115 protein-coding genes, 2 pseudogenes and 1 riboswitch (2 of these 118 running past the window's edge) are annotated in these 115343 nt (G+C 36.1%); of the genes and pseudogenes, 84 read left to right on the top strand and 33 right to left on the bottom strand.

The window, feature by feature from the left end:
- The 4 genes in view from MHH69_RS13825 to moaD are tightly spaced (each overlapping or abutting the next) and all read left to right on the top strand, a layout consistent with a single transcriptional unit that may run on beyond the window.
- Window positions 1–864: the 3' portion of a molybdopterin molybdotransferase MoeA gene (locus tag MHH69_RS13825; protein ID WP_122972987.1), read on the top strand. The gene continues 426 nt to the left of window position 1, outside the view; the window shows 864 of its 1290 coding nt (coding positions 427–1290); the start codon falls outside the window, past its left edge; the stop codon is at window positions 862–864.
- Complete coding sequence (gene mobB / locus MHH69_RS13820) at window positions 828–1349, top strand: molybdopterin-guanine dinucleotide biosynthesis protein B (protein WP_406927221.1); 522 nt, start codon at window positions 828–830, stop codon at window positions 1347–1349. The genes MHH69_RS13825 and mobB overlap by 37 nt, the downstream gene beginning before the upstream one ends.
- The gene (locus MHH69_RS13815) at window positions 1346–1819 is read left to right on the top strand and encodes a molybdenum cofactor biosynthesis protein MoaE (protein WP_341362540.1); all 474 of its coding nucleotides are present in this window, start codon (window positions 1346–1348) and stop codon (window positions 1817–1819) included. The genes mobB and MHH69_RS13815 overlap by 4 nt, the downstream gene beginning before the upstream one ends.
- Window positions 1816–2049, top strand: coding sequence for a molybdopterin converting factor subunit 1 (gene moaD / locus MHH69_RS13810; RefSeq protein ID WP_341362539.1), 234 nt, complete (start codon window positions 1816–1818; stop codon window positions 2047–2049). Before MHH69_RS13815 ends, moaD begins: the two co-directional genes overlap by 4 nt.
- A gap of 104 nt (window positions 2050–2153) precedes the next feature.
- Here moaD and MHH69_RS13805 read toward each other — a convergent pair whose 3' ends face one another.
- Window positions 2154–2372: a PCI domain-containing protein gene (locus tag MHH69_RS13805; RefSeq protein WP_341362538.1), complete on the bottom strand. Its 219-nt coding sequence runs from the start codon at window positions 2370–2372 to the stop codon at window positions 2154–2156.
- Between the two features lie 249 nt (window positions 2373–2621).
- Here MHH69_RS13805 and fdhF point away from each other — a divergent pair, with 249 nt between their 5' ends.
- Genes fdhF through MHH69_RS13785 form a run of 4 tightly spaced genes read left to right on the top strand, consistent with a single transcriptional unit; the run spans window position 2622 to window position 6483 of the window.
- Window positions 2622–5603 carry a formate dehydrogenase subunit alpha gene (fdhF, locus tag MHH69_RS13800; RefSeq protein WP_122972991.1) on the top strand — a complete coding sequence of 994 codons (2982 nt, stop codon included), beginning with the start codon at window positions 2622–2624 and terminating at the stop codon, window positions 5601–5603.
- On the top strand, window positions 5578–6075 hold the full coding sequence (locus tag MHH69_RS13795; RefSeq protein WP_341362537.1) for a DUF1641 domain-containing protein: 498 nt from the start codon (window positions 5578–5580) through the stop codon (window positions 6073–6075). Before fdhF ends, MHH69_RS13795 begins: the two co-directional genes overlap by 26 nt.
- A 17-nt stretch (window positions 6076–6092) precedes the next feature.
- Window positions 6093–6302: a heavy-metal-associated domain-containing protein gene (locus MHH69_RS13790; protein WP_122972993.1), complete on the top strand. Its 210-nt coding sequence runs from the start codon at window positions 6093–6095 to the stop codon at window positions 6300–6302.
- Between the two features lie 37 nt (window positions 6303–6339).
- Window positions 6340–6483, top strand: a complete 144-nt coding sequence (locus MHH69_RS13785) for a hypothetical protein (protein ID WP_174232701.1) — start codon at window positions 6340–6342, stop codon at window positions 6481–6483.
- A 70-nt stretch (window positions 6484–6553) separates the two neighbouring features.
- On the opposite strand, the gene modB is transcribed toward MHH69_RS13785, so the two are convergent.
- From modB to MHH69_RS13760, 5 genes are all read right to left on the bottom strand, one after another.
- Window positions 6554–7237 (bottom strand): molybdate ABC transporter permease subunit, encoded by a 684-nt coding sequence (gene modB, locus MHH69_RS13780; RefSeq protein ID WP_341362536.1) that lies wholly within the window; start codon window positions 7235–7237, stop codon window positions 6554–6556.
- Window positions 7218–8027: a molybdate ABC transporter substrate-binding protein gene (gene modA, locus MHH69_RS13775; RefSeq protein WP_341362535.1), complete on the bottom strand. Its 810-nt coding sequence runs from the start codon at window positions 8025–8027 to the stop codon at window positions 7218–7220. The genes modB and modA overlap by 20 nt, the downstream gene beginning before the upstream one ends.
- An 84-nt stretch (window positions 8028–8111) precedes the next feature.
- Complete coding sequence (locus MHH69_RS13770; protein ID WP_122972600.1) at window positions 8112–9212, bottom strand: ABC transporter ATP-binding protein; 1101 nt, start codon at window positions 9210–9212, stop codon at window positions 8112–8114.
- A 395-nt stretch (window positions 9213–9607) separates the two neighbouring features.
- A complete protein-coding gene (locus tag MHH69_RS13765; RefSeq protein WP_122972601.1) occupies window positions 9608–10648 on the bottom strand; it encodes an NAD(P)-dependent alcohol dehydrogenase in 1041 nt (346 codons plus the stop codon).
- 294 nt (window positions 10649–10942) lie between these two features.
- Window positions 10943–12031, bottom strand: coding sequence for an NAD(P)-dependent alcohol dehydrogenase (locus MHH69_RS13760; RefSeq protein WP_122972602.1), 1089 nt, complete (start codon window positions 12029–12031; stop codon window positions 10943–10945).
- 132 nt (window positions 12032–12163) lie between these two features.
- Here MHH69_RS13760 and MHH69_RS13755 point away from each other — a divergent pair, with 132 nt between their 5' ends.
- Window positions 12164–13072 (top strand): LysR family transcriptional regulator, encoded by a 909-nt coding sequence (locus MHH69_RS13755; RefSeq protein WP_122972603.1) that lies wholly within the window; start codon window positions 12164–12166, stop codon window positions 13070–13072.
- Window positions 13073–13158: 86 nt separating this feature from the next.
- Here the strand turns inward: MHH69_RS13755 and bioB are convergent, their stop codons facing one another.
- From bioB to MHH69_RS13740, 3 genes are all read right to left on the bottom strand, one after another.
- Window positions 13159–14154, bottom strand: a complete 996-nt coding sequence (gene bioB, locus MHH69_RS13750) for a biotin synthase BioB (RefSeq protein ID WP_341362534.1) — start codon at window positions 14152–14154, stop codon at window positions 13159–13161.
- A complete protein-coding gene (locus MHH69_RS13745) occupies window positions 14155–14772 on the bottom strand; it encodes a biotin transporter BioY (RefSeq protein ID WP_122972605.1) in 618 nt (205 codons plus the stop codon). It abuts the gene before it with no gap.
- A gap of 411 nt (window positions 14773–15183) precedes the next feature.
- Complete coding sequence (locus MHH69_RS13740; RefSeq protein WP_122972606.1) at window positions 15184–15945, bottom strand: IclR family transcriptional regulator; 762 nt, start codon at window positions 15943–15945, stop codon at window positions 15184–15186.
- 252 nt (window positions 15946–16197) lie between these two features.
- On the opposite strand from MHH69_RS13740, the gene kduI reads away from it, so the two are divergent.
- The 18 genes from kduI to MHH69_RS13650 all read left to right on the top strand — a co-directional run bounded on the left by kduI (window position 16198) and on the right by MHH69_RS13650 (window position 34243).
- Entirely contained in the window at window positions 16198–17028 is an 831-nt protein-coding gene (kduI, locus tag MHH69_RS13735) for a 5-dehydro-4-deoxy-D-glucuronate isomerase (protein ID WP_122972607.1), read from the top strand.
- Window positions 17029–17048: 20 nt separating this feature from the next.
- Window positions 17049–18005, top strand: coding sequence for a C-terminal binding protein (locus MHH69_RS13730; RefSeq protein ID WP_122972608.1), 957 nt, complete (start codon window positions 17049–17051; stop codon window positions 18003–18005).
- A gap of 27 nt (window positions 18006–18032) precedes the next feature.
- Window positions 18033–19070 carry a TRAP transporter substrate-binding protein gene (locus tag MHH69_RS13725; RefSeq protein ID WP_241559335.1) on the top strand — a complete coding sequence of 346 codons (1038 nt, stop codon included), beginning with the start codon at window positions 18033–18035 and terminating at the stop codon, window positions 19068–19070.
- A 16-nt stretch (window positions 19071–19086) separates the two neighbouring features.
- A complete protein-coding gene (locus MHH69_RS13720; protein ID WP_122972609.1) occupies window positions 19087–19575 on the top strand; it encodes a TRAP transporter small permease in 489 nt (162 codons plus the stop codon).
- 22 nt (window positions 19576–19597) lie between these two features.
- Window positions 19598–20905, top strand: a complete 1308-nt coding sequence (locus MHH69_RS13715; protein WP_341362533.1) for a TRAP transporter large permease — start codon at window positions 19598–19600, stop codon at window positions 20903–20905.
- 93 nt (window positions 20906–20998) lie between these two features.
- Window positions 20999–22027 carry a zinc-dependent alcohol dehydrogenase gene (locus MHH69_RS13710; protein WP_341362532.1) on the top strand — a complete coding sequence of 343 codons (1029 nt, stop codon included), beginning with the start codon at window positions 20999–21001 and terminating at the stop codon, window positions 22025–22027.
- On the top strand, window positions 22011–22766 hold the full coding sequence (locus MHH69_RS13705) for an SDR family NAD(P)-dependent oxidoreductase (protein WP_122972612.1): 756 nt from the start codon (window positions 22011–22013) through the stop codon (window positions 22764–22766). The genes MHH69_RS13710 and MHH69_RS13705 overlap by 17 nt, the downstream gene beginning before the upstream one ends.
- A gap of 57 nt (window positions 22767–22823) precedes the next feature.
- Window positions 22824–23588, top strand: coding sequence for a 2-dehydro-3-deoxy-D-gluconate 5-dehydrogenase KduD (gene kduD / locus MHH69_RS13700; RefSeq protein ID WP_341362531.1), 765 nt, complete (start codon window positions 22824–22826; stop codon window positions 23586–23588).
- A gap of 26 nt (window positions 23589–23614) precedes the next feature.
- Complete coding sequence (locus tag MHH69_RS13695) at window positions 23615–24562, top strand: sugar kinase (protein WP_122972633.1); 948 nt, start codon at window positions 23615–23617, stop codon at window positions 24560–24562.
- A gap of 10 nt (window positions 24563–24572) precedes the next feature.
- Entirely contained in the window at window positions 24573–25193 is a 621-nt protein-coding gene (locus tag MHH69_RS13690) for a bifunctional 4-hydroxy-2-oxoglutarate aldolase/2-dehydro-3-deoxy-phosphogluconate aldolase (protein ID WP_341362530.1), read from the top strand.
- A 121-nt stretch (window positions 25194–25314) separates the two neighbouring features.
- Window positions 25315–25791, top strand: coding sequence for a DUF7878 domain-containing protein (locus MHH69_RS13685; RefSeq protein WP_122972615.1), 477 nt, complete (start codon window positions 25315–25317; stop codon window positions 25789–25791).
- A 136-nt stretch (window positions 25792–25927) separates the two neighbouring features.
- Window positions 25928–26422, top strand: a complete 495-nt coding sequence (locus MHH69_RS13680) for a YkvA family protein (RefSeq protein WP_122972616.1) — start codon at window positions 25928–25930, stop codon at window positions 26420–26422.
- A gap of 433 nt (window positions 26423–26855) precedes the next feature.
- Window positions 26856–28382 (top strand): NADH dehydrogenase subunit 5, encoded by a 1527-nt coding sequence (locus tag MHH69_RS13675; RefSeq protein WP_341362529.1) that lies wholly within the window; start codon window positions 26856–26858, stop codon window positions 28380–28382.
- A gap of 2 nt (window positions 28383–28384) precedes the next feature.
- Window positions 28385–30997, top strand: a complete 2613-nt coding sequence (locus MHH69_RS13670) for a DUF2309 domain-containing protein (RefSeq protein WP_341362528.1) — start codon at window positions 28385–28387, stop codon at window positions 30995–30997.
- Between the two features lie 100 nt (window positions 30998–31097).
- The gene (locus MHH69_RS13665; RefSeq protein ID WP_341362527.1) at window positions 31098–31463 is read left to right on the top strand and encodes a DUF2294 domain-containing protein; all 366 of its coding nucleotides are present in this window, start codon (window positions 31098–31100) and stop codon (window positions 31461–31463) included.
- A gap of 58 nt (window positions 31464–31521) precedes the next feature.
- Window positions 31522–32013, top strand: coding sequence for a hypothetical protein (locus tag MHH69_RS13660; RefSeq protein ID WP_122972620.1), 492 nt, complete (start codon window positions 31522–31524; stop codon window positions 32011–32013).
- 347 nt (window positions 32014–32360) lie between these two features.
- Window positions 32361–33299, top strand: a complete 939-nt coding sequence (locus MHH69_RS13655; RefSeq protein ID WP_122972621.1) for an ABC transporter ATP-binding protein — start codon at window positions 32361–32363, stop codon at window positions 33297–33299.
- Window positions 33299–34243 carry an ABC transporter permease gene (locus tag MHH69_RS13650; RefSeq protein ID WP_341362526.1) on the top strand — a complete coding sequence of 315 codons (945 nt, stop codon included), beginning with the start codon at window positions 33299–33301 and terminating at the stop codon, window positions 34241–34243. The genes MHH69_RS13655 and MHH69_RS13650 overlap by 1 nt, the downstream gene beginning before the upstream one ends.
- 42 nt (window positions 34244–34285) lie before the next feature.
- Here the strand turns inward: MHH69_RS13650 and MHH69_RS13645 are convergent, their stop codons facing one another.
- Window positions 34286–34975 (bottom strand): response regulator transcription factor, encoded by a 690-nt coding sequence (locus MHH69_RS13645; protein ID WP_122972623.1) that lies wholly within the window; start codon window positions 34973–34975, stop codon window positions 34286–34288.
- A gap of 189 nt (window positions 34976–35164) precedes the next feature.
- On the opposite strand from MHH69_RS13645, the gene MHH69_RS13640 reads away from it, so the two are divergent.
- The 4 genes from MHH69_RS13640 to MHH69_RS13625 all read left to right on the top strand — a co-directional run bounded on the left by MHH69_RS13640 (window position 35165) and on the right by MHH69_RS13625 (window position 40890).
- A complete protein-coding gene (locus MHH69_RS13640; protein WP_122972624.1) occupies window positions 35165–36103 on the top strand; it encodes an alpha/beta hydrolase in 939 nt (312 codons plus the stop codon).
- A 14-nt stretch (window positions 36104–36117) separates the two neighbouring features.
- Complete coding sequence (locus MHH69_RS13635; protein WP_341362525.1) at window positions 36118–37737, top strand: flavin-containing monooxygenase; 1620 nt, start codon at window positions 36118–36120, stop codon at window positions 37735–37737.
- A 547-nt stretch (window positions 37738–38284) separates the two neighbouring features.
- Entirely contained in the window at window positions 38285–39166 is an 882-nt protein-coding gene (locus MHH69_RS13630; RefSeq protein WP_341362524.1) for a helix-turn-helix domain-containing protein, read from the top strand.
- A 140-nt stretch (window positions 39167–39306) separates the two neighbouring features.
- Entirely contained in the window at window positions 39307–40890 is a 1584-nt protein-coding gene (locus MHH69_RS13625; protein WP_341362523.1) for a putative bifunctional diguanylate cyclase/phosphodiesterase, read from the top strand.
- A 46-nt stretch (window positions 40891–40936) separates the two neighbouring features.
- Here the strand turns inward: MHH69_RS13625 and MHH69_RS13620 are convergent, their stop codons facing one another.
- The gene (locus MHH69_RS13620) at window positions 40937–41137 is read right to left on the bottom strand and encodes a cold-shock protein (protein WP_118876281.1); all 201 of its coding nucleotides are present in this window, start codon (window positions 41135–41137) and stop codon (window positions 40937–40939) included.
- 427 nt (window positions 41138–41564) lie between these two features.
- On the opposite strand from MHH69_RS13620, the gene MHH69_RS13615 reads away from it, so the two are divergent.
- The 8 genes from MHH69_RS13615 (at window position 41565) to MHH69_RS13585 (ending at window position 51005) form a co-directional block, all read left to right on the top strand.
- On the top strand, window positions 41565–42332 hold the full coding sequence (locus tag MHH69_RS13615; protein ID WP_158599711.1) for a metallophosphoesterase family protein: 768 nt from the start codon (window positions 41565–41567) through the stop codon (window positions 42330–42332).
- 111 nt (window positions 42333–42443) lie between these two features.
- Window positions 42444–42893 (top strand): SACOL1771 family peroxiredoxin, encoded by a 450-nt coding sequence (locus MHH69_RS13610; protein ID WP_341362522.1) that lies wholly within the window; start codon window positions 42444–42446, stop codon window positions 42891–42893.
- Window positions 42894–42923: 30 nt separating this feature from the next.
- Complete coding sequence (locus tag MHH69_RS13605) at window positions 42924–44912, top strand: ABC1 kinase family protein (RefSeq protein WP_341362521.1); 1989 nt, start codon at window positions 42924–42926, stop codon at window positions 44910–44912.
- 173 nt (window positions 44913–45085) lie between these two features.
- A complete protein-coding gene (locus MHH69_RS19345; RefSeq protein ID WP_122972634.1) occupies window positions 45086–45130 on the top strand; it encodes an erythromycin resistance leader peptide in 45 nt (14 codons plus the stop codon).
- A 412-nt stretch (window positions 45131–45542) separates the two neighbouring features.
- Window positions 45543–47000: an Msr family ABC-F type ribosomal protection protein gene (locus MHH69_RS13600; protein WP_122972631.1), complete on the top strand. Its 1458-nt coding sequence runs from the start codon at window positions 45543–45545 to the stop codon at window positions 46998–47000.
- Window positions 47001–47590: 590 nt separating this feature from the next.
- Window positions 47591–48853 carry a group II intron reverse transcriptase/maturase gene (gene ltrA, locus MHH69_RS13595; RefSeq protein ID WP_341362520.1) on the top strand — a complete coding sequence of 421 codons (1263 nt, stop codon included), beginning with the start codon at window positions 47591–47593 and terminating at the stop codon, window positions 48851–48853.
- A gap of 409 nt (window positions 48854–49262) precedes the next feature.
- Complete coding sequence (locus tag MHH69_RS13590) at window positions 49263–50000, top strand: hypothetical protein (protein ID WP_341362519.1); 738 nt, start codon at window positions 49263–49265, stop codon at window positions 49998–50000.
- A 117-nt stretch (window positions 50001–50117) separates the two neighbouring features.
- The gene (locus MHH69_RS13585) at window positions 50118–51005 is read left to right on the top strand and encodes a 5'-3' exonuclease (protein ID WP_174232688.1); all 888 of its coding nucleotides are present in this window, start codon (window positions 50118–50120) and stop codon (window positions 51003–51005) included.
- A gap of 35 nt (window positions 51006–51040) precedes the next feature.
- Here MHH69_RS13585 and MHH69_RS13580 read toward each other — a convergent pair whose 3' ends face one another.
- Entirely contained in the window at window positions 51041–51550 is a 510-nt protein-coding gene (locus MHH69_RS13580) for a C39 family peptidase (RefSeq protein WP_122972511.1), read from the bottom strand.
- Window positions 51551–51678: 128 nt separating this feature from the next.
- Here MHH69_RS13580 and MHH69_RS13575 point away from each other — a divergent pair, with 128 nt between their 5' ends.
- The gene (locus tag MHH69_RS13575; protein ID WP_122972510.1) at window positions 51679–52374 is read left to right on the top strand and encodes a YjjG family noncanonical pyrimidine nucleotidase; all 696 of its coding nucleotides are present in this window, start codon (window positions 51679–51681) and stop codon (window positions 52372–52374) included.
- A 38-nt stretch (window positions 52375–52412) separates the two neighbouring features.
- Here the strand turns inward: MHH69_RS13575 and MHH69_RS13570 are convergent, their stop codons facing one another.
- Together MHH69_RS13570 and MHH69_RS13565 are read right to left on the bottom strand one after the other, a co-directional pair.
- Complete coding sequence (locus tag MHH69_RS13570) at window positions 52413–52616, bottom strand: 4-oxalocrotonate tautomerase family protein (RefSeq protein WP_341362518.1); 204 nt, start codon at window positions 52614–52616, stop codon at window positions 52413–52415.
- 92 nt (window positions 52617–52708) lie between these two features.
- Window positions 52709–53026, bottom strand: coding sequence for a thioredoxin family protein (locus MHH69_RS13565; protein WP_122972508.1), 318 nt, complete (start codon window positions 53024–53026; stop codon window positions 52709–52711).
- Between the two features lie 282 nt (window positions 53027–53308).
- Here MHH69_RS13565 and MHH69_RS13560 point away from each other — a divergent pair, with 282 nt between their 5' ends.
- From MHH69_RS13560 to MHH69_RS13515, 10 genes are all read left to right on the top strand, one after another.
- The gene (locus MHH69_RS13560; protein WP_122972507.1) at window positions 53309–55693 is read left to right on the top strand and encodes a 3-hydroxyacyl-CoA dehydrogenase/enoyl-CoA hydratase family protein; all 2385 of its coding nucleotides are present in this window, start codon (window positions 53309–53311) and stop codon (window positions 55691–55693) included.
- Window positions 55694–55762: 69 nt separating this feature from the next.
- Window positions 55763–56935 (top strand): acetyl-CoA C-acetyltransferase, encoded by a 1173-nt coding sequence (locus MHH69_RS13555; protein WP_122972506.1) that lies wholly within the window; start codon window positions 55763–55765, stop codon window positions 56933–56935.
- A gap of 83 nt (window positions 56936–57018) precedes the next feature.
- Window positions 57019–58800, top strand: coding sequence for an acyl-CoA dehydrogenase family protein (locus MHH69_RS13550; protein ID WP_122972505.1), 1782 nt, complete (start codon window positions 57019–57021; stop codon window positions 58798–58800).
- A gap of 221 nt (window positions 58801–59021) precedes the next feature.
- Window positions 59022–59378 carry an arsenate reductase family protein gene (locus MHH69_RS13545; RefSeq protein WP_122972504.1) on the top strand — a complete coding sequence of 119 codons (357 nt, stop codon included), beginning with the start codon at window positions 59022–59024 and terminating at the stop codon, window positions 59376–59378.
- 79 nt (window positions 59379–59457) lie between these two features.
- Window positions 59458–59841, top strand: a complete 384-nt coding sequence (gene gcvH / locus MHH69_RS13540) for a glycine cleavage system protein GcvH (RefSeq protein WP_122972503.1) — start codon at window positions 59458–59460, stop codon at window positions 59839–59841.
- A gap of 146 nt (window positions 59842–59987) precedes the next feature.
- Window positions 59988–60344, top strand: coding sequence for a toprim domain-containing protein (locus MHH69_RS13535; RefSeq protein WP_122972502.1), 357 nt, complete (start codon window positions 59988–59990; stop codon window positions 60342–60344).
- A 73-nt stretch (window positions 60345–60417) separates the two neighbouring features.
- Window positions 60418–60717 carry a thioredoxin family protein gene (locus MHH69_RS13530; protein ID WP_341362517.1) on the top strand — a complete coding sequence of 100 codons (300 nt, stop codon included), beginning with the start codon at window positions 60418–60420 and terminating at the stop codon, window positions 60715–60717.
- Window positions 60718–60778: 61 nt separating this feature from the next.
- Window positions 60779–60884: riboswitch (SAM riboswitch) on the top strand.
- Between the two features lie 165 nt (window positions 60885–61049).
- Window positions 61050–62075: a methionine ABC transporter ATP-binding protein gene (locus tag MHH69_RS13525; protein ID WP_341362516.1), complete on the top strand. Its 1026-nt coding sequence runs from the start codon at window positions 61050–61052 to the stop codon at window positions 62073–62075.
- Window positions 62068–62736 (top strand): methionine ABC transporter permease, encoded by a 669-nt coding sequence (locus MHH69_RS13520; RefSeq protein ID WP_122972499.1) that lies wholly within the window; start codon window positions 62068–62070, stop codon window positions 62734–62736. Before MHH69_RS13525 ends, MHH69_RS13520 begins: the two co-directional genes overlap by 8 nt.
- A gap of 68 nt (window positions 62737–62804) precedes the next feature.
- Window positions 62805–63647, top strand: a complete 843-nt coding sequence (locus MHH69_RS13515; RefSeq protein WP_341362515.1) for a MetQ/NlpA family ABC transporter substrate-binding protein — start codon at window positions 62805–62807, stop codon at window positions 63645–63647.
- A 41-nt stretch (window positions 63648–63688) separates the two neighbouring features.
- On the opposite strand, the gene MHH69_RS13510 is transcribed toward MHH69_RS13515, so the two are convergent.
- Window positions 63689–64591, bottom strand: coding sequence for a LysR family transcriptional regulator (locus MHH69_RS13510; RefSeq protein WP_122972497.1), 903 nt, complete (start codon window positions 64589–64591; stop codon window positions 63689–63691).
- A gap of 118 nt (window positions 64592–64709) precedes the next feature.
- On the opposite strand from MHH69_RS13510, the gene gltB reads away from it, so the two are divergent.
- From gltB to sufB, 7 genes are all read left to right on the top strand, one after another.
- Window positions 64710–69230 carry a glutamate synthase large subunit gene (gltB, locus tag MHH69_RS13505; protein ID WP_341362514.1) on the top strand — a complete coding sequence of 1507 codons (4521 nt, stop codon included), beginning with the start codon at window positions 64710–64712 and terminating at the stop codon, window positions 69228–69230.
- A 14-nt stretch (window positions 69231–69244) separates the two neighbouring features.
- Window positions 69245–70723: a glutamate synthase subunit beta gene (locus MHH69_RS13500; RefSeq protein ID WP_341362513.1), complete on the top strand. Its 1479-nt coding sequence runs from the start codon at window positions 69245–69247 to the stop codon at window positions 70721–70723.
- A gap of 417 nt (window positions 70724–71140) precedes the next feature.
- The gene (sufC, locus tag MHH69_RS13495) at window positions 71141–71923 is read left to right on the top strand and encodes a Fe-S cluster assembly ATPase SufC (RefSeq protein WP_122972494.1); all 783 of its coding nucleotides are present in this window, start codon (window positions 71141–71143) and stop codon (window positions 71921–71923) included.
- Between the two features lie 19 nt (window positions 71924–71942).
- Window positions 71943–73250 (top strand): Fe-S cluster assembly protein SufD, encoded by a 1308-nt coding sequence (gene sufD, locus MHH69_RS13490; protein WP_122972493.1) that lies wholly within the window; start codon window positions 71943–71945, stop codon window positions 73248–73250.
- On the top strand, window positions 73250–74473 hold the full coding sequence (locus MHH69_RS13485; protein WP_122972492.1) for a cysteine desulfurase: 1224 nt from the start codon (window positions 73250–73252) through the stop codon (window positions 74471–74473). The genes sufD and MHH69_RS13485 overlap by 1 nt, the downstream gene beginning before the upstream one ends.
- Window positions 74463–74897: a Fe-S cluster assembly sulfur transfer protein SufU gene (gene sufU / locus MHH69_RS13480; RefSeq protein WP_122972491.1), complete on the top strand. Its 435-nt coding sequence runs from the start codon at window positions 74463–74465 to the stop codon at window positions 74895–74897. Before MHH69_RS13485 ends, sufU begins: the two co-directional genes overlap by 11 nt.
- A 23-nt stretch (window positions 74898–74920) precedes the next feature.
- The gene (gene sufB / locus MHH69_RS13475; protein ID WP_122972490.1) at window positions 74921–76318 is read left to right on the top strand and encodes a Fe-S cluster assembly protein SufB; all 1398 of its coding nucleotides are present in this window, start codon (window positions 74921–74923) and stop codon (window positions 76316–76318) included.
- Window positions 76319–76712: 394 nt separating this feature from the next.
- On the opposite strand, the pseudogene MHH69_RS13470 reads toward sufB, so the two are convergent.
- Window positions 76713–76865: pseudogene (locus MHH69_RS13470) on the bottom strand (DinB family protein); the annotation flags it as partial.
- Window positions 76866–77143: 278 nt separating this feature from the next.
- Between MHH69_RS13470 and MHH69_RS13465 the strand changes: the two are divergent.
- From MHH69_RS13465 to MHH69_RS13450, 4 genes are all read left to right on the top strand, one after another.
- Window positions 77144–77962, top strand: a complete 819-nt coding sequence (locus MHH69_RS13465) for a glycerophosphodiester phosphodiesterase family protein (RefSeq protein ID WP_122972157.1) — start codon at window positions 77144–77146, stop codon at window positions 77960–77962.
- Between the two features lie 247 nt (window positions 77963–78209).
- Complete coding sequence (gene tnpA, locus MHH69_RS13460; RefSeq protein WP_341362949.1) at window positions 78210–78665, top strand: IS200/IS605 family transposase; 456 nt, start codon at window positions 78210–78212, stop codon at window positions 78663–78665.
- 271 nt (window positions 78666–78936) lie between these two features.
- Entirely contained in the window at window positions 78937–80289 is a 1353-nt protein-coding gene (locus tag MHH69_RS13455; protein WP_122972158.1) for a 3' terminal RNA ribose 2'-O-methyltransferase Hen1, read from the top strand.
- Between the two features lie 3 nt (window positions 80290–80292).
- Entirely contained in the window at window positions 80293–82887 is a 2595-nt protein-coding gene (locus MHH69_RS13450; RefSeq protein ID WP_341362512.1) for a polynucleotide kinase-phosphatase, read from the top strand.
- 124 nt (window positions 82888–83011) lie between these two features.
- Here MHH69_RS13450 and MHH69_RS13445 read toward each other — a convergent pair whose 3' ends face one another.
- From MHH69_RS13445 to MHH69_RS13430, 4 genes are all read right to left on the bottom strand, one after another.
- Window positions 83012–83542: a hypothetical protein gene (locus MHH69_RS13445; protein ID WP_341362511.1), complete on the bottom strand. Its 531-nt coding sequence runs from the start codon at window positions 83540–83542 to the stop codon at window positions 83012–83014.
- A 166-nt stretch (window positions 83543–83708) separates the two neighbouring features.
- A complete protein-coding gene (cysC, locus tag MHH69_RS13440; protein ID WP_341362510.1) occupies window positions 83709–84311 on the bottom strand; it encodes an adenylyl-sulfate kinase in 603 nt (200 codons plus the stop codon).
- Window positions 84312–84324: 13 nt separating this feature from the next.
- On the bottom strand, window positions 84325–85464 hold the full coding sequence (gene sat, locus MHH69_RS13435) for a sulfate adenylyltransferase (RefSeq protein WP_341362509.1): 1140 nt from the start codon (window positions 85462–85464) through the stop codon (window positions 84325–84327).
- 31 nt (window positions 85465–85495) lie between these two features.
- Window positions 85496–86197: a phosphoadenylyl-sulfate reductase gene (locus MHH69_RS13430; RefSeq protein WP_122972163.1), complete on the bottom strand. Its 702-nt coding sequence runs from the start codon at window positions 86195–86197 to the stop codon at window positions 85496–85498.
- Between the two features lie 436 nt (window positions 86198–86633).
- Here MHH69_RS13430 and MHH69_RS13425 point away from each other — a divergent pair, with 436 nt between their 5' ends.
- The 12 genes from MHH69_RS13425 to MHH69_RS13370 all read left to right on the top strand — a co-directional run bounded on the left by MHH69_RS13425 (window position 86634) and on the right by MHH69_RS13370 (window position 97647).
- Window positions 86634–87665, top strand: a complete 1032-nt coding sequence (locus MHH69_RS13425) for a sulfate ABC transporter substrate-binding protein (protein WP_341362508.1) — start codon at window positions 86634–86636, stop codon at window positions 87663–87665.
- A 125-nt stretch (window positions 87666–87790) separates the two neighbouring features.
- Window positions 87791–88630 (top strand): sulfate ABC transporter permease subunit CysT, encoded by an 840-nt coding sequence (gene cysT / locus MHH69_RS13420; protein WP_341362507.1) that lies wholly within the window; start codon window positions 87791–87793, stop codon window positions 88628–88630.
- 58 nt (window positions 88631–88688) lie between these two features.
- The gene (cysW, locus tag MHH69_RS13415; protein ID WP_341362977.1) at window positions 88689–89525 is read left to right on the top strand and encodes a sulfate ABC transporter permease subunit CysW; all 837 of its coding nucleotides are present in this window, start codon (window positions 88689–88691) and stop codon (window positions 89523–89525) included.
- Window positions 89526–89539: 14 nt separating this feature from the next.
- A complete protein-coding gene (locus MHH69_RS13410) occupies window positions 89540–90610 on the top strand; it encodes a sulfate/molybdate ABC transporter ATP-binding protein (protein ID WP_341362506.1) in 1071 nt (356 codons plus the stop codon).
- 80 nt (window positions 90611–90690) lie between these two features.
- Complete coding sequence (locus MHH69_RS13405) at window positions 90691–90840, top strand: YezD family protein (RefSeq protein ID WP_191708770.1); 150 nt, start codon at window positions 90691–90693, stop codon at window positions 90838–90840.
- A 147-nt stretch (window positions 90841–90987) separates the two neighbouring features.
- Window positions 90988–91845 carry a DUF72 domain-containing protein gene (locus MHH69_RS13400; RefSeq protein WP_341362505.1) on the top strand — a complete coding sequence of 286 codons (858 nt, stop codon included), beginning with the start codon at window positions 90988–90990 and terminating at the stop codon, window positions 91843–91845.
- The gene (locus MHH69_RS13395) at window positions 91845–92666 is read left to right on the top strand and encodes a sulfite exporter TauE/SafE family protein (protein ID WP_122972165.1); all 822 of its coding nucleotides are present in this window, start codon (window positions 91845–91847) and stop codon (window positions 92664–92666) included. Before MHH69_RS13400 ends, MHH69_RS13395 begins: the two co-directional genes overlap by 1 nt.
- 103 nt (window positions 92667–92769) lie before the next feature.
- Window positions 92770–94134: a bifunctional metallophosphatase/5'-nucleotidase gene (locus MHH69_RS13390; RefSeq protein ID WP_341362504.1), complete on the top strand. Its 1365-nt coding sequence runs from the start codon at window positions 92770–92772 to the stop codon at window positions 94132–94134.
- A gap of 56 nt (window positions 94135–94190) precedes the next feature.
- Window positions 94191–95294 carry an HD-GYP domain-containing protein gene (locus MHH69_RS13385; protein ID WP_122972167.1) on the top strand — a complete coding sequence of 368 codons (1104 nt, stop codon included), beginning with the start codon at window positions 94191–94193 and terminating at the stop codon, window positions 95292–95294.
- Window positions 95295–95383: 89 nt separating this feature from the next.
- Window positions 95384–96121 (top strand): sporulation protein YunB, encoded by a 738-nt coding sequence (gene yunB / locus MHH69_RS13380; protein ID WP_406928197.1) that lies wholly within the window; start codon window positions 95384–95386, stop codon window positions 96119–96121.
- 126 nt (window positions 96122–96247) lie between these two features.
- Entirely contained in the window at window positions 96248–97165 is a 918-nt protein-coding gene (lipA, locus tag MHH69_RS13375) for a lipoyl synthase (protein WP_341362503.1), read from the top strand.
- A 128-nt stretch (window positions 97166–97293) separates the two neighbouring features.
- On the top strand, window positions 97294–97647 hold the full coding sequence (locus MHH69_RS13370) for a YutD family protein (protein WP_122972169.1): 354 nt from the start codon (window positions 97294–97296) through the stop codon (window positions 97645–97647).
- A 41-nt stretch (window positions 97648–97688) separates the two neighbouring features.
- Here MHH69_RS13370 and MHH69_RS13365 read toward each other — a convergent pair whose 3' ends face one another.
- On the bottom strand, window positions 97689–97955 hold the full coding sequence (locus MHH69_RS13365; RefSeq protein WP_122972170.1) for a DUF3055 domain-containing protein: 267 nt from the start codon (window positions 97953–97955) through the stop codon (window positions 97689–97691).
- Between the two features lie 91 nt (window positions 97956–98046).
- Here MHH69_RS13365 and MHH69_RS13360 point away from each other — a divergent pair, with 91 nt between their 5' ends.
- Window positions 98047–98499, top strand: coding sequence for a DUF86 domain-containing protein (locus tag MHH69_RS13360; protein WP_122972171.1), 453 nt, complete (start codon window positions 98047–98049; stop codon window positions 98497–98499).
- Window positions 98496–99269, top strand: a complete 774-nt coding sequence (locus MHH69_RS13355; protein WP_122972172.1) for a TIGR01457 family HAD-type hydrolase — start codon at window positions 98496–98498, stop codon at window positions 99267–99269. Before MHH69_RS13360 ends, MHH69_RS13355 begins: the two co-directional genes overlap by 4 nt.
- A 51-nt stretch (window positions 99270–99320) precedes the next feature.
- On the opposite strand, the gene MHH69_RS13350 is transcribed toward MHH69_RS13355, so the two are convergent.
- Window positions 99321–99557 carry a YuzB family protein gene (locus tag MHH69_RS13350; protein WP_122972173.1) on the bottom strand — a complete coding sequence of 79 codons (237 nt, stop codon included), beginning with the start codon at window positions 99555–99557 and terminating at the stop codon, window positions 99321–99323.
- Window positions 99558–99753: 196 nt separating this feature from the next.
- On the opposite strand from MHH69_RS13350, the gene MHH69_RS13345 reads away from it, so the two are divergent.
- A complete protein-coding gene (locus MHH69_RS13345; protein WP_122972174.1) occupies window positions 99754–100827 on the top strand; it encodes an NAD(P)/FAD-dependent oxidoreductase in 1074 nt (357 codons plus the stop codon).
- A gap of 78 nt (window positions 100828–100905) precedes the next feature.
- Here MHH69_RS13345 and MHH69_RS13340 read toward each other — a convergent pair whose 3' ends face one another.
- Window positions 100906–101235 (bottom strand): YuzD family protein, encoded by a 330-nt coding sequence (locus MHH69_RS13340; protein ID WP_122972175.1) that lies wholly within the window; start codon window positions 101233–101235, stop codon window positions 100906–100908.
- Between the two features lie 85 nt (window positions 101236–101320).
- Between MHH69_RS13340 and MHH69_RS13335 the strand changes: the two genes are divergently transcribed.
- Window positions 101321–101557 (top strand): NifU family protein, encoded by a 237-nt coding sequence (locus MHH69_RS13335; RefSeq protein ID WP_122972176.1) that lies wholly within the window; start codon window positions 101321–101323, stop codon window positions 101555–101557.
- Between the two features lie 47 nt (window positions 101558–101604).
- Here MHH69_RS13335 and MHH69_RS13330 read toward each other — a convergent pair.
- Window positions 101605–102249 (bottom strand): annotated as a pseudogene (locus tag MHH69_RS13330) (DUF2225 domain-containing protein); the annotation flags it as partial.
- 269 nt (window positions 102250–102518) lie between these two features.
- On the opposite strand from MHH69_RS13330, the gene MHH69_RS13325 reads away from it, so the two are divergent.
- From MHH69_RS13325 to MHH69_RS13310, 4 genes are all read left to right on the top strand, one after another.
- Window positions 102519–102893, top strand: coding sequence for a HesB/IscA family protein (locus MHH69_RS13325; RefSeq protein ID WP_122972178.1), 375 nt, complete (start codon window positions 102519–102521; stop codon window positions 102891–102893).
- A 136-nt stretch (window positions 102894–103029) separates the two neighbouring features.
- Window positions 103030–103527 (top strand): NUDIX hydrolase, encoded by a 498-nt coding sequence (locus MHH69_RS13320; RefSeq protein WP_122972179.1) that lies wholly within the window; start codon window positions 103030–103032, stop codon window positions 103525–103527.
- A 175-nt stretch (window positions 103528–103702) separates the two neighbouring features.
- Window positions 103703–105502 (top strand): carbon starvation CstA family protein, encoded by a 1800-nt coding sequence (locus MHH69_RS13315; RefSeq protein WP_122972180.1) that lies wholly within the window; start codon window positions 103703–103705, stop codon window positions 105500–105502.
- Between the two features lie 104 nt (window positions 105503–105606).
- Window positions 105607–105936: a YuiB family protein gene (locus MHH69_RS13310; protein WP_122972181.1), complete on the top strand. Its 330-nt coding sequence runs from the start codon at window positions 105607–105609 to the stop codon at window positions 105934–105936.
- Window positions 105937–106097: 161 nt separating this feature from the next.
- Here MHH69_RS13310 and MHH69_RS13305 read toward each other — a convergent pair whose 3' ends face one another.
- The gene (locus tag MHH69_RS13305; RefSeq protein ID WP_341362502.1) at window positions 106098–106583 is read right to left on the bottom strand and encodes a divergent PAP2 family protein; all 486 of its coding nucleotides are present in this window, start codon (window positions 106581–106583) and stop codon (window positions 106098–106100) included.
- A gap of 138 nt (window positions 106584–106721) precedes the next feature.
- Between MHH69_RS13305 and MHH69_RS13300 the strand changes: the two genes are divergently transcribed.
- The gene (locus tag MHH69_RS13300) at window positions 106722–108230 is read left to right on the top strand and encodes a leucyl aminopeptidase (protein WP_341362501.1); all 1509 of its coding nucleotides are present in this window, start codon (window positions 106722–106724) and stop codon (window positions 108228–108230) included.
- Window positions 108231–108304: 74 nt separating this feature from the next.
- Window positions 108305–108505 carry a hypothetical protein gene (locus tag MHH69_RS13295; RefSeq protein ID WP_241559314.1) on the top strand — a complete coding sequence of 67 codons (201 nt, stop codon included), beginning with the start codon at window positions 108305–108307 and terminating at the stop codon, window positions 108503–108505.
- A gap of 56 nt (window positions 108506–108561) precedes the next feature.
- Here the strand turns inward: MHH69_RS13295 and mnhG are convergent, their stop codons facing one another.
- From mnhG to MHH69_RS13260, 7 genes are read right to left on the bottom strand one after another with little or no spacing between them, the layout of a single operon-like run.
- The gene (gene mnhG / locus MHH69_RS13290) at window positions 108562–108933 is read right to left on the bottom strand and encodes a monovalent cation/H(+) antiporter subunit G (protein WP_122972185.1); all 372 of its coding nucleotides are present in this window, start codon (window positions 108931–108933) and stop codon (window positions 108562–108564) included.
- The gene (locus MHH69_RS13285) at window positions 108917–109198 is read right to left on the bottom strand and encodes a Na(+)/H(+) antiporter subunit F1 (RefSeq protein WP_122972186.1); all 282 of its coding nucleotides are present in this window, start codon (window positions 109196–109198) and stop codon (window positions 108917–108919) included. Before MHH69_RS13285 ends, mnhG begins: the two co-directional genes overlap by 17 nt.
- On the bottom strand, window positions 109195–109674 hold the full coding sequence (locus MHH69_RS13280; RefSeq protein WP_122972187.1) for a Na+/H+ antiporter subunit E: 480 nt from the start codon (window positions 109672–109674) through the stop codon (window positions 109195–109197). Before MHH69_RS13280 ends, MHH69_RS13285 begins: the two co-directional genes overlap by 4 nt.
- Window positions 109675–111165 carry a Na+/H+ antiporter subunit D gene (locus MHH69_RS13275; protein ID WP_341362500.1) on the bottom strand — a complete coding sequence of 497 codons (1491 nt, stop codon included), beginning with the start codon at window positions 111163–111165 and terminating at the stop codon, window positions 109675–109677.
- Complete coding sequence (locus MHH69_RS13270; protein WP_341362499.1) at window positions 111158–111499, bottom strand: Na(+)/H(+) antiporter subunit C; 342 nt, start codon at window positions 111497–111499, stop codon at window positions 111158–111160. Before MHH69_RS13270 ends, MHH69_RS13275 begins: the two co-directional genes overlap by 8 nt.
- The gene (locus MHH69_RS13265) at window positions 111499–111921 is read right to left on the bottom strand and encodes a Na(+)/H(+) antiporter subunit B (RefSeq protein ID WP_122972190.1); all 423 of its coding nucleotides are present in this window, start codon (window positions 111919–111921) and stop codon (window positions 111499–111501) included. Before MHH69_RS13265 ends, MHH69_RS13270 begins: the two co-directional genes overlap by 1 nt.
- Window positions 111918–114329, bottom strand: a complete 2412-nt coding sequence (locus MHH69_RS13260) for a Na+/H+ antiporter subunit A (protein WP_174232679.1) — start codon at window positions 114327–114329, stop codon at window positions 111918–111920. Before MHH69_RS13260 ends, MHH69_RS13265 begins: the two co-directional genes overlap by 4 nt.
- A 172-nt stretch (window positions 114330–114501) precedes the next feature.
- On the opposite strand from MHH69_RS13260, the gene MHH69_RS13255 reads away from it, so the two are divergent.
- A complete protein-coding gene (locus MHH69_RS13255) occupies window positions 114502–115059 on the top strand; it encodes a DUF5366 family protein (RefSeq protein ID WP_122972192.1) in 558 nt (185 codons plus the stop codon).
- A 43-nt stretch (window positions 115060–115102) separates the two neighbouring features.
- Here the strand turns inward: MHH69_RS13255 and MHH69_RS13250 are convergent, their stop codons facing one another.
- A protein-coding gene (locus MHH69_RS13250) for a transglycosylase domain-containing protein (protein WP_122972193.1) crosses the window boundary here: on the bottom strand, window positions 115103–115343 show its 3' end. It continues 1610 nt past the right edge of the window; 241 of the gene's 1851 nt are visible here — the last part of the coding sequence; its start codon lies beyond the right edge, outside the window — the gene reads right to left on this strand; it ends in the stop codon at window positions 115103–115105.

Below are 115343 nucleotides of genomic sequence, written 5' to 3'. Positions count from 1 at the left end.
AATATTTCCTACAAGGGAGAGGACGTTCAAAAAGGAGCTATCCTTTTAGAAAAAGGTCAATATATTAATCCAGGTGCTGTCGCTTTACTTGCTACTTTCGGTTATGACCAAGTGCCTGTTTTTCGAAAACCGATTATAGGCGTTATTGCAACTGGAAGTGAGTTGCTTGAACCCGGAGAATCTTTACAACCTGGAAAGATTCGAAATAGTAATGCGTATATGATGATGGCTCAAATTGAACGTGCTGGAGCAACCGCCAAATACTTTGGGAAATTTAGCGATGATTTGAATGTATGTATTGACGTTGTTAAAAACGCCTTGGAAGAAGTAGATCTATTAATTACTACAGGAGGAGTTTCTGTAGGTGATTATGATTACTTGCCAGCTATTTATGAAGCGATTGAAGCCAATGTATTGTTTAATAAAGTCGCAATGCGGCCGGGAAGTGTAACGACTGTTGCTGCTCGGGGAGAGAAAGTTTTATTTGGACTTTCAGGTAATCCTTCCGCTTGCTTTGTTGGATTTGAACTTTTTGTTCGTCCTATTATTCGCACTGCATTTAGTAATAAGCAGCCACATTTACGGAGAGAGTCCGCTGTTTTAGGTGCCGATTTTACAAAAGCAAATCCATTTACCCGTTTTGTCCGAGCGACAGTTTCGTACGATAACGGACAATTAGTTGCAGTACCTTCTGGTTTTGATAAATCGAGCGCGGTATCTTCCTTAGTGGAAGCGAATGCCTTAATTGTATTGCCTGGAGGTTCTCGAGGATACGAAAAAGGGATGCAAATCGATGTGTTATTGTTGGAAGATTTGCAAGGAAGTGAGTGGCCTTGGAACAACATCGTAAAATCCTACAAGTAGTAGGTTATCAAAATAGCGGAAAAACAACGTTAATGGAACGGCTTATTAGACAAGCAACGGCTCGTGGCCTAAAAGTAGGAACTATCAAGCATCATGGACATGGTGGAATTCCTATGAGCGAATCAAAAGATAGTTTTCGTCATGAACAGGCAGGGGCACAGGTAACAGCAGTTGAAGGAGATGGTACTTTGCGCATGAGTATTCATCAAAACAACTGGAATCTGGACGATATATTAGCGATTTATGCTTCTTTTAAAACCGATATCATCTTAATAGAAGGATATAAAGAAGAACATTTTTCGAAGGTTGTCCTGTTACGTACTTTAGAAGATCAAGCTTTACTTGAAAAAGTGTCCAATATTATTTGTGTGATATATTGGCCATCTTACCCATTAACAAAACCGCTAGAGTATCCAACATTCTCAATTCATGATACAGCACAGTATATGGAATTTTTAATGGCAGAAATGAGGGGGAAAATATGAGTACATCCTTTTTTGAAATCGTAGATAAACCTATTGACGTGGAGGAAGTTAGACAAAAAGTAGTAAGCCGAAACGCTGGTGCGATTACGATTTTCATCGGAACAGTACGTGAAATGACAAAGGGGAAGAAAACACTCCATTTGGAATATCAAGCCTATCCAGAGATGGCGATTAAAATGTTTGAGCAAATCGCTAAAGAAATACAAGAGAAGTGGCCAGAAGCGATCGTTGCGATAACCCATCGCGTTGGTCATCTAGAAATTTCGGATATTGCCGTCGTTATTGCGGTGTCATCGCCCCATCGTAAAATTGCTTATATGGCAAATGAATATGCAATTGATCGGATTAAACAAATCGTTCCTATTTGGAAAAAAGAATATTGGGAAGATGGGACGGAATGGATTGGCGATCAATTAGAAAATGTGCCCTATCCGAAAAATCTACCTAGCGAGGAAGGAGAACGCTCGTGATTAAAATATTGCTTTTTGCCCACTTACAAGAAACAATCGGTCAATCCGAGTTGAAAGTTGACGTGTCAGACTATACAGTTGGTCAATTGAAAGATTGGATGGAAAATCAATATCCACAACTTTCTTTACAAAATATGATGACAGCTGTTAATGAAGAATTTGCAACAGATGATATGATCGTAAAAGACGGAGATACAGTCGCCTTTATTCCACCTATTAGTGGGGGATGATAAATCCTTTAACATATTCCGAGCAAATCTAAAAAAGTCGATTCCTATTGTATAGGAAGTCGACTTTTTTTAGTTACAATTCATTTATGAATTTGGAGCCCCTCTTAGGGTAATAGGTAAATTTCATAATTTGGTGGCTCAGGCAATGTTGACTTATTTAAACGCCCTTCTTTGATTAATTCATCCAACGTTTTTTCTACATCCTCAGACTGAACACCAAATATATCTGCAATTTTTACTGTAGAAAGGGCTGTGTATTTCGGTTTTTTCGTTGAAGAAACAATCATATTTTGAACACGCTCATATAATACTTCCTTATCCATTTTTTTCAAACCTTTCTTATAATCAATTTCAAAAATGAATCAAATAGAGTATCCATTATAAGATTAACCTTTGAGCCTTTTTCTTATGCCTATTTGATTTATAAATTATTGGATTTTTAACGCAAAGACTACCGTTTTTTTATCGATAAGGTAAATATACATGATTATCCCTTTATTTATTGGACATACTTTGGAGGAATATTGTTTTGTAGGAGCATCCATCAAATATTGTAAATAAGGAGTAATGATATGAAACAAACTTCATTTTCCATCCAAATTAATGGGCAAGAATTTGCGGCCCATTCTGATCAAACCATTTTGGAAGTCGCCCAGGCAAATGAATCTTATATACCGAGTATCTGTTATCATCCTAATCTTGGAACTATTCAAACTTGTGATACATGTTTTGTCAATGTTGATGGTGAAATGGTCCGTGCATGCGCAACAAAAGTACAACCTGGTATGAATGTAGATACAAATTCTAAAGTTGTAAAAGATGCTCAGTATGAAGCAATGTCTAGAATATTAAAGAACCATGAGCTGTATTGTACAGTTTGTGACAATAATAATGGGAACTGTGTCGTTCATAATACAGCCGAATATTTGGAAATTGAACACCAAAAATATGAATTTGAAGCAAAGCCATACCCACCAGATCACTCCCACCCATTTTATCGATATGAGCCCGATCAATGTATTTTATGTGGAAGATGCGTAGAGGCATGTCAAGATCTACAAGTAAACGAAACATTGACTATTGATTGGAATCGAGAGAAGCCCCGCGTGATTTGGGACAACGATGTACCGATTGATGAATCTTCCTGTGTAAGTTGTGGACATTGTGTAACGGTTTGCCCATGTAATGCATTGATGGAGAAATCCATGCTCGGTGAAGCTGGTTATTTAACAAATATTCCACCTAAAATTTTAGAACCAATGATTGATTTAACAAAAGAAGTAGAACCAGGCTACAAGGAAATTTTTGCGATTTCCGAAATGGAAGCAGCGATGAGAAAGGCAAGAATTAAACGTACGAAAACGGTATGTACGTATTGTGGGGTCGGATGTAGCTTTGAAGTTTGGACAAAAGACCGTAAAATTTTAAAAATTGAGCCTCAAGAACATGCACCGGTTAATGGCATTTCTACATGTGTGAAAGGGAAATGGGGCTGGGATTATGTCAATAGTGAAGAGCGCCTAACAAAACCTTTAATTCGTAAAGGGAATGAATTTGTGGAAGCGACTTGGGATGAGGCCCTTAAATTAATTGCGTCAAAATTATCAGGTATTAAAGAACAATATGGACCTGATTCCATCGGATATATTGCTTCATCGAAATGTTCCAACGAGGAAAATTTCCTATTCCAAAAATTTGCCCGCGCGATTATGGGGACAAACAATGTTGATAATTGTTCAAGATATTGTCAATCACCTGCAACAGCAGCCCTTTTACGGACAGTTGGAATTGGAGGAGATTCTGGAACAATAAGAGACATTGAAAAGTCGGAATTGATAATTGTAATCGGTGCGAATCCAGCTGAATCCCATCCTGTTCTTGCAACGCGTATTAAACGTGCCCATAAGCTTCACGGACAAAAACTTATCGTGGCAGACTTGCGGGAAAACGAATTAGCACAGCGTGCGAACCTGTTTATTCATCCAAAACCTAGTACGGATCTTATTTGGATTTCCGCTGTAACAAAATATATTTTAGATCAAGGCTGGGAAGATAAAGAGTTCTTAAAAAATCGGGTAAACGGTTTGGATGAATATATTCAATCTTTAAATAAATACACGCTAGACTATGCTGAAAAGGCAACAGGACTATCAAAAGATGACATGATTCAAGTAGCTACTATGCTTCATAAGTCTAAAACGGCTTGCATACTTTGGGCGATGGGGGTTACCCAACATAAAGGTGCAACCGATACGAGTACTGCAATCGCTAACTTGCTACTTATCACTGGAAATTTCGGACGCCCAGGAACAGGAGCATATCCGCTTAGAGGACATAACAATGTTCAAGGTGCTTGTGATTTCGGTACAATGCCTGCATGGTTGCCTGGATATGAACCGATTCAAGATGACAAAGTTAGAAAACGTTATGAAGAAGCATGGGGAGTTACATTACCGAAGGACCCAGGTTTGGATAATCATCAAATGCTGGAAGGGGTTAAGGAAGGCAAACTGAAGGCGCTGTATTTATTTGGTGAAGAAATGGCATTGGTAGATTCAAACGTGAATTTTGTCGATTCGATGCTTGAGAAATTGGAATTTTTCGTTGTCCAAGATGTGTTCTTTAGTAAAACAGCCCAATTTGCTGATGTGGTATTGCCAGCATCCCCGAGCCTTGAGAAGGATGGTACGTTTGTTAATACAGAACGTCGAATTCAAAGGTTTTATAAAGTGTTTGAGCCCCTTGGTGATTCCAAACCGGATTGGATGATATTCCAAGAACTTGCGAATCTTCTCGGTGCGAATTGGAATTACCAACATCCAAGTGAAATTATGGATGAAGCAGCGAGTCTTGCGACATATTTTGCAGGTGTTAGTTATGAAAGGTTGGAAGGGTTCAACAGTCAAATTTGGCCGGTTAAAAAGGATGGTACGGATTCGCCACTGCTATACGAAAAACGATTTGTCTTCCCAGATGGCAAAGCGCGGCTTGTTCCAGTTGATTGGACGCCTCCTTTTGAAGCAGGAGAAGAATATGACCTACACCTTAATAACGGTCGTTTGTTAGAACATTTCCATGAAGGAAATATGACGTATAGATCTGAAGGTCTTACCCATAAAGTTCCCCATCCATGGCTTGAAATTTCGCCGGAATTGGCAAAGGAAAGGGGCGTTGAAGACGGTTCATTAGTACGTCTTACATCTCCATACGGACAAGTTAAAGTAAGAGCCATTGTCACGGACCGTGTAGCAGGAAAGGAATTGTACTTGACGATGAATACGCGGGAAGATGTTGAAGCAGTTAACCGTCTAACGAGTAGTTATCATGACTTGATTACCCATACGCCGAACTATAAAGAAATGGGTGTCAAAATGGAAGTATTGGAGCAAAAGGGAGAACCGCCGTTGCCAAAGGTAAATCATCGATTTGGAAATCGTATGCCGCAAATTAGTGTACGAGTGGAGGAGAAATGGAACCGAGATGATTTTACCCCAATTACAGATTTATTCGAAATAGGAGGAGAACAATATGGCGGAAGCAATCAAGCAAATTAGAAAAGAAATTCCTACTCCCGAACAGGAACAATCACAAGCAATTTCAGAGATTATCGCTGCTTTAGCAAGTAATCGAGAAGCGATTATATCAACAATTGGAATTATTAAACATCTCCAAGATATGGGGGTGTTAGAAGCAATAAATGGCTTGCTTGAAAAACGGGTTGATGTAGGGGCAATTGCTATACAACAGGTCAACCAGCCGGGTATGCATAATATAATTAAAAACGGTATGAATACTTTTAAATTCCTTGGTCAATTGAATCCGGATGAATTACAAGTCCTTCTAAATGGAGTTACTCGTGGTCTAGAAAAATTAGGGGAAAGAATTGATCGAAATGATAAAGTCAGCTTATGGCAACTTGGAAATAGTTTTCGAAACGATGAAGTAAGGACGTCCCTCTTTACTATGCTAGGTTTGTTGGAAGGGATGGGAGAGGTATTTCAAAGGGATAAACGAGACCTACATTAAAAAGGAGATTGGATAAATTGGAAAAGGGAAGCATTAAAATTGAAGGATTACAAAATGAGGAAGATGTTCATAAAGTCCTTCAAGCTTTGGAATCAGTTTGGGGAGTCCGCGATGCAGAAGTAAGTTTAGCAAACAAAACGGCTACTTTTGCTTATGATGAGAAAGCTGCCTCCCATGTAGATTTTCTTCAAGCTGTAAAAGATATAGGGTATAACGTGTTGAATTAGCATGTGTCGATAAGATTTTGTTGGGAGGAGGAGCAAGATGAAAGTATGTGAAGTTTGTGGGTTTGAAGAAAACGAAGAACAGGAAAATAATGAACAACCTTCAACAAGAATACTTCATGTATGTGAAAACTGTAGAACGGATCGTGATTTTCCTTATTTTGAACATGAGGAGTTACAGTAATTTGAAGCGAGCACAAATTTAAACAGGTGTAGACAAACAATTTGTTTGTCTACACCTGTTTTATTTAACCTTAATCATTCTGTTTTACCCGTACAACTAGCAACATTAAAAAGGAAAGGATGACGATTGAAATGACCCACATCCACGCCAATTGCATATTACCAGAGTCAATCGCAATATAAATGGCAGTAGGAATTGTCTGTGTTTCTCCCGGAATGTTACCAGCGAACATTAAGGTAGCGCCAAATTCACCTAATGCCCGTGCAAAGCTTAATATCGCCCCAGAAATAAGACTTTTTGAAGCTAGGGGAATGGAAATAAATAAGAAAATTCTCCATTCGTTGGCGCCATCTACTCTAGCTGCCTCTTCGATATTAAGGTCGACTCCTTGAAAGCCTGATTTGGCCGACTGATACATGAGGGGAAAGGCTACTACAATCGAAGCGATGACAGCCGCCCACCAAGTGAAAATAATCGGTTGATGAAAAAGCCATTCAATAGCTTGTCCAGCTATACTATTCCTTCCAAAAACGACGATTAGGAAAAATCCAACAACTGTAGGCGGGAGAACCATAGGAAGCATGAGAAGGGTTTCTACAATGGCTTTTCCCTTAAAAGATTTTCTAGCAAAAATTCGGCCAATTAATGTTCCAAGCAAAATAACGACAATACCTGATATAGTCGCGATTTTGATGGACAACCAAATAGGGCTTAAAAATTCTTGCATAAAATCTTTATTTAGTAGTAAATCCATATTCCTCAAACACCTTTAACGCTTCGTCGCTTTGTAAGTACTCATAAAATTCCTTTGCTGCTTCGTAATGTTTGGAATCCTTTATAATGCCAACAGGGTAAATAATAGGAGAATGGGTAGCAGGATCGGCAGAAGCAACAATTTCTACTTTATTTGAAACGGATGCATCGGTTTTATACACAATGCCAGCTTCCACATTACCAGTTTCAACATAGGATAATACTTGCCGAACATTCTTTGCATAGACTACTTTCGATTCAATATCTTTCCATAAATCCATCTTTTCAAGGGATTCTTTGGCGTATTTTCCTGCAGGCACTGTTTCAGGAGTTCCGATTGAAATTTTATCTGTTTCTGTTACAAGGTCTTCGAATTCTTTAATGGATTGATTTTCTTTCGGGACAACGAGTACAAGTTCATTTCCAAGAAGATCTATTCCATCCTCTTTTGCGATCATTCCCTCATCAACGAGCAAATCAAACTTATCTTCTGCAGCTGAGAAAAATAAATCCACCGGCGCTCCTTGTGAAATTTGTTGCTGCAAAGAACCAGAACCCCAAAAGTTGAATTGCAACGTAATTTCGGGATGTTCTTCTTCGTATGTATGTTGAATAACATCCATTGCATCTTTTAAACTAGCTGCTGCTGAAATAGTTAATTGCTCCTCCTTACTTTCAGAGGTTTGTTCCTGCTTGTCTGAAGATTGATCTGCCTGTTCGTGATTAGAACATGCTGCGACAAAGATAAGTAAAAATAAGAAAATAGTTGTGAATTTAAAGCGATTTTGCATGTTTAGACTCCTATCATCCTTTATAGGAAATTATTTATAACAATTTTTATTCCATTCCTTTAAATAAACATTTTAAACTGACAATTATTCATCTAGTGTAATGCGATTTTTTGTTTCGTAATCAAAAAAATGAACTTTATTCATATCCAATGCTAGTTTGAACATTTGTCCTTGTTGGACAACAGATTGTGTATCGATTCGTGCAGTGAATGGTTGCCCTGCGATTTGCGAATGGAGAATATTTTCTGCCCCTAACAACTCTATAACTTCTATTTTTGCATCAATAAAAGAATCTACTGTAGATGTTTTATGAAAATCGTGAAAATCTTCTGGACGGATACCCATTATGATTTCTTTGTTCAAATACCCTTGTTTACGTAAATCCATCATTTTACTTTCTGGAATCGGGATTGACAAATGGCCAATACGGATTTTGCCATCTAAAAGGGTACCAGAAAAAAAGTTCATCGGAGGTAAGCCAATAAAGCCTCCAACAAAAACATTATTAGGCTTTTCGTACACTTCTTTAGGAACACCAACTTGTTGAATGACCCCGTTGTTCATTACAACTAGGCGAGTTGCCATTGTCATTGCTTCTGTTTGGTCATGGGTTACGTAAATGGTAGTCGTTTGTAACCGTTGATGTAGCTTTATAATTTCAGTACGCATTTGGGTACGGAGCTTTGTATCTAAATTTGAAAGGGGCTCATCCATTAAGAATACTTTGGCATCTCGAACAATGGCACGACCTAATGCTACCCGTTGACGTTGCCCACCTGAAAGAGCCCTTGGTTTGCGGCTTAAATATTTTTCAATATCTAAAATATGGGCAGCCTCTTTTATACGACGATCAATTTCATCCTTTGGGAATTTACGACTTTTTAAACCAAATGCCATGTTTTGATAGACGTTCAAATGGGGATAAAGGGCGTAGTTTTGGAAAACAAAAGCAACATCACGATCTTTTGGAGAAACATCGTTCATCGGTTTTCCATCCATTAGAATGATACCTTGTGAGAGATCTTCTAAGCCGGCTACTAGTCGTAAAAGGGTAGACTTTCCACAACCTGAAGGTCCAACTAAAACAATAAATTCTTTATCTTTTATATCAAGGTTGAAGTCTTTTACTGCTTGTATATTATTATTGTAAGTTTTATATATGTGTTGTAGCTTTAATTCAACCATAACCACCATCCTTTTAAAACTATGTAGTCCCGTTGGTAGATAAAAAATAAACGCGTATAAATATACTGCACACATTGTAGGATAATATCATGAATAATTTTTTATACCTTATTATAATATAATAGATTGATATGTGTTTCATTTATAACACTTTATCAGTATTAGATATTCTAAAAATAGGTGTGATTGAAAAGGATAACTAGCATGAATCTTGTCATTTACCTTTAGATGTGGAGATATATTCTCTATATTGGGGGGAATGGGGGAATCTTATAACTTTCTGAATAGTATTTATTGCTAATTTGTTTCGATTCATCTTATTTTACTTTAAACATTAATTCCGAAATAAAAAGAATGCCCAAAAGCAAAGCTTATAGGACATCCTTAAAAATAAATTACATAGTACTAATATCAATAACGAAGCGATATTTTACATCTGAAGCTAGTACGCGTTCGTAAGCTTCATCAATTTGATCAGCTGAAATAACTTCAATTTTAGGAACAATGTTATGTTTTGCACAGAAGTCTAGCATTTCTTGAGTTTCACGGATACCACCAATCATTGAACCGGCAAAGGAACGACGATGCCCAATTAAATTCATCACACCGACTGATAACGGTTCTGCAGGGGCACCAACATTTACTAATGTGCCATCAAGTGCTAGTAATCCTAAATATGCATCTAGATTAATCTTTGCACTAACTGTGTTAATGATTAAGTCAAAAGTTCCGGCAAGTTTTTCGAATGTTTCTGGATCACTTGTTGCATAGTAATGATCTGCCCCTAATTCAAGACCATCTTCTTTTTTCTTCAATGTTTGGGATAGAACTGTTACTTCGGCACCCATTGCATGAGCAATTTGGACAGCCATATGACCAAGACCACCCATACCGACAATCGCTACGTTTTTACCAGGAGCCGCTCCCCAATGTTTTAATGGAGAATAAGTCGTAATCCCGGCACAAAGAAGTGGAGCTGCAACATCAAATTCGATGTTATCAGGGATTCTCAAGACGAAGTCCTCAGATACAACAATGTGAGTAGAATAGCCGCCTTGAGTAGGCTCGCCATATTTATCTACACCAGCATACGTTTGGATATTTCCTTTAAGGCAATATTGTTCTTCCCCTTTAAGGCAGTTTTCACATTCACCACAGGAGTCAACCATACATCCGACGCCTACTCGGTCACCTACTTTGTATTTTGTCACATTTGGCCCAACCGCTGTAACAACCCCTGCAATTTCATGGCCAGGAACAAGTGGATAATGGACTGGACCCCACTCACCATGGGCAGTATGAATGTCAGAATGGCAAATGCCGGCATATTTAATTTCAATTAGCACATCATGTAAATCAAGATCACGTCGTTTAATTTCGGCTGGACGGAACGGTTTGTCAGGACCATCAACAGCTCTAGCTTTAGCAGTTATCATAATATACCTCCTATAATACAATTCCTTTTACAAGAGGATAGAGGTGATATCCTACTATTTCTCTTGCAATTCAATGTTATTCCTTATAGTTAACTCTAGGTCAATAGTTAATTTCTACTGAAAGTTTGTTCAAATGATTGGTAGTAAGTATGGTTAGTGAGTTTATCGTAGCAGTCGTTATAACTTTCGTTGGAAGTGGGCTGGTAGAGATAGTAATATCGGAGAGAGGGAATTCCATATGAAAAGATATAAAAAACCACTTCATTGTTTGAAATGAAGTGGTTTTCGTCTGTTTTATTGAATACGTAAAATTGGTTTAATTGCTTCGCCTGATTTTGATGCTTCAAAAGCTTCGTTAATTTGATCGAAATCAAAGAATTTTACTAATTTATCAAATGGGAATTGACCTGCTTTGTAATATTCAACTAATTGTGGAATAAAGACGTTAGGTACAGCGTCGCCTTCAATAACACCCATCATCGTTTTTCCTTCAGCCATTATATCGTTATGAACATCAATATTCATTTCCGGTGTAACACCAACGATTGCAGCAGTACCAAGGGGACGTAGGGCTTGTAAACATTGTCGAACAACTGGTGGAACCCCTGTTGTATCTACGGCGTATTTTGTACCGCCATTTGTCAATTCTTTAATTTCTTTTACGACATCTACTTTTGTTCCGTTAAATGTATGTGTAGCTCCAAGTTCTTTTGCTAGTTCTAAACGTGAATCGTGTACATCAACTGCAATAATTGTTTTACAGCCTACGATTTTAGCAGCCATAATCGCACTTAAACCAACTGCTCCAGCACCATAAATCGCAATTGTTGAACCGAATTCTGGTTTCATTTTATTTAATACAGTACCTGCTCCTGTTTGAATTCCGCATCCTAGAGGACCAAGTAAAGCTAAATCGACATCTTTATCAACTTTTACTACATTGCGCTCATGGGCAATGGCAAAGGTACCGAAAGAGGATTGACCGAAAAATGTAGAAAGGGGTTGTCCATCTTTTGATAAGCGGTGAGTATGGTCGTCATGCATACCACCAAAGTTTAAGTCATTGAACGTTTCACAAACGGATGGGTGACCTGTTAAACAGTTATCACAATGACCACAATGGGCAAAGGATAATACAACATGATCACCTTTTGCGAAACGAGTAACACCTGACCCAACTTCTTCAACAATACCAGCACCCTCATGACCAAGTACGGCAGGAAGGGGAGCGATGGCTGCATCCCTTGCAACAGCATCTGTATGACAAACACCTGTTGCAACAATTTTAACTAATACTTCATTTGCTTTTGGTGCAGCTAATTCTACTTCTTCAAGAACAAAATCTTGCCCTTGTCCATTTGTAACAGCAGCTTTAATTTTCATGGGAAAACACTCCTAAAATAATATTTTATTTCATGGATATTTCGAACGTATTTATCGTAATCCTATGGAAAAATCGGTACAATAGTTCAGAGTGAATAACTATATACATTATGATTCATAAGGGGGGAGAATATGCAGTTATTACAGTTACATTATTTTTTAACTGTTGCAAAGACCGAGCATATGTCTCATGCTGCATCTGCTTTAAATATTTCACAATCATCTTTAAGTAAAACGATTGCTAAATTAGAAGATGATATAGGAGTCCCTTTATTTGATAGAAATGGAAAGAACATTCGACTGAATCGTTATGGAAAATATTTTGCAAAAGAAGTAGAACGAGCGCTAAGAATTTTAGAAGATGCCCATGAAGCTGTTCAAGAAATGGCTGGGATAGAGGAAGATCAAGTCTCTGTAAGTGTGATGAGCTCTACTATTCTCCCTCCTATTTTTAGAAGTTTTTATGAAAGACGACCGAATGTCCGAATCTATCAATCCATCCTACCTGATGTAGTTGCTAAAGAGCGGTTAATTAGTGGGGAAATTGAGCTATGTGTTTCCAATACCCCGATTATAGGACAGGGCATTGAGTGGCTTCCTGTCTTAAAAGAACGGTTAGATTTAATCGTTCCGAAAGATCATTGGTTAGCTCAATATGATGAAATTGATTTAATCGAAGCGAAAAATGAGCGCTTTATCGGCTATAAATCAGGATTAGAATCGGTTAGTATGTTTGAGCACTGTTGCTTACAATCCGGCTTTAAACCGAACATCGTTTTCGAAGGAACCGAATTATCGATTGTTTTACAGCTAGTCGATGAAGGACAAGGGATTTCCTTCTATCCCGAGTATTCCTTTTTAGGCAATCATTTAAAAAATACAAAAATTATTCGTTTGAAAAATGACCACTGCTTCCAAATGGTAGGATTCGCTTGGTTGAAAGATAGAAAGTATTCCTACGTAGCAACACAGTTTCGCCAACATATGATTCAAGCATTTGCTGACATTAATAAAAATAGTAATAGTAGTTTAATAAAATAGTTTCATAAGGTAACGAAAAAAGCGCAATGTGGCTTCCTTTTGAGACCATCATTTTGCGCTTTTATTGTTTAATTATTAAAGTTTTTTTAAGCATTGCTCAATGCTTCCTGTTTCTCATTTATCTCAATTTCAAAACCAAGGTCTTCTAGCATTTGATAGTCAACATTTACTTCTTGACCAGTTGTTGTTAAATAATCACCAACAAAGATGCTATTGGCAGCGTATAGGGCAAGAGGTTGTAGTGTACGTAAATTCACTTCGCGACCACCTGCAACTCGAATTTCTTTTGTTGGATTCATATAACGAAACAATGCGAGAACTTTTAAACAATAGATTGGATTTAATTCTTTCGTACCTTCGAGCTTTGTCCCATCAATGGCATTAAGGAAATTAATTGGAATCGAATCAGCATTCAACTCTCTTAATGCTCGTGCAATTTGAATAACATCTTCTTTCGTTTCTTTCATGCCAATGATTGCTCCAGAACATGGGGAAAGACCATGTTTTTTTACAATGTCAATTGTATTGATGCGATCTTCATAAGTGTGAGTTGTTGTTATATAAGAATGATGACGTTCTGATGTATTCACATTATGATTATAGCGATCAACACCAGCTTGTTTTAACTGTTCTGCCTGTTCGTCTTTTAGCAATCCAAGGCAAGCGCAAACTTTTAGCCCGTATTTTTCTTTAATTTCTTTCACTGCTTCACTCACTACATTCACATCTTTACGTGTCGGTCCGCGTCCACTTGCGACGATACAATAAGTACCGATTTTACTTTCAAAAGCACGTTTTGCCCCTTCTAATATTTCCTCTTTTGTAATAAATGGATATTTTTCAATTGGCGCCTTAGATTTAGATGATTGGGAACAATAACCGCAATCTTCAGGACAATATCCACTTTTGGCATTCATAATCATATTTAATTTTACTTTTTTACCATAATAGTATTTACGGATTTGAAATGCACCGTTAAGTAGAGGAAGTAATTCATCATCATCGCTATTTAGTATCGCTAGCGCTTCATCTTCACTTAATTGTTTCCCATCAATTACTTCTTTCGCAAGCAGAGTCCACATTTATTTCTCCCCCAATGTTCTTGATTGTTTAATAGGTAGTATTTTTAAAACTTTTTGCAGTCGGAATGCTAATAAGGCAGCGAAGATTCCAAGAATAATATCTTTTGGGAGTGGTATTAGCATCCAGCCCCAAATCAGCTGATAGGAAAGTTCAGGTGGTGCATCTGCCCAAACTTTATAGGACATGTACATCCAATTCGTTCCTACTAAATAGATAATGATCATTGAGGTTAATGCTGCTACAATGTAGGACGTTAATGTTTGGAATGTTTCTACAAGTTTTCCTGCCGTATAAGCCGAAAGAATAAAAACTAAAATAAATCCAAATGTAGGTGACAAAATACTGTCAAAGCCGCCACTAAATTTGGCAAAAACAGGGGCTCCTGCTAAGCCAATCAACATGTAAACTGTACATGCAATCGCACCATTTCTACTTCCTAACACAAGTCCTGCTAGCACAGCAAAAAAAGTTTGTAGTGTAATGGGTACCCCTCCAACAACAAAGAATGGGGCAAAGGATGTAATATTTGCTCCAATCATCATTAACGTTGCGAACATTCCACAGTACACTAAATCTAATGCATTGGTTTTAAAGATTGTCCTTTGAACTGTACTCATAAATCATAACCTCCCTTTTGCGTTAACTTAAATTTTAATTAAGTTAACACAAATTTAAAGGATTTCATAATTTTTGTCAATTACCATTGTTAATGGTTGTGGTATATGGGATTTCTCATTGAAGGTGAGGACTTAAAGCGGGAAAGAACAAAGATTATTGTTACGGGATAAAAATGGAGAATTGAAACGTTTAGATCTGGGCAGAGCATTAAAAGTAGGAAGACTAAAAACCCCGTTCGAGTTTGAACGGGGTTCTGCTTGTAACAAGGCTTTATTCCTTTTACAAATCAAGATTTGGAATGAGGGGGTGTAAAAATATTCTAAAATAACTTTTGTAAGATCGGTTTCTATAAACGTCCTAATCAAGAAAACATTTTTAAATCATTCCATAACGACTTAAAAACGTATTTCTTACTGTACATACCCAAGCTGAGAAGAAATTACTCGAGACGTGTTTAATATTTTTTCTGCTAATTCTTCTTCAATACGCTCCATGGTGATTCGGGTGCTTGGACCAGAAATACTGAAGGAGGCAATAATATTACCCGAATAATTGTATATAGGCGCAGCGATACATCGAATTCCTTCTTCATTTTCAATGTTATCGAGGGCGTATCCAGTTTTTTGAATATGATGAATTTCTTGAAGTAAATCAGTAGGTGTTAAAATGGTGTTATTAGTGCGTTTCTTAAATTGAATTCTTGTCATGATATCCTTTAAATAGTTGTCATCTTTACCTGAAAGCATCATTTTCCCAACACCAGTACAATACATCGGGGCGCGACTACCTATGCGAGAATACATTCGTATTGTCTGGTTACTCTCGATTTTATCGATATAAACGACCTCTTCATTTTCCTCAATACATAAATGTACTGTTTCGTTAATTTCTTTCACTAACTTTTCTAAGTAAGGTCTTGCAACAGTAATTAAACTAGTATTACTTAAAACATTTCGTGTTAAATATAAAACTCGATAGCTAAGGAAATATCGGTCTGTTTCCATATCTTTTCGTACATATTGCAACTCGATTAATGTTGAGAGTAATCGATGGACCGTGCTTTTCGATAATCCAGTTTCAGCAGCTAATTTCGTAATTTGCATACCGTTTGGATGCTCAGATAAATGTTCTAATATGCTGAAAGCGCGTTCAATAGATTGTACGGTTGCCATTTTATTTCTCCACCATTTCTAATATTTTCAATATTTTTCGTAACCTTTAACAATCATATTCGAAAATCAATAGATTTGTAAATCATATAGCAAAATATTAACAGTTGTTAGTATAATTTGCTGAAAAATCAATTTTTTCTTGTAATTATTATTTATTGTGCATATAATGTTTATGAAACGGAACGGTGTTCTACAATGTGGAACAACCTACTTATTTGTTAGCGCTTTCTTTATAAAAAAGGGGGAGAAACTATGAAAATTGTTTATGCACATCACCCTGAAGATGTGAAACATTACACAACGGAAAAATTACGTGAAGAATTTTTAATGGAAAAAGTTTTTGTTGAAAATGCTGCGACATTGCATTATAGCCATGTAGATCGAATTATTTACGGAGGCATTTATCCGATTAACGAAAAAATTACACTAGATGCAGGAAAAGAACTAGCTGCTAAGTACTTTTTAGAGCGACGTGAAATGGGTGTCATTAATATCGGTGGTCCAGGACGAATTGTTTGTGACGATGAAACTTTTGAAATTGGTCATAAAGAAGCACTATACATTGGGAGAGGAACGGAAGAATTATATTTTGAATCGATTGATTCTAGCAATCCAGCAAAATTTTATATCAATTGTTGTCCAGCCCATGCTAAATATCCGACGGTAAAAATTGACCAAGAAAAGGCTATCAAGCGTCCTATGGGAACAGACAGTAACATGAATAAACGAGTTATTAATCAATACATACATCCTGATGTATTAGAAACATGTCAATTAAGTATGGGAATGACGGAATTAGCAGAGGGCAGTGGTTGGAATACAATGCCTTGTCATACCCACGAACGTCGTATGGAAGTATATTTTTATTTTGATATGGAAGAAGATACGAGGGTATTCCATTTAATGGGGCAACCTAACGAGACTCGTCACATTGTTATAGCGAATGAACAGGCAGTACTATCACCTAGTTGGTCGATTCACTCCGGCATTGGCACAAATAATTATACGTTCATCTGGGGAATGTGCGGAGAAAATTTAGACTTTGATGATATGGATCACGTTGCAATGAAAGATTTGAAATAACGCAAAATGGGTGATGACAAATGAAAGTAATTATTTCCGACTGTGACCATGCGGATATTCAAATAGAACAAGAGATTTTTAGAAAGCATCATATTGAGTTTGAGTTGCAACAAAATGAGACAGAGGATGATCTAATTCAACATTGCCAAGATGCCTCTGTCATCATTAATCAATATGCGCCATTTACAGAAAAGGTCTTATCTCAATTACCGAATTTAAAGTTAATCGTTCGTTATGGTGTAGGGGTTAATAATATTGATTTAACAGCAGCTACGAAATATGGAGTTCAAATTTGTAATGTTCCTGACTATGGTACCCATGAAGTAGCGGATCATGCATTGGCATTAATGCTAGCGCTTACAAGGAAAATAACGAAAATGAATCGTTTAGTAAAAGAAGGTATTTGGGATTATCAAGAAAGTATTCCTATTTTTCGTCATAGTGAGCAAGTCGTTGGCGTAATCGGTGTCGGTCGTATCGGTTCTGAGTTTGCCAAAAAAGTGCATGCATTAGGATGTAAGGTAATTGCTTATGACGTTTCAGCACAACATAAAAAATATGAATCTAATTTATCGTTTATAGAATTTGTTGAGTTTGAGCAGCTTGTTACGCAGGCTGATATTATTTCTATTCATTGTCCGTCGGATCAGGCAATGAATCTCATTAATGAAAGCGTTTTAAAAAGAATGAAGCCTACGAGTTATTTAATCAATGTGTCACGGGGTGGCATTGTTGATGAAGACGCTTTATATGAAGCGTTAGCTTCCAATCACATTGCTGGCGCGGCTTTGGACGTTTCGGTAAAAGAACCGATTACGACTGATTCCCCACTTCTTACCCTTGAGAACTTTATTTGTACTCCGCATATGGCGTGGTATTCAGAGCAAGCAGCTCAAGAGTTAAAAAGAAAAGTGGCGGAAGAAGCAGTAAGGTATGTGAAGAACGAAAAGCTTCATTATCCTGTTAATCAAATTTAATGAAAACACATATTGGAGGGGACCAAGGTGAAAAAATCATTCAAACAATTTATGTTTTTAGGGGTTATCGCCCTTGTATTAACCATATTAGCAGCTTGTGGCGGCGATGGAGCTAAAGAAACGGAAGCAGAAGGAACGAGTTCTAACGGTAAAACTCAAGTATTGAAAGTGGCATTTAACCAACCAGAAAACCATCCACAATATAAGGCGATGGAAGAGTTCGGTGAAAAATTGAAAGAACGTACGAACGGCGCATATGAAATTGAAATTTTCCCAAATGAATTATTAGGTGCACAACGCGAAACGATTGAATTAGTGCAAACAGGTACAATCGCGATGTCTATCGTTGCAGGTAGTTTACTAGAAAACTTCAATGAAGACTTTGCAGTATTCAATTTACCATACGTTTTTGAATCAGCTGAACATCAAATGTCTGTTTTAAATGATCAAGAAATTGTAGGAGATTTGTATTCTTCACTAAAAGATCAAGGATTATTTGTTGCTGGTGCATTCCACTCAGGCGTACGAAACGTATATAACAGTGAAAAACCAATCAACACACCGGAAGATTTAAAAGGATTAAAAATTCGTATTATTGAATCAGATACGAACATTAAAATGATGGAACAAATGGGTGGTACTGGTACACCAATGGGTCAAGGTGAAGTATATACTGCTATTCAATCAGGTGTTATTGACGGTGGGGAAAATAATGAATTAATTTATTCTAACCTTAAACATGCGGAAATCGCCCCTTACTATTCTTATACAAAGCACTTAATGTTCCCAGACTACTTACTTGTTAATTCCCAATTATTTGACGGCATGAGCGAAGAACATCAACAAATCTTTAAAGAAGAGCTACTTGCAGCTATTGATCGTGAAGTGGAAATGTGGGATGAAGATGTGAAAAAAGCGATTGAAGATGCAGAAGCAGCAGGAGCGAAATTTAACGAAGTCGATATCGAGCCATTCCGCAAAGCTACTGAATCATTAGTTCAAGAGAAGTTAACATCTGATACTGCTAAAAATTTATATGAAAAAGTTCGTGAAGCAGCGAAATAAATGGTGGTGATTTCATATGGAAGCAATTAAAAAAGTGCTTGATAAGGTGTTATCAACTATATGCGTCGTATTGTTCGGCGCATTAGTTATTCTTGTTACATGGCAAGTGTTTACCCGTTTAGTATTAAACGATCCAAGTGCTATTTCAGAAGAGTTAGCAAAATATTGTTTTGTATGGTTAGTCCTATTTGGTGCTGCTTTTGTATTTGGAGAAAATGGCCATATGCGTATTGAATTTATTCAGGATGCATTGCCAGTAAAACTGAAAATGGGTACTCAGATTTTTATAGAACTAAGTATTATTGTCTTCTCTGCTCTTGTTTTATTATCTGGTGGTTTAACAATAACAAAATTAGCATGGACGCAAATGTCTGCAGCATTGCAAATACCTGTCGGTTATTTGTATGCCGCAATGCCAATAAGCGGATTGTTTATTATTTTCTACTGCGTTTATAACATTTATATTATTTCAAAAACGAAAAAGCCATTGGAAATAGTGGATTAACAAGGAAGGGGCAGTATAAGCGATGGTTTCTGCAGGAATAGCAGGTTTAATTTTATTTGCAGCAGTGGCATTTTTCCTTATCATTGGTGCACCAATTAGTATTAGTGTAGGAATTGCCTCCGTGCTTGCAATGTTTTCCATATTAGATCCTGAAAACGCTCTTCAAACTTCGGCACAACGTATGTTTACCGGGATGAATTCCTTTACGCTACTAGCCATTCCGTTCTTTATTTTAGCTGGAGTAATTATGAATAATGGCGGTATTGCAATGCGTTTAGTAAATTGTGCAAAAGTTTTAGCAGGACGTATGCCAGGTTCATTAGCACAAACAAATGTATTAGCAAATATGATGTTCGGTTCCATTTCAGGCTCTGGGGTTGCTGCGGCAGCTGCTGTTGGTTCAACGATGGCCCCGATGCAAGAAAAGGAAGGGTACGATCGTGCATTTAGTGCGGCAGTTAATATTGCCTCTGCACCAACAGGTATGTTAATTCCACCGAGTAATACGTTAATCGTATTCTCTTTAGTAAGTGGAGGAACATCCATTGCAGCATTATTTATGGCGGGTTATATTCCAGGAATTTTATGGGGTATCGCCTGTATGATTGCAGCTTTTATTATTGCAAAACGAAGAGGCTATAAATCAAATGAAAAAGTTCCCTTTAAAGTATCGTTAAAAGTGTTCATTGATGCGATTCCTAGTTTGTTACTTATCATCATTGTAATTGGAGGAATTATTCTAGGGGCCTTTACAGCTACAGAAGGTTCGGCTATAGCCGTCGTATATGCTTTATTGCTTTCGTTTATATATCGAACGATTAAAATAAAAGATTTACCTAGAATTTTAATAGAATCAACCCGCACAACGGCAATTGTTATTTTCTTAATAGGTGTTTCTACTATTATGTCATGGGTGATGTCATTTACAGGAATTCCAAGACTAATCGCTGATACGTTACTTGGATTTACAGATAATATGATCATTATTTTGATCATTATGAATATCGTTCTTTTAATTGTAGGTACCTTTATGGACCCGACACCGGCTATCTTGATTTTCACGCCTATTTTCTTACCAATCGCATTGCAATTTGGTATGGACCCGGTACATTTCGGAATTATGGTTGTATTCAATTTAAGCATTGGTACGATTACGCCGCCAGTAGGACCGGTTTTATTTGTCGGAGCTCGTGTAGCAAAATTGAAAATCGAACAAGTCATTCGCCCGTTAATACCATTTTTTGCTGTCACGGTTGTCGTATTATTATTAGTAACTTACATACCTGATCTTTCATTATGGTTACCGAAGTTACTAGGCCTCATTGAATAGCAATGAATTAGGGCGTCCGAAAGTATGAGTTAAATTACTTTTGGTCGCTTTTCCTATATGGTAAGGAAAATTTTAGAAAGAAGGTTGAAAAACGTGAAGGCCATTTTTTATACAGCAGGGAACAAAGTGGAATGTAAAGAAGTAAATAAGCCGAATGTGCCGCCAGGATATGTTCTATTAAAAAATGCATACGCAGGTATTTGTGGTACTGATTTAAATATATTTGCAGGTACACACCCAAGGGCACAAGCTCCTCTCATTTTAGGCCATGAATTTTCGGCCACTATTGCAAGTGAACATCCGAAATATCCCATTGGCACAAAGGTGACGGTTAATCCTTTAATTAGTTGTGGTACTTGTATTCCATGTCGTATCGGGCAATCCCATGTTTGTAATAATTTGAAATTAGTAGGAATTGATGTAGATGGGGGAATGGCTGATTATGTAGCGGTCGAAGCAAATAAAGTGATTCCATTACCGGAAAATGTTTCGTTAAAACTTGGTGCCCTAACTGAGCCGATTGCAGTAGCTGTCCATGCCGTTCGTACAGCGAAGTTTTTAGTTGGAGATCGGGCGGTTGTCTATGGAGCTGGAACGATTGGTTTATGTGTTGCTTTAACATTACGAGCATTTGGTGCTTCAGAAGTGATCGTCGTTGAAGCGAATGAACTTCGTCTACAAAAAGCCCAACAATTAGGATTTAAAACTTTTAATTCGTTGAAAGATGATGTTGAAAATGAGCTAGCGGATATGACGAATCAAGAAGGAATCGATTATGTATTTGATTGTGCAGGTCATCCAGCTGTTTTAGCTCAAGTTACAGAAATCGTGAAAGTTCAAGGAACGCTTGTCATTGTTGCCGCTTATAAAAAGCCAACGGAAATGAACTTAATTCAAGGTATGTTTAAAGAATTATCGATTCAATTCGTTCGAGTTTATACAAATCGGGATATGGAATTAGCTTTAGATTTATTATCAAGATTTGAAGAATTTTCAAAGATCATTACCCATGTTTTAAGTCCAGAACAAGCGATGGAAGGCTTTGAATTATTAACTACACCAACAGATGCGATTAAAGTGTTATACGCATTTCAGGAGGAGACCGATGCATCGATTATTTGATTTAACTGGTAAAAATGCAGTTGTTACAGGTGGTAGTCGCGGGTTAGGAAAGGAAATTGCCCTAGGTTTAGCTGAAGCTGGAGCAAACGTCGCGATTATCTCGAGGAAGGAAAGTCCAGAAGTAGTTAAAGAGCTTGAGCAATTCGGCGTAAATGCAGTATCTATTGCCTTTGATATTGGGAACATCCCAATGCATAAAGAATTACTTCATTTAATAGAAGAAAAGCTAGGGGAAGTTGATATTTTAGTTAACAATGCGGGTGTGCAAAAAAGACATCCAGCAGTGGAATTTCCTCAAGAAGATTGGAATTATGTTATGAACGTAAATGCTAACGCTGTCTTTAGTTTATGTCAAACCTTTGGCAAACCAATGTTAGAGCGGGGCTATGGGAAAATCATTAATGTCGCTTCCCTGCTTTCCTTCCAAGGTGGCTTCACTGTACCGGCCTATGCGGCTAGTAAAGGGGCAGTTATGCAATTTACAAAATCGTTAGCTAATGAATGGGCATCAAAGGGAGTCAATGTCAATTGTGTCGCACCTGGCTATATGGCGACAGAAATGAATGAAGCGCTCATCCATGATGAAGTAAGAAGTAGACAAATTCTCGAACGTATTCCAGCTGGACGTTGGGGAACTGGGAAGGATATGCAAGGTGCAGTCATTTTCTTAGCTTCACAGGCATCAGACTATGTCCATGGTTTTACGATTGCAATTGATGGCGGTTGGTTAGGTAGATAGTGTAATCATTTCTTTTAATTTAACTCTAAAACAGTAGATGGAAAAGGAGAGAGATAGATGAGCTTTAAATTAGACTTTTTTTCATTAAAAGGTAAAACGGCATTAGTGACAGGAGCACGTACAGGGATTGGCCAAGCGATTTCCGTTGGATTAGCAGCAGCTGGTGCCCATTTAATACTTGTTGGACACCAAGATAACATGCAGGAAACGCAAAATAAAATTGCTGAATTACAAGGGACGTATGAAACGTTCTTAATTGATCTTAGTGATGTTGAAAATTTAAAAGCGAATCTTCAACCAATCTTAGAGAAATATTCGATTGATATTTTAGTCAATAATGCAGGGGTCATTTATCGTGAACCGGCGGCAGCCCATAACGTAAATGAATGGAACCGTGTAATGGATGTGAATATTAATTCGGTATTTACTCTCTGTCAAACAATTGGAAATCAAATGATTGAAAAGAAATCAGGAAAAATTATTAATATCGCTTCATTACTATCGTTCCAAGGTGGCATTAATGTGCCAAGTTATACAGCAAGTAAACATGCGATAGCAGGTTTAACGAAAGCTTTAGCAAACGAATGGGCATCCCAAGGTGTACAAGTGAATGCCATTGCACCGGGGTATATTTCAACAAACAATACAGAGGCACTTCGCAATGATGAAGTTCGAAATCAATCGATTTTAGAACGAATACCTGCAGGACGTTGGGGTCAAGCTGATGATTTGGCGGGAGCAGCAGTATTTTTAGCATCCCGTGCATCCGATTACGTGTCAGGTCATGTTTTAGTTGTAGATGGAGGATGGATGGGCCGTTAAATCTAGTTTTAGTGAGGGTTATGAATATGGATATTATTACAATTGGAGACGGCATGATCACATTTGATCCATCTGAAAAGGGTCCATTACGCTATGTAAATGAATTTAAGCGTAAAATCGGCGGAGCGGAATTAAATGTCCTCATTGGATGTGCCCGTTTAGGATTGAAAGCAGGTTGGATTAGCCGCTTAGGGAAAGATGAATTTGGAAGACATATTATCAATACAGTGCGTGGTGAAGGAATTGATGTTTCAGAAGTAAAACTTATCGATAACTATCCAACATCATTAAACTTTAAAGAAGTACATGCGTCAGGTGACAGTAAAACATTTTACTATCGACATAAATCACCAACGGAAACATTAACTGTAGAAGAGTTACCAACTCATTATATTAAAAGGGCGAAAATTTTACATGTAACGGGAGTTTTTCCAGCTATATTAAAACAAAATCGCCAAGTCATTTTGGAAGCTGTGAAAATAGCAAAACAAAATGGTGTAAAAGTATCCTTCGATCCGAATATACGATTAAAACTTTGGTCGAAGGAAACAGCACGGGAAACGCTGCTAACTTATTTGCCATATGTTGACTATTTATTAACAGGTCGAGAGGAATTAGAAATTTTATTCGATACGACAAAGGAAGAAGAGATGATTCGGGCCCTACATCAATATGATATGAAGCATATTGTCGTAAAAGATGGGGAAGCAGGGGCAGCCTACCTAGATAATGATCGGTTGATTCATGTACCTGGATATAAAGTGAAAAAAGTAGTCGATACAGTAGGAGCTGGCGACGGCTTTGATGCAGCCTTTTTATATGGCATGATTCAACATTGGTCAGTCGAAAAGTCTATTCAGTTAGCAAATGCTGTAGGGGCGATGGTCGTGCAAGTAGAAGGCGACAATGAAGGATTGCCATATTTAGAAGATGTGGAAGTGTTTTTAGGAACACGAGAAAATATAGAACGTTAGGAAGATGGGCATGTATAGTAAATTACAAGGGATTCAGTTAATACCTGTTTTGCGAAAAATACCGTACCCTCTTTGTCATGACTTAGTGAAAGCGTTAAAAGATGGGGGAATTAAAGCTGTTGAAATTACATTAGATTCTGAAAAGGCAACGGAAATGATACAGGAAGTGAAGGAACGAAACGATGGAAATTTACTCGTTGGTGCTGGTACTGTTTTAACAGTAGAGGATTGTGAAAGGGCAATTCAGGCAGGGGCAGAGTTTATCGTTTCTCCCTCATTGAACATCGATGTGGTGAATATGTGCATAAGTGAAAACATACCTGTCATTCCAGGTGTTTTCACTCCTTCGGAAATGCAGACTGCTTATAGTGCAGGTGCAAAGATGATTAAGTTATTCCCTGCTGAAACATTAGGACCGAAGTTTATTAAAAACGTCAGAGGTCCATTACCTCATATTGGGATTATGACGACTGGTGGTATAAATCTTCAAACAGCTAGATCTTATATTGAAGCAGGAGCTCAAATTGTCGGTGCAGGAAGTGATTTAATTAAAAAAGACTGGCTTCTTTCAAAAAATTGGGAAGCTATTACGAACGAAGCAATTGCGTGGAATAGAAGTTTACAAGTTTAGTATTAATAGAGTTAAAAAAGTCCTTCTGAGCATATCAAGGTTGTTCAAAGAAGGACTTTTTATATTTTTATATAATAGTAGTAAAGTGGATAAGTAAAGCAAAAAACATTAGGTGGTAGTTATGGAAAATAGTTCGAATAGAATATCATTTCATTACGAATTTATTAGTGGGAAAGGGGCAATTTCGAATAAGGATCGAAGGGATGTTTCTGTTATTTTAACAGTAGAAGCCTTGTTTACAATTAAAATAAACGATGCAATTTATTTCGAAGCAGAGCTAGCTATACTTGAGTTTTATAAAGCACTTTTTAAATGGAAAGAAACATTAACCAAGGAAAATATAAAAGAATTCCATTACTATACGATTGAATATGATGAGTATGAGGATGGTGCCCTTATTTCCCTCATCCCATTTTCTAATAAAGCGCGGATTAAATCTATTTGGGCACAATGGGAAGTTAGTAATGTTTTTGATTTAGATAAGGCTGTCCAAGAATTTATAGCTTTAGAGGGAAGATTAAGAAAAGACATTGAACAATTTTATCAAATTGATTTAAAAGAGTTTATAAAACATATCCCCTTACCCTGTATAAAGTAAATGCGGAATAGTACATAAACAAACTCCAATGTTTCGATAACCTAGGACCATTTTTTAACTTTTTCTTTTCCAACATTTCCGTTATGAAGGAAAGTACAATATAATTAAATTATTATCGTTGCTTAGGGGGATATTTATGTTTGAAAAATTGAAAAAGAAAAAAAGGGTAGATGAACAACCTGAAGTAATCGAAATGGAATTAAGTAAGGAAGAAATAGAAGATTTAAAGGGGAAAGCAGAAATAATCGATGAAGAAACGATTCGAAACAATAGTAAACATTATTCGGAAGACGGATTGTGGAACAAAATAAAAAAATATTCGAAAAAAGCTGGTTCAACCGCTGTATATGTAGTATTGCTCCTGTATTATGTATTACAAAAGGAAGAGGTACCGAAGAAAAATAAGGCGATCATTATTGGAGCATTAGGGTACTTTATTTTACCTTTGGATTTAATTCCGGATTTGGCAGCGGGAGTAGGATATACAGACGATTTAGGGGCGCTTCTTGCAGCTTTATGGCAAGTCTCCATGTATATTGATGATGACGTAAAAAATCAAGCAAAAGAGAAACTGAAAAATTGGTTTGGCGATGGTGTAGATACTAGTGATATAGATGGTAAATTAGTATAGAGGCATCTTTGTACTACTGGTGAAAGTCAATGCCATTTTGACTAATATTTATGAGAAACAATTGCATATAAATATAGAAAACTTGACAGAACACTTACCAAATAATACAATTTAAAATCATAAATAATTATAAGCTGTTTTTTAGACCTTTAGTAAATCGTTAATCCATTAGATTGGCTATTTAAAAAAGGAAAATAAAAAACAAGGAAAGTATATATAAGGTAGACTATTTAAAGACCGAAAAGGTAGTTAAAAGTAAACCGACAATTTTCTAAAGTTAATGGTTTTTCCATCCATTAGCTTTAAAAATTGTCGGTTTTTTTATTTTTAAATTAGGATTTGCAGAGGGGAAGGATTTTTTATGAAGCTATGGATACACATTTTTGAAAGGTTATTTGTTTACAAACCATTTTGTTTAGTGGAGGAAGTTTAGATGTTTTTCTCATTAGACGCTAGTTTGTTTCCAATCGTATTTTTAATTGTGCTTGCCATTGCTGCATTAAGCTCTATCATTTTTTTAAATCCAAATACGCCCCTTTCTTTTATTCGCATTCATATAGGTCTCATTGCTTTACCGCCTATTATTGCCTTGATGGCCCTTATATCAAATGATGGGGGAATTATCATGGGCCCATTGCATTTTGATTCTTTATCTTGGTTGTTAGCGTTTTTTGTGCTGACGATTAGCTTAATTATACAACGGTATTGTATTCATTACTTAAATGGCGATAAAGCTTATCGAAAATATTTTACGCTATTAACATTGACTACGATTGCAGACTCGGTTGCTTGGCTTAGTAATGATCTACGTTTGTTATTAGTTTGTTGGGGGGCTACATTGTTCGGATTAACATTGCTCATTGGATTAAAAAAAGAGTGGCAAGTGGCAAGAAATGCTGCAAAAATTTGTGGTTGTTTGTTTGCCCTTAGTTGGGGCTTATTAACGTTAGCCATTGTATGGTTAACGGAAGTAACGAATCATTGGCAATTGACGGATGTACTTACTGCTAGCAGTATGGCCCAGCTTGATTCGTGGGAGCAAACGAGCATTAGTTTACTATTCGTCGTGGCTGTCGTTATTCCCGCTGCACAATGGCCTTTCCAACGTTGGTTGTTGGACTCGGTCGTAGCGCCAACGCCAATTTCAGCAGTAATGCATGCGGGAATTGTTAATGCAGGTGGAATTATTTTGACTCTTTTTGCTCCTCTTTTTGCCGGAAGTTCCGTACAAATACTTTTATTTGCTTTTTCTAGCATTTCAGTGTTAATAGGAACTGGCATTATGTTAGTCCAAGTAGATTACAAACGACAGCTTGTCGGTTCTACTATTGCACAAATGGGCTTTATGCTTATCCAGTGTGCGTTAGGCGCTTATGTCGCTGCCATAATTCATGCGGTGTTACATGGTTTATTCAAATCTACCCTGTTTCTTCAAGCTGGTTCGGTATTAGATCATAGCCAGTCTACCGTTTATACGAAAAAAACGTTGCCCTTTAAATGGATTTTTACAGGAAGCATATTGGCCCTTCTAGTAGGAATCGGATATTGGCTCACTTCTCCAGAAGAAGGTTATCAGTTAGTTAGCGCCTTTATGTTAGGGTGGTCTGTATTTTTAGCTTGGGTACAACTTGTAGCCTTTGGTTTAGGAAAAGTAGGGCGTATTTTTGGTCTTTTTGTGTTTGTAGGAGGAGGTATTATTTATTTTTATATCCACCATCTCTTACATAATGCTTTATATGAAACTATGCCAAAAGTACAAACGTCTACGATTGGTGCTATTTTAATCATTTTTATTTTGTTGTTAGTAAGTATTATTGGGCTATGGCTTACACGAAATCGCTTATCTAAATTATATACAATGATATATCTTTGGCTTGTCCGATTAGGAGAGCCCCATGAAGAGGGGATTGAAAGTCATCCAAGTTATTTAAAACAAATACTTTCTCAAGGAGGGAAGTGACATTGAATACGACAGTTGTCAAAGAACTCAATATTGAAGGAAATGGAAGTACTCTTGATTTTCATATTCATGATTTAGTGGAATCAGCTAGTAAAGTGATTGTGCCCCTCGGTCCAATAACAAATTTTGCGGCACGTAACCCTTGGGCAAGTCTAGAGGACCAACCCTTTGAGCAAGTCGCACGTCGACTGAAAGAAACAAGCAATGTAGACATTTATCCTAGTGATGCTGTGTTAAAGTCAGCATGGAAAAAGGGGAATATTAAACAAGAGTTTGTAGAATTAAAACTGCAACAATGGCTTGATTTACAGTCACTGAATCTGCCCCGTGATATAGCATTTCAATTTTGTCAGGTAGCTCTTTTACAAAATGAGACTTCATTTGAATCTTTATCATCAACAGATTTGGAGAGTGTAGTAAAGGAGATAAGCCAATATCAGTTAAGTTTTCCGAAAAAAACTAACGTACAAACGTATAGTGAGCGTTTGGAAAGGATGAATGGAAAGCAACTGAATCAACTTCTCAATGGACAAATGATTAAGTGGAGTAAATTATATTTGGATGAGTCACAAGCCGCTTGGTCTATGCCAAATCGGGAAAAGGGTTTTTATGAGGCATGGAGGCAGCTAGTTTCTAACGATCCAGCTATAAACCGTACTGTACGGAAGGAACTAAAAGAATTGCCAATGGAAGCAGACCAAGCATTAATGGCAGCCTTATTAGGTTTACAAATTCCTTACTTAGAAGTTCAACAGTATTTAGAAGCCCACTTACTCGCTTTACCTGGCTGGGCTGGAATGATGCTTTGGCGATCACAACAATCCAACAAGGAAGAAAATTTAGTAATGGAATATTTAGCAGTCCGATTAAGTTTAGAGTACGCCTTCATTAAAGGTTATCTTCCTTTGCCGCAGTTAGAAGAAGATGAGGAAGAGCTTTTCCGCTTATTAGTTGTTGCATGGGCAAAATGGGGGAACATGCCAACCAATTCATGGTTATCATTAACTTTTGAAGAAGTAGAAGCTAGATTAACGCTCGCCCATCGATTTGATCAAATCGTTCGAAATCGAATTTTGCTAGAAGCATGGGAACAAACTTACGAAGTTCAATTAAAGAAAACGATTGGCTCCCGGGCATCATTAGAACAAGACAAGGCACCAATGGCCCAATTTGCCTTTTGTATTGATGTGCGTTCAGAACCTTTTCGCCGTAAACTTGAAGAAGCAGGGCCATTTGAAACTTTTGGAACGGCAGGTTTTTTCGGATTACCGATAGAAACTTGTGAACTTGGTCAAAAACATAGTCACCCATCCTTACCGATTTTGTTTAAACCACAATTTAAAGTGAATGAAACGGCATCGGCAATGGAGTTGAAAAATTATCAAGAACGCCAACAATCCGTAAACTTATTAAATTATTCCTTTAAAACGATGAAACAAAGCTTACCTTCCAGCTTGTTGTTACCGGAAATTACAGGTCCTTGGTATAGTTTACAAACGATTGCCCGTAGCTTTTTCCCAAGAAGTACAGGTATGCTAATCCGTAAACTTCGGAAAAACTGGCTTCGTAAACCATCTACAGAACTTACACTGCAACAAGAACAAACGAACAAAGATGAGTTGCCTATTGGTTTTTCTAAAGAAGAGCGAGTTTTTTATGCGCGGCAAGCCTTGCGCATGATGGGGTTAACTGAACATTTCGCTCCCCTTGTCGTCATTTGTGGACATGGAAGTCATAGTACGAACAACCCATATGCTTCGGCATTGGATTGTGGTGCATGTGGAGGAGCCTCTAGTGGTTTCAATGCCCGGGTATTGGCAACTTTATGTAATATGCCAGAAGTAAGAAAAGCGCTTGGTGAAGAAGGAATTTCTATTCCCCATGACACTGTTTTTGCAGCTGCTGAGCATCTGACAACAAGCGATGAATTACAGTGGATTTACGTACCTAATCTTTCAAGTGAAGCGAAGGAAGCATTTGATTTTATACAAAATAAATTGTCGAAAGTAAGTGAGCAAGCAGTTGCTGAAAGACTGTTAAAATTACCGGGAATTGAAGGGAATCGTAAAAATCCTAAAGCTCATGCTCAACGGTTAGGAGAAGACTGGAGTGAAGTTCGACCAGAATGGGGATTAGCTCGAAATGCAACGTTTATCATCGGTAATCGGGAACTGACAAAGGATTGTCATTTAGATGGTAGAGCCTTTCTCCATAATTATGACTGGCGCAAGGATAACAACGGTTCAATACTAGAAAATATAATAGCTGGGCCAGTAACAGTAGCCCAATGGATTAATTTGCAATATTATGCTTCCACCGTTGCACCGCATTATTATGGAAGTGGAAATAAAACGACTCAAACAGTGACTGCTGGAATTGGAGTCATGCAAGGAAACGCAAGTGACCTTTTGAGTGGACTTCCATGGCAATCGGTGATGCAATCAGATCAAGAGATTTATCATGAGCCTTTAAGATTGCTTGTAGTAATTGAAGCACCGACGGAATATGTGCAACGAATACTCGATAAAAATCAAGCCTTTCATCAAAAAGTGAAAAATGGATGGATTCGCTTAGCATCCATTGATTCAGAAGGACATTGGGAGAGTTGGACATAGAGACTTCAATTGAAGCTGAAAAGGCTATACAAAAAAAGAATAGAAACGTTTATATAGTTGAATTTGTAATTGTGTTTGGTGGAAATGAGGGGGAGTTATGATGGAAAAAACAAAAGGTAATGTTGAAGCGGAAATTAGTAAAGCGTTAACCCACTGGGAAAAAAGCTATCTTGGCAGAGGATCCGTTTCGGTTAAATCAGATATTGTACGTGATATGGTCATCGTTGTATTAAAGGGAATATTAACTCCTGCTGAATACTCTGTATGTCAAGATAAAGACGGTTTACTATCTGTCAAAACGAATCGAAATAATTTAGTGGAGTCCGGTGTTGAAGAATTAAAAGAAATTATCTTAACGTTAACAGGTCAAGAAGTCGTAAGTTTCCATACAGACTTAAGTACACAAACAGGGGAACGGATTATGATTTTTAAGCTTTCGGACGATTTACAAAGCCAATTCGAATAATGGATCAGTTGAAGTGGATTTGAAGGAAAATCTAAATGGATAATGGGGTGGGTGTTTCATGAATATGGACGAAAAGAAAAAAATACTCTATATCATTGATACGGAAGTTCACATGGAAGATTTCATAAAACAAAACCAATATATAGATTTAGAAAATAATATTGTTTTGGAATGTAGTCCCGTGATCTCGCCTTTTGATAACAGTATGCGTAGTATTATTCTTACCGTATATCAACATAATATTGGAAAAATCGTTATAGTAACCTCTAAAGAAAAAAATAGACAAAAAAGTTTATCGTCCCTCGTTCTGGAGGAAAATCAAAAAAAGGACTTACAAGAAAAAATCCAAACTTTAAATTATTTATTTAACTATTGTAAGCCTGAATTTCCTGAAGCCAATGTATTGGATTGGTTAGAAGGGAATTCTAGCACTGAAAATATGTTAAAAGTCATACGTCAACACCCTTTATTGCCGTCAGATGTACAAATGACTGAACTATTACTCGATGAGAACAATAAGGTAATGGGAAAAGAAAAAAATTATCAGTAAGATAGAAAATTTAACAGAATTCAAGTGGTATGGGATATTGAAGAAGATCTATTCTTTAAACCAATATCCCTAATGAATTCTAAATAGATTAAATGGAATCTTACGATATTTACTTATGAATCACTATGTTAAAAAAACTCCAAATATAAATCTCCTTTTCGATAATACAACTAATTTTCTCTTCCTCTCCTTTTAAATCTAATTTGTTTTTTAAATTCATTCCTCACCAACTTTTTCCGACGTGTTTTATATATTAAAAAAATAAAATGAAACTTTTTCCAAATTATGACGTAAATGAAGGTGGAAGGATATTATACAAACTTTCATGGAAGAAAGAGGGAGAGGTAATGACGAAAAAGGCGTTAGAAGTACGTTCTTTAACAAAAAAAGTGAAAAATAAGGTCATCGTTGATGATGTAAGTTTTGAAGTAGAGAAGGGTGAAATTTTCGGTTTACTTGGCCCGAACGGAGCAGGGAAAACGACGATAATCCGTATGATTGTTAGTTTAATCGGTCGGACAAAGGGCGAAGTATTTGTAAATGGTTATAATATCGATGAACAATTTAAAGAATCGATGAGTGAAATGGGGGCCATTGTTGAGAACCCAGAATTTTATAAATATATGAGCGGTTATAAAAACTTAAAGCATTACGCCAATATGGCAACGCGTGAAGTAACGGAAGAACGTATTAAAGAAGTTGTTAAATTAGTTGGTTTAGAGAATGCTGTTCATCAAAAAGTAAAAACATACTCGCTAGGTATGCGCCAACGTTTAGGAGTGGCACAAGCCTTATTACATAATCCTTCCTTACTTATCCTAGATGAACCGACAAACGGACTTGACCCACAAGGAATAAGAGAATTTAGAGACTATTTACGGTCACTTACGAAACAAGGAATTTCCGTAATTGTTTCTTCCCATTTATTATCGGAAATGGAGTTAATGTGTGATCGTTTTGCCATTATTGAAAAGGGGAAACTTATCCATGTTTCTTCTATTAATCAATTAGCGAATCAAGAACAATTCGTGCCAACGGTTCAATTTGAAGTGGATGATGTAAATAAAGCCTTTGAACTGTTAAAAGAGCATCAACTAACAAATGATTGGAAAGTTGAAGAGGGACAACAATTCTCCATAAAAGTAGACAAAGAAACAACTGCCGATGTGAATCTATTGTTAGTGAACAATGGCATTAAAGTATATAGTATTCATCCAATAACGACTACCCTTGAAGATCGTTTCTTAGCATTAACTAGTAAGGGTGAACAGGGAGGTAAAAAATAATGATCTCGCTAATTAAAAATGAGTTAACGAAAATTTTCGCAAAGAAGGCTAGTTGGATTTATATCATTATTTTATTTTTAGCTGTCATTGCAGTTGGAGTCATTCAACAAAAAGTATTTGATTTAGGCCCAAGTGATCCTAATTGGCGTGAGGATGTCCAAGCTGAAATAAATGAATATCAACAAATATTGAAAGAAAATCCTGATGATGAATGGACGATGGATTTAATACAGCAAAATCAAAGCTATCTGGATGAAAACATTGACCCTAATGCTTATAGTAGTTGGCATTTTATGAATGGGGCAGTAATTGGAATGACGATGTTGATTACATTGTTCTCCGTTATTGTAGGAAGTGCCGTTGTGTCTTCTGAATTTGCCGATGGAACAATTAAACAATTATTAATTCGACCACATCGCCGATGGGAAATTCTTCTCTCAAAATATATTGCAACGCTAATCTATTCCTTTTCATTACTAGTAGCCCTTATTATTTTCGGCTATATCGTTGGGTTGGTTTTATTTGGAGCAGGAGATTTTAACGCGAAATTCTTTGAGACAACATTGGAAGGCTATAAATTAGCTGTTGTTGGAGATCAGTTTTTATTAAAAGTGTTGTATTACTTACCAAGCTTATTAATAATTGTATCCATTGCCTTCATGTTGTCGACAATCTTTAAAAGTCAAGCATTGGCAGTAGGGATTGGTATATTTGTTTTGTTCCTATCGTCTACACTTGGCGGTATCATTGTATTAATCGCAGAAAAGTTTGCGTGGGCGAAATTATTAATTTTCCCTCACTTAGATTTAACGGTTTATGCATTGGAGGATAACATCCTTCAAGATGTGACATTGCCAATGTCATTACTCATTTTAGCAGTATACTATATTATCTTTATGGCACTTACATTTACCTTCTTCCAAAAAAGGGATATTAGTATTTAAATAAGTAAAAAGAAGGCCTCAATTCATTTAACGAATTGGGGCTTATAATTTTTGAGCTAGGAATAACGATACAGCATGGGCTCGGTTTTTCGCACCGAGTTTTATAAGGGCAGATTTAATATATTGCTTAATGGTTGATTCACTTAAACAAAGGATATTTGTTAGTTCTTTTGTCGAAAATCCGTTGGCGAGTGCCCTTAAAATTTCATTTTCCCTAGGGCTTAGTTTTGGATGGGTAATCGTTTGAGATTGTATAAGCATTTCACCAGCTAGATTTCCAAAGAGTGCCAGTTGTTCGATAAGGGACGCTTCTATTTCGTAAGCGCTTTCAATATATTCGCAACAAATGTAGGCAATGGTCATAAAGTTCACAACGATAGGAACGACTAATAAACCTTTTAGCGGAACTGCCCGTTGATAGCGACTAGAGATAAGAGTAATGATATCTTGACCTGTATAATAGACAGGTTTATGATTATCGACAGCTTTTTTAATGATAGGTAGCGAACGAATATCATCTCGAATATGTGTTAATGAGTGGAATTGTCCCTTTTCAAGCTCGGCTATTCCTTCGCCAACATAACCGACTGGACTGTACCGAAAGAAGGACAGTTTTTCACTGTCAAGTAATTGTTCTAACGTTAACAGTAGATGACATATTTGTTCTTCCTGTGTTTGTAATTGGCTTCCCCTTTTTAATTGTTCTTTAATGGACCAAGAAGTTATCTGCAACTCTATCACCCCTTCATAAATTTATATGCTTTTATCCCTCTAAAAAGTACTATTGTTGTCATCATTTTATACTAAATAGAATAATAGGGACAACTAAAAGTAGGAATATTCTGAAAAAAGAACCTTTGTTACGATAAATATGCATACAATACGTCTGCAAATATTATGTAAGAAAGGGATGTTGTTGAAATGGGATTAACAAACAATGCAAAGCTGTATTTAGAAGGGTTTTATAGCGGTCCAAAATTCCAAACATTATCTGCAGAACAAGTACGTGAAATGATGAGTTTAGCACCTGCGCCTGAAGGGGTTGAAGTACCATCGGTTGGAAAGGTGGAGGATCGTCAAATTTCCGTTGATGGTGGCGAGATTACCGTTCGTATTTACACACCTGAAGGAGAAGGACCATTCCCGCTTTTTGTATATTACCATGGCGGTGGCTGGGTAATTGGAAATTTAGACACATCAGATGCAGGTTGCCGTTTATTAGCTGAAAAAACGCAACGGGTTGTCGTATCGGTTGATTATCGATTAGCACCTGAATATCGATTCCCTGTTCCAGTAGAAGATAGTTACACAGCCCTTTGTTGGGTACATGAGCATGCAGCTGAGTTAAATGGTATTGCCGACCAAATTGTTGTGGGGGGCGATTCTGCCGGCGGAAATTTAGCAACAGTTATGACGATTTTAAGTGAAGAAAAAAATGGGCCAGCTATTGAAGCGCAAGCATTGATATATCCTGTTACAAACTTAGATTTTACAACTTCTTCTTACGACAAGTTTGCGAATGGTTACGGATTAGATAAAGATTTGATGATTTGGTTTGGCGAGTATTATGTCAATAATGAAGAAGAGTATAAAAATCATTACGTTTCTCCTTTATTGCTTGAAGATGTAAGCGCTTTACCTCCAGCGGTGATAATTGCTGCGGAAAATGATGTGTTATTGGATGAAGGGAAACAATATAGCGAAAAATTGCAACAAGCTGGTGTGGAAGTAAAATATATTCAAATTGATGGAAGTATTCATGGATTTTTCAGCAACATGGCTGTGTTTGCGGAAGAAACAAAAGCAACAGTGGATGCGATTGCACAATTTTTAACGACAATTCCTACGAACGTCAAATAAATAGGGGGGATTTTATGAATGTAAAACAATATGATGCCATTATTATTGGAGCTGGTTTTGCTGGATTATATATGCTGCATAAGTTGAGGGAAAGAGGCTTATCAGCAAGAGTACTAGAGGCAGCAGATGGAGTAGGCGGAGTTTGGTATTGGAGTCGTTATCCTGGTGCAAAATGTGATTCTGATTCGATTTATTATAGTTTTACATTTTCTGAAGAGTTATATAAAAAATGGCGTTGGAAAGATCGATATGCTTCTCAACCAGAAATATTACAGTATTTAAATTTCGTTGCAGATGAACTAAATCTCCGACCGGATATTCAGTTAAAAACGAGGGTAACGAAGGCAAAATTCCAAGAAGAAGCAAAGCAATGGGAAATTTCAACGGATCAGGGTGAAATCTTTGAAGCGAAATATTTGATTAGTGGTGTCGGTTGTTTATCTACAACAAATATTCCACCTTTTGAAGGTTCTGAAAGTTTCAAAGGTGAACAATATCATACAGGTCGATGGCCACATGATAAGGTTGATTTTACAGGAAAACGTGTAGTTGTGATTGGTAATGGATCCAGTGGTGTACAAACGATGCAAGAAGTGGCGAAGGAAGCAAAAGAAATGACTTTGTTAATGCGAACTCCCCATTATGTTGCAGAAGCTCGTAACCATCCATTAAGTAAGGAGGAACAAGAACAAGCGATCAACAATTATAAGGACATTCGAGAAGCGTTCTTCAATACTCCTGGTGGAATACGTTTATATACAACCGGGAAATCAGCAACAGCATTTTCCGCTAAAGAACAAAAAGAAAAATTAGAACATATTTGGGAAACGGGCGGTCTTTCCCTTGGCTCAGTTTTTACAGATGTTTCTGCAAATAAAGAAGCAAACTTTGTCGTTTCTCAATTTGTACGTGATAAAATTGATGAAATTGTAGAGGATCGTGATACAGCCCAATTACTCCATCCAAATTATTATATAACGACAAAGCGTTTAATCATTGGTACGAACTTCTATGAAATCTTTAATGAAGACCATGTCCATCTCGTATCGTTAAAGGATAATCCAATCGAACGAATTGTGGAAAATGGTGTTCAGTTAAAGAACGGTACGGTGGAATGTGATGTCATAATTTATGCGACGGGCTATGAGGCAATGACAGGTTCATTGCTAAAAATCGATATTGAAGGGCGCAATGGCAAAACGATTCAAGAAAAATGGGAAGATGGACGAAATGTTAAAACATATTTAGGTTTAATGATGGAAAGTTTCCCGAACCTCTTTATGATAACAGGTCCACAAAGTCCTTCCGTTTTGACGAATATGCCAGCAGCTATTGAGCAGCATGTCGATTGGATTGACCAGTGTATTGAATATTTAGAGGAAAAGGGAATTCAAACGATTGAAGCCCAAAAAGAGTCCGAACTCGAATGGGCTAAACAATGTGATGACCTTGCAAATCAAACATTATATCCTTATACAAATTCTTGGTATACTGGGGCGAACATCGATGGCGAACAGCGGGGCTTTGTTATTTATGTAGGAGGTCTGAATAACTATAAAGCTATTTGTGATCAAGTAGCTGCTAATGATTATGAAGGGTGTACTTTTGAAAAGTTACAATCGAACGTTTTGTAACCGATAAGCGCCCTTGTATTATTAAGTGGATAATGAAAAATGGAAGGATACCGTTTAAAAGAAATGACTTTTAAACGGTATCCTTTCTCTATTGGCGAATCCAAATATAATTTAAACGGTTTTATTAGTTAATATAAAGGATGGAATAAAGATATAATAATTGGTAGATGTTATCGCGCCATAAAAAAAATCCTCCTAATAAAAGGAGGAGAACAATTACAAAACTGAATTAATAGAATAGGCAGAATTTACGATTTTAAAGAGATTCCATAGATTTTTAAAATAACTAAAGATTTTTCGTTTTAGGTTACTAAACTAAATTAGTATCCTGCAAGCCACCAAAAAGGTTGAATAGTTGGTTCAGTAGAAATAATTAAAGCTGTAGCGACAAACAACATTTTAAAGATTGTAGAATACTTCTTTTTCAATTTACTCAATCCTTTCTTTAATTATTTAATATAATTAAATTGTACTAGAAAGAAAAAAGTACTATAAAAGTGTAAACTATATTATACATAATAAAATCTATAATAGGAGGAAGGCTAATATGGAGATCGGTCAAGTTATCAGATACATCAGAAAAAACAAAAACATTACACAGCAAGCTTTGGCAGATGCAATCGGTATGACACGTCCATATATTGCAAGAATTGAGTCGGGAAAGAATAGTATATCATCTGACAAACTGACTGAAATATTGGAATATTGTAATGTGACTTATAATGAATTTTTCTATATAAAAAATGACTATAAAAAGTCTACTAAAATGAACGAATTTAACTATGTTTTAAAATTGTTCTATGCAGGAAAACTTGATGAAATTGAAAAAATTAAATTTGAAGTTAAAAAGAAATATGAGGATACAGGGGATTTATTTTTAAAACATTTATATATACTTTGTGATGCTATAGAACATAATTTTGAACGAGAAAAAATTAATAAAGAACATATTGATGAAATAGCAGATTATTTATTAAGTATAGATGAATGGTGTTATCATGAATTGGTTTTACTAAACAACTTTATGTTCTTATTTACTCCTTCAACAGCGTTTTTAATGACAAAAAGACTATTATACCGAGCGGATAAATATAAAGATTTAAATATGGATAGCAAAGTACTTAGTTTCTTATTTTTTAATTTGCTAGAATTAAGTATAAAACATGAAGAATATCAATATTCTAAACTTATTTTAGAGAAGAATAAAAGTTATTTTACTGAGAACACAGAGTTTTTTGAACAAACATTGACATTGTTTTATGAAGGTATGATTGACATAGTAGACAATAATGTTTCTGAAGGTATAGAAAAATGTAACCGTGCCTTCACAGTTTTTCAAGCATTAGGCCATGATAAAATTTATGAGAAATATAAAGATGAATTAAATCAATTGTTGAAAAAGGTTGAGGCAAACAACCCTGCAAATTAGTATAAAATAGTGTACAAAAAGTTTATCCCCCTAATTTATAGTATTAAATTAAAACTAATTAAATGAAATTTCATCATTTCAAAATACCTATAAATGTTTATTTATGGATAGTCATTTTGATTTAAAATGGGGGGATAATGATGAACGTTAATGATAGTTTTTTTTTCTTGTATAAAAATAACTCTGTCTATTTAATAACTAATGTGATCATTATCACTTTAATTAGTTTTTTAATAATTTTAAATGAAGTTACTAGTGTTTATGGTATTATTCTTTCTCTTATTATTATTGCCCAACTTTATTTAGCTGCTAAGTTCAAAAGTGTTTATGACGGAGCAGTGAAAAGCTTGCAGGATACTGAACAAAAGCTGAATGATTCAAAAAAAGAAAAACATTTCATGGCTTACTACGATGAAATTACGAAATTACCCAATGAACGTTATTTACTAGAGAAAATTAAGGAAAACTTAGCTGATGATACTTCTAGCAAAGCGGTATTAGTAATGAAAATTGATCGTTTAACCACGATTAAAACTTCGTTAGGTTCCTTTTATACAAATCGGATTGTTCAAATGATTGCTGATAGATTACATACGTATTTTCCGAGTTATCTATTTGGAAGGTTAAGGGAAGATCAATTTTTAATTTTAATCGAGGATAATAATGATGAAGAGGTCATTCAAAACTTATGTAAACAGATTATTGAAATGATGGAGAAGCCATTTTGTATCCAACATTTTTCATTAAACATAACAGTGAATATTGGAATTGCCTATTATCCAAAAGATGCACAAACAGAAGAAAATATCATTAAATATGCTCAATTTGCCTTATATGAAGCGAGTAAATCTCCCGAACAATTTACTTTCTTCCAACCTTCTATGTTAACTGTTCGTGAAGAGCAATTAATGTTAGAAAATGATTTATATAAAGCATTACAAAACAATGAATTATTTCTTCAATATCAACCACAACTGAAGTTGAAATCAAAGCATTCCATCGCGATGGAGGCCCTAGTACGTTGGAAGCATCCACAAAAGGGGTTAATTCCACCTTCAGAATTCATTCCAATTGCTGAGGATTCGGGTTTAATTGTTCCTATTGGAAAATGGGTATTAGAAACAGCCTGTCGACAAACAAAGGAATTGCAGGAAGTTATTCAACAACCAGTAACAGTTGCTGTAAATTTATCTTTACGACAACTTTTCCATGAAAATTTTGTACAAGTTGTTGAAACGATATTACACGAAACCAAACTTTCACCGGAATGTCTCCAGCTAGAAATTACTGAAAGTATGACGATGAATACGAAATTTTTAACGCCGATTTTACATGAATTGAAAGGGATTGGCGTAACCATTGCGTTAGACGATTTCGGTAAAGGCTACTCGTCCCTTTCTTTTTTAAAGGACTTACCAATCGATTGTTTAAAAATTGATCGGGAGTTTGTTAAAAATATGAATGAAGAAAATCATAAACCATTAATTGATTTAATCATTTCACTGGCCAAACATTTTAAATTGAATGTTGTTGCTGAAGGTGTAGAGACGATGGAGCAATTTAACTATTTAGTAAATAGTGAATGTGATGCAGTTCAAGGGTATTTAATAAGCAAACCAAATACTTTCGATACCATCGTAGAAAATTGCAAAAGTATTCAACGGGAATTTTGTTGTTCTACCCAATCTGAGTATTATGGATACATTAAACAAATATTTAACTAATGAAAAAAGGGCAATCTCAATTTGAGATTGCCCTTTAAATAGTAAATTAAAGTTTTACTACGTTAGAAGCTTGTGGTCCACGGTTTCCTTCTTCAACTGAGAATTCAACTTTTTGACCTTCTTCTAAAGTTTTGAAGCCGTCGCCTTGGATAGCAGAGAAGTGTACGAATACGTCGTTTCCACCTTCAACTTCGATAAATCCAAAACCTTTTTCTGAGTTAAACCATTTTACTGTACCTTGTGTCATTTTAAAAGACCTCCAAAAAATTTAATCAATAACCAATTACTTCAAAATACTATAAAAAAATTCACACATTACAAAAAGTACCGAACGTTCACGATTACTTTTTGTAACATGTGAATTCATTAGATATGAAGCAATATAATTATTCTCTTTATTATACCTGGTAATTTTTAAAATGTCTACTTAAAATAAAAAAATTTTTTATTCTTTTTCATAACGATTAAAAGCCATCTACTATTTCTTTTAAAAGGCTTAGTTAACAAGGAAAAATTGGCTTAAAATAAAGAAAACGCTCTAATATTTATAGATATAAAAAATTTGCGAATTGAATATGATATAGTAAGAATAAAGAACTTGAAAAGTTATAAAAGTATAATCAAATCATACGTATCAATATTAAAAAGCTTGTTTTTTAAATGGGGTGTGTGCATTGGAGAAAGTTTTTGCTATAGGAGATATACATGGTTGTTATAATCTTTTGGAAAAATTGTTAGACAAATGGAATCCAAATGAGGAACAATTAGTATTTTTAGGAGATTATATTGATCGTGGTCCAGATAGTGTGAAAGTGATTAAAAAAGTAATGCAGCTAGTAGAAGACTATGATGCGGTTGCTTTAAGTGGGAATCACGAACAGCTCTTTTTAAATTGGTTAGAAAAACCTGACGACCTTTCGGAATTTTATTTTAATCCAAAGGTTGGTGGAGCTGCTACCGTTCAAAGTTTTTATGATGCCCCAACTTTCTCAATCGTTTCTGATCATTTTTCAGTAAAGGAAATTACGGCGAAGATTCAAAAAGAAAATAAAGAAATAATCGAGTTTATGAAAAATTTAAGAAGATTTTATTTATGGGATCCCTATCTTTTCGTTCATGCAGGAATATCGGCTAATGTAGAAAATTTTCGTGAGTCGAAAAAGGATGACTTTTATTGGATTAGGGAAGAGTTTTTCAATGTTCCCCATTTAGCAAAGGAAATTGTTGTATTTGGACACACACCAACCGTATTATTAAATGAAGACAAATCAAGTAACGTTTGGGTTTCATCTTGTCAAAAAAAGATTGGTATAGATGGTGGGGGAGCTATCTATGAACGAGGAAAGCTCCATGGTGTTATTTTTACAAAAGGTTCTACCCAATTAACGATTCATTCTGTTGGGTTAACTTCAGATTTAACAACGACCACAATTGAAATTTAATACATGGAGGATTCACTTTATGTGGATCCTCTTTCTTACATTTTGGTGGGTTTTTACTTCTTATCATTGTTAAATGGGTGGTATAGTTAAAACTAGAGAGGTGGGAAATTTATGTCAAATGCAGTTGAACATGTTTTTAAGCTCCAAACAGGATGGGATGGAGGAAGAAATGATACAGGTGAGATTGCCTGTGAAAATTTAAAAACGACGATATCAATTCCAAAAGAAATGGATGGTCCTGGAATTGGAACAAATCCCGATGAATTATTATTAAGTGCCGCAGCAGGTTGTTATATGATTTCCCTTGCAGCGATGTTAGAACGGTCGGATATAAAAGCAAGATTATCCCTTCAATCAGATGGTGTTGTACAAGTGGAAAATAATATATTTACATATAAAAGAATTATTCATCATATTGAAATATTCCTTCATGAGGCCAATGAAAGTAATGTGCGGTTAGCTAATCGATTGGCTATGAAAGCGGAAGAAAACTGTATGATTAGTAGAGCGCTAAGAGGCAATGTAGAAGTGCAGGTGGATTGTTCTATAAAGTCTTTGTAACTTATATCCTAAAGAAAGCGGGTGAGGGGAATGAGCTTTATAATACCAATCGTTCAAATATTATTCGTATCCATTTTCATCTTTTTTGTTAGTGGGCGATTAATTGGTTCTAATGTGAATATTTTTAAGCGACTCTTTTCTGTTTTCATTAGTGTCTCTTTTACAACTTTTATCTTTTGGTATACGTACTTAAGAGGAGCAGAACATTCTTTATATACAATTAAAAGTGTGATGAATGTTTCTACTTTATTGTGGATCGGTAGTATGCTCCTTATTTCGATGCTTATTTACTTATTCTTTGAATTATTTGATCCGATTGCATTAAATGATAGTAATGGTAGAAATGTTGGGAAAAAATTTATTATTAAAAGAATTATCGGCTATTGGCGTCATCAAAAAAGATTACGAACCGTTTTAAGTATTGCTGTAAAAAATGGCATTACAAGAACAATGAAATATGCTAGAAATCGAGATTCAGATCGGGAATTAGCTATCGCCTTAAGGGATACCCTTGAACAATGTGGCGGTATTTTTATTAAGTTCGGACAAGTGCTTTCGACACGTAAGGAATTCCTATCCCCGATTTTTATAGAAGAACTGGAGAAATTACAAGATAATGTAACACAGCTTTCTGAAAATCAAGTAAAAGAAACATTGCAGCAAAATTTGCGCGGTGAAATAAATGAAGTATTTTCCTATTTTAATATGAAGCCGATTGCTGCTGCGTCTATAGGGCAAGTCCATAGAGCGATTTTACGGAAAACAAATGAAGAAGTTGTCGTGAAATTGTTACGTCCTGAAGTAAAGGAAATTATGCGAGAAGATTTAAGCATTTTAATGGAATTTGCCAATTGGGTCACAAGTAAATCCCAATGGGCGGAAAACCTTGGTTTTAGAGACTTAGCAGAAGGATTTGTTTCTTCATTACGGGAAGAAATCGATTTTAAAATAGAAGCTCGTAATATGATCCAAATCCACAATGTAATGAAAAAGAGTGATTTAAAAGTAAAGATTCCAAAGGTATATGAAGAATATAGTAATGAAAATATTTTAATAATGGGATTGGCAACGGGCGTTAGCTTAGGAAATCTTGCCCAATACGATATCGACAATCGTCATGAAATAGCGGAAACTTTACTTTTCTCTTATTTAGAACAAGCTTTAGTTTCGGGAATTTTTCACGCAGATCCCCATCCAGGTAATATTCATTACGATTTAAATACTGGGGAAATTACTTTATTAGACTTCGGTGCTGTTTGCCGCCTGTCAGCTGCTCAACAAGAAGGGTTGAAACTATTTTTTATTGGGATTCAACAAAATGATGCTTCGATTTTATATGATGGAATCTCCCTATTAGTGAAAAATACGAGGGAAGTAGACCGACTTGAGTTAGAGCAAGCCATCAGTCAAATTATTTTAAAAATCTCTTATGTTGAACGGATTCGAACAGATGAAATTATTTATTCAATTTTTACAGTGATTCGAGATTTCGGACTACAATTTTACCCATCAGTTAGTGTGGCGTTACGAGTGATTGTTACATTAGATGGAACGTTAAGAATTATTGATCGCAATTTCAATATGTTTGAAGAAGCGAAATTGTTTTCAAGTAGTTATTTAAAACTAGCGTTGAAAAAACCGTTTAAAGAACCGAGGGCAACTAAGGACCGTTTGGAAGAAGAGTTAGCTTTAATTATACCGAATTTAAGGAAGATTCCTCGACGGGTCGACCAATTGTTTAAAAAGGTTGAAGATGGAAAGGTAATATTGCATCACGATATCTTCTCAGATAAAAATAATGCCAAATTTATTACCCATTTGTTTTCGAAGTTTGTCTTACTTTTAGTCGGGATTACTTTTGGTGTTATTTCGGTTGCGTTGTTAGCCATTTCCCAATTCATCCATTCAGCATATGCCATTTATTTAAATACCGCATCATATTTAGGTTTGTTCCTATGTGCTGTTTTACTTGTTCGATTATCAATACAAGCTATTCGAGATATGAAACGGATGGAATAATAATTAATGATGAACTACTTTTTACTGTAAGGCTTCTCCATTTACATCTGGAGAAGCTTTTTGATTTGATTGGTAAGTTAATCGTAGAGGATACATCACTTTATCTTGACTGTATTAAAAAGGCTATTCTATAATTAACACTGTATTTAGCTGTTAAGGAGGATTATTAAAAAATGACCCATTCAATGAGACTTCGTTACCTATCTTTGAACAAATAATTGAATATGTTCAAAGGCTCTGTTTTGTGTATACAGAGTAGATGGGATAAGTCTGTCCTTTTTTAATAATCTTCATCTCATAAAAGACTGTTGATTTTAGTCTCGTGAGGAAATGAGCGATGTATTTTCATAACTACTTTAAAAGTAGTTCATATGATTAATTAGAAAGGTAGATTTTTCTACCTTTTTTCATTAGTTATAATCGAGAAATTTCTACATTAATGGAAGATGGTTTCCCTTTACTCTAAAACACAGGCATGCCGCCTGTGTTTTTTGTTGTTTACTAACATATTAAATGAGTTGGAGGAAGGACAATGCAATTTTTATTATTTTATTGATACGAGCTTGGCATTGAAGCTCGTATCGATTCTAGCTATCGATACGAAAAAACTATTTTTCGGAGGTAGCAAAGATGGAACAAATTTGTTTTGAATTACAACAAGTAGAAGTAACTTTTTTAGATAAAGAAATTTTAAAGATAGAAAGATTAGCGATACATCAATTTGACCGAATCGGAATTGTCGGTAAAAATGGTGCAGGGAAAAGCACTTTACTAAAATTATTAGCAGGTATCGTCCAACCAGCAAAAGGTAAAATTCACCGTCATATAGAGAGTGGATACTTTGAACAACTGGAAGCCCCATCAACCATTGAAGCGGACGTGGCGTTACTTGGAAAGTTAGGTGTTCCAAAAGATTCCCATCAGTTAAGTGGTGGGGAGCAAACCCGATTGAAACTGGCCCAATTGTTTACCCACTATTATGAAGCGTTACTCATTGATGAACCAACAACCCACTTAGATCAAGAAGGTATTTCCTTTTTACTTGATGAATTGAAGTATTACTATGGGGCTCTCGTTTTAATTAGTCATGATCGGGCTGTTTTAGATGAACTAGTGACAACCATTTGGGAAATTGAAGAAGGGGAAGTTCATGTATATTCGGGGAATTATAGTGAATACTTGGCACAAAAAAAGGTAGAACAGCAACTGCAAAGGCAAGCCCATGAACAGTTTATAAAAGAAAAGGGGCGTCTTGAAAAAGCTGCGCAAGAAAAAATGAAAAAAGCAGAAAAGGTTGCGCAAGCTGGTCGCCTGTCGAAAAAAGAAGCAAAAGCTAAGCCAAATAAGTCCTTTATGACCAAATCGAAAGGTACAAGTCAAAAATCAATTCAGCGAGCAGCAAAGGCTATCGAACAACGAATGGAGAAACTACAAGAAGTGGAAGCGGTTAAAGAAGATAGACCAATCGTTTTTCGGCAGTCAAAAGCGATAGAGTTGCATAATAAGTTTCCAATTATGGCTGATCGTTTTACGCTTCAAGTTAAGGATAAAGTATTACTAAATGAAACCAGTTTCCAGCTACCTCTTGGTAAGACAGTCGCGATTACGGGTAGTAATGGTAGTGGGAAAAGTACGTTGCTTTCACAAATTGCAAACAAGGCTTCTGAATTAACCATTTCTCCAAAAGCGAGAATTGGATATTTTCATCAATTGAGCTATCAATTTATAATGGATGAAACCGTTTGGGAAATGGTAAAAAACAGTTCGGGTTACGATGAAGGACTTTTGCGTAGTGTTTTACATTCCATGCAGTTTGGCGGCACAGATCTTCAGAAAAATGTTAAGTCATTAAGTGGTGGCGAAGCAATTCGTTTGAAACTATGCCAATTATTTTTAGGAGAGTATAATATTTTATTGTTAGACGAACCGACCAACTTTCTAGATATTCAAGCAATTGAAGCATTAGAAAACTTTATAAACGCTTATGAAGGGACGATTATACTCGTTTCCCATGATCGTACATTTATTGAACGGGTAGCTGAACAAGTATATGTTATTGAAGATCTTCAGCTAAAATTGAAAGACTAATAGGAAAGAAGTAGAGATTTTATCTCTGCTTCTTTTTAATGTGCGCCCGGCATGCTTATGAACTATAGGGTGCAAGTCCCGAACCCCGAAGACTGAAGTAGAGGTTAGCTAAGAGCAAGGGTGTCCGTGGCGACGCGGAATCTGAAGGAAGCTGGAGGCAAAACACCGGTCCGAGGAACACGAATCTCATATAAGGCTAGGTATGATTGAATGAGTTTGCATTACAAAACAAAGTCCTTCTGTCGAAGGTCATATCAAGTAAATGAGGAGGATAGATGGTGTGAAAGTGCATACGCTTACCCGGGGAGGTCTGACAGAAACGTGAAGTACCCTTCATAACCTACTTGGAGACAAGTAGCTGAACTGTCAGAAGTCAGCAGAGGTCATAGTACGAGTAGGTCTAGAATTACTCGGAAGGACTGAACAATTGAGAGAGATTAGCCCTTGGCTTTCCATCTAGAATGAATAAGCACAGAAAACAGAAAAACCTCACGCTTAGAAAGTAGTGGTGAATCCCACGAGGGTATTTGCGGAGGGTGGAGTTCAGATGGACATAAGAAGATAAGCTAATCACGGAAAGGAACGAAATGATGATGTTGGATCAAATTCTCGAACGGCAAAACATGATACAAGCGCTAAAGCGAGTTGAAGCGAATAAAGGAAGCCATGGAGTAGACATGATGCCCGTACAAACCTTACGACAGCACATTATCGAAAATTGGAAAAACATTAAATCGCAGATTTTGAATGGAACCTATGAACCGCAACCAGTACGTCGAGTCGAAATCCCGAAACCAGATGGTGGTGTACGTTTACTAGGTATCCCAACCGTGACAGACCGTTTGATTCAACAAGCTATCTCGCAGATTTTATCGAAGGAATATGACAAAACATTTTCGGACCAGAGTTATGGATTCCGTCCAAACCGGAGCGCCCATGACGCCGTTCGGAAAGCAAAGGGTTATATAAAGGAAGGTTATCGATGGGTGATTGATATGGATTTAGAGAAATTCTTCGATAAGGTCAATCATGACCGACTAATGGCAACATTAGCGAAACAAATTTCAGATAAATCTTTATTAAAACTTATTCGTAAATACCTCCAAGCCGGTGTCATGATAAATGGAGTGGTTTCAAGTACAGAAGAAGGAACACCACAAGGTGGACCTTTAAGTCCTTTACTTTCAAACATAGTTCTAGATGAACTCGATAAAGAGTTGGAGGAACGTGGACATAAATTCGTTCGATACGCAGATGATTGTAATATTTATGTGAAAACAGAACGTGCGGGATTAAGAGTAATGACGAGTGTACAAAGATTTATCGAAGGAAAACTTCGTTTAAAAATAAACGAAAAGAAATCAGCAGTAGACCGTCCTTGGAACCGGAAGTTCTTAGGTTTTAGTTTCACGAATCATAAAGAACCAAAGGTTCGTCTTGCGAAAACAAGCTTAGTTCGAATGAAGAAGAAAATACGAGAAATTACCTCAAGAAAGATGCCATACTCCATGGAATACAGAATCGAGAAGTTAAACCAATTTCTAATGGGGTGGTGTGGTTATTTTGCATTAGCAGATACGAATTCCATATTCAAATCACTAGATAGCTGGATTAAAAGAAGATTAAGGATGTGTCTATGGAAGAATTGGAAGAAACCTCAAACAAGAGTCAGAAATCTTACTCGGTTGAAAGTTCCTTATGGAAAAGCATACGAGTGGGGAAACACCCGAAAAGGGTACTGGCGCATTTCTAAAAGCCCCATATTACACAGAACCCCCGGCAATTCCTATTGGGAAAGCCAAGGGCTGAAAAGTCTGAAAGTTCGTTACGAAACTTTGCGTTATTCATCTTAATTGAACCGCCGTATACGGAACCGTACGTACGGTGGTGTGAGAGGTCGGGAGTTAATCACTCCCTCCTACTCAATTTGTAAAAAGTGATTAGTGTAAAGATATTTTGGTAATAATGGTAGAAATAGGGTTAATGGTAATGGATTTATTCTACAGAAAAATAATATATTCGAAATATTTAAAAATTATGTCTACAAAATTTTAGATAGAAGTAGTTTTGTGGAATTGTTTGGATGAAACTCATATAATCCATTACTTCATTTTATTCCCTAGGAAATAAAACGGAGAATAATTGATAAATTAATTTTTCTACTAAACTAACTATTTTAGATGAGAAAAATAATGAATCGATCTTTCTCCATAATGATGCAATCATAATCCATAAAAAATGAAGGTTGAAGGAGTGAATTTTATGCTTCAAATTAGTAGAAAATATTTTGCATTGCCATTCCATCATGTGTACTTTCAAGATAAGAAATATGACAGTCGATTTGATCCGAAATTAATTCGTTACACTCATTTACTAAAACCAACTAGACAATTGCAAGGGCAAAAAACAGTTCACATTCATTTACAAAAAGAAGAGAAAATATTATTGAATTCGCTGTCTACCCATTTCCGAAAAGGAATACAGGAGATACAAGAAAAAAGCTGGAATGTTGTTATAGTTGACAAAGTAATGGATCAAGAAATTCACGATTTCATACAATTTTACAACTCAAATAGGAAAAGGGACAAACGGAGAAAATTAAATCGTTTCGACATGCAAACATTAAAATTGCTACGAGAAAAAGGTGGATTACTCATATCAAGGCTGATGGATGATCGGAATGAAACGATTTGTTATCGTGCTTATGTCATCAATGGTGAAATGGCTATGTCTTTATACGATTGTAATATAGAAGGCCGAGTGGAAGATTTTGGGAACGCCTTTTTAATCTGGGAAAATATAAAGTATTTTCGACGATTAGGATATAAAATTTATGACTTTGGTGACATTAAAGAAGAATCTCAATTAGAACATTTAAAAGAAAATTATGGAGGAACAATTGAGACCGTTTTTTCTGGCGTTATTTCGAAATCCTTTATTAGTAACATGCTTTTACAATTTAGGTGGTGGCGAGGAATGAAAGGTCCGATTTACGAATAAATCGTTTAGATAGAAGTGTATGGGAATCTACTTATTAATTAACAATTCAATTGTCATCTCATTCCACTGCATAATTTGATATAATGGAAATAATAGAGTTAGAGAGGATTTTTGATGATGACAAATAAACCGCATCTTTTACTAGTAGATGGGATGGCGTTACTGTTCCGTTCATTTTTTGCTTCAAGTGCAATGGGACACTATATTCGTTTAGAAGACGGAACGCCAACAAATGGGGTACAAGGATTTGCCCGTCATGTTTTAACGGCCCAATCGATTATGAAACCGACCCATTTAGCTGTTTGTTGGGATATGGGCGCACAAACTTTCCGCAACGAATTATTTGATGGATATAAAGCGAATCGACCAGCACCCCCTGAAGAAATGTTGCCTCAATTCGATATGGCAAAAGAAGTTTCGGAAATGATCGGCTGGAAAAACTTTGGTGAAGTTGGTATGGAAGCGGATGATACAATTGGGTCTATGATTGAGAAATGGAAAGAAGAAGCGAATATTACCGTCATTAGTGGTGATAAAGATTTGCTTCAATTATTAAACCCATCGACTCAAATTGCCTTTACGAAAAAAGGATATTCAGAATATGACGTCTATACAGAAGAACGTTTTAAGGAAGAGTATGTGATTGAGCCCTATCAATTTGCTGATGTAAAAGCTTTTATGGGTGATACAAGTGACGGATATCCAGGAGTAAAGGGGATTGGTCCAAAAACGGCTTTACAGCTTATCCAAAACTATGGATCTGTTGAAAATGTGTTAGCCAATTTAGATGCATTAAAGCCTGCTCAACGATCAAAAATCGCTGATAATGTGGACATGTTGAAGTTATCGAAAGAATTAGCAACCATTCAAAGGGAAGTACCTATTAATGCCCAATTAAATGAACTTCAATTAGTAGATTATGAACAAGAAACGTTTGAACGTTTACAAGAAAGAGGATTAAGTTTAATTGTGAAGCATGCAAGATCATTATATTCACTCGTTTAATGAAAATAAAGGAGCCGAGGTGAACTTTCAATAGGTCACTTCGGCTCTATTTTTACGAAACGAATAACTTTACTATTAGGGGCATAAGGAACTTTTCTTATTTGACTATCACGATTAGGTCCACCGTTATCATGAACAAAAAAATGTAATTCGTTTTGTTCGATTTCATAACCAATTAATGGAACCCAATGGTATTTGAAAGTCGGTTTTGAATGCCATTGAAAGGTAAAATATTTATCAAATTTCATCGCTACGGGTCTTCCAGCATCGATTTCTTTTAACGCGATTGCTAACGAACAACTCGAAACATTCCAGTTTGGACCTAATAGTTTTTGTAGATTTTTTATTAAACGCCATTTAAATAAACCAATTTTTGTCCCTCCTAAAAGGGTATAAAGTTGATTCGCGTCTATATTTAATGGATCTTTTAGTAAGTAGTTTAAAATAACAAAAACAGTCGTTGGACCACATGCTGAGTTTTGGAAAGTTGGATGAACATCTATACTATATTGGGACATTCCTTTTACCTTAAGTTGAGTCTTCATCGTATACCTCTATTTCATCATTTTCTTTAATAACTGTCCCAATGGACTATACAAAAGTATAATAGAAGTTGGGCTATATGATAAATGAAGAGTCTTCAATTTAAAGCTTTTATGAGGGGGAGTTAATTTTGAAACAGTACAAAACATTATTATTTGATTTAGATGACACATTGCTTGATTTTGGGGCAACAGAAGAAGTAGCTTTGCAAAAGTTATTTTCTCATCAACAAGTTGAGTTAACACCTGAAATAAAAGCTAACTATAAAAAGTTAAATAGAGAATTATGGCGAGCTTATGAAGAGGACCAAATGGATCGGGATGAAGTCGTGAATACGCGATTCGCCATTTTATTTAAACAATATGGTATTGAAGTAGATGGGGTCGCTTTAGAAAAAAATTATCGAAAATATTTATCGGAAGGGCATCACCTCATTGAAGGGGCACTGAATTTAATAAAAACATTACATAAGCAATTTGATTTGTATGTCGTATCCAATGGGGAGTCCAAGACGCAGGAGAAAAGACTTCATGATTCTGGTTTGGCTCCTTATTTTAAAAAGGTGTTTGTATCAGAAGATACCGGTTATCAAAAACCGATGAAAGAGTTCTTTCATGTAGTATTTTCACAAATTGAAAACTTAGATTTAACAACGACATTGATCATTGGTGATTCCTTTAGTGCAGATATAACAGGTGGTTGGAATGTGGGAATAGACACTTGTTGGATCAACCATAAACAAATAACGATGGAATCAGACATTACCCCTACCTATGAAATAACTAAACTTGAGGAACTTTATAAAATTTTACAAGTAAATCAATAAAAAATGGGTGGCTCTTTTCCAAAAGCCACCCATCTTACTTATTTTCCTTCTTTTCTTCTTTTTGTAACGGTTTCCCCACCAATACCCCAATTATCCGTATCTACTTCATCGATAACTACGACTGTTGTAGCAGGGTTTTTACCTAAGACATCTACTAATAGTTGAGTTGCTCCTTTAATTAAAGCTGCTTTTTTCTCTGGCGTTACATCTTCATTTGTAATTTTAATGTTTACGAATGGCATATTATCCACTCCTCTGTTTATTTATTTTAGTTAGGAATTTTAGTAAAAATAAAGACTACAAACTATGGAACTTTAGTTTGTAGTCTGTTCAATTAGTTTTGAGCGTTTAAAAACTCTTTTACATCTTCCGGTGATTTAGCGTTTGCACTGTGTAAGTGAGCTAATTTTTCACTATTTTTGAAGATTAATAAACTTGGAATTCCCATAACTTGATATTTTTCAGCTAGTTCAGGGAAATCATCACGGTTAATTTCATACCAAGTGTATTGATTGTATTCCTCGATAATTGGATCGATAAACATGTTCATACGTGTGCAGTCTGGGCACCAACCTGCATAAAATTTTACGATTACCGGTTGTTCAGATGCGATAATTTCATTAAATTGTTCAGCTGTAGTAATTGCTTGCATTCTATATCACTCTCCTTATCATTAGTGTACACATTTTAAATTATTTTAAAAGAAATTTGACTTAAATGAATGGTTGTTCATAAAATATAGTAATTACTATTAATTTAGTAAATTAATTATTGATTTTTTAGAAAATTAAGTTAAAAATTATTGCTAAAAATGAAGAAATATTCTACACTAAGAACAGAAAAACTGTTTGGAACCATTAATTTTGGCGAGAGTTATATTTTTTTTAGCATAAAATGAATGAGTATTCATTCAAAGGTGATAAGGGGGATGCATATGTCTTACAAAATTCAAACAGCAGCCGTACTAGGCTCAGGGGTTATGGGATCAGGTATTGCCGCACATTTAGCGAATATCGGTATTCCAACATTACTATTAGATATCGTACCAAAGGAGTTAACGAAAGAAGAGGAAGCAAAAGGACTGACTCTAGAACATCCAGTAGTTCGCAATCGATTTGCGAGCAATGCGATTCAAAAGCTATTAAAACAAAAACCAGCACCATTAACGGCTAAGAAAAATTTATCACTCATAACAGTTGGTAACTTGGAAGACGATTTAGAAAAGCTTAAGGATGTTGATTGGATCATCGAAGTCGTAGTTGAAAACTTAGATGTGAAGAAAAGTTTATTCGAGCGGGTAGATGCGGTGCGCAAGCCAGGGACAATTATTAGTTCCAATACTTCAGGCATTAGTGTAAATGCAATGGTTGAAGGCCGTTCGGAAGATTTCCAAAAACATTTTTTAGGAACCCATTTTTTCAATCCTCCTCGTTATTTAAAACTGTTGGAGGTTATACCTACTGAATATACGTTACCTGAAGTTGTTCATTTTATGAAAACATTTGCTGAGGATGTATTAGGCAAAGGGGTTGTAGTAGGAAAAGATACACCAAACTTTGTAGCTAACCGAATTGGAACGTATGGCTTGTTAATTACGCTTAGAGAGATGTTAGATCGTGGATATTCTGTTGGGGAAGTGGATTCGGTAACGGGTACACTAATCGGTCGAGCGAAATCCGCAACTTTTAGAACTTTAGACGTCGTTGGTTTAGATACATTCCTTCATGTAGCGAAAACGGTTTATGACCAAACAACAGGGGAAGAACAAAAAGTATTTGAAGTGCCTGAGTTGTTGAAGAAAATGGTTGATAACGGCTGGCTAGGGGCAAAATCAGGTCAAGGTTTCTTTGTGAAGAAAGGAAAAGAAATTTTTGAAATTGAGCCATCCACATTAGAGTATGTGCCAATGAAAAAATTACAAACGCCTTCAATTGAAATGGCTAAACAAACAAAAGGGCTTCCAAATAAGGTGAAGACATTAGTATATGCTAATGACAGAGTAGGAGAGCTACTATGGAACATATTTGCTCCGACGTTACTTTATTCTGCTGAATTAACAGGCATCATTGCAGAAACAATTGTTGAAATTGATAATGCGATGAAATGGGGCTTTGGTTGGACACAAGGACCTTTTGAAATGTGGGATTCCATTGGGGTCAAACAATCTGTTGAAAAAATGGAATCTGAAGGAAGGGAAATCCCTTCGTTTGTAAAAGAGTTTTTAGCTAAAGGTTATGAATCTTTCTATACAGAAATAGATGGAGATTTAGCTTACTACAATGGCAATGAATATGTAAAAGTACCAGTGAATGATAAAGTCATTGATTTAAAACGTTATAAGAAAAAACATGGGGTTATTAAATCAAATTCTGGTGCTAGTTTAATAGATTTAGGTGATGGGGTCGCGTTACTAGAATTCCATTCAAAATCCAATGCAATTGGTTTAGATATTATTCAAATGATCAACTTCGCAATAGATGAAGTGGAGGCAAATTATAAAGGCCTTGTAATTGGAAACCAAGGGAAAAACTTCTGTGTAGGGGCCAACCTTGGCATGATCTTAATGGAAGCTCAAGATGATAACATTTTTGAACTAGATTTTACTATTCGAGCATTCCAAAAAGCGATGCGTAGAATTAAGTACAGTAAAAAACCAATTGTGGCAGCACCTTTTGGTATGACCCTTGGCGGTGGATCGGAAGTATGTTTACCAGCTGCTCATATTCAAGCATCTAGTGAAACGTATATGGGATTAGTTGAAGTAGGAGTTGGATTAATACCAGGTGGTGGTGGAAATCTAGCACTTTATGAAAAGTTTATAAAAGGAATTCCAAACGGAGTAGAAATAGACTATCAAGTGATTGCCAATAAAGTATTTGAAACAATTGCTTTAGCTAAAGTTTCTACATCCGGTGAAGAAGCTCGTGAAAATAATTTCTTAAACTTTGCTGATGGTATTTCAGTAAATCCTGATCACTTAATTTACGATGCGAAACAGACGGTGCTTGCTTTATCAGAAGCTGGATATACTGCACCAATACCTAAAAAAGTGAAAGTTGTTGGGGCACCAGGGTACGCAACATTATTGTTAGGGGCTCAAGGAATGTACCAATCGGGCTTTATTAGTGAGCATGATTTAAAGATTGCGAAAAAGCTTGCATATGTCATCGCAGGTGGTCTTGTGCCATACGGAACAGAAGTAACGGAAGATTATTTATTAAACTTAGAGCGTGAAGCATTTTTACAACTTGTTGCCGAACCGAAATCGCAAGAACGGATGCAACACATGTTGATAAAAGGAAAACCATTACGCAATTAATCATAGGATTGACAGGAATGTCGATGAACTGAAAATACAAAAGCCAATGGATAAGGGGGATATATCAATATGCGTGAAGCCGTAATTGTAGCAGGTGCAAGAACACCTATTGGAAAAGCAAAAAAAGGTTCTCTTGCTAACTTCCGTCCTGATGATTTTGGGGCAGTTGTTGTAAAGGAAACATTAAAAAGAGCTGGATATGAAGGGCCTATCGATGATTTAATTATGGGCTGCGCAATGCCAGAAGCGGAACAAGGAATGAATGTAGCGAGAAATATTGGGGCGTTAGCTGGGCTACCAGACACGACACCGGCAATTACGATCAATCGTTTCTGTTCGTCTGGACTTCAAGCGATAGCTTATGCAGCCGAACGGGTTATGTTAGGCCATTCGAAGGCTATTTTAGCTGGTGGCGTTGAATCGATGAGTATGATACCAATGACCGGTAATACAGTTCGTTTAAATCCGAAGCTAGCTGAAGAAGCACCCCAATATTATATGAGCATGGGCCATACTGCTGAGGAAGTCGCCAATCGTTTCGGGGTCAGTCGAGAAGATCAAGATGCATTTGCTGTACGTTCCCATGAATTAGCGGCAAAAGCGATTAAAGAAGGAAAGTTTAAAGATGAAATCGTACCCGTTGAAGTTGTCCAACATTTCGTAGATGAAAATAACAAGCTGCAATCGAAAACCTTTACCTTTGATACAGATGAAGGGGTCCGTCCTGATACATCGATGGAAGGACTTGCAAAATTACGTCCTGCTTTTAACGTGAAAGGGTCTGTTACGGCAGGTAACTCTTCTCAAACATCCGATGGTGCAGCAGCAGTTTTAGTTATGGATCGAGAAGAGGCGGAAGCCCAAGGGTTAAAACCGATGGCTAAATTTTTAGGGTTTGCTGTTGGGGGAGTGCCTCCTGAAGTAATGGGGATTGGCCCGATTGAAGCTGTGCCAAAAGCATTGAAAATCGCTGGATTATCTTTAGAGGATATTGACTTATGGGAGCTGAATGAAGCCTTTGCTTCCCAATCAATTCAAGTAGTACGCCATTTAGGCATCGATATAGAAAAGGTGAATGTAAATGGAGGGGCAATCGCTTTAGGTCACCCCCTTGGTGCAACAGGTGCCATATTAACATTAAAGTTAATCCATGAATTAAAACGTCAAGGTAAAAAGTATGGCGTTGTCACAATGTGTATTGGTGGCGGTATGGGTGCTGCTGGTGTATTCGAAGTGCTGTAAAAAATAGAATTTGTGAAGTAATTAGGAAATGAAGTGCGAGTATTCAAGGGTTTAAATATTTTCTATTAGGGGAGGAAATGTAAATGGTTCAAACAACAAATGTTATTAAAGGTGGAAGTTTTTTAATTGAAGATGTGGAATTAAGTCGTGTAATTACTCCTGAAGATTTTACAGATGAACAATTGATGATTGCTCAAACGACAACGGATTATGTTGAAAATGAAGTAAAACCAGTAGTAGAGAACTTAGAAAACCACGAATTTGAACATTCTGTACGTTTATTGAAAAAAGCAGGGGAATTAGGATTACTAGCTGCAGATGTACCGGAAGAATATGAAGGATTAGGGTTAGATAAAATTTCTTCGGCATTAATCGCTGAAAAAATGTCTCCAGCTGGAGGGTTCTCCATTACCCACGGTGCCCATGTAGGTATCGGTTCTTTACCAATTGTTCTATTCGGCAACCATGAACAAAAATCAAAATATTTACCAAAGCTTGCATCGGGTGAGTTAATTGCAGCTTATGCTTTAACTGAACCAGGTTCTGGATCAGATGCCCTAGGAGCAAAGACGGTAGCTAAATTAAATGAAGCGGGAACTCATTACATTTTAAATGGTGAAAAACAGTGGATTACAAACTCTGGATTTGCCGATGTTTTCGTTGTATATGCAAAAATTGATGGCGACAAATTCTCAGCCTTTATCGTTGAACGGAGCTATCCTGGAGTTTCAGTAGGGGCAGAGGAAAAGAAAATGGGGATAAAATCTTCTTCCACTCGTACATTAATTTTGGAAGATGCTGAAGTTCCTGTTGAAAATTTACTAGGTGAAGTTGGCCGTGGTCATGTCATTGCCTTTAATATTTTAAATATCGGTCGTTACAAATTAGGTGTTGGTACTGTTGGTGCTTCTAAACGAGCATTAGAATTAGCGATTGCCTATTCAAATCAACGTCAACAATTTAAAACACCAATCTCAAGTTTCAATTTAACGAAAGAAAAAATTGCAACAATGGCATCTCAACTATACGCTTCAGAATCATTGAATTATCGAACTGTCGGATACTTTGAAGATCGTTTAAGCCAATTATCAGAAGAGGAACAAAAGGATGGTAAAGTTATTGCTGCAGCGATTGCGGAATATGCGATTGAATGTTCAATTGCCAAAGTATTTGGTTCTGAAACATTAGATTATATTGCAGATGAGGCTGTACAATTACACGGTGGCTATGGTTTCATGGCAGAATATGAAGTAGAACGTATTTATCGTGACTCACGAATTAACCGTATTTTTGAAGGAACAAACGAAATTAACCGTTTACTTGTACCGGGAACATTTATGAAGAAGGCATTAAAAGGAGAATTACCTTTACTTCAAGCGGCTCAAAAGCTACAAGAAGAGTTGTTAATGTTAATGCCTGAAGAAATCGGAGATGAGCCATTAGCACAAGAAAAATATCTTGTAAAAAATGCGAAGAAAATCGGTATTTTAACAGCGGGCGTAGCGGCACAAGCCTTCGGTGCAAAATTAGAAAATGAACAAGAAGTTTTAGTAAACATTGCGAACATTGCTAATCAACTGTATGCAATGGAATCTGCAGTGATTCGTACAGCAAAAGCAATTGAACGTGATGGTGTTGAAAAATCGAAACAAAAACTTCTTTATACTGAAATTTTCTGCCAAGAAGCCTTTGCAGAAATTGAAAAAGAGGCAAAAGAAACAATCCTTGCTTCTGCCGAAGGAGATAACGGTAAAATGATGCTTTCCGCTCTACGTAAATTAACTCGTAGCAACCCTTACAATTTAATTTTGAAAAAGCGTGAAGCATCTAAAAAACTAATCGAAGCTGAAAAATATATTGTATAAGACGAAATAAACAAGGTATCCTCTTTGGATACCTTTTTCTATTTATTTGTTAGGAATGGTATTTTGCATTTAGGCTGTTTTTATTAAATGAAAGACAGCGAAGTCTCCTAGCGAGATCCAAAATAATAATCTACTGATTGAAGTTTCACTTTATCTTTTTCAGTACAATCAATCTCTGGTATACTTTATTTAAATTTTATAACTTATGAAGGAGTAGTGAAATGACACTAAAATTGATTCAATATCCACGCTGCACAACTTGCAAAAAAGCTCAAAAATGGCTAGATGAAAACGGTATTTCCTACGAGCTAATTCATATTGTAGAACAAACCCCTACAAAAGAAGAGTTAAAGTCGTATTGGAAAGCAAGTAACCTTCCGTTAAAGAAATTTTTTAATACATCTGGCATGAAGTATAAAGAGTTAGGGTTAAAGGACAAATTAAGTTCAATGTCTGAAGATGAACAACTAGAATTACTTGCTTCTGACGGGATGTTAATTAAACGCCCAATCGTAACTGACGGTGAAAAAGTAACGTTAGGTTTTAAAGAAGCTGAGTTTGCAGAATCTTGGAAATAATCATCTGAACTAGCTTGTATTTGCTATAGAAATATGTCAAACTAAACTTGAATGAATTACATATTTGGAGGGGTTTTTAGTGAGCACACCGAAAGATTTACGTTATTCAAAAGAACACGAATGGATTAAAGTAGAAGATGGAAAAGTACGTGTAGGAATTACCCACTTTGCCCAATCGGAACTAGGCGATATTGTTTTCGTAGAACTTCCACAAGTAGGCGACGAAATTCAATTAAACGAGCCATTTGGTAGTGTAGAATCTGTTAAAACTGTTTCAGAACTATATGCACCTATTTCAGGGAAAGTTGTTGAAATTAACTCTGAGCTTGAAGATAGTCCAGAATATGTTAATGAATCACCATACGAAAAAGCGTGGATGATTGTTGTTGAACCAACAGATCTTTCGCAAGTTGATGCTTTATTAACTCCTGAGCAATATAATGAATTAATTGATGCAGAATAAGAATATGATATAGTAAAAACGCCAGAAAACCACTGGCGTTTTTTTTACAATAAAATATAATAAGTAACCATCTTCTTTTTCTAATTTTTTATGCATATTTGCAGACATTTTTTAGCTGTATAACTACAAAGCGTGGGGTGAAGCAAATGACTGTTGAAAAGTGTATAATTGTTGAAGGCCGATCGGATAAGTTGAACATTGCACCAATTTTTGCTGAGGATGTTAAAATTATTTGTACAAATGGGACGATTAGTGAAGATGCTTTACTGGATCTTTTAGAGCCCTTTGAAGAATGTAAGCTCTACACTTTATTTGATGCGGATAATTCGGGAGAAAAGTTGAGAAAGTTGACGAAAAGAATTTATTCGGAAGCAATCCACCTTTTCATTCCTAGAACGTATATAGAAGTTGCCAATGCTCCTAAAAAAGTGTTGGCCCATTTATTAAATGAGGCAAAGTTTTCAGTGCATAAACAATATTTATCTTCATCCACAGAAGTATAATTACTTATGGGATAACCGGTTCTTTTAGAAAAAATGCAGCTTATTGATATAAAATTGAGTAGGATGATGAAAGATGGAAGAATGGACGATTGAAACTTGGGAGCAGCAAAAGGAGCAAAATTCGTTAACGGCTTTTTATTTGTATACCCCTATGTGCGGAACGTGTGCAGTCGCCTCCAAAATGTTGGACGTAATAGAAACACTATTGCCTGAACTACCTTTAGGTAAAGCTAACATTAATTTTCTAGAACAACTAGCATTTGATTATCAAATAGAAAGTGTTCCTTGTTTGTTGATTAGTAGGGATAATCAGGTTGAAAAAGTGTATGCCTTTCAATCTGTACCCTATTTATACGAAAAGTTAAAAAAGTAGTTGACTACTTAAAATGAACGTGATAAAGTTACATCCATAATCTTAAAATTAAATATCGTAACTCTTATAAAGAGCGGTGGAGGGAAGTGCCCTATGAAACCCGGCAACCATCACATTATGTGAAAAGGTGCCAAGTCACGCGAAGTGGATACTTTGAAAGATAAGAGAACGGTTATCGTAAATAGAAGTTTTATTGCGTGCCCTTTCTACTTGTCTTTGTAGAAAGGGTTTTTATTTTGGGATTAAAAAGAAAAGGATAAAAAAGTTGTGTATTTTACATACATTTCTTCCTCAACATAAATTATTGAGGCGTAATATAAAGGAGTACATATATGATTGAGCTAAAGGATATATCGAAAATATATAAAACAAAAAATGGTGAAATAGCAGCTGTAAAAAATGTTAATTTAACCATTCAAAAAGGTGAAATATTCGGCATCATTGGATACAGCGGCGCAGGAAAAAGTACAATGATTCGTTTGTTAAATGGATTAGAAAAACCAACTGCTGGATCGGTTGTTGTAAACGGTCAGCCGATTTCTTCTATTTCAGGTAGTAAACTTCGTCAAGCAAGACAAAAAATTAGTATGATTTTCCAACATTTTAATTTACTATGGTCCCGCACAGTTGCGGAAAATATCGCTTTCCCATTGGAAATTGCCGGTGTTCCAGCGGCGGAACGTACAAAACGGGTTAAAGAGTTGATCGATTTAGTAGGATTATCTGGTCGAGACAAAGCATATCCTTCCCAATTATCAGGGGGGCAAAAGCAGCGGGTAGGAATTGCAAGGGCGTTAGCTAATAATCCAGAAGTGTTACTTTGCGATGAAGCAACGAGCGCGTTGGATCCAGAGACGACAGATTCCATTTTAGAATTGTTATTAGATATTAATAAGCGTCTAGGTCTTACAATTGTTTTGATTACCCATGAAATGCACGTCATTCGTAAAATTTGTCACCGTGTGGCCGTGATGGAAGCGGGACAAGTTGTGGAACAAGGCGATGTTCTTCAAGTGTTCCAACAACCTCAAGCAGATATTACGAAAAACTTTGTTATGCAAGTGTCTGGGACAAAGGATTCAAAAAATTCCATTGAACAAATTTTAGCTAATTATCCAACGGGTAAAATTGTGAAACTAACGTTTATAGGAAATAAGACGGAACAGCCAATCATTTCCCAATTAATTAAACAGTTCGATGTAGAAGTGAATATTGTTCACGGTAACATTTCACAAACGGCAAGTGGACCATATGGAACATTAATTGTTCAAATTGTTGGTGAAGATAGCAACGTTCAAAAAGCATTAGATTTACTCAATTCAATAGAAATTCAAACGGAGGTGATTGAACATGCTTAGTGAATTATTTCCGAATGTTCGATGGGAAGATATGTGGCAAGCTACATATGACACCCTTTATATGACAATCATCTCAACGGCAGCAACCTTTGTTATTGGTTTAATAGTTGGTATTGTATTGTTTTTAACGAGTCCACATCAAATTTGGGCAAATAAAATTGCAAACTTTATTACCGGATCATTAGTAAATATTTTCCGTTCGATTCCATTTATCGTATTGATTATTTTATTAATTCCATTTACGAAGTTTTTACTAGGAACAATTCGCGGGGTAGAAGCAGCTTTGCCGGCATTGATCATTGGGGCAGCACCTTTCTATGCGCGGATGGTATTAATCGCATTACGTGAGATTGATAAAGGAGTTATAGAAGCAGCCCGTTCAATGGGAGCGAAAACTTCTACAATTATTTGGAAAGTATTAATTCCAGAATCGATGCCAGCTTTACTTTCAGGTATTACAGTAACGGCAGTAACGCTAGTAGGATACACTGCGATGGCAGGAATTATCGGTGCTGGAGGGTTAGGAAACTTAGCCTTCATCGATGGTTTCCAACGTAGTCGTGATGATGTAACACTAATGGCAACCATTATTATTTTAATTATTGTGTTTATTATTCAATTTATTGGGGACTTTATAACAACAAAGACCGATAAACGATAAAGATCACTCCAGTGCTTACGGTAAGACCGTTCACATATATAAGATATTAAGAAAAGGGGAACAAGAAAATGAAGAAATTTTTATCATTTTTATTGATATCAGTAGTCGTACTTGCTTTAGCAGCTTGTGGTAGCGCTGAAGATGAAAAGACAACTGGTGAAGGTGGAAAAGAAGAATCAAAAACAATTACAATCGGTGCTTCAAACGGTTTACATGACATCATTTTAGAACAAGCAAAACCAATTCTAGCTGAAGAAGGTATTGAATTAGATATTAAACCTTACCAAGATTATGTAATGCCGAACCAAGATTTAGAGTCTGGTGATCTTGATGCAAATTACTTCCAACACATTCCTTATTTAGAAACTGAAATTAAAGATAAAGGTTATGATTTTGTAAACGCTGGTGGCATTCATATCGAACCAATCGGTATTTATTCTCAAAAATATAAATCATTAGATGAGCTACCGGAAGGTGCAACGATTATTATTTCTAATTCTGTTGGTGACCAAGGTCGTATTTTAACTCTTTTAGAAGCAAAAGGTTTAATTAAACTAGATGAAAATGTCGACAAAGCAGTAGCAACTGTTGATGATATCGTTGAAAATCCTAAAAATTTTAAGATTGATAATAGCTCTGCTCCAGAAATGTTAGTTACGTATTATGAAGAAGGCGAAGGCGATGCGGTTGTAATTAACTCGAACTTCGCAATCGATGCGGGTATTAACCCAATTAAAGATTCTATCGCAATTGAAGATTCTGAATCTCCATATGTAAATGTGATTGCTGTACGTTCTGAAGACAAAGATAATGAAGCGATTAAACGTTTAGTTGAAGTACTTCATTCTGACGAAATCCAACAATTCATTCTTGATGAGTGGGGCGGCGCAGTCGTACCTGTAAATGAATAATTATTACAAAACCTTCGGATTGATCCGAAGGTTTTTTTACATTATATAAAACGATTTAATCTTGAGAAAAATGTGTTAATAAATTTTAAAAATACTTGTTCCGACGGTCCGAGTTCTCGATTAGTCGGATAGATGACACCGACAGTTCTTGTTAAAATAGGGCTTTCCACTTCCATCTTAACGGTTAAACGTGGTGTCGAGTCGTACAAAGAGCTTTCGGGTAGGAGTGATACACCGATATCGGCAGCAACTAATCCTTTTAATGCATCCATATCTTCCCCTTTAGAAGTAACGTTTGGGATAAAGCCTGCCGATTTACAAGCATCAATGGCGACTTTGTGTAAAATATACCCTTCCGGAAATAATACAAAATTATCATGGCGTAGGTCGGATAAATGAATTTTGTTTCGTTTAGCTAACGGGTGGCTAGCAGGAAGTAAAGCATGGATTTTCTCACTAAATAAGATCGTTGTATTGATGCTTTCGTCTGCCTGTGGTACAGGGCCTAAAAAAGCCAAATTAAGCTCTCGATTTTTTACGGCATCAATTAAATAGCGATATGATCCTTGGCGTAAATGGAACATAACATTTGGATATTCTTTTTTAAAAGCAGAAATAACGGTTGGTAATACATAGCTTGCAAGACTAGTAGGGAAGCCAATTTTAATGGTTCCTTTTGCGGGGTCTAAATATTCTTCCACTTGTTTGACTGCAAAATCAATTGCCTTCAGTGCGGTAACTGTATGGTCTAAAAAGATTTTACCAATTGGTGTCAGCTTCACATTTCGACCTACTCGCTCAAAAAGTGCTGTACCTAGCTCGTCTTCTAAGTTTGCAATTTGTCTGCTGACTGCTGATTGGGCGACATGTAAATGTTCGGCTGCTTCAGAAATATGTTCCCTTTCTGCCACTTCTACAAAGTATCGCAATTGGCGTAATTCCAACGTTTTCACCCCATTTATCTAAAAATTAGATTAATTCAATCCAAACTATATATTGTTTATATTATTTTATAAACCTTAAAATGTAAATAAGGTATTTATGAGATTTGGGGGGATTTACATGGCTTTTCATCAGTATCCGAAGGCACAAGGTCTTTATTCACCGACTTTTGAACATGACGCTTGTGGTATCGGTTTTTATGCAAATATTAAGGGACACGCTTCACATGAAATTGTAAAAAATGGATTAGAAATGTTATGTCGCTTAGATCACCGAGCAGGACGCGGAGGTGACGGCAAAACTGGCGACGGTGCTGGTTTAATGGTACAAATTCCTGACCTATTTTATAAATTAAATTGTCCAGAGCTAAACTTACCAGCGAAAGGTGAGTATGGTGTAGGGCAATTATTTTTTACAGAGGATCATAAAGAGAGAGAATCCATTGAGAAAAAAATAAACGAATTCATTGAACAAGAAGGGCAATCTTTAATCGGATGGAGAACTGTTCCTACAAATAAAGAGATTTTAAGCGATGTTGCTAAGTCAACGGCGCCTGTTGTTCGCCAAGTATTTATAAAGGCAGAAAACGTTAAAGATACTTTAGCCTTTGAGCGTAAATTGTATTTAATTCGTAAGCAGACGGAGTTTTGGGCAAAGGAACAAGATATGAAATTTTATTGCCCAAGTATGTCGAGCCAAACGATTGTATTTAAAGGGTTATTAACTCCAGAAGAAGTAAGTGAGTTTTATATAGATCTACAAGATGAAAGCTTTGTTTCAGCTTTTGCCATAGTCCATTCACGCTACTCAACGAATACATTCCCGAGTTGGGAACGTGCTCATCCAAACCGCTATATCGTTCATAACGGTGAAATCAACACATTACGTGGCAATATTAACTGGATGACGGCTAGGGAACAACGTTTTATTTCAGAAAGCTTTGGTGAAGATTTAAAGAAATTATTACCGATTATTGATAACTCAGGTTCAGATTCATCCATGTTGGATAATGCCTTTGAATTTTTCGTATTAGCAGGTAGAACTCCTGCCCATACGGCAATGATGTTAATTCCAGAACCGTGGACAGAAAACCCTCATATTTCAGAAGAGAAAAAAGCGTTTTATGCATATCATGCAAGCTTAATGGAGCCGTGGGATGGACCGACTGCAATTTGTTTCACAGATGGTAAACAAATTGGCTCGATTTTAGACCGTAACGGGTTACGTCCAGCACGCTATTATGTAACAAAAGATGATATGATTGTTTTTTCTTCAGAAGTAGGGGTTGTTGATATCGAAGAGGAAAACGTTTTATATAAAGAACGTTTAAGTCCTGGTCGTATGTTGCTCATCGATTTAGAACAAGGGAAAATTGTTTCCGATGAAGAGTTAAAAAGAGAAATGGCACAGGCCGAACCTTATGCCCAATGGTTAGAAGAGAACTTAGTAACGATCGAAGCAGAAAATGAATTACCGAAAAAGGTAGATGATTTATCTTTACGTCAAAAATCCTTCGGTTACACATTTGAAGATATTCAAAAATATATAGTTCCAATTTCAAGCAGTGCAAAGGATCCGATTGGTTCAATGGGGAATGATTCACCATTAGCGGTATTATCCGATCGTCCCCAATCATTGTTTAATTACTTTAAGCAATTGTTTGCTCAAGTTACGAATCCGCCAATCGATTCAATCCGTGAACATATCGTTACTTCTACGATGACTTTGTTAGGTGCGGAAGGAAACTTGCTACACCCGAATGCTGAAAATGCCCGTCGTATTTTCTTAGAAACACCTATATTAACAAACGGTGAGTTGGATGAACTGACAAGCTTGTCGAATAAATATTTCCAACATTCAGTCATTAACCTCCAATTTGAAATGTCTTTAGAAAAAGAATTGGAACGTCTTTTCAAAGAAGCAGATGAGGCGATTGAAGCCGGTTCAACATTACTTGTTTTAACGGATCAACTTGATTCTGTTACTACACCAACGATCCCAATCCTACTAGCAGTAAGTGGCTTACATCAATATTTAGTTCGCACAGGTAAACGAACTTTAGTAAGTTTAATTGTCAATAGTGGTGAAGCACGGGAAGTTCATCATTTTGCCTCTTTAATTGGATTTGGTGCTGATGTAATCAATCCGTATTTAGCTTACGCTTCAATTCAACAGACAATTGAAGCAGGACATCTTAACTTAAGTTATCAAGATGCTGTAGCGAAGTATCGTAAAGGGATTGCAGATGGTGTCGTGAAAGTCATGTCAAAAATGGGGATTTCTACAGTTCAATCATACCGTGGAGCTCAAATTTTTGAAGCGGTAGGTATTAGTAAAGAAGTGATTGATCAGTATTTCACAGGTACAGCATCCCAAATTGATGGTATTGATTTAGAAACGATTGGTGAGGAAGCAAAACGCCGTCATGCATTAGCGTGTCATTCGAAGTCGGAATTATTAGAATCCGGCAGTGACTTCCAATGGCGTGCAGATGGTGAACATCATGCCTTTAATCCAAAAACGATTCATACGTTGCAAACTGCTACGAGAAGAAATGATTACGGTTTATATAGAATGTATGCTGAGATGGCAAATGAAGAACGTATTGGCTTTTTACGTAACCTCTTTGAATTCAAAACAACGAACCAATCGATTCCGTTAGAAGATGTAGAGCCGGTAGAATCGATTTTTAAACGGTTTAAAACGGGGGCAATGTCCTTTGGTTCGATTTCAAAAGAAGCTCATGAGACATTAGCTATTGCGATGAATCGAATTGGTGGTCGTTCGAATTCTGGTGAAGGGGGAGAAGATTCAGCTCGTTTTGAAGTAGATCAAAACGGTGATAACCGTAATAGTGCGATTAAACAAATTGCTTCAGGACGTTTTGGTGTAAAATCCCATTATTTAGTGAATGCGAATGAGTTGCAAATTAAAGTAGCTCAAGGGGCAAAACCAGGTGAAGGTGGACAATTGCCAGGGAATAAAGTATATCCATGGGTTGCTGAAGTTCGCGGGTCAACACCAGGTGTAGGATTAATTTCTCCGCCACCACATCATGATATTTATTCAATTGAAGACTTAGCAGAACTAATTTACGATTTGAAAAATGCTAACCGTAACGCTCGTATTTCAGTGAAACTTGTTGCCAAAGCGGGGGTAGGAACAATCGCAGCAGGTGTAGCGAAAGGTGGAGCTGATGTCATCGTTATTTCTGGATATGATGGCGGAACGGGTGCATCACCAAAAACTTCTATTAAACATACCGGTTTACCTTGGGAGCTTGGGTTAGCCGAAGCCCATCAAACATTAATGTTAAACGGACTTCGGGAAAAGGTAACATTAGAAACAGATGGAAAGTTAATGACAGGTAAAGACGTTGTCATGGCGGCTTTGCTAGGAGCGGAAGAATACGGATTTGCTACAGCACCTTTAATTGTCCTTGGCTGTATTATGATGCGTGCTTGTCATTTAGATACGTGCCCAGTTGGTGTAGCAACTCAAAATCCAGAATTGCGTGCAAAATTCATGGGGAATGCAGATCATATCGTGAACTATATGACATTTGTAGCGGAAGAAATTCGAGAATATATGGCGAAATTAGGATTCCGTACAATGGAAGAAATGGTCGGCCGTACAGACGTCCTTCAAATTAGTGAACGGGCAAAATCCCACTGGAAAGCGAGTCAACTTGATTTATCGGCATTGCTTTATCAAGTACAAGGGGTTCGTACGAAACAAACAGAGCAAGATTTACGTATTAACGAAACCTTCGATGTACGCGAGCTTCTACCGAAAGTAGAAAATAGTATAAAAGAAAAAGAGCATATAGAGTTAGAGTACACGATTAAAAATACAGACCGGGTTGTTGGAACAATTATCGGAAGTGAAATTTCGAAAAAGTACGGCGAAAAAGGATTGAAAGATGACACGGTTACATTGAAATTTACTGGTCATGCTGGCCAAAGTTTCGGTGCCTTTGTTCCGAAAGGGATGACGTTATCCTGTGTTGGTGATGTCAATGACTACTTCGGCAAAGGGTTATCTGGAGGTAAATTAGTTGCCATTGCCCCTATTAAAGGCGAGCAAGAACAGAATGTGATCGCTGGTAACGTTTGTTTGTACGGAGCGACTAGTGGAACTGCTTATATAAATGGTCGAGCAGGAGAGCGCTTTGCGGTTCGTAACAGCGGTGCCAATGTAGTGGTGGAAGGTATCGGTGATCACGGCTGTGAATATATGACTGGTGGTCGTGTCGTTATTTTAGGAGATGTAGGAAAAAACTTTGCTGCTGGTATGAGTGGTGGAACTGCTTATGTTTTACCAACGGATGAAGCAAGTTTCAAAGAAAAATGTAATACAGAAATGATTCAATTGGAACGTTTAGAAGATAAAGCGGAAATCGAGGCTGTACGCTCCATGATTATTAAACACTTGGAGCATACTGAAAGTACGATTGCGTTAGATATTCTAGCGAAATGGGATCAATTTGTTAAGAAGTTTATTAAAGTTGTACCGACGGATTATAAAGCGATGATTGAGAAAATCAATTACCATCGATTCCAAGGGTTAACAGAGGATGGAGCTGCGATGCAAGCTTTTGTTGAAACAACTGGAGTGAAAGAATTAGCGATTTCCAAATAAGAGGGGGTTCTAGCATGGGGAAACCAACAGGATTTATGGAATATAAACGAGAAAAAACAAAGGAACAGCCTCCACTAGAGCGTATTTCGAGTTGGAATGAATATGCTACAAGGCTGTCAGATGAATCATTACAAAGGCAAGGCGCGCGTTGTATGGATTGCGGTACACCGTTCTGTCATATGGGCGTGGAAATTCGCGGTGCAGCTGCAGGCTGTCCAATCCAAAACGTTATTCCCGAATGGAATGATTTAGTTTATAGAGGGAAATGGAAAGAAGCATTAGATCGTCTACATATGACGAATAACTTTCCTGAATTCACAGGGCGCGTTTGTCCAGCGCCTTGTGAAGGATCATGTACATTAGGAATTTCGGATCCTGCCGTTGCCATTAAATCAATCGAACGTTCCATTATTGATAAAGGGTTTGAAAATAATTGGATTGTTCCTCGTATTCCTCAAACTCGTACAGGGAAAAGGGTCGCCATCGTTGGATCAGGGCCGGCTGGATTAGCAGCGGCAGATCAATTAAATCAACTTGGCCATAGTGTAACGATTTATGAACGGGCTGACCGTCCAGGCGGTTTATTAATGTATGGTATTCCGAATATGAAATTAGAAAAAGACGTCATTGAACGTCGAGTAAATTTACTTCGTCAAGAAGGAATTGATTTCATATTAAATACGGAAATTGGCAAGGATATTACTGCAGATGAATTAAAGGCTCAATACGATGCTGTAATACTTTGTATCGGTGCTCAAAAACAACGGGTGCTTCATTTAGAGGGCAGTGAGGCTGAAGGAATTCATTTAGCTATGGATTACTTAACAGGTGTTACGCAAAGTTTACTAGATTCTAATTTTGAAGATAAAAAAGCAATCGATGTTGCTGGTAAGGATGTAATTGTTATCGGAGGCGGTGATACTGGTGCAGACTGTGTGGCGACAGCTATTCGTCAAAAGGCACGCTCTGTGTATCAGTTCGGTAAACATCCACAATTACCAAAAACACGACAAGAAGATCGTCCTTGGCCGCAAGATCCAAATGTTTATAAATTGGATTATGCCTATGAAGAGGTAGAAGCGGCAAAGGGCCGTGACCCACGGGAATATTGCATTCAAACGAAAAAAATTGTTGCTGATAAAAACGGACGCGTAAAAGAACTTCATACGATTCAAATGGAGAAAATTTTAGGCGATGACGGATTTTATTTCTTCAAAGAGCTTCCAGGTACTGAAAAGGTTTGGCCAGCTCAATATGTGTTTGTTGCGATTGGATTTGAAGGAGTGGAAAAATCATTACCAGAACAATTCGGTGTGAAATTAGTCAATAACCGTATCCAAGCATCCATTAAAGATTTTGAAACAAATGTTCCTGGTGTATTTACAGCAGGGGATGCAAGACGGGGTCAAAGCTTAGTTGTTTGGGCTATTAAAGAAGGTCGCGCGGTAGCAGCAAGTGTTGATGAATTTTTAATGACAACGGTTAAAGCATAATTTGATTAGGCGATTTTTGAGTTTTTAATAGAACTCAGAAGTCGTCTTTTTTTGATTTTGAATCAAACATTTTATTAATATAATTTCTTCGCAACATGTATAAGAATTGGTTATACTAAGGAAAACTACTTAAGTCTCTAATCTCAATGATTAAAATTATTTTTTACTCTATGATATTTGAAATCTATTCTCAATTAGTATTCTTTTATTGAAAATGAATTTCTTTCCTTTTTTTAAAAATTAGTTTTCGTCAAAACTGAAAAAATGTGTAAAACACCAATATAATAATGGTTTTTGTTGAAATCTAATGATTGTGGAATAAATCTTTTGCATGCTTTGAAGTTTTCGGTTAAGATTAGAATGATAATAAATTAGAAATGGTTCTACCATTTAACTCGCAACTACGGAGGTAATATAATGTCAACTTTAGTTATTAAAGATCTTCATGTATCGATTGAAGATAAAGAGATTTTAAAAGGTGTAAACCTAACAATTAATACAAATGAAGTCCATGCAATTATGGGTCCAAATGGTACAGGTAAATCTACATTAGCTTCTGCTATTATGGGTCACCCTAAATATGAAGTTACTCAAGGTACTATTGAAATAGATGGTGAAAACGTACTTGAAATGGAAGTTGATGAGCGTGCAAAAGCTGGTTTATTCCTAGCTATGCAATACCCTTCTGAAATTTCAGGTGTAACAAACGCAGATTTCATCCGTTCAGCTATTAACGCTCGTCGTGAAGAAGGCGATGAAATTTCATTAATGAAATTTATCCGTGAGCTTGATAAAACAATGGATTTCCTAGAAATGGATCAAGATATGGCTCAACGTTATTTAAATGAAGGATTCTCTGGTGGGGAAAAGAAACGTAATGAAATTCTTCAATTAATGATGATTAAACCTACTTTCGCTATTTTAGACGAAATCGACTCAGGTCTTGATATCGACGCATTAAAAGTTGTTGCAAAAGGTATTAACGAAATGCGCGGTGAAGGATTCGGATGTCTTGCAATCACTCACTACCAACGTTTATTAAACTACATTACTCCTGATCATGTACACGTTATGATGCAAGGTCGCGTTGTTAAATCTGGTGGTCCAGAATTAGCTCAACGTCTAGAAGCAGAAGGTTATGACTGGATTAAAAAAGAATTAGGAATCGAAGATACAGACGCGGTAACAGAAGAAGCTTAATGGAGGAGGGCGAAACAACATGACGGTTGAAACAAAATTGGCGTTATCAGCTACAGAAGTACGCTCGTTCTCGCAAAGCAACAATGAACCATCATGGTTTGCGAACTTGCGCGCGGAAGCAATTGAAAAGGCTGCTGAGCTACCAATGCCAAAGCCAGATAAAACAAATATTACAGGTTGGAACTTTATCGAGTTCCCTCAACATACAGTAGAAAGTGCACCATTTAATTCTTTAGATGAGCTTCCTACAGAAGTAAAAGAAATCATTGATATTGAAGGCCAAGAAAACCTTTATATTCAACGTAATAATACACCTGCATTTATTAAAATTTCTGAAGAGTTAAAAGCTCAAGGTGTTATTTTTACAGATATCCGAACTGCGATTCGTGAGCACAGTGATTTAGTTCAAAAATACTTTATGACAGAAGCTGTTAAAGTAGATGAGCATAAATTAACTGCTTACCATGCTGCATTAGTTAACGGTGGTGTATTCGTATACGTACCAAAAAACGTTGTTGTTGAACAACCATTACAAGTTGTTTTCTTAAACGACAATGCAGACGCTTCATTATTTAACCATGTTCTTGTCGTAGCTGACAGCAATTCAGCAGTAACATATGTAGAAACTTATGTATCTACAGTAGAACAAGCAAATGGACAAGCTAACTTAATCGAAGAAGTTGTTGCATTAGACAATGCACAAGTTACTTTCGGTGCTGTAGATGTTCTTGCTAAAGGTTTTACAACTTACGTAAACCGCCGCGGTCATATTAAACGCGATGCGAAAATGGACTGGGCTTTAGGTTTAATGAACGATTCAGATACAATTTCTGAAAATATTACTCACTTAATTGGTGACGGTTCAACTGCCAATGCGAAAACAGTAGTAGTAGGGCGCGGAGAACAAAAACAAAACTTCACAACAGAAGTTCGTCACTGGGGTAAAAACTCTGAAGGCTTCATCTTAAAACATGGTGTTATGAAAGATGCAGCTCAAACAATCTTCAATGGTATCGGTAAAATTGAACACGGTGCTACAAAATCAAATGCAGAACAAGAATCACGCGTATTAATGTTATCTGAAAATGCTCGTGGTGATGCAAACCCAATTTTATTAATTGATGAAGATGATGTAATGGCAGGACACGCAGCATCTGTTGGTCGTGTTGATCCAATTCAACTTTATTACTTAATGAGTCGTGGTATTTCAAAATCAGAAGCAGAGCGTTTAGTTATCCACGGATTCCTTGCGCCTGTTGTTACTAACCTTCCTATCGAAAGCGTTAAAAATCAATTGACGAAAGTCATTGAAGGGAAAGTTCGCTAATGAATGAAATCCGTAAATTGTTTCCTGTTCTCAATCAAGAAGTAAACGGGCATCCGCTCGTTTACCTTGATAGTGCAGCAACATCCCAAAAGCCAATTCAAGTATTAGAAGCAGTAAAAAACTATTACGAGTTAGATAATTCCAACGTTCACCGTGGTGTACATACTTTAGGAAATCGAGCAACTGATTCATATGAAGGAGCTCGTGAGAAAATCCGTAAGTTCATTAACGCGACGTCAACAGAAGAAATTATTTACACTCGTGGTACTACAACTTCTTTAAATACGGTAGCAGCTGCTTATGGACGAATGAATGTTGAAGAAGGAGATGAAATTATTATCTCCTATATGGAACACCATTCAAACTTAATTCCTTGGCAACAATTGGCGAAGGAAAAAGGTGCTGTATTAAAGTATTTTGACCTTGAACCAGATGGTACGATTACATTAGATACTGTTCGCAATACGATTACAGAAAAAACGAAAATTGTCGCGATTACAATGGCTTCAAACGTTTTAGGAACGATTAATCCAATTAAAGAAATTGCTGAAATCGCCCACGAAGTTGGTGCAGTAATCGTAGTAGATGCAGCACAAGCTGCACCGCATATGCCGATCGATGTGCAAGATCTTGATTGTGACTTTTTAGGTTTTTCTGGTCATAAAATGTGCGGTCCAACAGGTATTGGTGTACTATATGGTAAAAAAGCGCTTTTAGAAAACATGGAACCAATTGAATTTGGCGGGGAAATGATTGACTTTGTAGGCTTATATGATTCTACTTGGAAAGAACTGCCTTGGAAATTTGAAGGTGGTACTCCAAATATTGCTGGTGCTATTGGCTTAGGTGCTGCGATTGATTTCTTAAATGAAATTGGATTGGAAAAAATTGCGGAACATGAACATAGCCTAGTAGAATATGCTATAAGTGAAATGGATAAAATCGATGGTTTAACCATTTACGGACCTCGAGATCCACAGAAACGTTGCGGCTTAATTACATTCAATATCGACGGTGTACATCCACATGATTTAGCAACTGTTTTAGATATGAATGGTATTGCTGTACGTGCAGGTCATCATTGTGCTCAACCGCTAATGAAATGGCTACAATGTACTGCAACAGCTCGAGCAAGCTTCTATATGTATAATACGAAGGAAGATATTGATCGACTTGTTGAAGGATTGCGCACAGCGAAGGAGTATTTTAACGATGTCTTTTAATAATTTAGATCAACTATACCGCTCAGTCATTATGGATCATTATAAAAAACCGCGTAACAAAGGTTCATTGGATGGTGACAGTGTCACAATCGATATGAATAACCCTACATGTGGTGACCGCATTCATTTAACTTTAAAAATCAACGATGGTATAGTCGAAGATGCTAAATTTGATGGAGAAGGCTGTTCCATTTCAATGTCTTCTGCCTCTATGATGACAGAAGTTATTAAAGGAAAAAAAGTAAATGAAGCTCTTGAACTAGCTGATATTTTTTCGAAAATGATGCTAGGTGAAGACTATAGCGATAAATATGATTTAGGGGATGTTGAAGCCCTTCAAGGTGTTTCAAAATTCCCAGCACGAATTAAATGCGCTACATTAGCTTGGAAAGCAATGGAAAAAGGCGTAAGCGATCAAAATTAATTTTTGAACGGAGGAGAATAAAAATGGCGAAAAAAATGCCTGATATCGGCGATTACAAATACGGCTTCCATGATAAAGACGTTTCAGTTTTCCGTTCAAAACGTGGATTAACTGATGAAATCGTCCGTGAAATTTCAAATATGAAAAATGAACCGGAGTGGATGTTAAACTATCGTTTAAAAGCGTTAGAAATTTTCTACTCTAAACCAATGCCACAATGGGGTGGCGACCTATCTGCTTTAAACTTCGATGAAATTACTTACTATGTAAAACCATCTGAAGCAACTCAAAAATCTTGGGATGAAGTACCAGAAGAAATCAAAGCTACATTTGATAAATTAGGTATTCCTGAAGCTGAACAAAAATATTTAGCTGGTGTATCTGCTCAGTACGAATCTGAAGTAGTTTACCACAACATGAAAAAGGATCTTGAAGATTTAGGAATTGTCTTCAAAGATACAGATTCAGCATTACGTGAAAATGAAGATATTTTCAAACAATATTGGGGTACAGTTATTCCAGCATCAGACAACAAATTTGCTGCTCTAAACTCAGCTGTTTGGTCTGGTGGATCATTCATTTACGTTCCACCTGGTGTAAAATTAGATACTCCACTTCAAGCATACTTCCGTATTAACTCTGAAAATATGGGTCAATTCGAACGTACGTTAATTATTGTTGATGAAGGATCAAGTGTTCACTATGTAGAAGGATGTACAGCTCCTGTATATACTACAAACTCCCTTCACTCAGCAGTAGTTGAAATTATCGTTAAGAAAGATGCTTATTGCCGTTATACAACAATCCAAAACTGGGCGAACAACGTATATAACTTAGTTACAAAACGTACGGTTGTTGAAGAAAACGGTACAATGGAATGGATTGATGGTAACATCGGTTCAAAATTAACGATGAAATACCCAGCATGTATTTTAAAAGGAGAAGGTGCTCGTGGTATGACCCTTTCAATTGCGATTGCAGGTAAAGGTCAACACCAAGATGCTGGTGCAAAAATGATTCACTTAGCACCAAACACATCTTCAACAATCGTTTCTAAATCGATCTCTAAACAAGGTGGTAAAGTAACTTACCGTGGTATCGTTCGATTTGGTAAAAAAGCAACAGGTGCACGTTCTAACATCGAATGTGATACGTTAATTTTAGATAACGAATCAACATCTGATACAATTCCATATAACGAAATCTTAAACGATAATGTATCTTTAGAGCATGAAGCAAAAGTTTCTAAAGTATCTGAAGAGCAATTATTCTACTTAATGAGCCGTGGTATTTCAGAAGGTGAAGCAACAGAAATGATCGTAATGGGCTTCATCGAACCATTCACAAAAGAATTACCAATGGAATACGCAGTAGAAATGAACCGTTTAATCAAATTCGAAATGGAAGGTTCTATTGGTTAATTCCAATACAATCAATGATTTCGAGGGTTTTTAGGAAGCTAGGAACTCAAAAAATTCAAATGATAAAGACCGAGTGCAATTGCGTTCGGTCTTTTTTATGTGCAAGAAAATAGGGGGCACCTTATATGAAATTGTGGTAAGTTTCACTGTTAATCCACCATCTGTCCCTATTAAACTTTACAATTCTGTCTCTTTTATCATGTACAGAAATTTTCTAAAATGATTTAATCATTTATAAAGAATGAGTTGATGAAGAATGTATAAGTTGTTCAGAAAAACGGCTATGTACAGACGATAAACGTATTGATTTTAAGCCACGCACAGGCAGGCTCCTGGATTTACGGATAGAGAGAATCTTAATGCATTTTTATTTCTATCTTCCTGAAAGGTAGAGAGATAAGGGATGCCAAGCAATGTGTCCTAACGTCCAATTTTGTGCTGTTATTTCTTGTTTAAGTGATTCATCAGTTAGATTATTTAGTAGGTTCTGTGTAAAGCTCGCTTCGAATTCCAAAGATCTCAAAAAATCAGATAAGGTTTGGAACATAAAAATTCTCCTCAATAATTAGTTTTGCTTTCTATGCATCATAAGTTCAAGTATACTCTTGCTTGTGTAAATTAGAATTAGATTTTTTACAAAAAAGTTTAATTTTACCGCACATCTTAAATGGTGCAACTTTACAACCTTTAATCACAAAATAAAACGTAGAATACAACTTTGCATGAGAACTGGAAGTTTTTCCACGACAATTAAATATCTATGAATCCAATAAAATATGATTAATTTCTATAGAACTATTTGAAACTTAGTGATAAGTTAATTCTATGAAAAAATATATTATTTACCTAATTCTCATTTTAGCGGTAGGAAGCTTTATTTTTGTTGTTAAGAACAACCAAGAACGAACTGTTCAGTTGATTGCACATAGAGGTGCTAATAACATAGCACCTGAACATACAATCACAGCATATAAGAAAGCTATAGAACTGGGTGCAGATTTCATTGAAATTGATTTACGAATGACAAAAGATGGTTATCTTGTATCTATGCATGACGATACAATCGAAAGAACAACGAATGGGAAAGGAAAAGTTTCGAATTTTAATTTAGATGAATTGAAAAAGCTAGATGCAGGTTCGTGGTTTGAAAATCGTTATAAAAAGGAAACAATTCCAACCCTTGAAGAGATTTTTGAAACCTTTGGTAAGAAGACGAATTATTATATAGAAACTAGACTAGTAAATAACGAGCCAATAATGGAAGAAAAATTAGTAAAATTAATTGAGGAAGAAGGATTGCAAGATCAAGTAGTAATCGAATCTTTTTCTCCTGACAGCTTAAAAGCCATTCATCGTATCGACAAGGAGATACCATTAATCCAATTAATTTATCCTGATAAAATGTTGGAAGTTGACGAGAAGGAAATTAAAAATTACGCTATTGGCGTTGGCCCATATGCACCTAAAGTTGATCGAGAATTTGTAGAAAGGATGCATAAAGCAGGGTTAGAAGTTGACGTATGGTTTGATCGTAAAAACGAAAAAGAGTATATGAAGAAAATATTATCATATGATGTAGATACTGTTTTTACCGATTATCTTGAAAATACAGAGGAAATTTTAAGCCGTGAAGAAAGTGAGTAATCAATGAAATTTTTAATTTATATGAATAGCTCATTCATTTAATAAATAAAAGAACACTCTTAAGGAATGCTTTTATATTATAACCTCCACAATGGTGGAGGTTTTTTTATTAATTCTTTTAAAACCACGTGCTCTGCACGTGTGAAAATATACTTTTAGAGTGGTAATGGAGATGGAATTAAAAACTCCTCTCGATATAATGAAAATGGCCGTCAAACCAAATTCAAATCGAGAGGAGTTTTGCTCAATGTCGAGCGACAATAGTTTATCACACACAAGATGGAATTGTAAGTATCACATAGTTTTTATACCAAAATACAGAAGGAAAGTAATCTACGGTGAATTAAGAAAAGACATCGGAGCGATTTTAAGACGTCTATGTGAAATGAAAGACGTAGAACTCATAGAAGGACATGCAATGCCAGATCATATACATATGCTGGTTAAAATTCCTCCAAAATTATCCGTATCACAATTCGTAGGCTATTTAAAAGGAAAGAGTTCTTTAATGATTCACGATAGACATGCAAATTTAAAATATAAACACGGAAATCGAACGTTTTGGGCAAAAGGATATTATGTCACTACAGTAGGTCTTAACGAAAAAGCGGTAGCAAAATACATTAGGGAACAAGAAGCTGAAGATCGATTACGTGATCAAATGACGAGTAGAGAATATATAGACCCATTTAAACGAGATTAAAGAACAAATACGGTTGACGGTCAATTAAAAAAGCCCCTTTAGGGGCAGTTAGTAAGGAGCCCTTATAGGGCGTTACTAAAACCGCCTGTTTTACAGGCGGATATTTATTTATATCAAAATTTGAATCCATTTACAGCAGTACTTTTTATCCCACTCACTCCATCCCAAATCAAGTTTTCAATTAAATTTGAAAATAAAAGATATATTTTTTTACGTATGATATATTGTATAAAACTGGAACAATTCACTAAAAAAGTAGGTGTTCATTACGATGCAGTTAACGATACGAGCGACTGGACAAGATGCAAAAGTCATCTCTTATTTATTGGCAAAAAATCCAAATAATTTGTATGAAAGAAGTGTAAATGGTCATTTCATTCGAATGTTTTATAGTCAATTTGCGGAAGAGGAAGTAGAGGTCACCTTTTTTGTAACACCTGATCCAATCGGACTATCATCCAATCAGTCTGAAATCTATGATATTACATCTTACATTAACGATCGGGAGTTTGTTGTGAGTAGTATTTTTTGTACCTTTTTAAGGACGGCTCTTGGTACAGCGTTAAATGGGAAGCCGAAAGAAGATTATATTTCTTGGGTAAACCATTCTTTCCCACTGGAGTTTAGTTTTGGGCCTTTAGCTTCGAATCTATCAAATCTAGAGATTGAAGAACTTTTTCAACCATTAGGGTATGAAGTAGCCATTACATATGGTGAGGTCAATTATCGTGTAAATATTAAAAAGAAAAGTACAGCAAGATATATTACATTAAAAGGTTTGACGACACTTCAAAAAGGTCTTCGTCAGCTTTTTGTACTCATCCCAGTATTGGATAATTATAAACACTATTATATCGATGAAAAAGAAATCAAAAAGATTGAACGTTATGGTGAAGGGTGGTTGGATACCCATCCACAAAGGCAATTCATTTTAAAGCAGGCTTTACGATTTAAAGAAGTGTATAGCTTAGTAGAAAGGCAAAGTGAAGAGAAACAAAATACGGAAGTAGAACAGAAAGTGAGATTAAATGATCTGCGGTATGAAAAAATCATTCAAAAGGTGAATGAATTCAAAAATCGAGATACGATTGTAGATCTCGGTTCGGGGGAAGGGAAACTCTCAGTTAAGTTAGGCTTCGTAGATGGCGTGAAGGAAATTTTAGCTGTGGAACCGTCTGAATCCGAATCGATAAAAGCGCTAAAACGCTTCGAAAAAGTACAGGAAAAAGAGAATTTCGTTATGCCGAAACAAATAATCGGTTCTCTTTTTTACTATGATGAGCGATTAAAAAATAAAGATATCATCATTTTGTGTGAAGTAATTGAACATATCGATGCATATCGCTTACCGAAAATAATGAGAACGATTTTACATGACTATCGGCCAAAGGTATTACTAATTACAACTCCTAACAAGGAGTATAACGAAGTCTATCAATTAGGGGACGGGGCACACCGTCATTCGGATCACCGATTTGAGTGGACGAGGGAAGAATTTTCCGATTGGTGTGAAACACAAAGCGAAGCAAGTGAATATAATGTCACATTTGATGGTATCGGTGAAGAACATGAACTGTACGGTTATCCTACTCAAATGTGTATTTTTACGAGAAAGGAGTTGTAAAAAATGAATATTCGTTTACCTTATGCAGGCATTGTTTTACTTGTAGGCCCTTCCAATAGTGGTAAAACTACTTTGCTAAAACAATTAGTGAATAATGGTCAAATACTTCCTTCCGAAATTGTAAGCTCTGATGAATGTCGAGTATTAGTAAGTGATGTTGAATTTATCGATTGGACACAAAGGCCGAATGATGAGGAAGAAGGATTATTTGATGCATATCAAAAAATATCAGCAGAAGCGTTTAAGCTAATGGATACGATGATTGAAACACGATGCCGGCTTAATAAACTAACCTTTGTGGATGCGACTCATTTATATTCAGATGATCGGAAAAAGTACATATCGATCGCCAATAAGCATCATGTACCAATTGTATCCATTGTATTAGATGTGGATCAAACTGTTTTACTTGAAAGGGATAAAAATCGGGAAAATCCACGGGGAAGTAGAAGAATTAAGCAGCAGCATCAAGTGTTTAAAAGGGAAAAACGATTTATGAAAAAAGAAGGTTACGATAAAACGTACTTTCTCTCCGATACAGATCAAGTGGAGATTTTTAGAGAAAATACAAACCCTGTTCATTTAGATGTTGGCAATGGTATCGATATTATTGGGGATATTCATGGCTGTTATAATGAATTGATACAAGTGCTTCAAAAATTAGGTTACATGAAAAATGACGAAGATTATTATGTACATCCAGAGGGAAGAAAATTTTTATCCCTTGGCGATATTATGAGCCGTGGCCCTAAGTCATTACAAACGATGGAATTTTTCTTACGACATGTTGAAAAGGGTCTTGCCTATATGATTGATAGTAACCACGGATGGAAAATTGCCCGCTGGTTAGACGGTCGAAAAGTGACGTTAAATTATGGCGATGATCTTGTAGAGGAAGAGTTCATTCAATTTGAAGAAGCCTATGGGATAGAAAAAGTGGAGCAATTGAAACATAAGCTAAAACAATTCCTTTTGGCAGCCCCATCCCATTATGTATTAACGAAAAATGGAGTACCTACATTGGTATGTGCCCATGCGGGGATTAAAGATGAATTTATTGGCAAACAATCGGCCCATATAAGTGACTTTTGTCGATATGGCGATAATGAGGGACTAGATGAAACTGGAAAACCGATTCGAAAAGATTGGACAATTCATCATAAAACAAAGACTTTGATCGTATGGGGACATGACCCAAAACCGAAACCATTGATTATGAACAATACCGTTAATATTGATCAAGGCGTCGTCTTTGGTGGGGCATTAACAGCCTATCGATATCCGGAAAGGGAGTTTGTTTCTGTACAAGCTGAAAAAGACTATTCAGAAGGAAAATCAAATCCTTTAATGGAGTTAAAAAAGAAACGGTTAAATCCTCCAAATATTGCTAAATTTTTAAATGGATATTCCGTTTTAACCGAAACCTTTGGAGAAATTAAAATACCAAAGGAGTATGCAATTCCATCTATTGATTTAGTGTCTCATTTTACAGTACCGATTGAAGAGATGATTTATATTCCACCAACAATGAGTCCAACACCAAAGCCTTCAGCATTAGATGATTATTTAGAACATCCAAAAGAAGCAATCGATTACTACCGAAGTATGGGGATTGAACGGATGGTTGCTGAAAAGAAACATATGGGAAGTAGAGGGATTTTGTTTTTATTTAAAGATAAAGATGCTGGTTTCAAATATGTTGGTCGAGAAACCCTTGGTGTAATTTATACACGTACCGGTAGAAAGTTTTTTGATGAAGAAACAGAGGCCAAAATCCTTTCCAAAATAAACAAAGCTTTAACTTCAAAGGATTATTTTCATCAGTATGGAACGGAATTTGTTTTATTAGATGCTGAAATAATGCCATGGAATTTGAAAGCAAAAGAATTGATTAGCAGTTTATATGCCCATGTGTCGGAAAATGCAATTTTAGATCGTCGTTTACTAAAAAGCAAAATCGAAAGGGCAGTAGGGCAAAATGAGGCATTAGTGAAATGGCTTGAAGAGTACAAGGATAAACTGGCCAATGCCCATGTCTTCAAAGAGGTTTTCCAAAAATATTGTTGGGAGATCAATGAAATCGATGAAATCCAAATTGCTCCTTTCCATCTACTTGCCCATAGTAATGAAACCTTCTTCCATAAGCCGCATACATGGCATATGGAGAAAAACAAGGAATTCGCTTCGATGGACAATCTTTTTATTGAAACGGAATATATGGTAATTGAAGATGAAGCAAGTGAAAAAGAGGTAATCAATTGGTGGAACACGATAACAAAGGATGGCCACGAAGGTATTGTCATTAAGCCAGATCCGTTTATTGCAAAATCAAAGGGGAAGCTAGTACAACCCGCTATTAAAGTGCGCGGTAGAAAATATCTCCATATCATTTATGGAATGGATTACTTGGAACAAGAAAACTTGAACCGATTAAAGAAACGAAACGTTGGTAAGAAACAAAAGCTTGCCTTAAGGGAGTTTGCGTTAGGAATAGAAGGTATTCAAAGATTCGTCAATGGTGAATCGATTGAACGAGTACATGAATGTGTTCTTGGAACTCTTTCCATGGAATCGGACCCAGTCGATCCTAGATTATAAGAGGAACAGCCATTGGGAGATCGGGTGTCTAGCACTCGATCTTTTGTTATCTGTTTGATTGGTTCAATTTATAATAAAAAAGCCACTCACACAAACGAAGTGTGAGCGACCTTTATTTCTTTACTTAAAATGTTACTTTAACAGGAAGGTCTTCAGTATAATCGTAATCATCCCAAGAGAATATATGTAATGTCATTTCAAAATCAGACTCTAGAGCAGGGAAATCATATCCTTCAAACTCATTAATTGTTAATGTAGCCGTAGCTGCTTTTCCTGGAGCAACTTCTTGACTCATCGATAGAAGAGTTTCATCTACCATACGACCGTCAGCAGAAACCGTATTAGCTTGAACTTCAATCGTATCAGAACGTTTATTTTCTACGTCGAATACAACTTCAATCGTATTGCCCCAAATGTCATCTGATTTCTTAACGATTTTCACAAGAGTAGCTTTTACATTTTCATTATCAACGATTAATTGATTAATTTCATTTTCATCGTTAGAAGCTTCTTCTGACGCTTTTTCTCCTGCTTCTTGTTCAGTTGAAGTAGCTTTATCAGTATCCACTTTTCCTGATACATTTTCTGAAGTACTTCCACAAGCAGCGAGGGCAAGTGTTAATAGTAATAATAGACCGAATAATAGTTTTTTCATAAATACAATACTCCTAATATAAATTTTGTAATACTTATAAACTATACCAAATTTCCTATGTAATGTCAGTACAAATTATATGGTTTTATTGCTGTAAATTCCCCCTGAAATAACAAAAACTGCCTAATTAGACAATGCTAATTAAGCAGTTCATTGATTTTATATATTAAACTTTCTCGATGTATCCTTTCTCAACTAAAAAGTTGATTAACTGTTCAGTACATTCATCAATTGAATATTGTTCACTGTTTACTACAATTTCTGGATTATCGGGTGCTTCATAAGGAGCACTAATGCCAGTGAAGTTTTTAATTTCATTTTTGCGGGCTTTTTCATAAAGTCCCTTTGGATCTCTTCGTTCACATTCTTCTACAGAACATTTCACATATACTTCGATGAATTCGCCCTCTTCCACTAAAGATCGTACAACATTACGGTCTTCTTTATAAGGAGAGATAAAGGCTGTTAATACAATTTGTCCGCTTTCTACGAAAAGTTTTGATACTTCTCCAATGCGGCGAATATTTTCCTTTCGGGAATCTTCATCAAATCCTAAATCTTTATTTAGACCGTGACGAATATTGTCTCCATCTAAAACAAAGGATTGATTCCCTTGTTCAAATAATCTTCTTGCCAATGAATTGGCGATAGATGACTTTCCTGAAGCGGAAAGGCCTGTAAACCAAAGGATAAAGCTATGATGATGATTTTTTTCTCTTCTTTCAGATTTATTGATCGATGCTTCATGCCATACAATATTTGAACTCATATTACACCTCGTTTTAGGAATGGATTTCTTCGCGTAGTCCTCGGATTAATACTTCGATGACTTCTTTTCGACTAAATGTACTTGGAGGAACTTCTCCATTTCTTAACATTTCACGCACCTTTGTACCAGATAAAATGATGCGAGAAGATGCATCGTGTGGGCATGTTTTTGTCGTAGCCATCCCTTCACAGCTCGTGCAATAGAAACTATGTTCAAATTTTAATGGCGTAATGCCGATTTCTTCCGGTGTGAAGTTTTCAAAAATCTTTTGCGCATCATATGTGCCGTAATAATCTCCAACTCCTGCATGGTCACGACCTACGATAAAGTGAGTGCAACCATAGTTTTTACGAACGAGGGCATGGAAAATTGCTTCCCGTGGACCTGCATAACGCATGGCAGCAAGAAATACTCCTAACTGAACTCGCTCTTTCGGATAATATTGGTCTAATAAAACTTCATAACTTTCCATACGAATTTTAGCTGGAATATCATCGGATTTTGTTTCACCTACTAATGGATTTAAGAAAAGACCGTCCACGATTTCTAACGCTACTTTTTGAATATATTCATGGGCGCGGTGAACGGGGTTTCTTGTTTGGAATCCAACAATCGTTTTCCAACCTTTTTCCTCGAATAATGCCCGTGTTTCTTTCGGCTCAAAGGTATAAGTAGGGAACAATTTCTCCGCTTTTTTAACTAAAGTTATTTTTCCACCAACATACGTATTTGGTCGATCAAGTACTTTCTTCACACCAGGGTGTTTTAAGTCATCAGTACCGTATACTAGTTGGGCTTCTAGCGTTTTATCTGGTGTGAAAATATCATTCACTTCGATAGTTCCGTATACGTCACCTTTATAAGTTAATTTTGCTTTATCGCCAATTTTTAAATTTTCTACCGTTTCGTCGTCAATTGGTAAAGTAATCGGAATACTCCAAACAAGACCAGAAGTAAGACGCATGTTTTTTACGACACTTTCATAATCCGCTTTCGTTAAAAAGCCATCAAGAGGGCTGTATGCACCAATACCGATTAGTTCAAGATCGCTTAATGCGGTTGCATCTAGCTGGATTTCTTTTTCGATTGCTTCAATAGGTTCATTTGGATTGTAAGCTTGAATTAAAACTCCTCCGTGTGGTTGTATGCTCATGTTTTATTGCCTCCTAATCGATTCGTTGATATTAATCGTGTAATCCACATTCTGTTTTATTTAAACCTTGCCATCTTCCAGAGCGTAAGTCATCCATTGTGAATGCTGGTTTTGTACAATGGAAACATCCGATGCTTGGGTAACCTTGGTCATGAAGAGGATTGTAAGTTAAGTCATGTTTACTTACATATCTCCAAACATCTTTCCATGACCAATGGATAAGAGGACAGATTTTAACTGATTGGAACTTTTTATCTTGATTCAGGAACTCGGTATTTTTTCTAGTTTCTGATTGATCTCTACGTAAACCCGAAATCCAAGCTTTTGCCCCTGTTAACGTTTCACGTAAAGGTGTAAGCTTTCGAATTTCACAACATTTATTTGGATTTGTTTTCCATAACTCGTCGCCAAATTGTTTTGCTTGTTCTTCTAAAGTAAGGGCGGGTTTTTTCATTTCGATATTTAATTCAGGATATTTTTCTTTTACTTTTTCAATTGTTTCGTAGGTTTCTTTGAAGTGAACATCTGTATCTAAAAATACGATTTTTGCATCCGGTTTTACTTTCGCAATTAAATCGATTAAGACGATTCCTTCTATGCCAAAGCTACAAGCATAAACAACTTCATCGCCATAATGTTGATAAGCCCATTTTAAAACATTGAGTGCACCTTTATATTCGTCATCTACATCAAACTGAACTAAAGAGTCTTCCCAAGTATCATAAGTAAGCATAATTTTCCCCCTCAAAATAAAATAAAAACGTTTTAATGTACCATCATATGACTGGCTACATTAAAACGCCTCTAGTTGTCTAGTTAGCATTTTATGACGATTATTTAGTTGATTGTTGAATGATGATTTTAAATCTGGAATGATTTTTCCTCAACTTAAAATCCTTACTTTGTTTTAAAGTATACTATATTACTAGAAATAGTCAATTTTAAATTTTGATTTATTGAAACCTTTTAAAAAATTACAAAAATTATAAATTCCTTGTTGACTTATAGGAAATGTTGGATTATTGTATTGCGTAAGATGATTTGGTCCTATTCATCTTACGACTAACACAAAAAAATATGTACCGATCAGACCACTGAAGGTTGCTACATTCCCTTTTTAACGGAGTGCTTGGCAACCTTTTTATTTTTTTAGGGGAGAGGATAAAAGGATGAAAAAGAAATGGTATTTATTTTACGTTGTTTTGACTTCGATTATTTTAGCCGGATGTGGAGAAAAGGAAGATGTCAGTGATACTTCGGCTGATGGAAAGGAGCCAGTTGAAATTTTAAACGTATCTTATGATCCAACTAGGGAGCTTTATGAAGAATTTAATAAACAATTTGCGACTTATTGGGAGGAAGAAACGGGTCAAAAGGTTACTTTCCAACAATCCCACGGCGGCTCTGGGAAGCAAGGGCGTGCAGTCATTGATGGATTAGAAGCGGACGTAGTCACACTTGCCTTAGCTTATGACATTGATGAAATAGCACAAACTCGTCAATTATTAAATGAAGATTGGCAAACAGAATTCGAGAACAATTCATCACCTTATACTTCAACGATTGTATTTTTAGTTCGAAAAGGTAACCCGAAAAATATTCAAGACTGGGATGACTTAACAAAGGAAGGGATATCAGTTATTACGCCAAATCCGAAAACGAGTGGTGGGGCACGTTGGAATTTTTTAGCTGCATGGGGATTTGCAGATAAACAGTTTAATGGAGATGAATCAAAAATTAAGCAATTTATGAAAGATTTATATCGGAATGTGGAAGTGTTAGATTCCGGAGCAAGGGGTGCTACAACAACGTTTGTTGAACGGGAAATTGGAGATGTTCTCATTGCCTGGGAGAACGAAGCTTATCTTTCGTTAAATGAGTTAGGGGAAGATGAGTTTGAAATCGTTACACCATCTTTAAGCATTTTAGCTGAACCACCAGTTGCGATTGTAGATAAAGTAGTTGATAAAAAAGGAACTCGAGAAGTAGCAGAAGCTTATTTAAATTATTTATATACAGAAGAAGGGCAAGAAATTGCAGCGAAAAATTATTACCGTCCACGGAATGAAAAAATTTTAGAACAATATAAAGAGCAATTCCAAACTTTAGATTTAATTACGATTGATGAGTTTGGAGGATGGCAAGAAGCTCAAAAAACTCACTTTGCCGATGGTGGTACATTTGACGAAATCTATCAATAAAAAAGAGAAATGGATGAGAGATATTTTCTATCAATTATTGACTGAATATTGGGTCAATTGATAGACTCCGTTACATTTAGGGTAGTGTCCCAAGCTCTATATCAACTGGATGAAGGGGAAAACAAATGGATATCACGCTCAGAAGAAAGACGAGGAAGAATACGGTTATACCAGGATTTTCATTAACATTAGGATATACCATGCTCTATTTAAGTATCATCGTCATATTGCCCTTATCGATGATATTTTTCAATACACTCTCTATGTCATGGAATGACTTTTATGAAACAATTACACATCCGAGGGTAATAGCGTCCTATAAAGTTAGTTTTGGAACTGCTTTAATAGCTGGAGCGATTAATGTTGCATTTGGCACTGTTATTGCTTGGGTGTTAGTCCGGTACCATTTCCCTGGTAAAAGAATCATAGATGGTTTAGTAGATTTGCCCTTTGCATTGCCGACTGCAGTAGCTGGTATTGCATTAACAACCTTATATGCCCCCAATGGTTGGATTGGGCAATTCTTTCCATTTAAAATTGCTTTTACACCTTTAGGGATTATCATAGCTCTAACGTTTATCGGTTTACCCTTTGTCGTCAGAACTGTACAGCCGGTATTACAAAATATTAGTAAAGAAATTGAAGAAGCTTCTGCGAGTTTAGGTGCTACCCAGTTTCAAACCTTTCGAAAAGTCATATTTCCACAATTATTCCCAGCAATTATTACAGGCTTTTCATTAGCCTTCGCTCGGTCTCTTGGCGAATTTGGTTCGGTCGTGTTTATCGCTGGAAATATGCCGATGGAAACTGAAATTACCCCCCTCATTATTATGACGAAACTAGAACAATACGATTATGTAGGGGCAACCGCTATTGCAACGGTTATGTTAGTCACATCCTTTTTCTTACTGTTTTTGATCAATTTCATTCAATGGTTATCTAATCGGAAGTTTAATCGCAATTAAGGAGGGAGGAAGAACATTGATAGCACCTTTAAAAATAAATAAAGAAACTTCCATGTCGATGAGCCATTCATCGACGAAATCCTATTCGTTACAAGAATCTGCCATTACAAAATGGACGTTAATTATAATTTCCTTATTGTTTTTACTGCTATTTTTAATTTTACCCCTCCTTTCGATTTTCGTAATGGCATTTGAAAAAGGGTGGGAAACATATATTGCTTCCATTACGGAGCCAGATGCCCTGTCGGCAATAAAACTGACACTTATCGTTGCTTCTATTGTTGTACCGTTAAACGCAATATTTGGTTTAGTAGCGGCATGGGCGATTACGAAATTTTCGTTTAAAGGAAAAAATTTTTTAATTACATTAATTGATTTGCCCTTTGCAATTTCGCCAGTCATAGCAGGCTTAATCTTTATTTTGTTATTTGGTGCAGGGGGATATTTTGGGGAATGGCTTCTCCAACATAATTTGAAGATTGTGTTTGCTCTTCCTGGTATTGTTCTCGCTACATTATTTGTCACTTTTCCCTTCATTGTAAGGGAGCTTATTCCTTTAATGCAGATGCAAGGAATTACCGAAGAAGAAGCTTCCATTTCTTTAGGTGCAAGTGGATTAAAAACATTTTTACTTGTAACGTTACCGAATATTAAATGGGGGTTATTATATGGTGTCATTTTATGTAATGCGCGGGCAATGGGAGAATTCGGAGCGGTTTCGGTTGTGTCTGGGCATATTCGCGGAATGACAAATACGATGCCTTTGCATATCGAAATTTTATACAATGAGTATCAATTTACTGCTGCTTTTGCAGTCGCTTCGTTAATGTCCATTTTAGCAATCGTAACAATTATTATTAAAAATTTAATCGAGTGGAAAGCGAAAAACGTATAAGGGGGGATAGATAAATGAGTATTCAAATTCAACAAGTTTCAAAATCATTCGGTACTTTTCATGCTTTAAATGATATTTCCATTGATATTGAATCGGGGGAACTAATTGCACTTCTCGGGCCGTCGGGTTCCGGTAAAACGACTCTGTTACGTATTTTAGCTGGATTAGAATCATTAGACGAAGGCGTTATACGATTCGATGGCCAAAATATAACCAATGTTCATCCGAAAGAAAGGCAAGTAGGGTTTGTCTTCCAACATTATGCGTTATTTCGTCATATGACGGTCTTTGATAACGTGGCATATGGATTAAAAGTACGTCCAAGAAAAACAAGACCTCCAAAAGTGGAAATAACAAAGAAAGTAAATGAATTACTTTCCCTTGTCAAACTCGAGAATTTAGCGAACCGTTATCCGTCCCAATTGTCTGGAGGGCAACGGCAACGGGTCGCATTAGCTCGAGCTTTAGCAGTGGAGCCGAAAGTTTTATTATTGGATGAACCGTTTGGTGCGTTAGATGCGAAAGTTCGAAAAGAGCTAAGGCGTTGGCTACGTAAACTTCATAATGAATTTCATGTAACAAGTATTTTTGTCACCCATGATCAAGAAGAAGCACTCGATGTTGCCAATCGAATCATTGTTATGAATAACGGTAAAATTGAACAAATTGGCAGCCCGGAAGAAGTGTATGAACATCCAAAAAATCCTTTTGTTTATAATTTTTTAGGAAATGTTAACTTATTTAAAGGTCGATTACACAACGGAAAATTAACCCAGGGACAATTGAAAGTTAATGTGGAAAGTTTTCATGGCTCCTATGAAGAAGCGGTTGGGTATGTTCGACCCCATGAAATTCACATTGAAAAAGTGCAGGTAGACAATGAAACCGTTGGAGCGAAAATTGTCCATATTCATGTAGTAGGACCAATTGTTCAAATTGAATTAAGAAGGGAAGATACGGGGGAATATTTGGAGGCTGAAATAACGAAAGAACATTACAAGAAGTTAATTGTTAACAAAGGTGATGTAGTATTTATTCGGCCAAAACAATTGAAAGTCTTTATACCGGAAGATTTTTCAATTTGATCATGAGGTAAGTTGTTCAATTGATTCAATTGAATTAATTTTTTTCACAGTGGGCGAACATAGGAAGAAAGGGTGAAAAGATGAGTAAAAAGCAGGAAAACATTCAACAAGTTTTGAAAAAAATTGAATTAATGCTCTTATCGATGAATTACGGTTCAATCACGCTTGTCGTTCATGATGAACATGTTGTACAAATTGAAAAAAATGAAAAGATACGTTTGCATAAATAAATCCCTTTATAAATAAAAAATGACCTATAAAAAGTTCACTTACGAAGATACGTTAGTGAACTTTTTTTCTTAAATCGTTTATACTTTAAAGTGTGTATATCCATAGCTCAATACTGAAAATAATAAAAAGCAAAATAGGGGATAGATATGATAAAAATTGGTCTAACTGGATGGGGCGATCATCCATCTATTTATCGTACGAATTCTACTAAAAACGAAAAATTATTTGATTACAGCGGACATTTTCCGATTGTGGAAGTCGATACTTCCTTTTATGCAATCCCATCGAGACAAAATATTGAAAAATGGCTAAAGGAAACACCCGATTCCTTTCAATTTATTGTGAAAGCTTATCAAGGGATGACAGGCCATTTACGGGAAGAAAATCCGTATGAATCTAGAAACGAAATGTTTGAAGCTTTTAGACAATGTGCAGAGACATTTCAAAATGCTAATAAATTGGCGATGGTTTTAGTGCAATTCCCACCATGGTTTGATTGTTCTACGAAGCATGTACAATATATACGGTATATAAAAGAACAACTTAGCGATTTTCCTGTTGCCATCGAGTTTCGAAATAAAACTTGGTATAGTGCGGAAAGAAAAAACGAAACGATTCGATTTTTAAAAGACAATGGGTTTATACATACCGTTTGTGATGAACCACAGGCAGGAGTCGGTTCTGTCCCATTTGTCCCGGAAGTGACGGCAAAACGTGCATTAGTTAGAATACATGGTCGTAATGTGTTTGGGTGGCGAAATTCCGGTTCAACAGAAAATTGGAGGGAAGTTCGCTTCTTATATGATTATAACGAGGAGGAACTTTCGGATTTAGCAAATAAAATATTGCAATTGGAACAAAAGTGTGAAGAAGTGTTTGTATTATTCAACAATAATTCTGGTCATCATGCAGCAAAGAATGCTAAAACAATGCAGCAAATGTTAGATGTTCACTTTGAGGGACTTTCTCCAAAGCAATTAGATTTTTTTGAAGGAGAATTTTAATGGAATATATTTTACTAGGAGTCATTGCTCTATTTGCAGGATTAATTGGATCACTCGTCGGATTAGGTGGAGGCGTCATTTTAATTCCCGCTACATTGTTCGTTGGGATTAATCTTAACTACTTTCCTAACATCACACCCCAAAGTGTCGTTGGTTTGTCTGTTATTATGATGGTATTTATCGGAATATCTTCGACAACTTCTTATATGAAAAATAAGCAAGTTGATTTAAAAAGTGGTTTTATCTTTTTTTTAGGTAGTATTCCAGGTACAATCCTAGGCGCCTGGTTAAATCAAGGATTAGGACTTGATTCCTTTAATATCTTTTTTGGAATCATATTAATTGTTTTATCCTCTTTATTAATAGTAAGGGATAAATTAAAGCCAATTAATTGGTTTTTACAAAATGGTGTGAAACGACACTTTGTAGATAATAACGGACAGGAGTTTGTTTATGGCTACCCTATTTGGTTTGCCCTCCTATTTACTTTTATCGTTGGTTTAATTTCAGGATTATTCGGCATTGGAGGAGGTTCGTTAATTGTTCCTGCAATGGTGCTATTGTTCCGCTTTCCTCCCCATGTAGCTGTGGCAACATCCATGTTTATGGTATTTTTATCATCGTTAGTCAACACGGCAAGTCATATTTATTTAGGGGATATTCCTTGGGAATATACGCTCCCGGTAATTATTTGCGCTTATATCGGTGCGAAAATAGGGGCATTTTTAAATAAAAAATTGGAATCCAAAACGGTCGTTTTTATTTTACAGATTGTGATGATGTTTATCGGAATCCGTTCCATATTGGAAGGCTTATTTTAAAGTTCAGGTTAGAACGTTAAACGAAGTACTTTTTTCAGCGCCTTAATTCGGTAGGCCAAATAGGGGAAAGCAAATTTGAAATTATGAGAGATGGTGATCCGTAATGCTTGAGACAATTCATATTTTTCATACGAATGATATACATAGTCATTTTGAATATTGGCGGCGAATGCAGTCGTTCATAAAAAGCCAGCGCATTGAATTTGCCAAATTAGGAGAACCAAGCTTTTTATTCGATATTGGTGATCATCTCGATCGTTCAAATATATATACAGAAGCAACCCTTGGAAAAGGAAATATAAAACTATTAAATGAAGCTGAATATGATGTTGTAACTATCGGTAATAATGAGGGGATTACATTATCCTTTGAAGAATTATATTCACTTTATGATGAAGCGAATTTTGAAGTGGTCGTAGCAAATATTGAGCCAATGGAAGGGGAAAAACCAGAATGGTTGAAATCCTATACGATTTTACAAACAAAGTATGGAACGAAAATTGGGGTTATAGGGGCAACGGCATTATTTGATGCCTTTTATCGAGAATTGAATTGGCAAGTGACAGAGCCAAGAAAAATTTTAGTTCAATTGGCTAATCAGTTAAAAAAAGAGGTTGATATTGTCGTTTGCTTATCCCATCTAGGTGTTACAGAAGATGAACTATTAGCCAATGAATGTCCAAATATCGATGTTATTTTTGGCTCCCATACCCATCATCTATTTGAAAGGGGCAAAGTCGTTAATAACGTGTTATTAACGGGATGTGGGAAGTTTGGCGTATATACTGGTCATTTAACGATACAGTTCGACCATAAAACTCGGAAATTGATTAAAAAAGAAGAAATTGTTATTGAAAATCCGATTCTTCCTGAAACAGAAGAGGAGATGATGTTTCTCTCTAATCTTGCGGAAGAAGGGCAACGGCTTTTAAAGACACCGATCTTTCAAACGACAAGAAGTTACAATAAAGAATGGTTTCACTACTCACAACTATCCCAACTATTTTCAGAAGCAGTACTCGATTTTACCGAAGCAGACTGTACAATGTTCAATGCAGGAATATTCCTCGAAGGCTTAAATAAGGGAATTGTTACAAATTTCGATATTCATAAAATTCTTCCCCATCCGATAAATATATGTGTTATCGAATTAACGGGAAAAGAAATAAAAGAAGTTTATTTACAGGCGCAAAATGAAGAATGGCCATTGCTCGAATTAAAAGGTCTTGGATTTAGAGGTTCTATTTTTGGGAAAATGCTGACCTATGGATTTTCCTTAAATAAGAGCAGAGAACTTTTTATCCAAGGAGAACTAGCTGATCCAAATCGACTATATACCCTTGCTACTTTGGATATGTTTACCTTCGGATACTTCTTCCCAAATTTTAAATATGCGAAAAAGAAATATTATTTACCACTATTTTTACGGGATATATTAATTGAGTATGGAAAGAAACTCTATAATTGACCTTTAATAGGAAGTAAATTCGTTGATGATTGACATAGAATTGAGGTGAATTTTGAATGCGTTTAATATCAATCAATGTCCTAAAAAAGGGTATGGTTATAGGGAGGACCATCTGGAATGAAGCAGGGCTTCCGTTAATACAAAGAAACGTTGTCGTAACGGAGCCTATAATGCATCGATTAAAACAATTAGGAATTCAATATGTGTATATTGAAGATGAAATCTCAAAAGGAATCGAGATTGAGGAAACGGTTCCACTTTCGGTCAGGAAAAAGTCTGTTAAACAAATAACAGAATCCTTTAACCAATTAAAAGGATTATCGAATAAATCCGCCGCACTTGTTTTAGATAAAAAGTCAAAGGAAATTGGTCAATTAGTTGATAATTTGCTCACCTCGATTTTAAGTAGTAATGAAATTTTAACAGTTCTAACGGATACATTGATCTATGACGAATATATTTACCAACATTCTTTCCAAGTGTCTATCTACTCCCTAGCGATTGCAAAAGAGTTGGGGTATTCACGGAATGATTTAAAAACAATTGGGATTGGTGCATTATTACATGATGTAGGGAAGATGTTAATTCCATCAGAAATTTTGTTCAAACAAAGTCGATTAACAGATGAAGAATTTGAAATTATGAAACAACATACAAAAACCGGATTTGATATTTTGCGTAATATACATACGATTTCGTTACTTGTTGCCCATTGTGCCTTTCAGCATCATGAACGAATTGATGGAAGTGGATATCCTCGCGGTCTAGTGGACTCTGAAATACACCCTTATGCTAAAATCATTGCGGTTGCAGATGTTTTTGATGCGGTAACAACAAACCGTGTTTACCGTAATAAAATGTTACCTTCGCAAGGAATTGCCATCATCGAAGAAGGAAGGGGCACCATATTTGATGAACGGGTTGTCGATGCTTTTAAAAAAAGTGTTGTTCATTATCCAAACGGGACTATCTTATTGTTATCTGATGGTCGTAGAGGGATCGTAGTTGAGCAAAATCCCAAAAATGCAGCGTTACCCTTTTTACGAATTTTTGAAGAAAATCATGAACGAATTAACAATACATATGTCATTCATTTAGCCGATGAGCCAAATGTTAAAATAGAGAAAGTCGAATCCGAATATATTGAGTATGTTGAATAGTTATCTCTTCCTGTTCATAAATTGGAGCAGGAGGAGATTTTTTGATTTCTCGGCAGCCGAAGAGAATGATGTTTTACAAACCGAAGAAAATGAAAAAACGGAAAAAATCAAATAGATTTACTTTGTTCGTCGTTGCTTTTGCCGTTTGCGTTACGTTATTTTTATATATATTAAATAATCGATTAATGCCAACTTATGTTCAATATGCTGAAGTTCAAACGAATAAAATAGCAGCCCATGTTGTGAGTAAGGCGATTAATTCAAGAACTTCAAGTGTACTTGATGTAAATGAAATTATAGAAGACTTACCTTCAGAGTCAGATTATATGGTTACGACAAAATTTAATACGGAAATTATTAACCAAGTTCGTGCAGAAACGACTGCTCTCGTGAAGGAACATTTAGAATTAGCAGAGCAAGGGGATTTATCCCAATTACCTGATTTGGAGAATGTAGAATATGATGTAAGTGAAATTCAAAAGGGAGACGGCATAGTCTTTTTCGTTCCTATTGCCCAAGCACTAAATCTCCCGCTATTAGGAAACTTAGGGCCGAGGGTACCCATTCGGTTTCATATTATCGGAAATGTAAATAGTGATGTGGCGACATCCTTTAAAGAGTTTGGGATAAATAATGCCTTAGTTGAAGTAAATATTCATCTAACCGTTACTGTTCAAATTATTATTCCTTTTGCTAGTCAACAATCAACCGTTCAACAAACGATTCCGGTTGCGATAGGTTTAGTACGTGGCCAAGTTCCTCACATTTATACACAAGGTGGAGATGGAGCACAGCCATCCATTGAGGTACCAGTTCCATATAATTAACACAAAAAAATTATCGCCAAGTAAATTTTAACTTTTTTGAAAGTTAGTTGTATTCATTTGACCTAGTATGTTACATTGTCATCAGTATGTATAATTTTTGTTTTATTTTGATAGGGGCTGAAAAATATGACAAGTAAACCAACTAATGATAAAGAACAAATTTTACGTAAACCTGAATGGCTAAAAATTAAATTAAACACAAATGATGAATATAAAGGGCTAAAAAAGTTAATGCGCGAGAAAAATTTACATACTGTATGTGAAGAAGCGCGCTGTCCAAATATCCATGAATGTTGGGGCGAAAGAAGAACGGCTACTATGATGATACTTGGGGCAGTATGTACTCGAGCATGTCGTTTCTGTGCAGTTAAAACCGGTTTGCCAAATGAACTCGATTTAGCTGAACCAGAACGTGTTGCAGATTCTGTTCAAATTATGAATTTAAAACATGTCGTCATTACAATGGTTGCCCGAGATGATTTGAAAGATGGTGGAGCTGGTGTGCTAGCTGAAACCGTTCGCGCTATTCGCCGTAAGTCACCTCAAACTTCTGTGGAAGTATTACCTTCAGACTTAGGTGGACTAGAGGAAAATTTAAAAATGGTAATGGATGCAAAACCAGATATTTTAAATCATAATATCGAAACGGTTCGACGTTTAACGCCAAGAGTTCGTGCCCGTGCCAAATACGATCGTTCTCTAGAATTTTTAAGAAGAGCAAAGGAAATGCAACCGGACATTCCGACAAAATCTTCGTTAATGATTGGTCTTGGTGAAGAATGGGATGAAATTTTAGAAGTAATGGACGATTTACGTGCGAATGATGTAGACATTATGACGATTGGCCAATATTTACAACCGACGAAAAAACATTTACCTGTAAAAAAATATTATACACCATTAGAATTTGGTAAATTACGCAAAATTGCAATGGAAAAAGGATTTAAGCATTGCCAAGCAGGGCCATTAGTACGTAGTAGTTACCATGCTGATGAGCAAGTAAATGAAGCAACGAAGGCAAGACAGTTACAAGCAGAAATATAAAATTTTTGCCCTTTATCTTACGAAAGAGATAAGCATTAATGGAAAGAAGATGAACCAATATTCTACACTGTAAGCAGTCGATAGTGTAAAATAGGTCCAGATGATTTGTATAGAAAGGGGGAGTTTCGATGATTATAGCAGAAGGATATGCCTATGAAATAGTCGAGAATGTCCGTGATGGATTTCAACAGGATGCCTTTATAGCTAGATACTCAGATATATTAACAAAATATGATTATATCGTTGGTGACTGGGGTTACGGACAGCTTCGTTTAAAAGGCTTTTTTGACGACAAAAACCAAAAAGCAACCTTTGATACGAGAATCAGTACTTTTGAAGATTATTTATTTGAGTATTGTAATTTTGGCTGTGCTTACTTTATTTTAAAGAAAATTGGGAAAGCGCCAAGTCAAGTTGAAGCCATTTCCAAAGTAGAGTCTATAGAAGTGGAACAAACTCCCGAAGAGATAGAACAACAATAATAGAATGCCGTGATGCTAACCTATAGCAACACGGCATTTTTTTATGCTAATAATTCTGTTAAATATTCTCTTAAATCTTCCGCTTCTTCTTCCGATTTATTAAAAACGTGTTCCAAGTAGCCTGGTTCTTCTACATCATCTTGTCCAATAATCGCAAAGCGCCCCATTTGCATGTCTAGTACTAACACTTTTCCGAAAAATCGAGTAGACTGCATAATAGCTAAATCATATCGTAATTTTTTCCCTGTGAAACTAACAAATCTAGTTTTTGTATCTTCTACATCATCATATAAGAAAAATCGCTCCATATTGTATAGTACTCCTTCCAATTCTCTAGAATATGTTACTATAGAAGAGAAAGTACTATCAACCTTTTTAGATTTGAATGGGGGAACCATTATGTATTTTGTAGATCGAAATAAAATAACAATTACGTTAAAACATTTAGATGAGATACTATCAATTTTTGAAAAAGAAGAGAATTGGCTAAAAGATGATATTTCAAAATTAGCTTTACAACGCATTGCCCATAATACTATGGAAGCAATGATGGATGTAGGGAATTATATTATAGATGGATTTATTATGCGTGATCCTGGTAGTTATGAAGACATCATCGATATATTAATCGATGAAAAAGTTGTAACGAGTGAAATGGAAAAGCCTTTAAAAGACGTTGTAGGCTTGAGAAAAATGATCGTAAGGGAATTTATTAACGTGGATAATGAACATGTGTTAAAAGTGCTAACAGATAGTTTAAATGCGATTAAACAATTCTCTCCATTAGTAGCGGCTTACTTAGAAAACGAACTTGGTCCTGTTTCAGCCTTTTTACCGGAGAATGAGGCATGAAAAACTATAAAGCCTATTGTTTCGATTTAGACGGAACAGTGTATCGAGGAAAAAAAGGTATTGATTCAGCAGTTCGTTTTATTCATCAGTTACAACAAGAAAATATCGATTATTTTTTCGTAACGAACAATTCGTCCAAAACAAGGGAGCAACTGCAACAGGCTTTAGCCAATATTGGAATTGATACACCAACTTTTCGCATTTATTCGAGTGCATTAACGACGGCTAAATATGTTGCAGAACATTTTGATAAGGCGACGATTTTTATGGTCGGTTCAGATGGAATTCGTACAGCATTAGAGGCAGAAGGAATACGAATAGTGGACACAGATGAAGCGAGACCAGATGTAGTTGTAATGGGCATTGATCGAACGGTAGACTATATGAAATTAGTAAAAGCTTCCCTCGCTGTTCAAGGTGGAGCAAAATTAATTGGGACGAATGAAGATGTCCGATTCCCTTCTGAACTAGGGTTCCTACCTGGTAACGGTTCCTTTGTCAATTTAGTAGCGAATGTCGCTGCAGTTGAACCGACTTATATTGGAAAACCTTCCCCAGTCATGCTTGAAGTCATCCAGCAAGAGTTTGGATTGGCAAAAGAGGATATGGTCATGGTTGGTGACAATTATGATACAGATATTTTATGTGGTATTCGATTTGGCTGTGATACAATTCATGTCAACACTGGAGTAACTAGTACTTCTATAGTGTTACAGAAGGATCAAAAACCAACCTATTGTGTAGAAAACTTAGATGAAGTAAAAATATAAAGAAATCCGCGTACGTAACAGTGCGCGGATTTCTTTATGGATATACTTTTATTAGAAAAGGGGATTTTCCTCTATATATTGATAAATCTTTTTAGTCAGTTCATCGGGTGTATCGGCTTCTACGATATCCCCATTTACAAGAGCATAAAAAGTTTGGTCACACAAACTACAGTAACTTAAACATCCATATTCAAGGACATCAATATCTGGGTCATTTTCTAATATGTCATAAGTTTCTTGAGCACCTTTTGCTAGATTGCTAATGCAAAACTCTACTAATGGATTCAACTGCATTTTCACCTCACTCTAGTGACATGCTACTCTGTTTTACATGTTTCGTCAAAGAATAAATTTTTGTGAAATTCTTCACAAAAAATTTCTAAAATATATTGTGAAACATCTCACAATAAGATATACTCTTTATGGATAAATTGTGAACGATGGCTTACACAATTACAAAAGAGATATAGGGGAGTATTTTTTTATGAAAAGACTAGTATTACTAGGTGGGGGCTATGGCAATATGCGTATTTTGTTACGCCTATTACCGAACAACTTTCCACAAGATACAAAAATTACATTAGTTGATCGTACACCATTCCATAGTTTGAAAACAGAATTTTATGCTCTTGCAGCTGGAACAACAACGGATAAAAATGTTCGTGTTAACTTCCCAGAAAATGAGAGATTAGAAACGGTATATGGAGAAATTACGAAAATTGATCGAAAGGAAAAAAAGGTTATTTTAGAGGATGGCCAATTTATTCCTTATGATGATTTAGTAATTGGATTAGGTTGTGAAGACGACTATCATGGTGTTCCTGGAGCAGAAGAAAACAGTTATAGTATACAAACAATTGCGAAATCACGTACAACCTTTGAAAAGCTTTGTGGATTACCACCAGGCTCTGTCGTAGGAATTGTAGGTGCAGGTTTAAGTGGAATTGAACTTGCTAGTGAATTACGTGAAAGTCGTTCGGATTTAAAAATTAAATTATTTGACCGTTCCCCACGTATTTTACGAGCTTTCCCAGAAAAGTTAAGTAAGTATGTAAAAGAATGGTTTATAAAAAATAATGTAGAAGTAATTGCAGAATCTAATATTACGAAAGTAGAACCTACTCGTTTATATAATAAAGACGAAGTGATTGAAGTAGATGCTGTCGTTTGGACTGCTGGAGTCCAACCAGTAAAAATCGTTCGTGAGATGGATGCGGAAAAAGATAAAAAAGGTCGTCCGCTCGTTACTCAATATTTCCACTTAGTTGATGATGAACATGTTTTTGTAGTAGGGGATTGTGCATCATCTGATTTACCTGCTAGTGCCCAGCTTGCAGAAGAACAAGGGGAACGAATTGTAAAAGTTTTAAAACATCGTTGGAATAACGAGCCTCTTCCTGAAAAAATGCCCGAAATTAAATTAAAAGGCTTTATGGGCTCTTTAGGTAAAAAACAAGGATTTGTTCATTTAGCGGATACAACAGTTACAGGACGGATTGCCCGCTTAATGAAATCAGGTTTACTTTGGATGTACAAACGTCAGAACGATTCTCAATAAGGGTAAATAATTTTCAATTAAAACAAACATAATAAAAACAAAATCATTATAAAATGATTTTGTTTCAATAAATAAATTTTATTCGGCTGGAACAAAGCCAAGTTTTTCTAATGTTGAAAAGACCGGTTGAATTTGAATATAACCTTCACAGATGACTTCATTATTGATGAGAACAAGTGGGTAGAAAAATTCATCATTTTGAATACGTTCTGCCCATTCTTGATCTCGCGTGCTTTCTAGAGGTTGCTCAATATCGATATAGCGGATTGTAAATGGTTGCTCAGGGAATTTGCGGCTAATGGCAGCTTGTAGCCATTCATATGTATCTTTTGAAGAAGGAGCATTGACACAGCTGGCACAAATGACTTCTGCACCAAAAACTTCGATAACGGGATGATTTTCTGTCATAATTTAACAACCTTTCATAATACGGAATTATGGATTTTTTTGTTTCTTCACATTATAATAATTTTAGTGAAAGGAGTCGAGAAAAATGACAGATTTAGAACAAAAAGAACAAGTACAAGAAGTTTTAGATAAATTACGCCCATTTTTACTACGCGATGGTGGAGACTGTGAATTAGTGGATGTTGAAGATGGTGTTGTACGTTTACGCTTATTAGGCGCATGCGGAAGCTGCCCAAGTTCTACAATTACTTTAAAAGCAGGTATTGAACGTGCTCTATTAGAAGAAGTACCTGGAATCGTTGAAGTTGAACAAGTATTTTAATGAATGAAAAAACTAACGTTTACGAATGTAGACGTTAGTTTTTTTCATTAGTTGGCAGAAGATTGGTCACGACTTTGTTCCCGAGCTGAACGAACAAGTTGCCATTGTTCTTTTGCCATATTTAAAAGTTTAGCTTCACCACTTGCTTGTTGATTTTCGATTACTTTTGAGAAAAAGCGAGTGGCTAAGTCGTAATCTTCTATTCTTCTAGATAACTCCGCTATCATATACAAAATACGGGTATTTGACATTTGAGTACCTACGTAATCTTCATTGGAAAAGGATGTTAAGTATTGATCTCGTGCGATTTTTATAAACCGTTTTTCTTGTTCGAGATTATGTATACTTCGATAAAGCCAAGCAATTCGCAAAGTTAAACCTGCTAACGTGACGGCTTTCTCCTTTTTTAATAGTCCACACATAAAGGCTAGCTTGTACGCTTCCAATGCTTGGGTATTTGTTCTTTCGTTATTAAACGATCGTTTCGTCCATTTATCGGAAATTTGGGCACTAATTTCCTCCTTTACTCCAGGTTGAAAGTATTTTGAAAAATCTTCTGTAAAAGAAAAGCCGCAATGCTCACAAACAAAAACATTGTAGTATAATGCATTAACGGTTGAATCAGAATAAGTAGGACAAAAATCGCTATCAGTATGGTGTACTTTAACAGATTTAGATCGTACTTTAAACGTCGGAAATGATTTTTTTCAACATAAACATTCAACTTTCTTCTCATAGAATGGTGACAATTCCATCGATTGGACCCCTCATCTTTATATAATATATGACTATTATATCTATTTTTGTTTTTAATGTAGTGAATCTAATGGACTATTTATCGGTAAATATGAATGTTCATAATGTTAAATAGAATTGAAAAAGTTTGAGGAAACAAAAAGCACATATCTTTTCTTTTGTTTCTCTCCTTGATATGATTATAACTAGAAGGAAGGTGAATGGGATGACAAGTGAAAAGAAAGTCATTGAGTTAACTGAGGCTGCATCATTTCGTGTGAAGGAAATGCAACAGCACAATGAAGAAGAAGGTTCTTTTTTACGAGTAGCTGTACATGGTGGCGGTTGTAGTGGTCTTTCTTACGGTATGAATTTTGATCACACTCAAAATGACGACGATTATGTAGATGAACAACACGGTTTGAAAATTCTTGTTTCCCGAGAAGATGCACCAATCTTAATGGGAACAAAAATTGACTATAAGCAATCTTTAATGGGTGGTGGCTTCACTATCGATAATCCAAACGCTATCGCATCATGTGGCTGTGGTACTTCATTTAGAACAGCAAAAGTTGAAGGTACACCGGAAGTTTGTGAGTAATAGGCAATACAACATAAAATGGAATTTTTATATAAATCTTCTTGGTAGGTATAGTCCTTCAAGAAGATTTTTTCTATTTATACGGAAAAGAGTATAATAAATGGAAAAGTGTTTTTACTAAAAAAGGGGAATAGGTATGAAAAAGGATAGAGGGAAAGTTTGGCTTGGAGTAGCGGGCGTGGTTATGAATTCAGAAGGAAAATGGCTTGTTGTAAAAAAGAAATATAGCGGGTTAAAAGGGGTATGGTCATTGCCAGCTGGCTTTGTTCAAGCAGGAGAAACGGCGGATCAGGCAGTAGTTCGTGAAGTGAAAGAAGAAACAGGTATAGATTGTGAAGTGACAGGGTTAATCGGTTTTCGGTCTGGAGTGATTCGGGAAGAAATTAGCGATAATATGGCAATTTTCCTTTGTCGCATGGAAGATGAGAATCAGCCGATTCAAATTCAGGAACTAGAACTTTCTGACGTTCAATGGTTAACAGAGGATGAAATTGCTAGAAAAGGAGAGTCTTCCGTTATGTTAGAGGAAATGGCCCATCAGCAACTGGCCAATCATCAACTATATAAAATAGAGGGAGTTAACCCAGGAGATATTTTTCAATATACTGCTTATAAATTATTCTTTCATAAATAGGAAGGCGATTTTGTAAATTTGTTTAAAGTACATATCGTTGTATGCATGTTATAAATGGTACTTTCATATCTTTATGGAAAGTGCTCGAGCTACTTTACATCTAAAAAAATAGAGAGATTCATAAGCCCAGTATACTGTTTTTTACTTAAATATCCGGTAAGGATGGAGGGAAGTTATGAATGCTTTATCCATTGTAATTGGGGCCGTGTGTGTTTTAATTATTGGCTACCGATTATATGGCTATTTCTTTACGAAAAAAGTTCTAAGAATTAATGAAAAGGAACCTACACCAGCTCATGTATACAATGATGGGAAAGACTATGTACCGACAAACAAATGGGTAGCTTTCGGTCATCACTTCGCAGCTATTGCGGCAGCTGGGCCATTAGTAGGGCCCGTATTAGCAGCTCAATTTGGTTATTTACCTGGACTTTTATGGCTTCTTATTGGGGCAGTTATTGGTGGTGCAGTTCATGACGCTGTCGTTTTATTTGCATCTATGCGCCGAAATGGGAAATCGCTTTCAGAAGTAATGAAGGAAGAACTAGGTCCCGTTGCAGGGTTCTGTACCGGTCTTGCTATGTTGTTTATTATTACGATTACAATGGCAGGATTGTCCATGGTTGTGCTCGGTGCATTAGAAAGAAATCCTTGGGGAACTTTTGCTGTTGCTATTACCATTCCGATTGCGATGCTAGTTGGAGTGGCGTATAAGAAAACGGGCAATTTACTTGTTACTTCAGCTATTGGATTTATTTTATTAATTATAGGTGTGTTTGTTGGTCCTTATATACAAGGAACGGCCCTTGGTGATTTTTTAACTTTTGATCGCCAAACGTTAGCGATTATTTTACCTGTCTATGCCTTTTTCGCTGCTGCTTTGCCTGTATGGTTTTTACTAGCACCTAGAGACTATTTAAGTAGCTTTATGAAAATTGGTGTATTCATTGCATTAATCGCTGGAGTATTTTTTGTAAATCCAATCATTCAATTCCCAGCTGTAACAGAATTTGTTCATGGTGGAGGACCAATTGTAGCAGGTCCCGTTTGGCCGTTTGTTTCGATTACAATTGCTTGTGGGGCGATATCCGGGTTCCATGCATTTATCGGTTCCGGTACAACGCCTAAAATGTTAAATCGATGGGAAGACATTCGAGTTGTTGGTTTTGGTGCCATGCTTGTTGAAAGTTTAGTTGGGGTAATGGCGTTAATTGCTGCAACAGCATTACATCCAGGGGACTACTTTGCAATTAATGCTGCACCTGCAGTATATGCTACTTTAGGGATGGAACCGGTTAATTTAGCAACACTATCCCAAAGTATTGGAATGGATTTGGAAGGACGGACTGGTGGGGGCGTTTCACTGGCGGTAGGGATGACCCAAATCTTCACAGGTATTCCATGGTTCAGTAATTTATCTTCCTACTTCTATCAATTTGTCATTATGTTTGAAGCGGTGTTTATTTTAACTGCCATTGATGCGGGAACAAGGGTTGCGCGGTATTTAATTCAAGATTTCGTAGGGGAAGTTGTCAAACCGTTAAAGCGAACAGACTGGCTGCCTGGTGCGATTTTTGCTAGTGCTTTAGCTTGTTTCCTATGGGGATATTTATTGTACTCAGGAGAAATTGGGCCGATTTGGGCACTGTTTGGTGTCTCCAATCAATTAATGGCATCTATTGGTTTAGTAGTAGGAGCTACAGTAATTCTGAAAATGGCAACGAAACGAATTTATGTGTGGACCTGTCTCATTCCATTAATTTATTTATATATTACAGTGAATGTTGCGGGAATATGGATGGTGAAAAATGTTTATTGGAATAGTGCTGCATCAGGCTATTCCGTATTAAATGGCGTGTTATCAATCATCATGCTTATTTTAGGGTTAATCATCGTCGTAACTGCTGTGAAGAAATGGATTCAACTGTGGAATAGTCCTCGTTTTATAAATGGTGGAGTTGTAAAAGCAGGATAGATTAAAAGTGGGTGTCTCAGTTTGTGAGACATCCACTTTTTATATTTGAAAGCTAGCCTCTTATCATGTAAACTAATGAGAGGAAAACGGAGGTTATACATAATATGAGTGGTTCAGTTTCGTTAGTGCAATTAATCATCTCAGTCGTACTTTTCTTCGTCATGTTTTTTGGAATCGGTTTCTTATTAAACATGCTTTTACGTATGACTTGGTTAATGGCTATCGTTTATCCAATCGTCGTTGTATTTATTATTGATGAAGTAAGTTTTTTAGATTATATTGTTAAACCTGGGACAGCTTTCCCAGCGTTAGTAGACAAAATTCAAGCATTACAAGTCGTTGATATTTCCATTTTAATAGGTGGATTTGCAGGGGCCATCGTAGCTGGATTTGTCATGATCTATCTTCGAAAAGCGGGATATCGAATGTTCTAAAAAGGGACTGGCTCATGTTTGAGTCAGTCTTCTTTATTTTGTTATCCTTTTTAGCAGTTAGCCATTTTTTATTTAAGAAAAGCGTATTTGAGAATGGTAATACTCTTCACTCGAAAGAAAAGGGAGGGCATAAATATCTCAAATACGCTTTTATTCATTAATTAAAGGACTAGTGTATAAAAAATGATAGAAATTAAAATTCCCGTAATGGCACCAGAAAATACTTCGCTCGGTTTATGACCGAGTAAAGTTTTTAATTCTTGAATTTTTTCATTTTCATCCTTTTCAGGCCAATGTTTAATTTTACGGAAAAAAACAGCTAATTCATTTCGCATACGGTTAATAATTGCTGCATGTTGACCAGCTTGATAACGTACGCCAATGGCATCATACATGACGATTCCAGCAAACATAGCCGCTACTGCAAAGGTAGGAGAATCAAGACCTGTTTCAAATCCGACTGCTGTTGCTAAACTCGTTACTGCAGCAGAATGGGAGCTAGGCATACCACCCGTTGACGTCATTAATGACCAATCTAGTTTTTTAGTGAAAGCAAAATGGATTGGTACTTTTATGAATTGGGCAAATAAAATGGAAAAAATAGATAAAAGTAAAGGGGTATTTTGAAGTAATCCCAAAACAAACATTCCCTACCTTTCTTTTTTGTTTCAAGTATAGCATAACCGAATGATAGCAAAACATTTATAATCAATTCGTAATTCGAAATATTCGATAAATAGCTAACTCTTTACTATAATAAAATTATAAATAAAGGGGGATATCAAATGAAAAATGTTAAAGAACCAAAAAATTTTGAGCAAGTAACGACCGAATTACTAATCGTTGGAGTACAAAAAAATTGCGACCATATTGAAGGATGGAGTAATTTTGTATCATTCTATGGTGAAAACGTTGAGAATTGGATTCGTTCGGGAGATATTCAAACTGAACGTAAGAAAATGACAAAAATTCCTTACATAGGACAAAATGAACATATTAAACGGGTTTTATTCGTTGGTTTAGGTGATACAAAAACTTTAACAGAAAACGAATTAAGAGAAACGTTTGGTTTAGTAGGGAAAGAGTTGAGAGCTCTAAAGGCAAGTGAATGTACAATTTGGTTAGAGTCCTTTACAGCAAGCCCAATTGACGAGCAAACGATTGCGTATCTTTTTGCTGAAGGAACGGGTCTAGGATTCTATCAAGTACCCCACTATAAAACATCGTCAAATGAAGTAGAAGTTTATATGGATGCAGTTCATTTTGTGACAAAGGCGGATATCGATGAAATTGCTGCAAGTTTTGAAGTAGGTAAAATTTATGCAGACGCTGTAAATGAAGCCCGTAATTTAGTCAATTTACCTCCAAACTTATTAACTGCAACAGAACTAGCGGATTATGCAGAAAAATTAGCGAAACAATATGACTTTGAAATTGAAATTTTAACGAAGAAAGAATTAGAAGAATTAGGGATGGGCGGTATTCTAAGTGTTAATAAAGGCTCTGTAGAGGAACCACGCCTTATTACGATTAAATATCAAGCAACTGAGAAATGGGAAGATGCGATCGGATTAGTCGGTAAAGGAGTAACGTATGATACTGGTGGCTATTCCATTAAGACGAAAACAGGCATGGTCGGTATGAAAGGTGATATGGGAGGAGCAGCTGCTGTTTTAGGTGCGATGAAAATTATCGGTGAATCCCGTCCAAACAAAAACGTTGTTGCTGTAATTGGTTCAACGGACAATATGATTTCAGGTGAAGCCTTTAAACCAGATGACGTTATTACAACGTACAGTGGGAAAACGGTAGAAGTATTAAATACGGATGCTGAAGGACGTCTTGTGTTGGCAGATGCAGTTACTTATGCGAAACAACAAGGAGCTACTTCTTTAATTGATGTTGCGACATTAACAGGTGGAGTTATTACAGCATTAGGTTATGATAAAACTGGCTCTTTAACAAATAATGAAGCCTTCTTTGATGCATTCATAGAGGCAAGTATTGAAACGGGTGAATTTGTTTGGGGAATGCCCCTTACAGAAAGAGATAAAAAACGTATCCGTAAATCGGATATTGCAGATTTAAATAATTCCCCTGGTAGTGATGGTCATATGATTTTTGGTGGTGGATTTGTAGGTGAATTTGTAGGGGATACCCCTTGGATTCATTTAGATATTGCCGGTACATCAGATGCTTCATCATCATATGATTTAGGACCAAAAGGTGGAACTGGCGTAATGGTTAGAACATTAGCTACTTTCGTTGAAAGATTAGGCGAACAAAACAACTAATTACAAGTGGGCATATCCCATAGGTTTCCTCTCTTTTTTAACATATGTTACTAAAGAGAAGGAGGTAGATAATCGTGACAAATTTTTATGGTGGCTATGGTGGATTTAATCAATTTGGTTATCCTTTTCTAGGTGGTTTTTTAGGTGGATTATTAGGTAATGTTATTTACCCTGGAAGACCTTTTTATGGTAGGCCTTATTATCCCTATCCACCTTATCCATTTTACCCATATCCTTACCCACGTAGACGTAGACCATATAGAAGATTCTACTAAAAAAAGAAGCGCGAATCATTTCGTGCTTCTTTTTCCTTTTCATAGGACGGAATTGCCTATTCCTTAATATTTTGTTCTTTTTTCATTCGTTCAATTTCATCTTTTAAGTCATCTCGTACCGTTCCGGACCATGGTTTGATTCCGGCGATATAGGAAGAGCGACTCATTATATGTCCTCCCACAGGGCCTGTTATAAAAAGGAATAATACCCCTAAAAGAATGGACGGATTAAAATGATCTTTAATTAACCAAAAGTGTAAGAATACACCGATTAAAATACACATAACGCCGAGGGTTGAGCTTTTAGAAGCAGCGTGTGTTCGTGTATAAAGATCGGGTAAGCGAAATAAACCGATAGCTGATACAACGATAAATACTAGACCAGCTACTATAAAAAATACGATCAAGATATTAGCGAGAATTGTCACGGGTAATAATATCTCCTTTCTCTATAAATTTAGAGAAGGCAATTGTTCCGATGAAAGATAAAATCGCCAATAATAATATAATCTCTAAAAAGAAACTCGTATCGAACACGATGGAAAAGAGTCCAACTAAACAAATGAGTGCCACACCTATAGCATCCAATGCAACAACTCGGTCAGAAGGATTTGGGCCTTTTACAAGACGGTAGAGAAGGGCAACAATCGATAAAACGACGACGATGGTTGCTCCCCAAAAAAAGTATGTCATGAACGGCTCACCTCCAAAATGGCTTTTTCAAAAGAATATTTAATGGAATCAATTGTTTCATCTATATCATTACTATCAATCACATGGATAAATAATGATTTAGAATCATCGGACACATGGACAACAACAGTCCCTGGAGTTAAAGTGATTAAACTTGATAATAGAGTAATCTCCCAATCCTCCGTTAACTGTGTATTGTACTTAAAAATGGCTGGTTTTAAAGCGAGCTTCGGTTTAATAACAAGGGTTAATACGGAAACGTTTGCTAAAATTAATTCTTTAATAAATAAAACAATTAATTTAATGACAGCCCATACTCGATCAATATAAAGATTAGTTTTAAAGAATTTCCGTAATGCAATAATAACGAGAAGTCCTAATAAATAACCAATTATAAATCTCGATAATGAATAGTTAGAGGATAAAAACATCCATAAAAAGGCTAAAAATAAATTTAACAAAATTTGAAAGGACATTTATTCTCCTCCTTTCATAACCGCATCAATATAAATGGAAGGATCCATTAAAACATTTGCTGCTTGTTTAATAAATGGAGTTAACCATTCTGTACCGATTCCGTAAAAAATGGAAACGATCACTAACAACATGGTAGGGAAAAAGAGACGATTATATTTCTTTTTCTCAACATGAGTTGCAAGTTGTCCTTGTTCTCCCCAGAAGGCATAAATGAAAATACGCATAACAGATAGGAGAACAACAATACTAGAAGCTAGGATGAAAACGCTAGTCCATATATTCCCCGCCTCAAATCCACCTTGGACGATCAGTAATTTTCCAATAAATCCACTTAAAGGAGGAACCCCAGCCAAACTGAGGGCTGCAATCAAGTAAAACCAACCTAATGCTGGGTATGTCTTCATAAGTCCGCCCATTTTTCGTAAGTTAGTTGTACCTGTTACATAAATGACGATACCAATGAGCATAAATAAAGCTGCCTTAATGATCATGTCATGGATTAAATAGAACATAGCTCCTTCTAGACCAGCTTCATTCATTTGTGCTACACCAAATAAGATGACCCCAACTGCAATTACAATGTTGTAGATAATAATTTGTTTTACATCAAAGTGGGCAAGGGCACCGATACATCCAGCAACGATTGTAAGAATCGATAATATTAATAGTAATTCATGGGTGTAAGCAAATTCTTGCGTAAAAAATAACGTATATGTACGTGTAATAGCATATACACCGACTTTTGTAAGCAATGCACCAAATAAAGCCAATACAGGAATGGGTGGTGCAGAATATGCGCCAGGTAACCAAAAATAAAGTGGGAAAATGGCCGCTTTCATACCGAATACTAATAAAAACAGTACAGCAATGACGGTTAAAATTCCTGGTTGATTAATTTCAGCGATTTTCTGGGAAATATCCGCCATATTAAGTGTTCCTACTACTGAATAAAGAAAAGCAACGGTTATAACAAAGAATGCTGATGAAATAACATTCACTAGTATGTATTTAATCGATTCTTGTAACTGTGCTTTTTCTCCTCCAAGGACAATTAAAAGGTACGAAGCCATTAATAACACTTCAAAGAATACAAAAAGGTTAAATATATCCCCTGTTGTAAAAGCACCATTGACACCCACGATGATAAACATGACTGCGGGGTAATAGAAAAACTGTTCACGTTCTTTTCCAATGGATTCAAACCCGTACCATACGATAAAGAACGTCAAAATTAAAGTAGTTAGTACGAGTAAGGCAGAGACCATATCGGATACCATTGTAATCCCAAATGGTGCTGGCCAATTACCAAGAGTAACGGTTTGTGGACCATTTTCATACACATTGGCGACTAAACCAAATGCACAAAGGATGGAAAGAAGAAGTCCTAACAATGTCGTTATTCGTTGATAAGCTAATTTCTTTTGCCCAAATATTAATAACATACCGAAGAAAAATGGAATAATGACTGGTAATAAAAGAAAGTTATTCATTGTCTTCACTTCCTTTCATTAACGTCATGTCATCCGTTTTAATTTCTTGATATGCACGATAAGCAAGAACTAAAAAGAATGCTGTTACGCCAAAGCTAATAACGATAGCTGTTAAAATTAACGCCTGTGGAAGAGGATCAACAAAGTCTGTAATACCATCACTTAAAACGGGTGGTGCACTGCCTTTAAAGCCCCCCATAGTTAAGATGAGTAGATGGGCACCGTGACTAAGTAAACCTGTTCCAATAATAATACGAAGAAGACTTTTAGATAGTATTAAGTAAATGGCGGCCATAAATAATAAGCCGCATACAAAAGCCATTACTACTTCCATTATTCATCCTCCCCAATCGTTTGAATAATGGTCATCGTCACACCAACAACAACCAAATATACCCCTAAATCAAACAATGCTGCTGTATGAAGGGATGTTTTTCCTAGAATCGGTAAGTGGAAATAATCAAAGAAATGCGTGAAAAATGGTTTATCCACAAACATAGAAAACGCAGCCGTACCTAAGGCGAGAATCAATCCAGTCCCAACTAAATAAATATAATTGATGGGGATAATGGATTGAACGGTTTTTAAATCAAAGGCAATAATTAGTAGAACAATCGCACTTGATGTTACTAAACCTCCTACAAATCCTCCGCCAGGTGTATAATGTCCTGCAAAGAAAATGTGAACAGCATAGAAGAAAATAATGAAAAAGACAATTTTCGCAGTAAACTGCATTATAACATCGTTAGTTTTCATAGTTTTTTCTCCTTTCTGCTCAATCTTAATTTTATCATTGCGTAAATTGCTATACCTGCAATTGCCAACACGGCGATTTCAAATAAAGTATCAAAACCACGATAGTCAACAAGTATAACGTTTACAATATTTCCTCCACCTGCTAGTGAGTACACTGTTTCTTTGTAATACTCGGAAATGGAAGGGAACAGTTTTTGCGAGTGGGAAGATAGGGCAACTAAAGTAACCATTGCACCTACTGCAACGGAAACGAACGCTTTACTAAATCTGAAACGTGTGCGCTCCTCTTCTTTTTTAAATTTCGGTAAATGATAGAACGCCAACAGGAATAACGCAACTGAAATAGTTTCAATTACAAGTTGAGTTAGGGCTAAATCTGGTGCATTATACACAACAAAGAATAACGAAACTGTATATCCAACCGCTCCTAATGCAACGATGGAAGTAATTCTTGATTTGGCGAAAACCGTTGTTATTGTACCTATCACTAAAACAATAATTAAAATGATTTGATACACATGAATCGTGGATGCTTCTTCGAAAGATAGTTTAAAAGCATCTTTTATAAATAATGTGCCGATGACGATAATGGCCATGCTACTAAGCATAATGCTTAAATAACGACGAATGGATCCTGTCATATATAAACCAGAAAATCGGCCAATCCATTGGTCACAAAGATCATAAATAATAAAATCATATAAATTATTTAAAGTTAATTTAGTAGGTAACGCATTATACATCTTTTGCCATTTAGAAAGGCTTAAGAACAGTAATAACCCAAGGATAACGACACCAACGGTCATCCATAATTCTGGTGACTCAATCCCGTGCCAAGCAGTTACGTGGATATTTACTTCCTCTGGACTGCTATATAAGTATGGTTGAATCGCCATAACGGCTGGTTTTACAAATGTATCCGCTACTAAATTTGGAATAAAGAATATCGTAATCACTAATGCCGCTAAAATAAGTGGAGATATTAACATCCCAATTGGTGCCTCATGAGGCTTCTTAGGTAATTGATCCACCTTCAGTTTTCCTGTAAAGGTTCTAAAGACAAAGTAGAAACTATAAATAAAAGTAAATACACTTGCGATCCAAGCAATAATTGGGAACAATATGCTCCATGTTGAGAAATTAAACAAATCAAACTGAGTGATCGATAGCATAGCAGTAAAGAACATTTCTTTACTCAAGAAGCCGTTGAACGGTGGTAAACCAGCCATTGAGAAGCTTCCGATGAGTGCAACGGAAAAACTTATAGGCATTAAGCTCATTAATCCACCAAGTCTTCGGATATCACGAGTACCTGTTTCATGATCTACAATACCGGCAATCATGAACAAACTGCCTTTAAATGTAGCATGGTTAATTAAATGAAAGATTGCTGCGAAGGCTGCATATTTAAATACAGTATCTTCCGCACCGTTCACATGATAACTAATCGCTCCAACACCTAAAAGGGACATAATAAGTCCAAGTTGGCTAACTGTTGAGAAAGCAAGAATCCCTTTTAAGTCTGTTTGTTTCACCGCAAAGAAAGATCCCCAGAATAAAGTGAGTAATCCAATACCAGCTACTAACCAAATCCATATTTCTGATTGGGCGAATATCGGAGTAAATCTTGCTACAAGATAAATCCCTGCTTTAACCATTGTTGCAGAGTGTAGGTAAGCACTAACTGGTGTTGGCGCTTCCATTGCATCTGGCAACCAAATATAAAATGGGAATTGGGCAGATTTAGTAAATGCTCCTAGTAAAATTAATATAAGGGCAAGTACGAAAAAATCATTTGTGGCCAATTCTGGTGCTTGGTTGATCAATTCTCGAATCGAGAATGTATTTCCTATGATGGATAGTAAAACAAATCCACCTAGCATCATCATACCGCCTGCAACCGTTATCATCATTGATTTTAGTGCGCCGAAACGAGATTTATCTCGATGGAACCAATAGCCAATTAATAAAAAGGAAGAAATCGATGTTAACTCCCAAAATAAGTAAAGAGTAATTGTATTGTCTGATTGAACGACTCCGAGCATAGCCGACATAAACATTAATAAATAAATATAAAAATTATGTAGCTGCTCTTTCGAACGATCTAAATAAAAAATGGAATATAACACGACAAGGGCGCCAATTCCTGAAATAAGGATTGAGAATAATAGACTCAACCCATCTAGATAGGATACAAAGGAAATTCCGAGGGATGGGATCCAATCGAATTCGGATATAACCGTATCACCATCTGCGATAATTGGAACGTAAATCGCATAAAAGGTTACTAAAAAAACAGGTACAATTAAAACAAACCAACCAGTATGTATAGGACGTACTTTCTTAAAAAAGAAAGGCATAAAAAGGGCGGCTAGTATCGGTATAAAAATACAAAATACTTGAAACAAAATAATCCTCCTTTCAAAAATTGAAGCTAAAAAAACATAAAAAATTCTCGGATAGTTCATATTGTAACATCTAAAAGTAAAGATTTCATCTTACTCGATAAAACCTATACTTGATAATATTCAGTTATTTTCGATAATATATACAGTAGATAAAAGGATCGAGGACATAAAAATGAAAAACCCATACATATACGGATATTTACCATTGTTTTCAATTATTCTGTTTAGTTTAACCTTTGGCATTTATATGGTAGGACAATCGATAGACTTATTAGTATCGATTGGTATATACGCAGGAATGCGGGAATTTTTAACGGATTTTGAGTTGCGTATATTCTTATTAATTGCATTTACCTTATGTTTTTTTATGCTTTTTTCCGCATTAAAACTAATTGGTGAAACGATTCATGAGGTAGGAATGCTTCTGTTTTCAAAAAATAGCAATGGAGAAATGATAAGTGTCGCTAGAGGCGGCTATGTTATTTTCTTCTTTGGTGCTCTATCAACAGTTTTAGGGGTACAATCGTTCACAATATTGCTCATTTTATTTACTTTAACGATTTTAAGTTATTTTATTTTTAATATTTATAAAATGAGCCAATTTCTTACCTTGTCAGGTACAATTGGTCTCATCATCTTTGAAATTATTATTTGGACCATTTTAATTACGCTTATCGTGTATGTCGGATTAAAATTATATAATGGCTTATTAGCGAGTTTACCTATTTAACAAGAAAGGAGGAACCTTTAAAAAGATCCCTCCTTTCTTTTATTTAATTCATAATCGTATTAAAAATTTTAAAATGGATTTTATCGTCTTGTAATGATTGCATAGACTTCGGATTATCATAACCAATCCAAACAGCTGCTGTGTATTGATCTGTCAATCCTGCTAACCAAAAGTCTTTATAGTCATTTGTTGTGCCGGTTTTTGCTCCGATATAGGAAGAAGTTATTGTTATTCCTCTTCCTGTCCCACTAGTTACAACATCCTTTAATAATGAACGTATATAT

Origin of the sequence: Ureibacillus sp. FSL E2-3493 (assembly GCF_038077515.1) — a bacterium.
GTDB lineage: Bacteria > Bacillota > Bacilli > Bacillales_A > Planococcaceae > Ureibacillus > Ureibacillus halotolerans.
The sequence above is the reverse complement of the archived record's forward strand: the minus strand, read 5'-3'. Positions and strand labels throughout refer to the sequence as shown.

Coding starts and splice junctions, on each gene's coding strand:
- MHH69_RS13815 (WP_341362540.1), top strand. CDS start 1,346: ATGAGTACATCCTTTTTTGAAATCGTAGATAAACCTATTGACGTGGAG.
- MHH69_RS13805 (WP_341362538.1), bottom strand. CDS start 2,372: ATGGATAAGGAAGTATTATATGAGCGTGTTCAAAATATGATTGTTTCT.
- fdhF (WP_122972991.1), top strand. CDS start 2,622: ATGAAACAAACTTCATTTTCCATCCAAATTAATGGGCAAGAATTTGCG.
- MHH69_RS13795 (WP_341362537.1), top strand. CDS start 5,578: ATGGCGGAAGCAATCAAGCAAATTAGAAAAGAAATTCCTACTCCCGAA.
- MHH69_RS13785 (WP_174232701.1), top strand. CDS start 6,340: ATGAAAGTATGTGAAGTTTGTGGGTTTGAAGAAAACGAAGAACAGGAA.
- modB (WP_341362536.1), bottom strand. CDS start 7,237: ATGGATTTACTACTAAATAAAGATTTTATGCAAGAATTTTTAAGCCCT.
- modA (WP_341362535.1), bottom strand. CDS start 8,027: ATGCAAAATCGCTTTAAATTCACAACTATTTTCTTATTTTTACTTATC.
- MHH69_RS13770 (WP_122972600.1), bottom strand. CDS start 9,212: ATGGTTGAATTAAAGCTACAACACATATATAAAACTTACAATAATAAT.
- MHH69_RS13765 (WP_122972601.1), bottom strand. CDS start 10,648: ATGATAACTGCTAAAGCTAGAGCTGTTGATGGTCCTGACAAACCGTTC.
- MHH69_RS13760 (WP_122972602.1), bottom strand. CDS start 12,031: ATGAAAATTAAAGCTGCTGTTACAAATGGACAAGGGCAAGATTTTGTT.
- MHH69_RS13755 (WP_122972603.1), top strand. CDS start 12,164: ATGCAGTTATTACAGTTACATTATTTTTTAACTGTTGCAAAGACCGAG.
- bioB (WP_341362534.1), bottom strand. CDS start 14,154: ATGTGGACTCTGCTTGCGAAAGAAGTAATTGATGGGAAACAATTAAGT.
- MHH69_RS13745 (WP_122972605.1), bottom strand. CDS start 14,772: ATGAGTACAGTTCAAAGGACAATCTTTAAAACCAATGCATTAGATTTA.
- MHH69_RS13740 (WP_122972606.1), bottom strand. CDS start 15,945: ATGGCAACCGTACAATCTATTGAACGCGCTTTCAGCATATTAGAACAT.
- kduI (WP_122972607.1), top strand. CDS start 16,198: ATGAAAATTGTTTATGCACATCACCCTGAAGATGTGAAACATTACACA.
- MHH69_RS13730 (WP_122972608.1), top strand. CDS start 17,049: ATGAAAGTAATTATTTCCGACTGTGACCATGCGGATATTCAAATAGAA.
- MHH69_RS13720 (WP_122972609.1), top strand. CDS start 19,087: ATGGAAGCAATTAAAAAAGTGCTTGATAAGGTGTTATCAACTATATGC.
- MHH69_RS13715 (WP_341362533.1), top strand. CDS start 19,598: ATGGTTTCTGCAGGAATAGCAGGTTTAATTTTATTTGCAGCAGTGGCA.
- MHH69_RS13705 (WP_122972612.1), top strand. CDS start 22,011: ATGCATCGATTATTTGATTTAACTGGTAAAAATGCAGTTGTTACAGGT.
- kduD (WP_341362531.1), top strand. CDS start 22,824: ATGAGCTTTAAATTAGACTTTTTTTCATTAAAAGGTAAAACGGCATTA.
- MHH69_RS13695 (WP_122972633.1), top strand. CDS start 23,615: ATGGATATTATTACAATTGGAGACGGCATGATCACATTTGATCCATCT.
- MHH69_RS13690 (WP_341362530.1), top strand. CDS start 24,573: ATGTATAGTAAATTACAAGGGATTCAGTTAATACCTGTTTTGCGAAAA.
- MHH69_RS13685 (WP_122972615.1), top strand. CDS start 25,315: ATGGAAAATAGTTCGAATAGAATATCATTTCATTACGAATTTATTAGT.
- MHH69_RS13680 (WP_122972616.1), top strand. CDS start 25,928: ATGTTTGAAAAATTGAAAAAGAAAAAAAGGGTAGATGAACAACCTGAA.
- MHH69_RS13675 (WP_341362529.1), top strand. CDS start 26,856: ATGTTTTTCTCATTAGACGCTAGTTTGTTTCCAATCGTATTTTTAATT.
- MHH69_RS13665 (WP_341362527.1), top strand. CDS start 31,098: ATGGAAAAAACAAAAGGTAATGTTGAAGCGGAAATTAGTAAAGCGTTA.
- MHH69_RS13660 (WP_122972620.1), top strand. CDS start 31,522: ATGAATATGGACGAAAAGAAAAAAATACTCTATATCATTGATACGGAA.
- MHH69_RS13655 (WP_122972621.1), top strand. CDS start 32,361: ATGACGAAAAAGGCGTTAGAAGTACGTTCTTTAACAAAAAAAGTGAAA.
- MHH69_RS13650 (WP_341362526.1), top strand. CDS start 33,299: ATGATCTCGCTAATTAAAAATGAGTTAACGAAAATTTTCGCAAAGAAG.
- MHH69_RS13640 (WP_122972624.1), top strand. CDS start 35,165: ATGGGATTAACAAACAATGCAAAGCTGTATTTAGAAGGGTTTTATAGC.
- MHH69_RS13635 (WP_341362525.1), top strand. CDS start 36,118: ATGAATGTAAAACAATATGATGCCATTATTATTGGAGCTGGTTTTGCT.
- MHH69_RS13630 (WP_341362524.1), top strand. CDS start 38,285: ATGGAGATCGGTCAAGTTATCAGATACATCAGAAAAAACAAAAACATT.
- MHH69_RS13625 (WP_341362523.1), top strand. CDS start 39,307: ATGAACGTTAATGATAGTTTTTTTTTCTTGTATAAAAATAACTCTGTC.
- MHH69_RS13620 (WP_118876281.1), bottom strand. CDS start 41,137: ATGACACAAGGTACAGTAAAATGGTTTAACTCAGAAAAAGGTTTTGGA.
- MHH69_RS13610 (WP_341362522.1), top strand. CDS start 42,444: ATGTCAAATGCAGTTGAACATGTTTTTAAGCTCCAAACAGGATGGGAT.
- MHH69_RS13605 (WP_341362521.1), top strand. CDS start 42,924: ATGAGCTTTATAATACCAATCGTTCAAATATTATTCGTATCCATTTTC.
- MHH69_RS13600 (WP_122972631.1), top strand. CDS start 45,543: ATGGAACAAATTTGTTTTGAATTACAACAAGTAGAAGTAACTTTTTTA.
- ltrA (WP_341362520.1), top strand. CDS start 47,591: ATGATGTTGGATCAAATTCTCGAACGGCAAAACATGATACAAGCGCTA.
- MHH69_RS13590 (WP_341362519.1), top strand. CDS start 49,263: ATGCTTCAAATTAGTAGAAAATATTTTGCATTGCCATTCCATCATGTG.
- MHH69_RS13585 (WP_174232688.1), top strand. CDS start 50,118: ATGACAAATAAACCGCATCTTTTACTAGTAGATGGGATGGCGTTACTG.
- MHH69_RS13580 (WP_122972511.1), bottom strand. CDS start 51,550: ATGAAGACTCAACTTAAGGTAAAAGGAATGTCCCAATATAGTATAGAT.
- MHH69_RS13570 (WP_341362518.1), bottom strand. CDS start 52,616: ATGCCATTCGTAAACATTAAAATTACAAATGAAGATGTAACGCCAGAG.
- MHH69_RS13565 (WP_122972508.1), bottom strand. CDS start 53,026: ATGCAAGCAATTACTACAGCTGAACAATTTAATGAAATTATCGCATCT.
- MHH69_RS13560 (WP_122972507.1), top strand. CDS start 53,309: ATGTCTTACAAAATTCAAACAGCAGCCGTACTAGGCTCAGGGGTTATG.
- MHH69_RS13555 (WP_122972506.1), top strand. CDS start 55,763: ATGCGTGAAGCCGTAATTGTAGCAGGTGCAAGAACACCTATTGGAAAA.
- MHH69_RS13550 (WP_122972505.1), top strand. CDS start 57,019: ATGGTTCAAACAACAAATGTTATTAAAGGTGGAAGTTTTTTAATTGAA.
- MHH69_RS13545 (WP_122972504.1), top strand. CDS start 59,022: ATGACACTAAAATTGATTCAATATCCACGCTGCACAACTTGCAAAAAA.
- MHH69_RS13535 (WP_122972502.1), top strand. CDS start 59,988: ATGACTGTTGAAAAGTGTATAATTGTTGAAGGCCGATCGGATAAGTTG.
- MHH69_RS13530 (WP_341362517.1), top strand. CDS start 60,418: ATGGAAGAATGGACGATTGAAACTTGGGAGCAGCAAAAGGAGCAAAAT.
- MHH69_RS13525 (WP_341362516.1), top strand. CDS start 61,050: ATGATTGAGCTAAAGGATATATCGAAAATATATAAAACAAAAAATGGT.
- MHH69_RS13520 (WP_122972499.1), top strand. CDS start 62,068: ATGCTTAGTGAATTATTTCCGAATGTTCGATGGGAAGATATGTGGCAA.
- MHH69_RS13515 (WP_341362515.1), top strand. CDS start 62,805: ATGAAGAAATTTTTATCATTTTTATTGATATCAGTAGTCGTACTTGCT.
- gltB (WP_341362514.1), top strand. CDS start 64,710: ATGGCTTTTCATCAGTATCCGAAGGCACAAGGTCTTTATTCACCGACT.
- MHH69_RS13500 (WP_341362513.1), top strand. CDS start 69,245: ATGGGGAAACCAACAGGATTTATGGAATATAAACGAGAAAAAACAAAG.
- sufC (WP_122972494.1), top strand. CDS start 71,141: ATGTCAACTTTAGTTATTAAAGATCTTCATGTATCGATTGAAGATAAA.
- sufD (WP_122972493.1), top strand. CDS start 71,943: ATGACGGTTGAAACAAAATTGGCGTTATCAGCTACAGAAGTACGCTCG.
- MHH69_RS13485 (WP_122972492.1), top strand. CDS start 73,250: ATGAATGAAATCCGTAAATTGTTTCCTGTTCTCAATCAAGAAGTAAAC.
- sufU (WP_122972491.1), top strand. CDS start 74,463: ATGTCTTTTAATAATTTAGATCAACTATACCGCTCAGTCATTATGGAT.
- sufB (WP_122972490.1), top strand. CDS start 74,921: ATGGCGAAAAAAATGCCTGATATCGGCGATTACAAATACGGCTTCCAT.
- MHH69_RS13465 (WP_122972157.1), top strand. CDS start 77,144: ATGAAAAAATATATTATTTACCTAATTCTCATTTTAGCGGTAGGAAGC.
- tnpA (WP_341362949.1), top strand. CDS start 78,210: ATGTCGAGCGACAATAGTTTATCACACACAAGATGGAATTGTAAGTAT.
- MHH69_RS13455 (WP_122972158.1), top strand. CDS start 78,937: ATGCAGTTAACGATACGAGCGACTGGACAAGATGCAAAAGTCATCTCT.
- MHH69_RS13450 (WP_341362512.1), top strand. CDS start 80,293: ATGAATATTCGTTTACCTTATGCAGGCATTGTTTTACTTGTAGGCCCT.
- MHH69_RS13445 (WP_341362511.1), bottom strand. CDS start 83,542: ATGAAAAAACTATTATTCGGTCTATTATTACTATTAACACTTGCCCTC.
- cysC (WP_341362510.1), bottom strand. CDS start 84,311: ATGAGTTCAAATATTGTATGGCATGAAGCATCGATCAATAAATCTGAA.
- sat (WP_341362509.1), bottom strand. CDS start 85,464: ATGAGCATACAACCACACGGAGGAGTTTTAATTCAAGCTTACAATCCA.
- MHH69_RS13430 (WP_122972163.1), bottom strand. CDS start 86,197: ATGCTTACTTATGATACTTGGGAAGACTCTTTAGTTCAGTTTGATGTA.
- MHH69_RS13425 (WP_341362508.1), top strand. CDS start 86,634: ATGAAAAAGAAATGGTATTTATTTTACGTTGTTTTGACTTCGATTATT.
- cysT (WP_341362507.1), top strand. CDS start 87,791: ATGGATATCACGCTCAGAAGAAAGACGAGGAAGAATACGGTTATACCA.
- cysW (WP_341362977.1), top strand. CDS start 88,689: ATGAGCCATTCATCGACGAAATCCTATTCGTTACAAGAATCTGCCATT.
- MHH69_RS13410 (WP_341362506.1), top strand. CDS start 89,540: ATGAGTATTCAAATTCAACAAGTTTCAAAATCATTCGGTACTTTTCAT.
- MHH69_RS13405 (WP_191708770.1), top strand. CDS start 90,691: ATGAGTAAAAAGCAGGAAAACATTCAACAAGTTTTGAAAAAAATTGAA.
- MHH69_RS13400 (WP_341362505.1), top strand. CDS start 90,988: ATGATAAAAATTGGTCTAACTGGATGGGGCGATCATCCATCTATTTAT.
- MHH69_RS13395 (WP_122972165.1), top strand. CDS start 91,845: ATGGAATATATTTTACTAGGAGTCATTGCTCTATTTGCAGGATTAATT.
- MHH69_RS13390 (WP_341362504.1), top strand. CDS start 92,770: ATGCTTGAGACAATTCATATTTTTCATACGAATGATATACATAGTCAT.
- MHH69_RS13385 (WP_122972167.1), top strand. CDS start 94,191: ATGCGTTTAATATCAATCAATGTCCTAAAAAAGGGTATGGTTATAGGG.
- yunB (WP_406928197.1), top strand. CDS start 95,384: ATGAAAAAACGGAAAAAATCAAATAGATTTACTTTGTTCGTCGTTGCT.
- lipA (WP_341362503.1), top strand. CDS start 96,248: ATGACAAGTAAACCAACTAATGATAAAGAACAAATTTTACGTAAACCT.
- MHH69_RS13370 (WP_122972169.1), top strand. CDS start 97,294: ATGATTATAGCAGAAGGATATGCCTATGAAATAGTCGAGAATGTCCGT.
- MHH69_RS13365 (WP_122972170.1), bottom strand. CDS start 97,955: ATGGAGCGATTTTTCTTATATGATGATGTAGAAGATACAAAAACTAGA.
- MHH69_RS13360 (WP_122972171.1), top strand. CDS start 98,047: ATGTATTTTGTAGATCGAAATAAAATAACAATTACGTTAAAACATTTA.
- MHH69_RS13355 (WP_122972172.1), top strand. CDS start 98,496: ATGAAAAACTATAAAGCCTATTGTTTCGATTTAGACGGAACAGTGTAT.
- MHH69_RS13345 (WP_122972174.1), top strand. CDS start 99,754: ATGAAAAGACTAGTATTACTAGGTGGGGGCTATGGCAATATGCGTATT.
- MHH69_RS13340 (WP_122972175.1), bottom strand. CDS start 101,235: ATGACAGAAAATCATCCCGTTATCGAAGTTTTTGGTGCAGAAGTCATT.
- MHH69_RS13335 (WP_122972176.1), top strand. CDS start 101,321: ATGACAGATTTAGAACAAAAAGAACAAGTACAAGAAGTTTTAGATAAA.
- MHH69_RS13325 (WP_122972178.1), top strand. CDS start 102,519: ATGACAAGTGAAAAGAAAGTCATTGAGTTAACTGAGGCTGCATCATTT.
- MHH69_RS13320 (WP_122972179.1), top strand. CDS start 103,030: ATGAAAAAGGATAGAGGGAAAGTTTGGCTTGGAGTAGCGGGCGTGGTT.
- MHH69_RS13315 (WP_122972180.1), top strand. CDS start 103,703: ATGAATGCTTTATCCATTGTAATTGGGGCCGTGTGTGTTTTAATTATT.
- MHH69_RS13310 (WP_122972181.1), top strand. CDS start 105,607: ATGAGTGGTTCAGTTTCGTTAGTGCAATTAATCATCTCAGTCGTACTT.
- MHH69_RS13305 (WP_341362502.1), bottom strand. CDS start 106,583: ATGTTTGTTTTGGGATTACTTCAAAATACCCCTTTACTTTTATCTATT.
- MHH69_RS13300 (WP_341362501.1), top strand. CDS start 106,722: ATGAAAAATGTTAAAGAACCAAAAAATTTTGAGCAAGTAACGACCGAA.
- MHH69_RS13285 (WP_122972186.1), bottom strand. CDS start 109,198: ATGACATACTTTTTTTGGGGAGCAACCATCGTCGTCGTTTTATCGATT.
- MHH69_RS13280 (WP_122972187.1), bottom strand. CDS start 109,674: ATGTCCTTTCAAATTTTGTTAAATTTATTTTTAGCCTTTTTATGGATG.
- MHH69_RS13275 (WP_341362500.1), bottom strand. CDS start 111,165: ATGAATAACTTTCTTTTATTACCAGTCATTATTCCATTTTTCTTCGGT.
- MHH69_RS13270 (WP_341362499.1), bottom strand. CDS start 111,499: ATGGAAGTAGTAATGGCTTTTGTATGCGGCTTATTATTTATGGCCGCC.
- MHH69_RS13265 (WP_122972190.1), bottom strand. CDS start 111,921: ATGAAAACTAACGATGTTATAATGCAGTTTACTGCGAAAATTGTCTTT.
- MHH69_RS13255 (WP_122972192.1), top strand. CDS start 114,502: ATGAAAAACCCATACATATACGGATATTTACCATTGTTTTCAATTATT.